The following is a 115,343-nucleotide window of genomic DNA, read 5'->3' on the forward strand; positions in this document are numbered from 1 at the left end:
CAAAATCGTTTATCATGAAATTTCATTTTGAAGAATTACTGGACAAAATCACTGACTTCATTAAAACTGAAGCTAAAACCGAAACCATTGTGGGCGAGCCTTTCATGCTCGGTGAATTTTCCTGCATCCCTGTGATCCATGTAGGTATGGGATTCGGCACGGGAGCTGCCGAAGGAGACGCCACCAAAGACACCCATGCTGAAGGCGGAGGCGCCGGAGCAGGAGTAACCATCGAACCCATCGGATTTCTCGTTTCAAAAGCAGACAAAGTAGAATTCGTTTCCACAAAATCCAACACTGGACTTACAGCAGCTTTTGAAAAAGTCCCTGACCTGATCACCAGGTACTTCGATTTACAGGAAAAGAATAAAAAAGAGCCTGCATTGAATTAACGACTGAACGGCAATCATTTGCCTTGATCCGGGCCTGAAAGGTTTCCGGAAAACATGACGGTATAACTAAAAAAACCAGTACCAACTCACTTATCCCGAGTTTAGGGTTCCTTACGGAACGCATAAATCCCTTTCCCCGAAACCAAAGCCCCCGGATGCCAGGTGTTTTTTTGTAATTCCCGACTTTTCAAAAATGGAAAGTCGGGATTTTTTTGGTGTCAATATTTTATTCCTAAGACCTCCCTGATCACCCAAACAACTCTGCAATATCCGCTTTGCCCAATTGTTTCATAAAGCTCTCATCCGTTGTAATGATGTCGGAGGCGATCTTGAGTTTTTTGGCCTGGTATTTCATAATCTTTTCCTCGACCGTATTTTTACAGATCATGCGGTATGCGATCACGTGTTTGTCCTGGCCAATACGGTGACAACGGTCGATGGCCTGGTTTTCTACGGCAGGGTTCCACCATGGATCGACGATATAAACGTAATCGGCAGCGGTGAGGTTGAGCCCGGTGCCCCCGGCTTTGAGACTGATGAGGAAGACCCTGCAATCCTCGTTCTCCTGGAAATTCTCCACGCTTGCCTGTCGCTGCTTTTTGGTACACTGACCGTCAAGGTATTCGTAATGTACCCCTTCTGCCTTCAATTCTTTTTCGATCACCCGCAGCATCTTAACAAACTGTGAAAAAATCAGGATCTTGTGATTGCCGGTTTTCTCGAGGATGTGCTGCATGAGCACTTGAATTTTGACCGATGATTTACCATAGTCTTCCATATCACTCAAAAGTTCCGGCGTATCGCAGATCTGACGCAATTTCATCAGGCCTTCCAACACATACATTTTACTTCTTTCCATGCCATCCTGCTCAATCCGATTAAGCAATAAATCACGGTATTTATTCCTATAGGCTTCGTACACCTTCCATTGGTCATCAGGCATTTCACAATAAATAATGTCTTCAATTTTAGGGGGCAATTCCTTGGCAACGATCTCCTTTGTCCTGCGTAATAAAAAAGGATTGATCAGGCGCTGCAACTCCCCTGCCCTTTCCTCATCCCCGTCCCTGTCGATCGGTATGGAATACTGTTCCTTAAAAAAAGGTTGGCTGCCCAGGAAACCGGGATTCAGAAAGTTGATCTGGGCATAAAGGTCAAAAGTATTATTTTCTACGGGGGTTCCCGTCATCGTAAGCCTGTTGCGGGCCCTCAACACACAGGCCGCCTTATACCGGAGCGACAACGGGTTTTTGATGGCCTGGGACTCATCCAGTACAATGTAATTGAACTCATAGGCACTGAGCATTTCGATATCCTTGACCATAATGCCATAGGAGGTGATGATGAGGTCAAAATCGCTGAAGTCATCTGCATCTTTCCTGCGGTCGGTGCCGTAATGGATCAAAAATTTCAGGGAAGGGGTGAATTTATTGATTTCATTTTCCCAGTTAAACAAAAGAGAAGTAGGGATAACGACAAGGTTGGGCTTACGGATCAGATTCACCTGTTTCATTAAAAAGCTAAGGATCTGAACCGTTTTTCCAAGTCCCATATCATCCGCGAGGATCCCCCCCCATTCAAATTCATCCAGGAAGTTCAGCCAGTTGAAACCTTCTTTCTGGTATCCTCTCAGTTCCGCGGTAACGCCTTCCGGCAATTCCACGGTTTTAATTTCTTTGAAAGCAAGCAGCCGGGCCTTCTTTTCAGCGATCTCCCTATATATCTGTTCATTATCGATGTCCCCAAACAATTCGTCGATCAGGCTGAATTTAAGTTTGGAAATTTTAACGCCTTCCCTGTCCGTCTCCCCTGCCCTGAAGTATTTAGACAATTTTTCTACCCATTCCTCCGGCAAAAGTCCGAGTTTACCATCCCCCAGTTTTACATATCTTTCCTTTTTGAGCACGGCTTTTCTCACCTCGCTGAGTTTGACTTCATAATCGCCAAAGGTTACGCTGATTTTCACATCAAACCAGTCCTGCCCTGATTTGAGGTGGGTATTGATATTGGCTTTATGCGGTGAAACTTTGAGTCCTTTAAGTTCGTTGACCCCAAATACCTCGATGCCCGCTTTTTTTAATTTTTCAAAAGCCTCGAAGATCCAGCCTCTTTTTATGAAATCATCGTAAGTCAGGAAGTGATAAGGGCTGTGGGTTTGCCTTTCAAATGCCTCGTGTAACTGATTCAAAAAAGTCTGGTACTCTTCCTCGTAATCGAGATCTCTCAGGTACTGTACTATTACTTTTCCTTCTCTTTTGAGAATGGCATTCGGTTCTTTGATATTCTGGCTCACCTGATGATCGTATTGAACCACTGGTTGTATCAAAACAAAATTAGCCAGTTCCGTCAGGTAAATTTCTCGTTTTTGTGGTTCCAGATGGATGGTTTTCTTTTCAAGATGGGCCATTTCTGTAATTTTTACCGGGAAATATTTAGAAAGCGGAAAGATTACTTTTTCGAAAAAAGCATCAAAATCCTTTTTTGCCGTTTTTAATACCGGGGTTTGAACCATCACCTGTTTGGCAATAAGGGCCTGTTCGAGGTTTTTATACAAATTAAGTGTCCCTGCATATTCTATTGCAAAATAAGGCAGTAATTTTACCCTGTCTGCATTTTGGGATAAATCCACTTTTTGAGTACCAATATTAAGCATGGTCACCAAAGTGTAGAAATAAGGCTCTTCCCTCAATTCCAAAAACACTTCAACTTCTTCCGAAGAAAAAGAAATTTCCTTTAAGTCATTCTTTGATATTTTGGCTCTCCCAGTAGATTTATGCTGGAGAAAGGTAAAAGATTCCTTTTCCAGGAGAATGAACAACTCTTTTATTTTATAAAAGATCATTTTACGTTGTTCCACCTCTTCAAAGCTGGCGTCCGTCAATTCTTCGAGTTCTTCAATTTTATGTAGAATTAATGCCTGTGCATCAGAAACTTCAACATTTTTGGCCGGATCGTATTCAGCGAAGTTTTTTAATGTGGTGATCTTACCCTTTCTGGCCATAAAGGGTTTAATATCAATGGTAGGCACCTTCGGGTCAAAATCGTAATCATAAAAAGCAATGGCAAAACCCAAAAAATATACTTCCTCCTCTTCCTGCGATAAATGAACAGGTAAGCTAATCTTCTGCCTTTCCCATTTACTGGCTCCCGTTTCTTTATCCAGGTCAAGGGTTTTCAGCCTTTGGCCTGGCATAAATCCCTGCCCCAGGTTTACTGATTCTGTCTTTACGCCTTTGCCTGTCACCACTATTTTAAAATAATCATCAAACACCTCAAGAGGAATACCACTTTGTTTGCTGGCTTCTTTTTTGAGTTTTTCCAGTGCCCCGGGATTCAACACCTTAAGAAAATCAGGTTCGCAGTATTCCTGAACGTATTGCAGTGCAGCATAACCGTGACCACACAGTTGCTCGACCTTCCGGTCACAGGTGCATTTAACGCTTAATGAATCCCCTTCCTCTTTCAGTAAAACCTCAAAATGTTGTTCTCTGTCATAAAAAGAAGCACTGTGGTTCCAGACTTCCACATGATACCTCAACGTATTATTAATAAAATCCTTAAACTCAACCGAACGAACATTCCTGACCACCTGCACTTCCATCGGAGCGATATGCAATCTCAGATTCAGCTGATCAAAAGGCAAATGATTCTCTATTAAAAAAGGAGTATTGGCATTTCGCTTTACGCCAAATTGTTGGATCGGCCGGTTCATTTCATCACCATTTTCTTCATCCCCTTTCAAATGCTGTGCGAGATATAAAAGGCTGGCCACCTCATGTTTGCAAAGACCTCCCCAATCGTAAGGGCAATTGCAGTTCGTCTGGACGCCCCCTGTAACAAACCGGTAAATATCAACATGATACAAACGTGTACCCTGAACGGCAAAACTGGCCGTTTCTCCCGCGATATTCAGGTAGATGAGTTCAAGTGCCCTCTTTTTGAACATAGCTTTTCCCTCTTCAAAATTCCTCGCGTTACTGAAATTCAGAGCATGGTTCAAAATTGAGGTAATATAATTGGCCATCAGAAAAATTTTTGCAAAGTAACTGATTTGAAAGTGATTAAAAAAAGGCTTTGGGTTTTTTTAAAAAAATCAGTGTCATTTTAATGACAATTGAGCATTTGGCAAAGTACGAAAAAATGAATTAACAAACTGAAAAACAGTATTTTATGTTTAAAAATCAATAACTTATACTAATTTTTATTTATTTGAGCATAGGGGGAGAGAATGTGGGGGGTGTCTGATTTATCAGGAGTTTGGACAAGGGTACCCAAAGCAACCATGCGTCAGTCAATCAAATCAGAAACCTGATTTTTAAAAAGGACAGGCTGGCACGAAAAACCATTTGACCTTAATTTTGAATAAAGAAGCTCAACAACAAGTCTTGCTTTTGGAAAAACTGTGAAAATATTGTTAAATAATTTAAAAATCCCAACGCCCGGTCGACAACTACCGTCCATATAAATAACCTCAAAAAACAAAATTAAAACGAGCATAAAGCGCTCAAAAAAAATCAAAGAAACCATGAAAACAATTTCTCTCTGATATTTAATCCTACGCTCTCCTGGCTATTTACCTTACCCAAGCATTTTCAATGCTGTGTTTAGAGTTGGTTTGCCTGGAAAGCAGGTAATTCTTAACCTTAAACCTTAAAACGATGAAAAATCAAACGCTGCTCTCTCTGGCTTTTTTATTAATTACTTTCCAAATAGCCGATGCACAGACGGAGAAATTCAAGCCTATGAATTATCCATATTTTGAAACCTCCGTCAGCATCGGACTACTTCCTACCTTTGTTAAAGATATTTCCAGATCCGAGGTGCCTCCTATTGGTCTGCGGGTGGAATACCGGATCAATGAAAGATTCAGTGCCGGTTTTTTTGGCGGCTTCACGCAGGCAATGTCCACCCCTGATTTATTGAGGGACGGAAAACCCATGACTTTTAACACCAAATTTTCGATGATCGGCGGACGTTTTGCGGTGCACTCCACAAAATTCGAACGATGGGATGTGTACGGGGGATTGGGAATGAATTACACCCATACCAATATTGAGGTAATGGATGGGGATATTGAAAAATTAAAAAAACACAAACGGTTTGATCCGTGCCGTGGCGGTATCATGATGTCTGCGTTCATTGGCACAAAATATGCCCTAAATCCTTCCTTCAGCATTTTGGGAGAAGTAGGATACGGCATTTCTTTACTCAACCTGGGCGTGAGCAAACGCTTCTAAGCTTTTTTAAGAAATTCCTGAAAGATAAGATGTGGTTGCCTGACAGCTGTTTGAAAGAGCTGCCGGGCAACCACCTTTTTTGTTACTGAACGCCAAATTGCGCCTTCGTAGGAATAGACAATAAATTGGTAATGATCAAACTGACCGGTTTGAATTCCGGGTAAGCTTCCGTTCCCACCCAGGCCATGGTATCTTCATCGCCATTGATGGCCTGGATCTCAAATTCAGCATCTTCCTTGTCGTTGGTAGAGTCGAGTAGGATGAATTGTTTATTTTCCCTGGTGTATAAACGCCAGCTTCCTGAAGCCGTTTGATCTTCCCACCGGCCGCTGACAAAAGAACCATCCTTTTCGAATTTAAACCATCGGCCTTTCCCAAGATCTTTTTTGGGTTTTTCAGGATGGTAATATTTTTCAAAAACCCAGTAATTCAAAACAAGCAATCGGGCATAGCGGGAATCTTCGACAGCCTTCGGTTTGTTGGCATATCCTTGTACTTTAGGTTGTTGGGAACCAGACTGCTGCTCGGCAGCACCAGCCTGAGCGGGGGTATTATTGCCCTGCTCACCATTACAACTCAAAAAAAGTGTGACACTGATCAGTGTTAATGCAATTAAAAACCTGTTCATGGATCTAATTTTTGATTTAATAATCGGATAATAAGCAGGCAAATTTACAGCTTTTTCAAAGTCATTTCCTAAATTCACTTATAAAATTAAACCTTTATCGCTTTGACAGGTCAAAAGGCGAAATCCTTCATTCCTTAAATCTTAAAACCTAATTTCATGGACAGAAGATCTACGCTTGCTGCCATTTTCAGCGGTAATAAACACCAAACCGACGACCGACTGGCCAAGGCTCCTGTTTTTACCGTCAATACCGGTCTCGAACCTTTTTCAGGCCAGTGGGATTTTGAAAAAGCAGCTCATTTATTGCGTCGTACCACTTTCGGTCCGACTTACCCCCAAATGAATCAGGCCGTGACGGCCGGACTGGAGGCTACGGTTGATCAATTATTTGAAAACACACCTTTACCGCCTCCCCCGGTCAACTATTATTTTGAAGAAGATCCTAACGTTCCCGTGGGGGCTACCTGGATCGATCAACCCTACTCACAGGACGTCAATCTTTTTTTCTACCGCTACCAAAGCCTTAATGGCTGGACCATGGGACTGATGCTCAACGAAGGGGTGTCTATCAGGGAAAAACTCACTTTGTTCTGGCACAACCACTTTTCCGTAGCCAATGTCAATGATCCGAAATTCACCTACCGGTACATCAATTTACTCCGTTCGTTTGCCTGGGGCAATTTCCGCAACCTGATCAAAGAAATCACCATTGACCCAGCCATGTTGAGGTTTCTCAACGGGAATCAAAACACCAAAAATGCACCCAATGAGAATTATGCACGGGAAGTGCTGGAGTTGTTTACTGTCGGCAAAGGGCCTCTGATCGGACCCGGAGATTATTCCAATTACACGGAAGAAGATGTTCAGGCCCTGGCAAAGGTCCTCACCGGCTGGAGAGACAGAGGATATCGCACCAATAATCCCGACGTCCCGATGAGTTCGGAATTTGTGCCCTCAAGACATGACACGACCACTAAAACTTTATCCGCTCATTTTAATAATGCTGAAATTCCCGACATGGGGCCCGATGAATATCGTTATCTTATCGACATCATATTCCAGCAGGATGAAGTAGCGCGGTTTATCTGTCGAAAATTATACCGCTGGTTCGTTTATTATGTCATCGACGACAATGCCGAGGTCAATGTCATCGAACCTATGGCTCTGTTGCTGATTGAGAATGATTATGAAATAGAACCGGTATTGAGAGCTTTGCTGGGGAGTGCTCATTTTTATGACATCCTCAGCATTGGCCCTGTGATCAAAAATCCTATTGATTTCATCCTTTCCACGTTAAAAACGCCTGAAACGGCGATTCCTCCTGTTAATTCTCTTTTCAACAATTACAATGTGTGGCGCAGACTGCTCCCGCTTTCCGAGGGGATGGAAATGGGCTATTACGACCCGCCAAGTGTGGCAGGATGGAAGGCCTATTACCAGGAGCCCGGGTATTTCAGGATTTGGATCAATGCCACCACCCTCCAGGCCCGGATGGCCTTTACCGATCAGATGACGAGCAACGGTTTTACCTATGGCGGGCAAAAAATCAAGATCGATTCCCTCCATCTGATGACCCTGCTCAATGACCCTTATAATCCGGACAGCGTGATTGATGAATTTGTGAAAATGTTTTTCCCACAGCCAATAACCCCGGGGCAACATGCCGTTCTTAAGGAAACGCTGCTGGCCGGGCAACCCGACTACGAATGGACCGTCGAATACAGCGACTATGAGGCCAATCCCGAGAATACAGCACTCGGAGCATCCATCGCTTCGCGCCTCGACAACCTGCTGAAAACCATGCTGGCCATGCCGGAATTTTATCTGAGTTAGGGAAAAGAAAGGAGTGGGCAGGACAACGGATCCAATGAACGGTCACTGCCATCGGAAAACGCATTTATCATTAATCAACACAGGGCTTCAAAAACAGAAGTAACACTGTTCAAAAATATAACTTATGAAAAGAAGAAAATTTCTTCAGACAGCCGGCGCAGCTATGACGGTTCCTGTTTTACTCAACGGAATGAAATTGTCGGCCATGCCTAAATCCACCCTGTTTAATTCCATGAATGAATCCGATCGGGTGTTGGTATTAATACGCCTCAATGGAGGAAATGACGGACTCAACATGGTCATCCCAAGAGATCAGTATGACGGGATTGCCGCAGTAAGAAGCAATATCATGATCCCGGAATCAAGTGTATTGGCCCTCACCGATGAGGTGGGTTTACACCCGATCATGACCGGCGTCCATAACCTTTACAACGACGGTCGCCTGGCGGTCATGCAGGCGGTCGGCTATCCAAACCAGAATCGTTCCCATTTCAGATCCACCGACATTTGGACCTCCGGATCGCCTGCCGAAGAAACCTGGACTACCGGATGGATGGGCCGCTATTTCCAGAGTTTGTACCCTGATTATCCGCAAGGATATCCAAACGACACCTATCCCGATCCCTTCGCCATTACCATGGGCAGAACGGTTTCCGAGACATGCCAGGGCACGGCTTCCAATTTCAGTCTAACCCTGAATGATCCTTTCAACCTCTCACCTTTAACGGAAGGAGAGCCCGGAACTTTACCGGATACTCCTTATGGGGAAGAACTGGCCTTCCTGAGAATTGCCATCACTCAATCCAATGCTTACGGAGAAACCATTACCGGTGCTGCCGGTCTGGGTTCCAACATGGTGGACTACCCGGAAGGCAATGACCTGGCGCAGCAGCTTAAAAATGTGGCTTTGCTGATCGGCGGAGGCCTCCAGACAAAAGTGTACATTGTAAGTCTTGGCGGCTTTGATACACATGCCAATCAGGTGGACGCGGGAGACACCGCTGTAGGGGATCACGCCCAGCTGCTCCAAACCTTATCAGATGCCATGGCCGCTTTCCAGGCAGACCTGCTGGCCCAGGGATTGGATGAACGGGTATTTTCGATGACTTTCTCAGAATTCGGAAGAAGGATAAGATCCAACGAAAGTTTAGGAACCGATCACGGCACCGCTGCCCCGATGCTGCTCTTCGGCTCCTGTGTCAATCCGCTGATCTTCGGAGATAATCCCGAAATCACTGCTGACATTGACAATACGGAAGGATTACCCATGCAGCATGACTTCCGTGATATTTACGGTTCCGTTTTAATGGATTGGTTTGGCGTTTCGGAAACGGAAGTGAGGGGATTGCTTTATGAAGATTTTACGTATTTGCCCGTCCTTACCGGATGTTCGGTAAATGCTACAGGCCCCGACCTGACCAAAACCATGGAGCTTCAACTCAACTGTTATCCGAATCCATGCCGGAATAACCTGAACGTTACATTTGAAGCATTAGATGAATGGGGACGCCTGAGTATCTTCGATGCCATCGGCAGCGAACGGATGACCGTATTCAGTAAAAAACTGACCACGGGGACACATACGGTAAATGTGGATATGCATAACCTTCCGTCCGGAGTTTATTTCTGCCGTTTGCAATTGGGATCCAGTCAAAAGATCAGGAGGGTCATAAAATCGTAAGGAGTAAAAATATAAGGTAGAATTTTACCTTACAAAATCACAAATCGTTGCCGGTAGTCCAATAGGCTATTCACCATAGAATGGAATATTCAACCCCGGCCAACGATTTGTAGATTTTCAGGTTTTCACGAGTAACCGTTAGAGGCTCATGTTATCAAAAACATCTTTTACCGAGCGAACCGCAGCAGCTGATTCCTCGAGCAGTTTCATTTCATCCCCATTCAGGTTCAGTTCGATGATCTCTTCGATACCGTTGATGCCCAGTTTTACGGGTACTCCAAGGTAAAGATCATCAATACCATACTGGCCGGTAAGTCTTACACAGCAAGGGAATATACGGTTTTCATTGCGCAGGATAGATTCCACCATTTGTGCGGCTGCCGCTCCCGGGGCATACCAGGCAGAAGTCCCCATCAATTTCACCAATTCTCCTCCTCCGGCTTTGGTTCTTTCCACAATAGCATCAAGACTTTCTGCATCGATCATATCCGTAACCGGCATACCAGCTACAGTGGTGTAACGAGGCAGGGGAACCATAGTATCTCCATGACCTCCCATTAAAACCGCCTGAATATCTTTTGGAGAAACGTTGAGTGCCTCAGCCAGGAAAGCACGGTAGCGGCCTGTATCAAGAATACCTGCCATACCAAAAACGCGTGAAGAATCAAGACCTGAAGCTTTATAAGCCGCATAAGTCATAACATCCAACGGGTTGGACACCACGATGATAATCGGGTTTTTGGAATGCGCCATGATGGAGTTGGTCACGGAGGTAACGATCTTGGCATTGGTAGAGATCAAATCGTCGCGACTCATTCCCGGTTTACGGGGGATTCCCGCCGTGATGACCACTACGTCAGAATTGGCCGTATCTTTATAATCATCCGTACCTTTAATACGGGTGCTGTAATAATCAATAGGTGCCTGCTGCCAGGTGTCCAAAGCCTTTCCACGGGCCAGGTCTCCCATAATATCCAACAACACCACTTCATTGACAAGGTCTTTGTGGGCAAGTACGTTGGCAACGGTGGCTCCAACATTACCGGCTCCTATTACGGTTACTTTACTCATAATAATGATTTATTTATTTGTATAATGAATTGTTAATGAACTTGCTTCTGAAAAACAAAAAATAAGGTTTGGTTGTTGCCACAAATGTAGTAAATTTAAGTACTTTGTTAAACTCATGACCAAAGATTTAAACATTTTACCCCAATCTTTTGACCTAATTAATTAATTTTGCGTCCGCGACAAAAATAATGTCATTTTAAAAGATAATAATTATGTTCAAAAAAGTATTCAACCTCCTGATCCTTGGATTGATTTCCGTTAGCTCCGGTTACGGACAAGCAGTTACAGAACCTTGCGGTACCACTTTCGATATGCAGATGCAAATTTTGGAAAGAACCCGGGCCAACAAGGAGACCCTACGCAACCATCCTATAGGATTGAGATCTACGCAATGGATTCCCATCCGTTTTCACCTGGTAGCCAAATCAGATGGTTTCGGTGCCGTTTCAGAACAAAAAGTATATGACCAGTTGTGCGAATTGAACGAGACTTACTCCGTTATGGATATTCAATTCTACCTGAAGCCGTTCAACTACATTAACAATACCACGATGTACAACGATCATGAAGGAACTTCCTTTCTGATGAGCAGCAACAAAGACAATGCCGCCATCAACGTTTTTGTGGTGAAGGACGCCGGGGGCATTCCAAATGTTTCCTCTACGCTTGGATACTATTCTCCAAATTCGGACTGGCTCGTTATGAGAATTGACGAACTCGGCCTTTTCAAAAAGACTTTATCCCACGAGTTGGGGCATTTTTTCAGTCTTGCCCACCCGTTTTTAGGCTGGGAAACGCCTGACCAATACGATCCTGAAGTGCATGGCAATCCGGTCGGCCAGTATTCTCCTGCGGGTACCCCTAATGAGCGCCAGGACGGCAGCAATTGCGAAACAGCAGCAGACCTGGTCTGTGATACGCCTCCTGATTACAACTTTGGTTTTGGCTGGAATAGCTGTAACTACACCGGCGGCACCATGGATCCGACAGGAACTGTAGTCGATCCAATGGAAGTTAACATTATGAGTTACTTCCTCGCCTGCGACCCCAATGATTATACCTTCACCCCTATGCAATCGGAATTAATCATTACCGACCTCAACACCCAGGCGCGTAATTATGTGCGCCCCAATTATATTCCAACCCATAATGATATTTCCGGGGTTCCTGATTTGATTTCCCCTATTAATGACGAATTGACGCCGGGTTATAATACCGTTCATTTGGAATGGACTCCGGTGGAAGGAGCCAATCAGTATTTTCTGGAGATTTCAAGATTAAGCTCTTTCTCCACGGATTTCTGGCGTTATAAAACAACTGTTTACGGTACTTCCAAAACCGTAAATGTGACCATGGAACCGAATAAATCTTACTATTGGAGAGTGCGCGCAGTGAACGAAACCAGATCCTGTGCCACCTACTCAATAAATGGTAAGTTCAAAACAGGAACGACCGTCGCCATCAATGAGTTGACGAAAGTTGACGAGTTTGTAGTTTTGCCCAACCCTGTTTCCAATAATGAAAATCTGAGGGTCCGGCTGAATGCAGAAAGTGCCTTTGAAGGACAGATGAGCCTGATCGACCTTACAGGAAGAGTGATCAGACAATTGCCGGCACAAATATTTGAAGCAGGGAATAACATTTACGAGTTTGCCCTGGACGGAGAAGCTCCCGGTATTTACTTTATCAATGTCAATTCCTCTGAAGGAAAGATCACCCGCAAGGTAGCGATTACCGAATAAAACAAATACACGGCCCGCGATGGCATCAAAATTTTGTAACATATTCAAAGCTAAATAAACAAACATGAGTCATCCCGAATTTTCAAAAACTGTCTGAAATAGAAATTTTTTGATTATTTGAAGTATTTTTTAAATGTAAAATGTAAAACAAGGAATTTAAAATGTAAAAGTGAGTGGGCAAAAGGTTTGGGTTTTGGAAAAAAGTCATTTTTTGTCGCAAAACACCTAACACACGACCCAAACACTTCTAAATTTTGCGGTTACTTGTTTTAAATTTTGCGGTTTATTTCTTTTGTAAAAGAAAAATCCCGAATTTAATCTGATTAGATGAAATTCGGGATGACTCATGTTTGTTAAATAAACCTAGTATGAAGGCATTTCTTTTCGTAAAGTATTCAACTTTTTTGTTTTTGCTGTTCCTCCTGTCGTCCTCGATGATGGCTCAAAATGTTGATCAATGGTGTGCCACCAAAGATGGAAAAGTGGAATGGCTTAAAAAATACCAGGCTAACCCCACAGCATACGAAAAAACAGGAGAGGTGCTTTTCGTACCTTTAACCATCCATGTGGTAGGAACAAACGACGGTACCGGTTTTTTTGGCCTGGAACGCATCCTGAAGGCTTTTTGTACGCTGAACCAGGATTTTGCCCCGTCAAACATTCGTTTTTTTATCGAAGGGGATATCCGGTACATTTACAATTCAGCCTACGCCACCCATAATTTTAACACAGGCTGGCAAATGATGCAGCAAAATAATGTTTCCAATACCATCAACTGTTATATCGTAGAAGATCCTGCCGGCGCTTGCGGTTATGCTTATTATGCTGCCGGAATCGCGTTAAAAAAGACTTGCATAGGGCCTGGAGATCACACCTGGGCACACGAAGTGGGGCATTACCTGTCCCTGCCGCATACCTTTTACGGATGGGAAGGAGAAGTACCTGAATCAGGAGTTCCTGCCCCTAACTTCATCGGTGGAGAACAGGTGGAAAAAGTCAATGGCAGCAATTGTACTAACGCAGCAGATGGTTTTTGTGACACTCCGCCTGATTATCTGAGCGATCGCTGGAACTGCAACGTCGATGGCCTAAGCGGCCTGCTTCAGACAGATCCCAACGGGCAAACCTTCCGCTCTGACGGCTCTTTATTCATGTCTTATGCGGATGATGCCTGCAGCAACCGTTTTTCCGACGAACAAATCCAGGCCATGCGAACCAACCTCGAGGACGACCGGCCTAATCTGCTTTACAACCAGAACGAGGTGCCGAATATGCCCGATGTGGCGGTGGAACTCACCAGCCCGGCCTTCGCGGAAGTTACCGGCAGCCCGGGAGCGGGCATAACACTGTCCTGGGAGCCCATCCCCAATGCTACCCACTACATCGTACAGGTCAACCCGTTCCCTGCATTTAGTTATGTGCTCTTTGAATTCAACACGGATCAGCCTACGGTAACGGTAGAAGGACTTGATGAAGATCAGAACTATTACTGGAGGGTTAAACCTTACAGCGCTTATTCTTCCTGTATTCCTTTTTCAGCAACAGGTAAGTTCAGAACCGGATTTATGACTACCGGGGCTAATGATCCATCGGAAGAAAACCTCAACTTTCATGTATATCCCAACCCCCTGACCCACGAAAGCCATTTGAACCTGGAATTCAACCTCGTAGAAAGCGAAGCCCTGACATTGGAAGTATTTAACGGTACAGGAATCAAAATTGCGGCGGAAATCATTGAGGGAACCCTTGGGGAAAATCAAATTGAATGGCCGACAGCAGGGTTGCCTGCCGGCATTTATTACATTTCCCTAACCGGCCAAAGCGGAAGGTTCATTGAAAAAGTGGTGGTTCAATAATCGGTCACCAGTGAAAGACATGAAACTTCACTTTTCCCAAACCATTGATTTCCAAAGTGGGAGAAGGAATTTTTATAAAATTGAAAGAATAGAATATCGTTCTTAAAAAGCGGCTGCGCGTTTTTATTTTCGTGAGGTCGACATCCAAAGATAAATAACCCTGCCTGTAGCGGGGAAACTGATCAGGGGGCAGCACAAAAGTTGCCCCTTCTTCATTGGTCCACCTATTTTCGTATCCCCCGTATAAATTTTCAGCGCTGTACCCGATGGAAAGATTCAGCCATTCCGGAAAAAAACGATGGTCTTGCCTTAAAAAGAGGTTTGGGCTGAAAGAAAGCCATAAAGTCAGAGAGTTATAATCTTTTAAAAACAATTCTCCGTAATTGGTTCCGAAAAGCTCCCTGGCCCGGATCGCAGGAGTGGTCACCGACTGGCCATCCAAAGAATAAACGGGAACATCGGGGTAATTCAGCGCCGGTGAAGATATTTTGAGCATAAAACGTTGCTCATTCCAAAAATACTGTTGGGTCGCAAAAAGGGTTGCCCCCAATGCATTAAACCCCATATCCGACCAGGAAAAGCCCCATTTAGCGGAATACCCGTCCATTATTTCGAGACTGGACTGTAACAACATACCTACACCTACGCCCGTCCAAATGGAAGCTTTTTGAGCCACACCGGTCCATCGTGCCCCGGCATAACAAAGTCTTGCTTCTGTATAGGTGGTGATCAAATGGCCGGTTTTATCCATATTTTTCCATTCCCGTGAATCGTCAAAGGTATGGAAACGGGACAGGTCGTACTTTTTGTACCAAACATTATACAGCGCAAAGGTCGTACCGGTATAAGCCGCGGAAGTACCGCCCAGGGTAAACCAGAATCGGTTTTTGTTTAAAGTATCAGAAGGTTGGAGAAAAGAGGTATGGTTTACTTGTGCTCCCGAGAGGCAAGGAGTCAACAGCAAGAATAGAAATAATAATTTTCGGGACATGGATGCTGGGTGCTGGGTGCTGGGTGCTGGGTGCTGGATGCTGGATGCTGGTTGCTGGTTGCTGGTTGCTGGTTGCTGGTTGCTGGTTGCTGGTTGCTGGTTGCTGGTTTGTAATTCCTACAACAAGTAACAAGTAACAAGTAACAAGTAACGAGAAACAAGCAACCAGCAACGAGCAACAAGTTTAATTTCCTCCGAGAATCAGCGGTAATCCGTCACCTTGCCCGCCGACTACAATCACTTTTGAATTGGGTGATTCAGAAAGCTTCAGGGTGGCTTCAATACCTTTGTCTCTCAGGATATTCTCCGTCAAACTCGCATTCAGGATTCGGTTGGCATCCGCTTTGGCCTGGGCCTCAATGGTTTTACGCTCGGCCTCCTGTCTTTCCTGCTGAAGGATGTATTTGTATTTGAGGGCTAATTGCTCCGCTTCAATTTTTTCTTCAATAGCGGTTTTTACCTTTTCGGGAAGTTCGATTTCACGGATCAGCGATGCCCGCAAATCAATGTAATTTTTACCCAGGGTTTTTTCAAGATCCTCCTGGATCATTCCCTGTACTTCATCTCTTCGGGTAGAGTATAATTCCTCAGGATTAAACTTTCCCAGAATCCTGCGCGCGGTAGAGCGCAATTCGGGAATGACCAGAGAAGTGAGATAATCCGTTCCAAATTTTTCATGAAGATCCCCAATTTTGTCATGTTGCGGGTTAACACGGATGGAAATATCCACTTTCAGATTCAGTCCGTTACTTGAAAGAACTTCCATAGGTTCGGAAAGCTGTTTTTCCCGAACATCATAAATATACATGTCATTCCACGGGGCAATCACATGAAAACCCGGGGTGTAAATGTGTTCTTTATCGAGTCCACCTCCAAAAGTGCGGAATAAAACTCCGCGAAATCCGGCATCAATGGTCAAAAAAGTAGCGCTCGAAAACATGATAATCAATAGAAGGACGATAAACCCAATAATTGCGGTAGATAAAAACTTCGGAGAGATTGGTTTGATATTTTTTTGTTGTTCCATTATTTAATTTGTTTTAATTAGCCAAAGATAATAATTTCCTTCATTACCGGCCATTTTTATGTTTTTGTCGTACATTAGTTAAAAATAAACAAATTGAACTTTGACAAGTTCAGATTAACGGCTACTTTAGAGCCTCTAAATTCTTAAAACTTTATCTGGCCTATTTCTTTTTATTAAAATTGTATATCTTTCGGGTTGAACTACAAAAATATGTTTATGAAGCTAATTAAACCTTTACTCTTTTTAACTTTTAGCCTGCTCGTGGGGTCTCTGACCGCTCAGGACATGCACTTTACCATGTACAATATGTCTCCGCTGACCATGAACCCTGCTTTGTCAGGTGCATTCTCCGGAACGCTAAGACTTGGAGGAATTTACAGGAACCAGGCTTTTTCCGTTTCCAATGCCCGTTCCTACAGTACCCCTTCTTTTTATGCCGATGCCCCAATCATCAAAGGGTTCAGAAAGCAGGACTGGGTAGGCGTTGGTATTTCTTTTTTGAGTGACAAGTCAGGTTTTCTGAAACTGGAAACCACCCGCGCGGCACTTTCTGCCAGTTACCACCTCGGGCTCGATAAAGCAGGACAATCAACCCTGACGCTGGGCATTCAGGCAGGAAGCACTTCCAGAAAGATAACTCTGCCTGATCCAAATGGCAATAACTACATCGCGATTGAGGCCAGTGAATTATTCCCTACCAGTGTAGGTGGAGGAGGTGCCGGAGGTATTGGTGACCCTGCGCTTAATGCGCCAAAGAAATCCTTGTCTGATTATGCAGCGGGGTTGTTATTCCGTACCGTAGTCAATAAAACAAGTAACCTGGAAATAGGATTTTCCACAAGCCATATTTCTTTTGCCAAAAATTCCGCAGGAGGTTATGCTTTTGTGAATACGGGTGATGGACTGAAGCGCCCCTTATTATTCGCTGCCCATACAAAATACGAAATGCCGATAACTGATAAATGGAGCATTGCCCCAACAGCTTTCTGGCAAATGGAAGGCAGTGCCATGGAAATTTTGTTCCAGGGATGGGCCGGCTACCAGCTCAATCCTGATTTCAAACTGAATTTCGGACTGGGATACCGTTTTGGTGACGCCGTCAATGTTCTTGTAGGAGCTGATTATAAAGATCTGAGAGTTGGCCTGGCTTATGACCTAACCCTTTCTTCCCTGCATAACGCCAACAATTACAGTGGCGGGGTGGAACTTGCCGCATACTATATTATTAAAAAATATAAAAAACCAGAGGTAAAACCTAAGGTACTCTGCCCAAGATTTTAACACATACGATGCAATAATTTTATTTAAAATCTAATTTGAATTAACAGGTATCGTTAAATAATAAAAATAAGGAGATGAAAAAACTATTATTTTCCACTATAGCCTTTTTGTTTGCCCTGGGGTGTATTGCCCAACCTCTGAATAAAGAATCTTATGAGGTGATGCTGGAGCTGGCAAAGGAATATTATGAAATAGGCGATTATTACAGCGCCCTTGAAAAATATGAGGAAGCTTACGATGAGCGTAAAGACAATAGCCTGAACATAACCATGGCAGAGCTTCAATATGAATTGCGCGATTACGTTAAAGCAGAAAGATTATTCCGCAGGCTTATTGATCGAAGCAAAGACAATGAGTATGCAGCGTATAAATTCCAATACGGCCGCGTTTTAAAAATGAACGAAAAGTATTCCCAGGCCATCACCATACTGAAAGAATTTGTAGAGGAGACCACGGATGAAACCCTCAAAGAACTGGCTCAAAATGAAATTGCAGGTGCCGAAATGGCGGAAATTCTGCCTGCCAACAATAAAGGGGTTTCCGTAAACAATCTCGGTCGCAGTATCAATATTCCCCTATCGGAATATTCTCCTGCTATGGGAAATGATGGAAAATTATACTTCGGAGGGCTGGATCGCGATCAAAAAGATGCCATTGAAATTGAGGAGTCTGATGCTCACTATTCAAAAATATTCACTTCGACCAAATCCGATCGTGGATGGGGAGAAGGGGTTGCACTCGATGAAAAAATTAACCGCCCGGGATATAACACCAACAATGTTTCTTTTTCTGAAGATGGCAATACCATGTACTTTACCCGGTCCCTGCTCAAAGGAAACAACCTGTCGGAGAGCAAAATATTTATGAGCCAGCGTGATGGAGCCTCCTGGACCGGAGCCAAGGAAGTGGCGGGCATCAATGGTGATTATATCGCTACACACCCTGCTGTTGGAGAATTATTCGGTAAGGAAGTGTTATTTTTCACCACCGATATGGAAGGCGGTGAAGGAGGATTGGATATTTTTTATGCTACGAACAAAGGTGGCGGTGTTTATGGCGACCCGGTAAGCCTGGGACCAAAAATCAACACACCCGGTGATGAAATGACGCCTTTTTATTATGATGGCACCCTATTCTTCAGTTCAACCGGACATCCTGGAATCGGAGGGGCTGACATATTCTATAGCACCTGGGATGGAAGCCGCTGGAGCGAACCTAAAAACATGGGAAAAGGGTACAACACCAGCGTGGATGACCTTTATTTCAGAATGTACAATGATGGATACAGCGGATTTTTGACTTCCAATCGTCCGGGCGGACGTTCTGCCAAAGGAAAAACCTGCTGTGATGATATCCTTGGTTTTGAAATTCCTAAAATGTACGCTGACCTTGTAGTGGGTGCATTTACTGAAAGTAAGCAACCTATTTTGGGGGCTACCGTCAGCCTAAAGGAAACGACGAGTGGAGCAGATGCCGTACCTGAAACTCAAACCAATACAAAAAGTAACCGATTTGATTTTGGACTTTCCCTGGAAAAACCATATATGATCGTGGTGAGCGCAGATGGATATTTCCCTGATTCCCTTACCTTCAATACAGTGGGATTAAAGGAAACCAAAACATTCCAGAACAATTTCTTCCTGAAGCCTAAACCTGTAGAGCCTGAATTCATCACGATAGTAGAAGAAACGCCTATCGTAATGGAGAACATCCTCTACCCTTTTGATAAAGACATTATTACAGAACAGGCAGAGATAGATCTACAGTTCATTTATGACCTCCTGATCAAATACCCGGAGATGAAGATCGAACTGCGTTCCCATACAGATGCCCGTGGTGAGGATGCCTACAATATGGATCTCTCCCAGCGCCGTACCGAATCTGCGAGAAGATGGCTCGTCCGCAAAGGAATTGACCGGTCAAGAATTGAAGCCAAAGGATACGGAGAAACTGTTCCTCAAACGGTTACGGCTAAAGTGGCCGCTACTTACGATTACCTCAAGGAAGGAGATGTTTTGACGGAAGCATACATCAATGCATTGCCCACTGAGGAAATGAAAGAAGTCGCCCACAGCCTCAACCGTCGTACTGAATTCCAGATCACTGCAGGACCTACCAGCATTATTATTGAAACCAAAAGCCTGAAGAAACAGGAATCAGATGCTGGAAAGGAGGAAAAAGCAATCTCTCCTGCCACAGGTACGGAAAAGAAAAAAACACAGAAGAAACCTTCCAAAAGCAGAAATACGCTGATCGGTGAACAAAATCATGATCCGATCATCAGTACCATGTCTTCTCTTTATGGTAAAAAGGTCACCAAGAATGTGCCGATAATGACTTTTGAAAACCGTGTCCTCGATCTGGGAAAAGTAAAAAGAGGTGAAAAACGTCATTTTTCCTATACTTTCGTCAATAAAGGAGATACGGCCTTAAAAATTTCACTCATTTCTGCCTGTGATTGTACGACAACTGATTATCCTGCCCGCACCATCAAACCAGGTGAATCAGGTGAAATCAAGGTTACTTTCGACAGCACCGAAAAAGAGGAAAGTGAAGTCATCGATGTGGACATCTACCTGGAAAATACCCTTCCCGGCACAGAAGAACCTATCGTGGAGATGTTGCAATACAAATATGAATTGATCAAATAATTTATTTGTAAAATATTTTTGAAGTAAAAAAAGGAGTTGATTTCAGTCAGCTCCTTTTTTTTGTTTCAGGCCGTTTTATAGATTCTTTTGTTAATTTTGTCTAAATTAGCTCAAGTATTTAGGACAAACGGAACAAAAAATTCGGAAAGGTGTTTATTTTGAAACACCAACTATTAAAAAGGTTGTGTTTGTTATTCATTTAATCAAATAACTGAAAACTTAAAATGAGTAGAAGAAGAGGATTATTTAGCGGGTCTTCAAACCCCATGATGAATGAAAAAATGTTTGAAAAATCAGCCCACCAAACGCTGGACGGACATTTTCTCCAGGTAGAGGAAAAAATGACCATGCAGGGGGCCATCAACAAGAGTTTCATTCTTGGGATTATTATGCTGGCTACTGCACTGCTCGGTTATACTATGCCGTCGAGCTTGTTTATGTGGGGAGGAGCGATAGCCGGATTTATCGTAGTGATCATTGCGGCCAGAAAACCTCACCTTTCGGGTACACTTGCTCCTATTTACGCTGCGTTGGAAGGACTATTCGTAGGTTCTATATCAGCCATTTACGCTTCATTTTACGACGGTATTATTTTCCAGGCCGTCAGCCTGACCATGGCTGTATTTTTCATGATGCTTTTTATTTATAAAACAGGGATCATTAAGGTAACCAACAAATTCCGTACAGGGATCGTTATGGCCACCGGAGCTGTGGTCCTGGTTTATTTGGTGAATATCGTCCTGTCGCTTTTCGGCGTGCATGTTCCTTTCCTTCATGATGGAGGAATGATCGGTATTGGCATCAGCCTGGTGATTATCGGGATTGCCTCCATGAATTTATTGCTCGATTTCGACAATTTTGAAAAAGGAGAAAAGTTCGGAGCACCGGCCTACATGGAGTGGTTTTCCGCTATGGGATTGCTCATCACCCTGGTATGGCTTTACATTGAGATCTTACGGCTCATCTCCATTTTATCGCGAGATTAGTATTTTTCAATAAAAGGTTAAACGCCTGAGCTAAGGATTTGTATTCCTTGCTCAGGCGTTTTGTTTTTTATCCCTATGAATTCCGGCCAATGCATCAGCATTGTGCTTATCAATTTTTCTTAGGACCACAGTGTATCAGGATCCAAGAAACGCCCCTTGATTAACCGTAAAAGAAAATATTTTTAACAATAGTGAAACAAATGCCTTATGACTCCGGAAGATAGAACCGAACTCAAAAAACGCATCGTTGAGACGATCGAAAAAACAAAAAAAGAACTGGCTTTACTGGAGGATGCAACCCAACCCATCACGCCTGAAAATTCCATCGGACGAGTCAGCCGCATGGATGCCATCAATAATAAAAGCGTTTCTAAAGTGGCACTCCGCTCTGTAAACCGCAAACTCGCCAACCTAAACACAGCCCTCCACAAGGCCGATGACCCTGATTTCGGTATTTGCTCTAATTGCAAAAGACCCATCGCCCCGGCACGCCTGATGTTTATGCCCCAAAGTACCCGTTGTGTGAGATGCGCAGACCGGGGATAAGGACGGAAAGGTCTAAGGAATCAATTACCTTTCATTTATTTCCTGCCTTTGTTAGTTATGGCTGGAGCCTTTTGCAGGCGGAGGTTCTGGATTTCAATACAATTTTGGATATCTCATTATACCAAAGAATCTGATTTTTTGATTATTTTGGTGACTGATAAACCGTATAAATCAAAATACCTTGGCAAAACTAAAGACCATCTACGTTTGCAATAGTTGTGGATCAACCTTCCCGGCCTGGTCGGGAAAATGCAGCGCCTGCAATGAGTGGAACACCATTACGGAAGAAGTAATAGAAAAAGAGACCAAACAGGAAGAGAAACACAGCAGCTGGAAAGAGGATGGCCCCGGTAAAATGGCCAAAAAAGCCATTCCACTGTCTGAAGTCCGTACCACAGAGATCGGAAGAATGCTCAGCCAGGACAATGAATTCAACCGGGTACTGGGCGGAGGTTTCGTTCCCGGTTCAGTTATTTTGATCGGAGGCTCCCCGGGAATCGGAAAATCGACCTTGTTGTTGCAACTGGCCCTCAATGTCAACCGAAAAACCCTTTACGTTTCCGGGGAAGAAAGTGAGGGGCAAATTAAACTGCGGGCCAGCAGGCTCGGCACCCAGCACGAGAATTGTTTCATTTACACTGAAACCAATACCAATAAACTTTTAAAACAGGCCAAAGCCATTGAACCCGATCTTTTGGTGATCGACTCGATTCAAACGATGTCCTCGCCGCACCTGGAATCTATGCCGGGCAGTGTTTCCCAAATAAGGGAATGTGCCGCAGAAATGCAGCGTTTTGCCAAGGAAACCAATATCCCTGTGGTCATCATTGGCCATATTACCAAAGAAGGTACCATTGCCGGGCCGAAATTACTGGAGCACATCGTTGATGTCGTGCTACAGTTTGAAGGCGACCGCAATTACAGCTACCGAATATTACGAACCATCAAAAACCGCTTTGGCTCGACAGACGAGCTGGGCATTTACGAAATGCAGGCCGATGGATTAAGGGAAGTAGCCAACCCTTCCGAATTGTTGCTTTCGCAGAAAGACGACGACCTGAGTGGGAGCGCAGTAGCCGCCACCATGGAAGGCATGCGCCCGATGTTGATCGAAACCCAGGCGCTGGTAAGCACAGCCGTTTATGGCACGCCACAGCGATCTGCTACCGGCTTTGACCTGAGAAGACTCAGCATGTTGCTCGCCGTTTTGGAAAAACGCGGCGGGCTGCCTTTCGGGCAAAATGATGTGTTTCTCAACCTGGCAGGAGGTATCCGCGTCGATGACCCTGCCATTGACCTGGCTATTGTGAGTGCCTTGATTTCTTCCCTGGAAGATGTTTCTGTGCCCTCCAATATATGTTTCGCTGGCGAGGTCGGTCTCTCAGGAGAGATCAGGGCCGTAAGCCGCGTCGATCAGAGAATCCAGGAAGCCGCTCGCCTGGGGTTCAAACAAATTTTCATCTCCAAGTTTAATACCAAAGGGCTAAACCCGGAACGGTATGATATTCAGATTTCTACCATCGGAAAGGTGGAGGAGTTGTACAAGGCTCTGTTTGAGTAGCCGTTCAAATTTATGGAACACGGATTGGACGGGTTGAATGGATAAAGACGGATTTTTTCGGCTGTTTTAACCCAGCTTAAAGAACATTGAACAACTTGAACCAACTCACCCAACCAAGGACAGCAACCACTCCTGCAATTCAAATTGTTTCCACAAAATCCTACCCCCTACCATAAAGATCAATAAAGCGGTCACCTGTTTCACTCTAGTCTGAGAAAACTGAACCGCACTCAGTCGGGAGCCAATTTGTCCGCCGATAAAAACGGAGATAACCAGTAAAAGGGTAAGTTCCCAAACCGCTTCAAATTTATCATTCAGTAATTGTCCGGCCAACCCGGAAATGGAATTGACGAGGATAAAAAAGCTGGAGGTGGCGGCGATGGTTTTTGCATTGTCCCAACGGGTGAGGTGTAAAATGGGGGAAAGAAAAATGCCCCCGCCAATACCCAACATTCCTGAAACAAAACCAACCACTCCTCCATAGGCCGCGTTGACAAAAGACGTTTTTACCTTGACCTCGCCCTCAGGCAACTCCCCTCTCCCCGGCCGGAACCACATTCCTGCTGCGGCAAAAATTAATCCAAATCCCAGCAAAATAAAAAACGCTGACTGCCTTAACGGAACCAAACCACCGACAAACGCCAAAGGCACGCTCGCAAAAACCAGGGGCAATACCTTTTTCCATTTATAATGACCATTTTTCAGAAAAATCATTACTCCTCCCGATACCACCACGATATTGCACAATAATGCCGCAGATCGAATTTGAGTAAAAGGCAGACTGTACAAAGCCAGCACAGCCAAATAACTCGATCCGCCACCAAAACCGGCAGAAGAATAAAATAAAGCGATAAGAAAAAAAAAGATCAGAAGATCCCAATATTCCAGAAAGGCCGTAGTCACCGTCATTATCAGGTAGTTCATTGTTTTTTATCTCCGGCAAAGGTAAATAAATTGATCCAATAATTACTGGTTAAGTCTGTTTCCCACCCTCTCATGTCCAGGCAAATTGAAATTAAATCATACAATGATTTGAAAAATTATTAACTTATATTTGATTTTAATTTAACTTAGGTTAAATTTGTATTTAAACAACCTTAACATGCTCACAATCTCTAAAGAAAATTATCTCAAAGCCATTTATAAACACCGCGAAGGGGAAGATTTCCCCGTGCCGGCTTCTTACATTGCTGACGAACTGCAGGTTTCCAATGCAGCCATCAGCAAAATGGCCAAAACCCTCTCCGAGCAAGGGCTTTTGGATTATCAAAAACACAAAGGAGTTCGCTTAACGGGAGAAGGAGAGAAATTTGCCCTCAAAGTCATCCGCAGACATCGTTTATGGGAATTATTCCTGATCAACGTGTTAGGACTAACCTGGGCAGAGGTCCATGATGAAGCGGAACGACTTGAACATTCCACCTCCGAGTTCCTGATTGATAAGATGGATGAATTTTTGGGCTTCCCAAAATTGGACCCGCATGGCTCTCCCATTCCGGATAAAAACGGGAAGTTACCAGAATTACCGGCTGTTTTAAAAATGGAATTATGCGAACCAGGCAAATCCTATAAAATTGCCAGGGTACAGGATGGTGATGCCCAGCTCATGCAATATCTGACACGCCTCGGCATCAAGCTGAATATTGAAATCAAAATTATCGAGAAATTTTCTTTTGATCAATCTATAAGCATAGAAATAAAGGGACAGAATTTCCTGTTGAGTGAAAAGGTGGTGGAACGGATTTGGGTGATCCATGAATAAGCCTAAGGAACACTTTGAAAAAAACTGCCTTACAATTTAAAATAAGATTACAAAAACATAAAAATATGATCACTCCGCTCATTGCATTATTATTTGGCCTACTGGTCACAATGCTCACCGGATGGTTCTTTTGGCCCAATTCGGGTTTAAATGCTAAATGGAAAAGAGCCTCCATCAACACAAAAAGGGTACTGCTGGAAGATGCCCTGAAACATATATACGACTGCGAATACAAAAGCACCTCCGCCAGCCTCAACAGTATTGCTGGCAACCTTAATATCTCCGGAGACCAGGCGGCAAGATTGATCGCACGCCTCGAATCCATGGGGCTCATCCAATCCACTACCAAACAATTGGAGTTGACGGATGTGGGCAGGTCCTACGCGCTACGGGTCATCAGGGTGCACCGGGTATGGGAACGATATCTTGCCGATGAGACCAGTTTAGGAGAGATGGAGTGGCACAATGATGCAGACTACAAGGAACACGTTATGACTATTGAAGAGGCCAACGAACTGGCTGCTTCCATAGGCAATCCTGTTTTTGACCCGCATGGCGATCCAATCCCCACCGCTTCAGGAGAATTGCCCGAACCCAGTGGTATATTGCTCAACGACCTGGAAGCAGGCCAGTTTGCGAGGATTATCCACCTGGAAGATGAACCTCAAACCATCTACGCTCAGCTAATTGCCCTCGGCATGTACCCGGGCATGCTGATCCGAATGAACAACAAATCAGCGGAGAAGGTAAGTTTCATTGCCAATGGGGAAGAAAGGGTGCTCGCGCCGATTTTCGCCAATAATGTGACGGTGGATATCATTCCGGAAAAAGAAGATTCCATCGAGGACAACCTAAGAAGGCTCACCGATCTAAAGATCGGCGAACAGGCTGAAGTGGTCAGGATTTCAGCGGCCTGCCGCGGTCAGCAACGGCGACGTTTAATGGACTTCGGCATTGTTCCCGGAACCATTATTATGCCGGAATTACGCAGCGCAGGTGGGGATCCTACTGCATATCGTATCCTAGGAACTACCATTGCCTTAAGGAAGGAACATGCCCGGTACATTTTTGTAAAACAAAATTCCGTGATCCTCCAATAAGTTTTTTTTAACCGAATAATTGAAATAAGTTATGTCAAATAATTGCGAAAATTGCCCCTCCCACAACGTGGCCAACCTGGTAAAACTGGGGGTAATCATGGATAGATTCGACTACCTGGTGGCTTTGGCCGGCAATCCCAATACAGGCAAAAGTACCGTATTTAACAACCTGACCGGTTTGCACCAGCACACCGGCAACTGGCCCGGAAAAACCGTCGCACGCGCAGAAGGAGGTTTCAATTACGGGGAAGATCGTTTTAAAATGGTGGATTTACCCGGTACTTACTCCCTCTTATCCACCAGTACCGATGAAGAAGTGGCGCGTGATTTTATCCTATTCGGACAACCAGACGTAACCGTAATTGTAGTCGATGCCACCAGGATCGAAAGAAACCTGAACCTGGTACTCCAAATCCTGGAAATCACCGACAGAGTGGTGGTATGTCTCAACCTGATGGATGAGGCTAAAAGACATCACATTGACATTGATGTGCGTTCCCTTTCAAGGGAATTGGGCGTACCTGTTATCCCGGCCACTGCCCGAAGCAACCAGGGTATGGATGATCTGTTGCAAAGCATTGCCGAAGTGGCAAAAGGAAAATTCAAACCAAACCCACGGAGGCTTAAGAATCATACCCCAAAATTAGATGCGGCCATTGAGCAATTGAGTGATATGCTCCTGCAACAGTTCCCAAACCTATCCAATGTCCGGTGGGTGGCTCTCAGGATACTGGAAGGAGACCAGTCAATAATCGAGGCGGTAAAATCCGGAGATCTGGGCACCGTAAAGGCTGATGCCGAACAGGCTTAGCAGAAATGGTTTTAAAATTGGCTAAAAAAAATAAAATGACAGCAAACAACAGAGATCATATAATATCAGCAGCCAATACGCTGCGCTGGGAGCTGGGTGAAAATTTTCATGACGAGATCATGGAATCGATCTATAAAGAAGCCGGAAAAATCTCCCGCAAAACCGTTGTCGTCACAGGAGAACAACAAGGGTTTAATCTTGACCGGAAAATTGACAAAATCGTCACGAGCCCTGTTTGGGGATTTCCGATCATGTTTTTATTGCTGGCGGTAGTTTTCTGGCTGACGATATCGGGGGCCAATGTGCCTTCCGCCTTGTTATCTTCTTTACTGGTGGATACGGTACATCCTCTGCTGAAAAACTTTGCCGCTACCATCGGTTTGCCTTGGTGGCTGGATGGATTACTCATCGACGGAGCCTATATGGCCATGGCCTGGGTCGTCAGTGTCATGTTGCCCCCTATGGCCATTTTCTTTCCGTTGTTTACCTTACTCGAAGACTTCGGGTACCTGCCGAGGGTGGCTTTCAATATGGATAAGCTATTCCATAAAGCCGGTGCTCATGGCAAGCAGGCGCTGAGTTTGTGTATGGGCTTTGGTTGCAATGCCGCAGGCGTCGTTTCTACCAGAGTTATCGACAGCCCCCGGGAAAGGCTGATAGCTATTATCACCAATAATTTCTCCCTGTGCAACGGCCGATGGCCGACTCAAATCCTGATCGCGACCATTTTTATCGGGGGAACTGTTCCAGCATATTGGGCGGGAATTGCAAGTGCCGGGGCAGTGATCGGAATAGCTGTTTTAGGAATCGTACTGACCCTGGTGGTTTCCTGGGGGCTTTCAAAGACAATGCTCAAAGGAGAAGCTTCCGCTTTCAGTCTTGAACTTCCTCCTTACCGCCCTCCCCATTTCTGGCAAACTATTTACACCTCTTTGATCGACCGTACTTTGATCGTTTTGTGGAGAGCTATTGTATTTGCAGCTCCTGCAGGGCTGGTTATCTGGCTGGTGGCCAATGTTAAGATCGGAGACTTAAGTCTGGCTGGACACTTCATCAATTCAACCGATTCCTTTGCCTGGTGGTTCGGACTCAATGGGGTGATTCTGCTCGCTTATATCATTGCCATCCCGGCCAATGAAATCGTCATTCCAACGGTATTGATGCTCACGGTTTTAAGTGTAAATATGACCGGTGTAGGAGGCGGAGCCGGGGTGATGTTTGAACTGGATTCCGTTAAGGATACGGCAACTATTCTCCATGCCGGCGGGTGGACACTGCTCACAGGAATCAACCTCATGCTTTTTAGCCTCTTGCACAACCCTTGTTCGACCACCATCTACACCATTTACAAAGAGACAAAAAGTGCCAAATGGACCATGGTCGCCACTTTTATTCCCTTAATAATGGGATTTGCAGTATGCTTTTTCGTCGCCCAGTTATGGAGGCTTTTTGTCGGATAAAAATATTTTGAGTAATATGTCAACGCTTCAGACCTTAGTTCATTATTCCCTCCATTTCCTGGTTCCCGGGCTGATCGCCTGGGTGTTTTTTCGCCAGGAGTGGAAAAAAGTGTGGTTGATTTTCACCCTTACGATGGTGGTAGATTTAGATCATCTACTGGCAGATCCAGTGTTTGACCCCAAAAGGTGCAGCATTAATTTCCATCCCTTACATACCTATTACGCGATGGCAGGGTATTTTTTGATGCTTTTTCATCCCAAAACCAGAATCATTGGCATTGCCCTCCTTTTTCATATGTTTACAGATTGGCAGGATTTTTTATGGACAAAAGGTTTCAAACTGTAATATAGGCAATATTTGAGGTTTCTTAAGTTGAAACTATTTCCAATTTATAATACCTTTGCGCCTTGCATTCAAAAAAATATTGACCATGAATGATAAAAATGGGCAACTGAACGACCTTTTCAACGAAAAGGGAGAAAAACTTAGCCCGATGTTACCCGATGAGGTAAAAAACTACCTGATTGACATTGACGGAACGATCTGTGATGATATACCCAATGAAGAACCGGAGCGTATGCTGACTGCTATGCCCTACCCTGATGCCCTAAAGATCATTAACAAATGGTACGAGGAAGGGCACATCATTACCTTTTTTACTTCCCGAACCGATGAACACAAAGAAGTAACTGAAAAGTGGCTTGAGAAAAATCACTTCAGATATCACCATCTGTTGTTGAACAAACCACGTGGCGGCAACTACCACTGGATTGACAATCATATTGTAAAGGCCACCCGATTCAAAGGAAAATTCACGGACCTGGTGGTAGAGACAAGGGATATCGAAGTTTTTAAATCGTAAACTCGTTGCTGGTTACTGGTTGCTGGTTGCTGGTTTAAACCGACGAGTACCGAATAACCAGCTACAAGCAACCATCATATGATTTGGTCAGAACTTGTACGGATGGCATTACTCGGGGGAGAGCGCAGTAACCTCCAGCCCGAGTTGAAGCAAAAATTCGAAGCCTACGGTATCCATACCGATGCGCCTTTCCCGGATATGATGCTCGAAAGTGCCGCTCTTTTCAACCAGATCAGAAAGGCGGCTTTCCCTTTGGAAACTTACCAGGGTATCCTCCCGCCGCCCATACCGGAAACAGAAGGAACTGCTTGTTCCTCCCTATCCACCGCCCATCTTCGGGCCATCCTCAATGGCCGTTATGGTCCAGCGTTGAGTGAATTTATTTTCCACCTTAGTCAAAATCAAAAAAAAATCCCGGCAGAAGCCCTGCCGGATCTTTTTAACGCTTCCCTTCAGGATCAAACCCTTTGGGAATTACTTCGACCTGTCATTGGCAAACGTGGAGAATGGCTATTGCAACAATGGCCGGATTGGAGAAGTCTGGCTGCCCCGGTAGATCATTCCAAATGGCCAATGGGATCGAAAGAAGAGAGGCTGACATTTTTGTCGAACCTCCGAAAAAGCGATCCGGCGCAAGCCCTGAACCTTCTTAAAAACGAATGGAATAACCTTCCGGCCGCGGATAAATTAAGCTTATTGAAAACGCTGGAAGAAAACATTTCGCAAAAAGAAGAAGCTTTCCTGGAAGAAAAACTCGATGAAGGATTGAAGAACGTTCGCCTGGAAGCGGCGAGATTATTGGCTTGTATCAGCACCAGTGCCCTTATCGACCGGCTCTTTGTCACGCTTCTGGACTTCATCGTGGTCACTGACCATAGTTTAACTTTTGAAATTCCGGAAAACTTGCCGGAATCCACCTTGAGAGATGGCATATTCCCCATCCCCATGAAAGGCATGAAAGGCGGATTGAAAGCAGCATGGCTCAGGCAAATCGTGGGAAGAATTCCGCCGGAAAGATGGTCTGACCTCCTCGACAAAGACGCCGAATCATGCCTGCCTTTCTTTGCGAATAGTTCCTGGAACGACCACCTCATTCCGGCTATTGCAGAAGCTATTCTTTTGCATAAAGATGAAAATTGGAGGCATGCATTGATGGCCTATTTCCTGGAGCATGGCAATAAATTTGAGGTTCCGGTCAACACCCTGAAAAAAATCATCCAGGACCTCCCTCCTGATGCAGCGGCGGCTCTGGCCGAAGATTTTTTGGAAAAACTCCCACGGATCGTAGAAAACAAAAGCCTCTTCTATTTATTGATTACGGAGCATCCTTATGCCTGGACAGATCAGGTAAGCATAACCCTTGTTCAAAATTTCAAAGACTGGATGCGCGGAGCCCGTGATAATTTTCATGTCGTGGACCATTACCGGGAAATCTTTGAAGCAGCGGCCTATGCAATTGCCCCCCAATTATCTGAAAAATTCAAAATAGGATGGCCCATGCAAGCGGGGGTTTGGTATTACTGGGAAGATGCCATAGACAAGTTTATTCGTATTCTTTCGTTTAGAAAAGAGATGATCCGTGCACTCAGAAACTGATCTTTGATCGGAGACCTGACTAATGAATACATTTGTCAGGCATCGTTTGCGTATTTTTTATTTAATTTCCTTTCGTTTGTTAACTTTGTTTTCCTAAAATGATAAAACAAAAATATGGCCGGGACCAGAAATAACAGAAAGACACAATCCCTGATACAAGTTGCCTTGATTATCGGGATTTTGATTTTCGTCAATATTATGGCCAATATCCGTATCGGGGGCAGATCCTTTTATTCCTACCTCGATCTGACGGAAGAAAAACGCTTTTCTTTAACAGATGGCACTGAAAAATTGCTGGCGGATCTTAACGATGAAATTTTCGTGGAGGTCTTACTTGACGGTGAATTTCCGGCAGGATTCAAAAGGCTTCAGACTGCCGTGAGGGATATGCTTGAGGATTTTCGTTCGGAATCCGGTTACATTGAATACTCCTTCATCGATCCCGGGCAAGGCAGCGTCAAACAGATCAATGAAAGAAGGGAATCCCTGGCCAAGGAAGGAATTATCCCCATCAGCCTCAGACTGAAAGATGCCAGCAGCACCTCAAATCAATTGGTTTACCCTTATGCCATTTTTCGCTACGGCAATAAATCCTGGACGGTCAACCTTTTGGAAAACGAGGTGCCCGGAATGTCCAATGAAATTATTCTGAACAATTCCATCGGGCTGTTGGAATACAAATTTGCCAGCGCCATTGAAAAGGTAAGGAATTCTGAGGTGCCAACCATCGTTTTCACCACCGGACATGGCGAACTCGAACCCATCGAAACGGCAGACCTTGAAAAAACGTTACGGGAATCCAACGAAACGGGCCGCATCAATCTGGATAGTGTGGTCACCATTGGCAAAGAAGCCGACCTCCTGATCGTGGCCAAACCACAAACGGCCTTCTCTGATAAGGACAAATTCAAGATCGACCAATTCGTCATGAATGGCGGAAAAGTTTTGTGGTTCCTGGACCAGATCGCCGTCACGCTCGACAGCCTGCAGAGGCGGGATAAGTTTTTCCCAAATCCTTATGACCTCAAACTGGATGACCTGCTGTTTAGGTATGGCATACGTATCCAATCCAACTTATTGCTGGATATCCAATGTACAAAAATCCCTCTTGCTACAGGTTATGTAGGGAATGCTCCGCAGTTGGATTATTTCAGGTATCCCTACCACCTTGTGGTCACCCCGAGAATTGACCATCCTATCGTAAAAAGCGTGGGGCCTGTCAATATGTTTTACACCAGCTCCCTGGACACCGATGTAGAAACAAAATACAATGTCAAAAAAACGGTTTTGCTGACCACCTCCGATAAATCCAGATACCAACGATTGCCCATTGCCATGGATTTTGATTTTCTACGGTATGATCTCGATCCTGCAAAATTTGACAAAGGCCCTCAACCTGTAGCCATGCTGGTGGAAGGAAAATTCAATTCACTCTATGAAAACAGGGTCAGCGAAGAGATGCTCAGTTCTTTATCCAGTTTGGGCATCCAGTTTAAACCCGAAATCGAAAACAACCAGATGATCGTCGTTTCCGACGGTGATGTGATCAAAAACCAGGTCAAACGTGACGGGCAGACTTACAGCCCCCTGGGGTGGAACGATTTTGAGAAATACCGCTTTGCCAATAAAGAACTCATTATTAACATGATTGAATATTTACTCGACGATAAAGGGCTGATCGCTGCCCGTGGCAAAGATGTCAAATTGCGATTAATGGATACGACCAGGGCCCAGGAAGAAAGTCAGCAATGGCAGTTGATCAATATTGTGGTTCCCCTCGTTTTCCTGAGTCTTTTTGGCCTGGGATACAACTGGTTTAGGCGAAGAAAATACGGGAGGTAAAAAAGGTTAAAGGTTAAAGATTAAAGGCTAAGGATTAAAGGCTAAAGGTTAAAGTAAAAGTAAAAGATTGATGAACAGAACATATTTATACCTCATTATTTTCCTGGTACTCGGCGGAGCTACTTACTGGATGGTGACAGAAAGCCAAAAGGATGAAAAGACGAGCCTTCTGGGAGCCGACCGCAAGTTTAAGGTAGAGGATCCTGAGCAAATTCAAAAAATTTTTATCGCCGACAGAAAGGAACACATTACCACTCTTGAACGTAGCGGTGATCACTGGATTTACAATAAAAAATACAAGGCCCGTCCTAATGCAATGGATAACCTGATCGATGCGATCACAAGGGTGGAAATCAAATACCAGCCTCCTGCACAAGCCGTTAAACATATGGTGACCAGTCTTGCCACGGAAGGACTGAAAGTTGAAATTTACGATAAAAAGGATCGGCTCATTAAGGCCTATTATGTAGGCGGTTCCACCAGTGACGAACGGGGCACCTTCATGATGATGGCGGATGCAAACCAGCCCTATGTTACAAATCTTCCGAACTGGTCCGGCAATATTCGGTTCCGTTATAATCTCCTTGGGGACGATTGGCGTGACGTGGTCATTTTTGGATCCAAAATGGAAGATATCACCGCCGTTGAGGTGGAATACCCAAAACAAAGGAACAAGTCTTTCAAAATTGAAAAGGAAGGAAATGACTTTTCCGTGAAACCGTATTATGAGATCACGCCAAAATCCAATAAACCAGCTGCTCCGGGCAAAATTGAACAATACCTTATAGGCTTTGAAAAAGTTTCCTGTGTCGGGTTTGATAACCTCAATGAGCAAAAAGACTCTATTTCCGGGAGCCTTCCGTTTTGCAGCATCAAACTGGAGAAAAAAGATGGCACTTTTACCCAACTTTCATTGTTTCCCGTTCAGCCGGAAGCGAGGTTTGATGCAAAAACAGGAGCCCCCCTACCGTTAGCCGAAGTTGAAAACTACTATGGGCTGTTGAATGGAGAAGATTTTATTGTGGTCAGTAATGCAGTGATCAAAAACCTGCTTTGGGCTTATGAGTTTTTCTATGAATAAACAAAAATACTTCCTGTTCTTTGCAGTTTCCGCAATCATTTCAACGGCTTTTGTCTCCTTTGGATCCGATTGGGGCTTTTTTGGTCATAGGCGTATCAACCGCCTGGCCGTCTTTACTCTCCCCCCGGAGATGACCGTTTTTTACCGGGCACATATAGAATACGTCACCGAGCATGCCGTCGATCCCGATAAGCGCCGATACGCAATAAAGGGGGAAGACATCAAACATTATATTGATATCGACCATTGGGGCACTTTGCCTTTTGACAATGTTCCCCGCGACTGGACTGGCGCCCTGATGTATTACACGGGCATCTATGCCGTCAACCGAATGGGCGACACCCTCCGTATGATACCCTACCACCCTTTAGACGCTGATGCCTCCATGGTCTTTCTTCGGGACACCCTTTCCGGAAAGTCATGGCAGATCAACAGCAGTCTGTATCGCAAATTTTTCAGGTACAATATTTTGCCGATATACGGCCAGGAGGAACGGTGGACCCTTTCCAGTGACAGCCTGAATACCATCCTGGAGCAAAAAGATGACTTTACGGATGCCTTTGCCGTGGACTATTTTTCGGAGTTTGGCATTCTTCCCTACAATTTATTGTGGATGAAAAACCGGTTGACCACCGCTTTCCGCGAAAAAGATGTCCGGAATATTTTAAGGCTTTCTTCAGATATCGGACACTATATCGGGGATGCCCACGTGCCCCTGCACACGACAGAAAATTATAATGGCCAAATGACCAATCAGGTGGGGATCCATGCCTTTTGGGAAAGTCGTTTGCCAGAATTGTTTGCCGATGAAAACTACGACTTCTTTGTAGGTAAAGCAGAATATATAAACGATCCGAAATCATACTTTTGGGATATCGTCCTGGAAAGCCATTCTTTATTGGACAAGGTGTTGGCCATTGAAAAATCATTGAGTCTCTCCTACCCTAGTGACCAGCAATTCTGCTTTGAGGAACGACTCGATGTGGTGGTCAGGACACAGTGCCGGAATTATGCCCGGGCCTATCACGAGCAGATGAGTGGCATGGTCGAAAAACGCATGAAAGACGCCATCCATGCCGTTGGCAACATTTGGTACACCTGTTGGGTAGATGCCGGGCAACCTGATCTCAGGAAACTGGTGGTCACCCCAATGACCAAAAAAGAACAGGAAGAGCAGGAGGAGCTTGAAGCAAAGTACAGGGAGGGAACCAACATAGGAAGAAAGCATGAATGACCTTAAAACGAGATCACGCAAAGATCAAAAATGAAAAACAAAAAACATGGAATACGACGAGATATCCTTTGAGTTTTTCTCTCAAAATTTTAAGGGCCTTCCCCATTTGGTTTTCTACTGTTTTTATGGAGATATCCATTTTTTCGGCAATTTCCTTATAGGTCATTTCCTCAAACCGGCTCAGCTGAAAAATGGCTTTGCACCTCGGCGGCAAAGTGTTAATGGCTATCGTGACCCTATCCTTTAATTCTCCGTGAAAAAATTGATCCTCGGTTCCGTTTTCCATGCCATCATGCAGGGCCGGATCCAATTCGTCGGTACGGGATCGTTTATTTTTCCTGATATGCCCCAGGGCTTCGTTAACGGCCATTCGCCTGAGATAGGCCACAAAAGAATGGGTAATATTCAATTCGTACCTTTTCTGCCAAAGCCGGATAAATACCTCCTGGGCCAGGTCTTCGGTGAGGGAATGATCACTGACGAAACGGTATATGGTTTTACAAACCATAAGGTAATGATCCTGAAAGAGGTCTTTCATAAAGGCAGCATCGTCGGATTGCAACCTTGATAGTATATCCTTCGTTTCGTCTGACATCAGGTTTTAGTATGATCCAAATAATTTTGATCCGAATACAAGGATAAAGGTAATTACAATAATCCAAACAACTCCTTCGACAAAGCCCTCATTTTGTTAGAAGAAAGTTAATGTCAAAGGACTTAACAGGCAGATAACGTTTTTCACGGCAAATGGACTGGAAATGAATCTGCATTGACTTATCCAGCAGGTTAATAAATTAAAGCCGGGTTATTTTTTAAGAACAATCATAAAATGACGTCCTTTGCATTTTATCAATAATCATCCACAGAAATGAAAAACGTTAGCGAATTATTGGATCTTTTGAACATGGAACAGCTGGAATACAACCTGTTCAGAGGGCAGAGCAGCAGCATTGGCAGTAAGAGAGTATTCGGGGGACAGGTTTTGGCACAATCGTTAAGTGCCGCCATGCAGACCGTTCCTTCAGACCGGTTTGTCCATTCTTTACATGCTTATTTCATTTTGCCGGGAGATATCACCATGCCCATTGTTTTTGATGTGGAAACCATCCGCGACGGGGGAAGTTTTACCACCAGGAGAGTGAAGGCCATCCAGAAAGGAAAAGTGATCCTCAATTTCGCAGCATCCTTTCAACTCCAACAGGAAGGATTTGACCATCAAATTGAAATGCCCGAGATCACTCCTCCCGAAGCATTGGCCAACTGGCAGGGGTTGGTAAAAGAATACGGAGATATTATGCCTGAAAGTTTCCGAAAGTTCCTCGACAGGGAACGTCCCATAGAATTTAAACCGGTCGAACGGTTCAACCCGTTCTCAAACGATAATTCCGGTCCTTTCCGCCATGTTTGGATCAAAGCCAAGGGTACAATCCCCGATGACCCAAGAATGCAAAACCTGGTCCTTGCCTACGCCTCGGATTATAATTTGCTGACCACGGCACTGATGCCCCACGGGCAACTAGCCAACTGGCAGGATCTTACCCTCGCCAGCCTCGATCACGCCATGTGGTTCCATCGGCCTTTTGACATGAATGAGTGGATGCTTTACCAGACAGACAGCCCAAGTGCTTCGGGAGCCCGCGGTTTCAGCAGGGGAAACATCTTCACCAGGGAGGGTAAACTGGTCGCGTCTGTTGTGCAGGAAGGGCTGATCAGGCCGAAAAGGAATTAAGAGAAGAAGGTTTTAAGTTTCACTATTGAATAACTATAATGAATATTTTGTTGCACGCTAATAAGGATGATCAAGGATTTTCTTTCTTCATCCTTTAGAGCTTGTCTAAAATTCCATCAATTGGCTGCAAGCGGCAAATTTCATCCTGCTCTGCGTTAAAAAGCCTCGCCTTACCTTCCAGGTATGCCTGCGTTTTTTGCCTTGATCAGAATAAAATTTGCTCACTTTCGCTCAATCATGGAAATTTAGACAAGCTCTTAGGATCGAAGTAATAAAGGGAGAAAATACTGTTTTCTTGCTATTTATTCCCCGGTTGAGTTGACTTTAACGAAAGAAACCCGCTCCAAATACTATTTTAGAACGGGTTTCTTTACCTACAAAAAACGAATCGCGCACAGAAAATAAGCGTTGAAATGATACCAGGACTTATCCTGTGTACGCTTATAATTTACCCGAGAATAATAATGATAAACTATTACTATTTGACGTTGGTAAATTTATTCTCCACCAAATTTTTTCTGTCTGTAAGAAGCTTTAAGCATTTCATTACGACGCTTAACAGATGGTTTTGTGAAATCTCTGCGATCACGCAACTCACGCATCAAACGGGTGCTTTGAAATTTACGCTTGTATCTTTTAAGCGCCTTGTCGATGTTTTCTGTGTCTTTTACTTCAATAATTAACATAAACGTATTAATTTAGGGCGCAAAGATAATAGTATTTTTTTATACTGAAAATTTTTTTTGAAAAAATATTCCTTCCAAATTAGCGTTATTTTTATTGCTCCAATTTGCATGTTCAATTGTAACAAGGTTCCTACTTTTTGATAAACTGGCCAAAAGCCTCCACGCCTTTGGCATTCAGGCAGGCTTCTGCAGTGAGGCCGCCCTTCCTGGCGGAAAGGATGCCGTAATGAATATCATGAATGCCTTCCTTACTGTGGGCATCGGGATTTACGGAGATCAGAATACCTTTTTCCAAAGCGTAGGGAATCCACTGCCAGTCGAGATCCAGCCGGTAGGGATTGGCATTGATCTCTATGGAAACGCCATTGGCCGCACAGGCATCGATCACCTTTTTGTGGTCGATGGGATAACCCTGCCGGGAAAGCAGCAGCCGTCCGGTGGGGTGACCGAGGATCGTGGTATAGGGATTTTCGACCGCAGCAATGAGCCGTTGCGTGGCCTTCTCTTCCTCCATTCTCAGGTTGGAATGGACGGAAGCAATGATAAAATCAAACTGTGCCAGCAGATCCTCTTCATAATCGAGTGATCCGTCATTCAATATATCGCTTTCTATTCCTTTAAAAATTCGGAAAGGAGCCAGCTCGGCATTGAGCGTTTCCACTTCCCCGAATTGTTGAATCACCCGCTCAGGTTGCAATCCATTGGCATAAAAAGCCGATTTGGAGTGATCGGTGAGGGCAAGGTATTCGAAGCCCTGCTGTTTTGAATATTCAGCCATTTCCCTCAGGGAATGCAATCCGTCACTGTAAGTAGTGTGCGCATGGACCACGCCTTTGATATCTTTCGCTTCGATCAGGTTGGGCAACTGCCCCTTTTCCGCCAGTTCAAGTGCCCAGGAGGATTCGCGCATTTCAGGGGCGATGAAAGCAAGGCCTGCCTTTTCAAAAATCCCTTGCTCGTCGGGTATATTTTTAAAATCCATTCCCGGGTGCCTCTCCACGAAAGCCTTCATGAAAACTTCTGAAGCCGTGTGCCTGAACTGTTTGGAGCCCAGTTCCTTTTTGGAGCAGGTATAAACCTTAACGGGAATGCCATCTGTGGTCTTGTAAGAATAACCATCGGAACCTTTTTCATTTGGTTCCAATAAGTCAAGCTGGAAAAAAGCATCAACCGGTTCGTCAGAGGCGATCAGCAATTCAATGCCGTTAACCACATTACATTTTCTTCGAATGGCTCCTGTCAAACGGATCGTAGCCCCGGGAAGGGCTTTTTCTGCCGCAGTCAGGAGGGCCTCCGCCGCCGCCTCCACGGCAGCAAAATGAAATTTATTTTTGGACCGCTGGAAATATTCCAGTTGTTCTTTCAGGGCATCCTGTGTCTTTTTCCCAAACCCCTTTAATTCTATCAAACGGTTTTCATTGACGGCGTAAAGCAATTCGCCTATACTTTCCACTCCGAGTTCTTCCCAGATGACTTTTATTTTTTTGGGGCCAAACCCTTTGATCTGCAGCATCTCCAAAATCCCTTCGGGCGTTTTCTCTTTGTACCGTTCCAGGGTGGCCATTTTTCCCGTGGAAAGCAGTTCTTCTATTTTGCCGGAGATGGCCTTTCCTATACCGGGCAAAGCATTCATTTCCTCCGAAGACATTTCAGCAAGAGGTTGCTCCAGTTTCCTCAAATTCATGTAAGCATTTTGATAAGATCGTATCTTAAATTTGTTCTCATCAAATAATTCCATAATTTTTCCTAAAAAGTCGAAAGATTTTGCAACATCTTTATTGGTCATCACGTACAATAGATTTATGAATAAGGTTGAAGGACCAAAAATACTAAATGTAACACAACAAATTATGTGAATTTATTTTTTGGGGCTAAAAAAAAAGCTCATAAAATTTGAATAACAAAAAAATAAATCTAAATTTGTTTTGCTACAGGGACAATACAATACATACCATTTACACATACGCTTTTCTTCCCGTTTTCGGGGGGAATTATAATCCAATCCACGAGAGGCAAAATAAACTTTGGACAAATGTGCTTTAAGGCAGGTTTGTGCCTTGCTTTTATTTGTCCCAAAGCGTACTGCCCAATCCGATTACACAGAAACGATTTAAAACGCGCCTCTGATAAAGAATAATTGCTGAAAAAAAGATAATACTGTCTTTTTTCATGGGATTTTTTATTAACACTTTTTTTAAAACAAATTCATTATGATTCTAAAAAATTACATTAACATGCGGTACACTTTTATCGCATTGTTCATTTTTGCACTATCGGCTTTGTCGACACAGCAGACTTTTGCTCAGTGTCCTGACGATAACACACAGTATTCAAGCAGTGCTGCACCTACTGTACCCGGGGTAACGCAGACATTGACAACTTGTCTCTACGGAGGTGAGTATCGACTGGTCACCAACATGATTGCCGGTCAGACTTACACTTTTTCTACTTGTGGAGATACGGACTTCGACACTCAGATCACAATTTACTCGAATTCCGGCGGAGCTGCTTTGGCTTTTAATGATGACTTTTGTGGCCTACAGTCTGAAGTAACTTTTACTCCAGCCTTAACCGGTGATTACCGGATTTTGATTGACAAGTATAATTGCGTAAGTGAGAGTACCTGCATGACCCTCAATGCCACCCTGCTTCCTTCCGTTACCAATGATGATGCATGTAATGCCGAGGCCCTTACGCTTGGAGTAACTGCTATCGTTAACAATAATGGCGCTACAGCTGAGGTCGGTGAAGTTAATCCTGGTCCTGGTACAGGCCCAAGTTCCTGTGATTCTCAGGACGGATGGTGCAGCTTTGAACTGGATGTTGACAATTCCGTATGGTACACTTTTGTAGGCCCTGCCGGCGGTTGTGTTAATATCGACTTCACGGGAACTACGGATTTGCAGGTGGCTGTTTATACTGTGGGAAGTTGTGGCAACTTCGCCTCATATACTGAAGTAGCAGGAAACGATGATGGCGGAAATGGATTAGCTCCAGCTTTGGCTTTCCTCACAGTAGTACCCGGCCAAACCTATTACGTACAGGTAGATGGTTACAATGGAGCCAGCACAACAAACGGTGGTATCACCGTTAGTTCAGCAAACTGTGGTCCTCCAGTCAATGACAATGCATGTGATGCTACCCCATTGACCATTGGCGTACCTGCCGGCATTGATAACGCACTTGCTACCACTCAGCAGTGGGAGCCAAATCCTGGTGCTGGTTCAGATGGTTGTTCATCCACTGATGGATGGTGTTCATTCGAGCTCACCGTTAACAATTCTGTATGGTACACTTTTGTAGGACCTGCCAGCGGATGTGTTAAGATTGACGTTCTCGGTACAAGCGACTTACAAATGGCTGTATGGACTACTCCTGCTTGCGGCGAGTTCTTCAAGTACCAGGAAGTAGCTGCCAATGATGATGGTGAATTTGGTTTTGCTCCATCCCTGGATTACTTCAGCGTTCAACCCGGTCAGACTTATTATGTTATGATTGACGGTTATAACGGAGCTGTGGCAAACGGTGACCAAATTTTAGTAACCGACGGAGCAGGCCCTGTTCCTGCACCATGGACTACTAGCCATGTTGGCGCTGCTGTAGGTAACTTCGGCTATGTTTCATGTGGTGAAGAATACACAGTAAGTTCTAACCAGTACTCTTCTCCATTCAAAGATCAGGGAGGTTATATCCTTCAGACTTTATGTGGCGACGGTTATATTCAGGCAAGAGTAAATGATATCGACGGTTTGGGATGGGCTGGCATCGTTATGCGTGAATCTACAGCACAAGGTTCAAAGAAAGTAGCGTTGAAAACACAATTAGGTAACCTGGTACGCAGAGACCTTCGTAAATCTACCAACGGTCTGGCTCAGAGCCAGCAGTACCCACGCCCTGGAGGATGGAACTGGCTGAGACTGGAAAGAGTAGGCAATCAGTTTGCCGGTTATATCTCAGAAGATGGAACCAACTGGCAGCAGTTGATGGCATTTTCTATGCCAATGAACAACTGCCTCCAGGTAGGAATGTTCGTTGAAAGTATCAACGTCAATGCAGTGACTACGGCTGTATTCGGTAATCCTTCAACAGGTCCTTGTCCTTGCCTCAGTAGCTTTGGCGCCGGCGGTGGCTCTTACGCAGGTCCTTATTGTGGTGCTTCTACAGGAACTCCGGGCTTCCCGGCTGATCCTACTTGTGAAGCGGCCGTTTGTGCTTATGACCCATTCTGTTGTAGTACGTCATGGGACGGCATCTGTGCTGGTGAAGCAGCTAATGACTTCCCAACAGAATGTGCTGCTTGTTTGAGTGTAGGTCCTCCTCCACCAAGCCCAATACTTGGTCAGGAAAGTGCCATTACTACGCCTCAAACCATCAGTGATGGAGTAGAAAGAATCGGAAGCCTTACTGTTTATCCAAACCCATCTGACGGATTGGTGAACATCCAGGTAGAAAACTTCATCGGTAAAGCTGCTACGGTAGTGATTTACAATAGCCTTGGCCAGGAAGTTTATACCAAGTCTTTTGATGCCATCGAAACTTCAACCATTACTGCTGATCTGACCAGTGCGAAAATCGCAAGTGGTCTGTACAATCTGAACTTTGTATCAGAAGGTCAAAGAATCACCAAACAAATTGTGATCAACAAGTAATTGGATTGATTAAATAATTAGCAGATAATTAATGAATTGATGCTATAAAAAGGGGCACTTCAGCAATTGAAGTGCCCCTTAATTAAAGAAGCCGGTAACGAAAATTTCGTTACCGGCTTCTTTAATTCTGCTACAATCAATTGGAAAAATGTGTTTTGTTTCATTCCAAAAAACGGGATTTCCATTCCGGCTGCGGTAGCATACAGGATTCCCGTTTTCCAAAGATGCGGTACCTGTTCCGGGCAATCAAGCTATACACGGCATCACGGATGAATGCAGGAATGATAATAAAGCCATAAAGGATCTTCCAGGCTCCTTCCAGATTACGGGCTACCCTGAGGGCGGCTGTCGATTGGGTATAAACGCGCTCCCCTTCGACCAGCACAAAGGAATTATAATCATCCGTCGGCAACCCGTATTTTTTCAACAACTCCTGCCCGCTTTCGGATTGAAGAGAGGCGTATTTAAAATAACCGGCCCGGTCCCTGTTCAATACAAACTGCACACTGCCATTGCATAAATTGCAGACACCGTCGAATAAAATGATGGGATGTGGACCACTCATAGAATTGTATTTTTTTTAGCATAAGACCTTACCAGCAGGACATTTAAATCCCTGCAAAAATCTGGAACTCCTGGAACAACTTGAAACATTGGAATCTTGTTGCTGGTTGCTCGTTGCTGGTTGCTGGTTTTTTCAAACCATTTTAAACCCCTGAAACCATTTAAACCCCTGAAACCTGGAACAACATGAAACCACTTGAAACTCCTGAAACCCTCCCGACCTACGGTACGATGTCGCTACGCTCCATTTGAACCCTCCCGACCTGACGGTACGATTTCGCTGCGCTCAACCTGAACAAAATACTGGTAAACATTACAATAAACACCTAAAGTATAGACTCCTGAATAAAATGCTGCTTCTCCGGATAATCCGTGGTATAATGCAGTCCCCGGCTTTCCTTTCTCATACTGGCGGCACGACTGACCAGGTAAGCGATGGTAATGAGGTTTCGCAATTCGCACAACTGGGGAGAAAGCACCGTGGTGAGGTACAATTCCTCGGTCTCTTTATATAACAATTGTAACCGATCCAGGGCTCTTTTCAAACGTACATTAGACCGCACGATGCCCACATAACTGCTCATCACTTCCTTCAGTTCCTTAATGCTTTGGGTGATGAGCACCATTTCATTGGGATCCGTAGTCCCACTGGCATTCCAATCGGGAATACCGACGGCATATTCTGTCTGGTCAATGGTATCCACCACATCCAGGTGTATCCTGTGAGCAAAGACCAAAGCCTCAAGCAATGAATTGGAAGCCAGGCGATTGGCTCCATGCAGTCCGGTACTGGTGCATTCTCCGCAAGCATAGAGATTTTTGATCGAGCTGCGGCCCATTTCATCGGTCCTGATCCCTCCACACATATAATGGCAGGCCGGCACAACAGGGATCATATCTTTTGCGGGATTGATCCCAATGCTGAGACACTTATCCAATATCGTCGGGAAATGAGCCTTGAATGCCTCCATATCCAGGTGGCGGCAATCGAGGAACATGCACTCTTCCCCTTGAATTTTCATCTCATTATCGATGGCTCGGGCGACAATATCTCGGGGTGCAAGCGACTCGCGGGGATCGTATTTCTCCATAAAAGTTTTGCCGTCGCGCTGTTTTAAAATGGCCCCAAATCCTCTGACGGCTTCAGAAACCAGAAAAGAAGGATTTTCTCCCGCCGGGTTGAACAAAGCAGTAGGATGAAACTGAACGAATTCCATATTCCCCAGGTGTCCCTTTGCACGATACATCATGGCAATACCATCTCCTGTTGCAATAACCGGGTTGGTGGTATTCCGGTAAACCTGGCCGGCGCCTCCCGTGGCTACAACGGTTTGACGGGCGAGGATGGTTTCCATTTCTTTGGTATCCTTGTTCAGCACATAGGCGCCATAACATTCGATATCTTCCGTCAACCGGGTAACCGTAAACCCAAGATGGTGCTGAGTAATAAAATCCACGGCAAAATAGTGCTCATGGATTTCCAGGTTTGGCATCGCGTCGGCTTTGGCCAGCAACGCCCGTTGGATTTCCCAGCCGGTAAGGTCTTTATAATGTAATATGCGATTCTCAGAATGCCCGCCTTCCCGGCCAAGGTCGTATTTATTGGCATCATTTTTATCAAAACGGGTACCCCACTCTATGATCTCGCGCACCCGTTGCGGCCCCTCCGAAGTAACAATTTCCACAGCCTTTAAATTGCATAGGCCATCCCCGGCATCCAGGGTGTCATTGACATGTTTCTGAAGGTTATCTTTATCATCGTTCCAAACTGCGGCTACTCCTCCCTGTGCATAACGGGTATTGCTTTCATTTTCCTCCGTTTTGGTGAGTACCATTATTTTAAGATCCTTACGCTTTTCAGCAATTTTGATGGCAGTAGTCAGTCCGCCTATACCAGCGCCAATGACAAGGATATCTGTTTTGATCATTTGTTCATTATTTTAGGCATGATAAAATGCCTTTAAAATTCGATGCAAGATAATTAAATTCGTTTAGCCAGACCCAAAAAGTCATACAACAATGAGCAAGGGAAACTTCCCCAATCAAACCCTATGGATTAGCATCATCCGGCCAGTAAATGTGATATTTATCACCATAAAAAATAAAGCTTTTCAATACCTTCGTGGCCAAATTGGGTCATTGGACCATAAAAAACAGAAAAACACAACAAAATATTGTGGTCTTAATTGCCCAATTACCTGAACTACATGAATAAACAACCCTGCTTTTGTAAGGTTTAATGCTATTTCAATGAAAATCAAAGAATTGCTGCCGATCACCGATTGGTTGCCCAAATACAACAAAGATCTTTTTAAAGGAGACCTTGCCGCCGGGTTGACGGTGGGCGTGATGCTGATCCCACAGGGAATGGCCTATGCCCTTATCGCCGGGTTGCCCCCCATTTACGGGTTATATGCCTCCACGATTCCGATCATTTTATATTCCATTTTTGGCACCTCGCGTCAGCTGGCTGTGGGACCTGTGGCCATGGTATCCCTATTGACAGCTGCAGGCATCGGGGCATTGGCACCGGAAGCCGGCAGTGCAATTTATATCGGCCTGGCCATCGCCCTGACCCTTTTTGTGGGAGTCATCCAGCTGCTTTTAGGGGTGTTTAAACTCGGTTTCCTCGTGAACTTCCTCTCCCACCCTGTCATCAGCGGATTTACTTCTGCTGCGGCCCTGATCATTGGGTTAAGTCAGTTGAAACATTTACTGGGAATCAATATCGGAGGAAGCCACCATATCCACGAAATCATCCTGGAAGCCATTGAAAAATTTGATATCGGCCAGTGGCCTACCATTTTGCTTTCTCTTGGGGGTATTGCTGTCATTATCGGCATCAAAAAAATAAACAAAGCTATTCCCGGCACGCTGGTGGCGGTAATCCTTGGAATTATTGCCGTATGGGCGTTGGGCCTAAACCAGATGGGGGTTAAAATCGTAGGCGAGGTGCCCTCCGGATTACCAAAATTTGCGATGCCCGCTATCGACATGCAATCCATGAGTGAATTACTGATCATAGCCCTGACCATTTCCCTGGTGAGTTTCATGGAAAGTATTGCCGTAGCCAAGGCCATTCAGGCCAGACACAAAAATTACCAGGTGGTCCCTAACCAGGAACTGATCGCTTTGGGAGTAGCCAACATAGGGGGGGCATTTTTCCAGTCCTACCCGGTTACTGGCGGGTTTTCCAGAACAGCAGTGAACGACCAGGCCGGAGCGAATACCGGTATGGCAGGCATCATCAGTGCCCTGCTCATCGTCATTACCCTCTTGTTTCTCACCCCGTTATTCTACTATTTACCTAAAGCCATTCTCGCTTCAGTCATCATGGTCGCCGTTTTCGGGTTGATCGATATCAAAGAAGCGATCCATTTATGGAAGAGCAACCGTACTGATTTCTGGATGCTGATCGTAACTTTCCTGGGCACCCTCTCTCTGGGTATCGAGCAGGGAATAGGGTTGGGAGTTGTACTGTCTTTGGTGATGGTCATTTTCCGGACCACCCGCCCCCATTTTGCTGAATTGGGTAAAGTCCCGGGAACCCACTTTTACAGGAATGTCGAGCGCTTCCAAAACCTCGAACAAAGGGATGAAATATTGATCATGCGTTTTGATGCCCAGTTATATTTTGCCAACATCAATTATTTTAAAGACAACCTCTATGCCCTAAGTAAGAAAAAATGCGATGCCTTAAAACTGATCATCGTCGATTGCGAGGCCATGAACAATATGGACAGCAGTGCTGTACATGCCGTCGATGACCTGATGGACGATTACAACTCCAGGGGAATTGATGTCGTTTTTTCCGGGGTAAAGGGGCCTATACGCGATGCCCTCGAAAAAGGGAACCTTACCGGAAAGATCGGGAAAGATCACTTTTTTATGAGTATCCAGGAGGCCGTGGACTACCATGATCAAAAATATTCGGATTCGTTAAACCGGGAACATAAATTTTCTGAATACACCTTACAATCCGATGTTTAAATTCAATTCAGACTGGACTTTATTCCTCGACAGGGACGGCGTGATCAACCGAAGATTGCCGGGCAAGTACGTTCGCAGTGTGGCTGAATTCGAATTCCTGCCCAATGTACCTGACGCAATAGCTGTTTTTACCCAAATATTCGGCCGGGTGATCGTGGTGACGAACCAGCAGGGCATCGGAAAAGGATTGATGACCGAGCAAGACCTTGAGATCATTCATCAGTATATGTTCAAAAAAATAGAAGCATTCGGGGGACAAATAGAAGCCGCTTATTTTTGCCCGGATTTACGCGATGCCCCCTTTTCCTGCAGGAAACCTGAACCGGTCATGGCCCTTTGGGCCCAGAGAGATTTTCCGGAAATCCGGTTTAAAAAATCCGCCATGGTGGGTGATTCACTGAGTGATATGTTTTTCGGACGAACCCTGGGCATGCAAACCATTTTTGTGGAAACCAACCCGGAGGAAGTCGTCAAGGTTTTGGAGCAGGAAAGAGCCGACAAGCGATTTAAGATAGATTTAAAGGTTTCCGGCCTTTCGGAACTGGCAGAAATGATCCGTTCCTGAATTTTAACAAAAGAAAAAATAATCGCGCCCGTTTTGTTTGCCCAATTGATTTAAATAAGCCCGGATCTCCTGCTGATCCTGTGGGTTCCCGACGGCAATAATGATCTGCGGAGAGGACATTTCTGCTATCCGCTCAACGGGTTCGAAAACGACACCATTCACTTTGTGCCCCCATTTTGAGGGGCTGTTGCACAACCACCGGAATTCTTTTTTACGCCCGGAAAGCATAGAGGCCAGTTGTTTTCCTTTATTGCCGGCTCCCCACAATACCAGGGGCATTTCTTCCATACGATCCAGCTCAAGAAACCGGGGAAGCTTCAAACTAAAATACTGCTGGTTGGCATAATGGGGGTCATTCCTCGAACTTCGCCCCGCGTGATCCCGCCAGTAATGAAGCACTTCGGGGCTCCCCACTGGGTTCAATCCTTTTTTATAAAAACGAAAACACAGGTCGTAATCTTCCGGATAAGTATCCGATGAAAAGGCCCCGCAACTTTCAAGATCCTGTTTCCACAACATCCAGCAAGGGGAAGGAATCACGCATTCCCGGTAAATTTCATTAAAATGATCGTTTTTATCCACCCGTTGGTTCAACCACTCTTCATACCTCAGGTAACCTCCTCCCAGCCGGGTTTCGGAGATATACTTCACTTTTCCCGTGGCCAGGGTTCCCAAACCGTTTTGAAGTAGAATTCTTTTGAGGGCTTCAAGTTTCCCCGGCATCATGATATCATCAGCATCCATGCGGGTGATGAGTTGTCCCGTACTTTGTGAAAAGGCCAGCCGCAGGGCGGGAATAATGCCTTTTTCGGTATTGTTCAGCACTTTGATCCGCGGATCCTTTGCGGTATAGGTTTCCAACAAAACACCGCTCTCATCTTCGGAAAAGTCGTTCACGGCAATGAGTTCCCAATGCTGTTCGGTTTGCTGCAAAACAGCCTCCAGGCAATCCCTTAAAAAGGGCAATGCATTATATACAGGCACTAAAATGCTTATTTTCGGATCCGACTGATTCATGTTGTAAAACGGTGTAAAGTTAATGGTCAAAATTCAGCTAAAGTAAAAGTTGCCCATCCTTATTGCTCCAAATCTGCCCAAACGATTTTTCCGATTTTATTTTGCCCGGCCACCCAGGCCGTTTTGTTGCTGTTGCCAAACCGAATGGTATAAAAACTTTTATCACTAAGGGGCGCCCAGCTGTTCCCACCATCCTGTGACCAGCAGATGCCCGGGATGCCTGCCGCCACCAGGATTTTGCCGTTGCCATCAGGAGCATACTGTACACAGGAACGATAGCCGGGAAAATAACCTTCAGCCACCAGATACCAGGAATGACCTCCATCATTGGTCAAGGCTTTATTTTGAGTGTTCTGGTCCTGTTTTTCCCAATTGCCTCCAAAGATGATCCCATGTTGGTCATCCCAAAAATCGCAGGAAAAAATACCGGTCATCTGCTCTCCTGCGATAATCGGGGTGTTAAAAACTTCCCAGGTGCGGCCTCTGTCCGGCGAATGAAAAACCCTTGCTTTTTTGCCTCCACTTACAATCCATGCGTGATCTCCATAAAGAGCAATATTGGAATTGCTGGCGGCGAAAGCCGCTTCCCCATCCGCTGTCGGAGGCAGATTCTTACCATCCACTTTTTCCCAGGTATTTCCGCCATCCCGTGTGATAATAACCGACAAAAACCCTTCTGTCGGATCTCCCATGGCGATGCCTTCTTTTGCGTCCCAGAAAGCCATCGCATCATAAAAAGCGGCCGGATGATCCTCCCGGTAAACGACCTCCCAGTTTTTTCCTTTATCCACAGATTTATACAATAAGGCCGGGGAACCTATGCACAAGAGAAAAACGGCCTCCTCCGTCACCGATATCGCCCGAAAATGGGGCACAATGGTATCCGTCCTGATGCTGTCAATGGTCCATGATTTCCCGTCGTCCTCTGTAAAACCAAACCGGCCCTCAGAACCGGCAAACCACACCGTTTGATCATTTACCACCTCCAGTGCCCGGATGCTGGAAGCCACGAAAAAGGTATCAATTTGTTGAATGGCCAGTGAATCCAAAATCTTTTCGCTGGCAATATCCACTGTAGCATTCTCTTTGCAACCCGGGCCCACCCCGATTGTCAGGGCCCAAAAAATAATAAAGGTGCCCCATTTGTTTTTTATCTTCATTTAACTTCTTTTTTTCATCCCGTTTAACCGGCCGTTACATTTTGTGCACACAAAATACTAATAATTTCATGACCATTTCTTTGATATTTTTAAATTTTAAACCTTCCATCCCGAGCAAAATATTGATAAAATGCTTATTATTGTTTCGGAATTACATAAAGCATAAATTAGGGATAAGGCTAATTTTTGCAGCTTGCCGGATATTCAACAATCTACCACTAGACTCCTTCAAATTTCTTTCCTAATACACTGGCAGGCAACTACTTATATACTTCCGCTTTTGACTCGGTACCAAAACTGATTAAAATAATGGCAACAAAATTACTCAAATCTGTTTTCCCATGGCAAACAATAATTGCGTTTGCGTTTTTTTCCCATTTTTCGGGCATCCCGGCTTACGGCCATTCAGCGACCTTTGCACCGGAGACTTTTACCCTTGATATTACCATTATTTCATTCACCAATGTAAGTTGTTTCCTCGGATCTGACGGAAGCGCTTCAGCGGGTGCTTCGGGAGGCAGCGGTAATTATGCCTATGTATGGACCAATGGACAGACGACGGCTACGGCTACCGGGTTATCAGCAGGAACGGCATCCGTTACGGTAACGGATCTCGCTGATGGAGCCACCGCTTCGACAAGTATTATTATCAATGCACCTCCTGAGCTCAATGCTACGGCCATAATAAATGCCCACGTGACTTGTTTCAGCCCTGTGGGTTCAGCTTCAGCCATCGTCACGGGAGGCACACCAAATTATCAATACCATTGGCAAAACGGAGAGACGACCCAAACGGCCGTTAACCTCAGCGCCGGAAATCAATCCCTGACGGTAACCGATGCCAATGGTTGTATCTTTATCGAGCAGTTTACCATCCTGGCCGACACCGCCGCCCCTATCGCCGATGCGGGCATTGATGTTTCCAAGGATTGCAATAACCCGGGGCCTCAATTTACCCTAAACGGTTCGGGATCCTCCCAGGGAGCTAATTATTCATTTTTGTGGTTCACCGCCAATGGAAATATCGTTTCAGGCATTACTTCCTTAAATCCGGTGGTGGATGAATTGGGTACCTACACCTTGCTGGTCACCAACAATGCTAATGGCTGCAGCGCTACCGATGCAGTAGTAGTCTATGAAAATTTCGAAGCTCCTGTAGCCGATGCCGGCAGTTCGGTGGCGATCTGCGAAGGAGAATGTTACCTTCTCACAGCCTCAGCTACCCAGGGTAGTTTGCCTTATACTTACGTTTGGGCAGACGGAGTCGGCACAGGTTCATCCATCGAGGTATGTCCAACCAATACAACTGCCTATACCGTGACCGTGACGGGATCCAACGGGTGCAGTTCGGCCGATCAAATGACGATAAGCGTTTTTTCCAACCCTTCCCTGGATGTCTTTTCTATTGATTGTAGTTCAGATGTACTCACTTATACGGTCCACATCACGACTAATGCCAACCAGGTAACCGCCACAGAAGGGGAGATTACCAACCTCGGCAATGGATTTTTCAGGATAAGCGAGATCCCCATAGATACTGCATCAGTTACCATCACGGCCACCAATACGGTAACTTCCTGTGCTTCGCAAATCTTTATTACGCCTCCCGGCTGTGGTTGCCCGGATATTGAAGCCCCGTCAAGCGGTGGAGATCGTCTTATTTGCGAAGGGGATATGATTCCTTTTTTAACCGTAACCCCTCCTACCGGAATGGTCATTGACTGGTATGATGCCCCTTCTGGGGGAAACCTGCTTTTGAGCGACTCCAGTCAATTCATGCCTGCCGAGGAGGGTTCTTATTATGCAGCATCCCGCAATCCGTCGTCCGGTTGCGTAAGTGATATGCGAACTCTTGTAGCATTAACGATCAGTGAAATTCCCGACGTTTCCATTTTGCTGGACGGCCAGTTTTGCGAAGGATCCTGTGGCATTTTAACTGCCGTTGGAGACGGTCTTACACAATATGCCTGGAGTTCAGGGCAAACTTCAGCGAGCATCTTCGTTTGTCAACCGGAAACCTATAGTGTAACGGTAGCGAATTTTAACGGTTGTACCAACCATGCCGAAATTACCATTACGCCATTCCCTGCTCCCATTGCGGATGCGGGACCGGAGGTAACCTTTAATTGTGTTTTTACTGAAACCACCATCGGAGGCACAGGTTCTTCCATTGGAACCGGGATTTCTTATTCATGGTCCAATGGAGCCACCACTCCCACCCAGGTGGTAAACGAGCCAGGAACCTATTTTCTCACTGTCACCAATACAGAAACCCATTGCTTCGCAACGGATGTGGTATTGGTAACCCAGGACACCCTGGCGCCGGTAGCACAAGGCGGAGAGGATATTTTTCTTCCCTGCACTACCGGACAAACCATATTGAACGGATCCGCGACGCCAGCCTTCAGTACCTTATCCTGGACTTTATCGGACACAACCTTTTTCACCGGCACCATCTTTGTACAAGATACCGGAACATATATTCTCATAGCTGAAAACCAGGAAAACGGATGCATCGGCACAGATACCGTTGTCGTTTTTCCGTCCTCCATACCGGACATTTCGATTTTATCCATTAGCGATGTGCTCTGCAATGGAGGAGCCGACGGAACGGTCACTTTTGAGATTGAGGGAGGAAACGATCCCTTTGAATATACAGGATTAAATCTTCAAAATACGGGACTACCCGCCGGATCCTACAGTTTTACCGTGTTGGATGCCGCAGGATGTGAGGCCAGTACCTCGGTTATCATTTCAGAACCGCCTCCAATGAGCATTGCCACCTCGTCAACTTCCGAAACGGGCAATGACTTCAATGACGGAACAGCTTCTGCTGCTGCATTTGGCGGAACCCCGGGTTATAGTTATTTATGGAGTACAGGAGGCACGACGCCCACAATCAACAACCTGGCGCCGGGCGATTATTCAGTAACCGCCTCCGATGCCAATGGATGCACCATTGTTTCCTCTGTTACAGTAAGCAGCTTTGATTGCGGAACACTGGAACCGGCGGTAAATGGCATCACGTCCATCTGTCCTGGAAGCTCAAGTGGAAGCCTGGAAATAACCACCATTGTCGGGGGGGCTGCCCCTTTTTCGTTTGATTGGTCGACCGGCAGCACCGATAATCATATTGAACAATTGTCAGGAGGAACTTATGGATGTACCCTCACCGATGCAGAGGGTTGCGAACAGATACTTTCATTTGACATCGTTGAAGAAGATACGGAAGCTCCGGTATTGGTGACCCAGAATATTACGATTTTCCTCGATGAATCCGGCACCGCTTCTTTTTTACCTTCCGACATCAACGGCGGGAGCACGGATAACTGTGGCATCGATTCGTTTTATGTAAATATCAACCATTTTGAATGTGAAGATATTGGAGACAATCTTATCCAGGCAGTTGTATTCGACACCGGTAATCTGAGCGACACCGCAACGGTCGTTGTTACCGTAGAGGATACGATACCTCCTGTATTTGTGCTGTGTCCGGGAGATATCGTTACCGAAAATTGCAGTGAAGTTGAATATGCGCTTCCTTCAGCAACGGACAATTGCAGTACCGTGGATGTTGAATTAATGGAAGGAGAGTTGTCCGGTAGCACTTTCCCGGTGGGGACCACCGAAGTCCTTTATATGGCCTCCGACGTTTCCGGAAACCTGGCTTCCTGCAGTTTTAATGTGACCGTTGCGCCAACCTTGAGTGCTTCAGTGGCGCTAAGCCCGGCGAGTTGCGAAGGATTACCGATTACAGCAACCCTAATCCCCGAAGGAGGCGCCCCACCCTATTCCTATTTTTGGAACACTGGAGCCACGATTGATCATCTAACCTTTTACGTTTCGGCCAGTGTTTCTTGGACCGTAACAGACAGCGTCGGTTGTTCTTATTCAGAAGATCTGTCGGTCGATTTTCCGGCAATGTTGGGGTTGGATATTGTTACTACCCCTGAAATTGACATGAACAATAACGGTTGGGCCGATGCCACAATCAGTGGAGGCACCCCGCCTTATGAGTATGTTTGGTCCATACAGGGCGGACCGATCATCAGCATTGCAGAGGATCTGGAAAACGTTGTGGCCAATACCTACTGTCTCCTGGTTACGGATGCCAATGGCTGTGAAATAACTGACTGTGCGGTAGTCGATCAGGTGACGGCGACAAATGATACGGAATTGAGAAACAGGATTACCATTTTACCCAATCCGGTGTCTGAATGGCTGTATATCAACTTTAATCTTGACGAAAACACACCCGGCCAGCTCATACTTTTTAGTATGAACGGACATAAAATACTCAGGCAAGAAAAAAGCATGGCAAATAACCAGGTCATGCTAAATATGAAAGGCTTTCCTGAAGGCATTTATTGGTTAAAAATAATAATTGATAAAAAGGTTTTCTGGAAAAAAATAATGGTGATCAAATGATCTTGAAACGAGACCATTTGTCATAAAAAAATAAATAAACAGTTTCCTTTCCATTTAGTGAAAAAAGTCAATCATTACTTGGGAGTTTAGCCTTTGCCATCATCAATCCCCCCCATGATGCCAAATCATTATTGTGACCTGATGGATTTCTTGAATCTTTTAAAGATAAAATCAGGAAAGTAGAATCTATCGGATACGATCATAAATCATTTTATTGGGTTGTGCCTGAAAAATATTTTTTTGAGAACAACCTTTTACCGCTTTTTTTAGGAACTATGAATAATATTACCTGCATTTTCTGTTCTATTTTGTTTTTATGTTTTGCCAGTGTTCCCATTTCGGCTCAGACAAATATTGATTACTACCTCGAACAGGCCATTACCCGCAATGCTTCCCTTCAGGAATATAATTATCAGCAAAAAATATCCGGATTGGAAATCCAAAAGATAAAAACCCAATTTCAAAAACCACAGTGGTCGGTCACCGGAGATTTGTTGCTGGCCCCGTATTTTTTTAATAACGGGCAGGTATTGGCGGTTACCGCCGCTCCTGAAGCAAAGGCTTTCGGTTATGATGCAGGGGTCACCAATGGAGGACTATATTCAGGAATGGTAAATGTCACCTACCCGTTGGCGACGAAAAAACTAAGCCGACCATTGGTATCCGAGCAAGAATTGATACAAAAAGGGGTGAAGCAACAGTATCAAATGCTGGAAATTGATCTTAAACGCAAAATCACAGAAGATTACCTCAATGCATACCTGCTTCAGCATCAAATGGATTATGTGCTGCAAGTCAAAGGGCTCCTCGACAACCAAAAAGAGTTCGTCCGAAAATTGACAGACAGGGGATTATTAAGGGTAACAGACCTGGAATTACTTACGCTTGAAATCAAAAACCAGGATTACCTGATGAATATGCTTAAAATTCAATACCGTCAGGCGATACAGCTACTCAATACGGACGCAGGTATTGTCGACACCAGTCTGGTGCGTTTGGATTCAGCAGCATTGACGATAACCGATAGTGACCAAAATTCTTTATTTCTGGGACAATACCACCTGGATTCCCTTGCCGCTGAGAATGACCAGGCTCTTTTTGAAAGTCGTTACCTTCCCCAGGTCAATATTTTTGCCAACGGGGGAATCAATGCCATCGACCTTAACCATGTCTACCGGAAAGTCGGAGTGAGTGCAGGAATTCATGCGTCCTGGTTATTCCGGGACGGCGGACAAAGGACAATTAACGCACAACAAAACGAGATCAGGCAATTCAATGCTAAAAACCAGGCACAATTCATCTATCAGCAAATCCAGAATAACCGTCAGAACTACGCCTTGCTTTTAGAAGAGACCCGAAAGAATATTAACCTGATCAACCAACAATTGGAGGTTTATCAAAAGTTATTCACCACTTACCGCCAGGAGATGGCCCTTGGTCAATTATCTGTAATGGATTATTTGAACATTTTGAGAACGTATAGTGACCTTCAGCAGCAAAAAGCTCAGGTGGACATACAATTATTATTGATCATCAACGAGATCAATTACTGGAATAACTAAGCTGCCAATTAAAAACAGATCAGATCGTTTTATCATTATGAAAAAGTCAATCATACAAATATTCCTTATTTCACTTCTTTGTTTAAGTTGCCATCATAACAAAAAAGGGGATGCCGCATCCGGAGAGGAGGAATTCTTTGCTTCCCGCGCCCAGGTGATTGCAGGAAACCCTGCCTTACACCTGATGAAAGAGGAACTCACCATGAATGCGGTTACCATTTATACCAGTCGGGAAAATATCCGGGCAACGACAACGGGGTTTGTCCAGGCGGCCAAAATACAACAGGGAAACCGGGTGAAAGCCGGTGAACATGTCTTTAGTATAAAAACCAAAGAAGCGGAAGCACTCGGGGATGAAATACTTAAAGATCCTGATATTAACATTACCGGGGTAATTCACATTAATGCAAAAAATACAGGGATCATAACCCAGGTATTTTTTCAGGAAGGAGACTATGTGGCAGAAGGAGATGTAATGGCGGAGGTCACCAAACCTAATTCATTGGCCGTAAAGCTTTATGTCCCTTATGAATACAATCAGGAAGTGACTTTGCAAAAGCGGGTTAGCGTGCGTTTACCCGACGGAGAATGGCTCAAGGGCGTCGTCAAACAGTTGCTTCCTTCTGAAGACGTCGTTTCTCAGACCATGCCATATTTAGTCACCCTGACGCCCTTTCGTTTTTTGCCGGAAAATCTGAACCTGACCGTTTCCGTGCCCCTCCATTTAAAAGATAATGCTTTGGCGGTCCCTCGCAAAGCGGTTCAAAGCAATGAAGAACAAACAGATTTCTGGGTCATGAAAATTTTGAATGACACCCTGGCCATACGCCAGACTGTATTCCTGGGATTACAAAGCGATTCTCTGATTGAATTGAAGAACAGCCCATTAACTCCTGAAGATCGAATTGTGATTGATGGTGCCTACGGGTTGCCTGATACGGCCTCTATTATGGTGGTCCCGCAACTATAAGAAAAAACGAACAGCATGATCAATTACGTCAAATTTAAGAATCCCATTGGAGTCCTGTTGGCCATTGTTTTTTTTGGAGGCGTATTTGCCTATAGCCGAATGAAGTCCGATTTATTCCCCAATGTCACTTTTCCGAAAGTGAAAATAATTGCGGAAAACGGACAACAGCCTGTGGATAAAATGATGCTGACCGTCACGCGCCCCCTGGAAGAAGCCATCCGGCAGGTACCGGGTTTGAATACCATCAGAAGTACCACGAGCAGGGGAAGTGCCGAAATTTCCGCTTTTTTCGACTGGAATGAAAATATTGACCTGGGGCAACAGCGCATCGAAAGCCGAATCAGCCAAAAACGGCTGGATTTCCCGCCAGATGCACAATTCACCATCGAAAAAATGAATCCTTCCATCCTGCCCATCGCCGGTTATTCCCTGGAAGGAGACCGTAGTCAGATCGAATTAAAAAATATTGCTCTTTATACGGTAAAACCTTTTTTATCCCAGGTGGCCGGGGTGTCTGACGTTTTCGTGATCGGTGGAAAAAACAAAGAATTTCATCTGGTACTGAATCCCATAAAAATGAGTGAACTGGGAATCACACCACAAATGGTTTTTGATGTATTGTCCCAGACTAATTTTGTCATTTCCAATGGGTATTTACAAGCTTTTGACCGGTTGTACCTCACCCTAACGGATGTTGTGATGGATAATCTGAATGATCTGGAACAAACGATAGTAGTCAGTTCGCCCATGCGCGTCGTTAAAGTAAAGGACATCGCTGAAGTGAAGGTGGAGGCCGAGAAAGAATATATTAAAATAAAAGCCAACGGAAAAGATATACCACTGATTGCGGTGGCCAAACAACCGGATGCCAATTTGATTGATGTGGCCGCAGGGCTGGATAAGAGGGTGACTGAATTAAACCAGGTGTTGCCCAAAGGAATAAGGCTGCGTCCTTATTATCAACAGGCTGATTTTGTTACGGATTCCGTAAGTAGCATTCAGGATGTGCTCTGGATCGGGCTAATTCTCGCCATGATCGTAGCGATCATATTTTTGAGATCCTTCAAAAGTAGTATAGTCCTGCTGTTTACCATTCCACTGACCCTGAGCCTGACCCTGATCGCATTGTTTTCGATGGGGTACGATTTTAATATCATGACCCTTGGTGCCATTGCCGCCGCGATAGGCCTGGTTATAGATGATGCCATTATTATTGTGGAACAACTTCACCGAAGTCATGAAGAATCGCCTGAGCAATCCCCCCGGGACCTGATAGGAAAGGCCATACATTACCTTTTTCCGGCCATGGTAGGTTCCTCCTTAAGCACGATTGTCATTTTTCTGCCTTTTGGTTTAATGACGGGTATTGCAGGAGCTTACTTCCGCATTTTGACGGAAACCATGATCGTCACCCTAATCTGCTCTTTCATTATTACGTGGATAGGATTGCCAGTCATTTATCTGCTATTCTCCCGCAACAGGCCAAAAAGTGAAACCCTGGAACATAAAACGGTTAAGCCCAGGAAGTGGGTTAAAATGGCCATCCGATTCCCGATCTTCTCCATTTTGTTTGTTGTGTTTTTAGGGTTCATCATTTGGAAAATTGCCCCCAAGCTTCCTTCCGGTTTTCTTCCTGAAATGGATGAAGGGTCCATCGTCCTGGATTACAACTCACCGCCGGGCACCTCTCTTGAAGCAACAGACCTTATGCTCAGGCAAGTGGACAAGGTACTGGACAGCACTCCTGAAGTGACTTCCTATTCTCGAAGAACAGGCACACAAATGGGATTTTTCATTACCGAACCCAACAGGGGCGATTATCTTATACAGTTAAGGAAAAAGCGAAACAGGACTACCGAGGAAGTTTCGGACGACATCAGGCAGCGGGTGGAAGCCATATTACCGGCATTGACCGTAGATTTCGGACAGGTAATCGGAGATATGCTGGGCGACCTGATGGCCAGCGTACAACCCATTGAAATCAAAATATACGGCACGGACCGTAAAGTATTGGAAAACCTGTCGCGCAAAGTTGCGGCAGAAGTAGAAAATACCAAAGGCACTGCAGATGTTTTTGACGGGATTGTGGTGGCCGGCCCTTCTGTGACCATCGAGCCAGAGGTGGCCCTTCTGAAACAATTCGGGCTGGAGCCTTCAGACTTTCAGTTTCAGCTACAAACTCAATTGGAGGGAACCCTCCTCGGGGCAGTAACCGAGACGGAACAAATGACTCCGATCAGGATGATCTATCCCGGAAGCGAAAAAACGACCGTTAATCATTTGGAGCAGGGTCAGATATTTCAACCCAACGGACAACTCATGCCCATTTCCAGGTTTGCCAAAGTATTGGTTGAACCGGGTACAGCAGAAATCAACCGGGAAAATGGCAAGAACATAGGCGTCATTACAGCCCGGCTCAACAACCGTGACTTGGGTACCACCCTCAGAGACATCCAGGCGGCCATCAGAGAAAATGTCCCGCTACCCGTAGGCTATAATATTGAATACGGCGGGGCCTATGCACAACAACAACAAGCCTTCCAGGAATTGATGACCATTTTATTGCTGGCGAGCCTGTTGGTTTTTACGGTTATCCTCTTTTTATTTAAAAAATTCATGATTGCTTTTGTGATCATCATCATTGCGGTGTTGGGTGTTTCGGGCAGCCTTGTTGCACTCTATCTTACAGGAACCCCTCTGAACGTGGGTAGTTACGTCGGCATCATTATGATCATCGGCATCACAGGTGAAAATGCCATTTTTACTTATTTTCAATATGCCGAACAAAGAAAGATTACAGGAAGAAACGAAGCCATTATTTATTCCATATCTACCCGGTTGCGGCCTAAGCTGATGACTGTCTTTGGAGCCATTGTGGCGCTTCTTCCATTGGCCATGGGAATTGGCACCGGCGCCCAAATGCATCAACCCCTGGCCATTGCCGTCATCGGCGGTTTGATCCTGGCTCTGCCATTATTATTAGTAGTCTTACCTGCTTTTTTAAGCATCGTGGAGAAAAAAAATTAATTTGAGCAACTGTAAAACTAAAATTAAACGAACATGAATAAAGAACAATCGACACCCTTTGAATTTGGCATGATAGGATTAGGGACGATGGGACGAAACCTCTTGCTAAATATGGCCGAACATGGTTTTGTGGTGGCCGGGTATGATAAAAATGCGGCACAGGTGGCCGTGCTTGAAAAAGAGGGAAACCAAAATAACGTAAAAGGTTTTACGGAAATAGGCGAATTCATCAGCCAGTTAAAAACGCCGCGAGCCATCATGATGCTGGTTCCGGCCGGGAAAATTGTGGACTATGTCATCGCTGATCTACTGCCCTTACTGGAAAAAGGAGACCTTATTATTGATGGCGGTAATTCACAATTTACTGATACGGAACGCCGGGCCTCTGAATTGGAGCAAAAGGGGCTTCATTTTTTTGGTATGGGCATTTCAGGAGGTGAGGAAGGCGCCAGAAAAGGGCCAAGCATGATGCCGGGAGGAGACAAAAAAGCCTATGAGCACGTGAAACCTGTCTTTGAAAAAATTGCGGCGCAAGTCAATGGGGAGCCTTGCGTTACCTACATCGGTCCCGGAGCATCGGGGCATTTTGTAAAAATGGTACACAACGGTATCGAATATGCCCTCATGCAACTCATTGCCGAAACGTATCACATTTTAAAAAACGGGCTGAATTTAAAAAACGAGGCCATTCACGCTATTTTTAAAGACTGGAACGAAGGCCATTTGCAATCTTTCCTCCTCGAAATTACCCGGGATATTTTTGCCTTTAAAAATCCGGAAACCGGGCATTTATTGCTGGATGATATAAAAGACGAAGCCAAATCCAAAGGAACCGGCAAATGGACTTCCCAATATGCCATGGACCTTCAACTGCCCATCCCGGCCATTGATGTGGCCGTATCCATGCGCGATTTATCCAAATATAAATCATTGAGAATGCAATTGGATAACAGCTTTCCCAATGAAAAAGAAGGGAATCTATTGAGCGGAGGCGATTTATCCGAATATTTGGTCAAACTGGAACAGGCATTTTATTTTAGCATGGTCACCCTATACGCCCAGGGCATGCATTTGCTCTACAAAGCCTCCCAGGAATACCATTACGACTTACCCCTTGACCAGATAGCTAAAATCTGGAGAGGCGGCTGCATCATACGTTCCGTTTTCCTGGAGGATATTTTTTCGGCTTTTCAGAAAGATCGAAATCTGGAACATTTGTTTTTGGATAAAAATATTCAATCCCTGATCAATGCCAATCTGGCAAGCGCCAGGTCTGTCGTCACCGGAGCGATGAACGGTGGTTTCTCTGTTCCTGTTTTTGCTGCTTCGCTTAATTATTTTGATGCCCTGCGTACCGGAAGGCTGACCACCAATCTCATCCAGGCACAACGGGATTATTTCGGGGCGCATACTTATGAATTGACTGGAAAAGAAGGGGTGTTTCATACCCAATGGTCTGTTTGAAAAAAATGATTAATTTAAAAAAACTATCCAATGCTTAAAATAAAATCCGACCCCGTAATTTTTGTCATCTTCGGCGCTACCGGGGATTTGAACTGGCGTAAAATCAACCCCGCACTTTACAACCTTTTTCTGGACCATTGGCTGCCGGAACAGTTTGCCATTATCGGCACCGGGCGTTCAAAATATTCAGATGATGATTTTAAAACTAAATTACTGGACGGAATAAACAAATTTTCCCGCAAAGGGGAAGCCGACCAGGTGAATTGGGCGAATTTTTCGAAAAACATTACCTACCAGGCAGGCGACATCAATGCAGATAGCGATTACCAGCAAATAGGCGTTAAAATAGACCAGTTAAAAAAAGAGTGGGCCAAAGAACCCATCATTATTTTTTACATGGCCGTCGCCTCCGATTTTTTTCCGATAATTGCCCAAAATATAAAAAAGAACAAGCTTTCCGGTCGACCCGACAAAACGCGGATCGTGATCGAAAAACCTTTTGGCAATGACCTGGAATCCGCTAAATCCCTGAACCGACTTTTATGTAATATTTTTGATGAAAACCAGATCTATCGTATCGACCATTACCTGGGAAAAGAAACGGTACAAAACATAATGGCCTTTCGTTTTGCCAACTCCATTTTGGAGCCTATCTGGAACCGAAATTATATCCAGCATGTACAAATATCGGTAAGTGAACAATTGGGCGTTGGCAGCCGGGGTCAATTTTATGAAGGAGCCGGCGTGCTGCGTGACATGATACAAAACCATGTTTTGCAATTGCTTTGCCTCATCGCTATGGAAAATCCTATCAATTTCCAGGCGGATGAAGTCCGCAATCGCAAGGTGGACGTACTGCGTTCCATGCGTCCCTTTGAATCCGAAGATATAAAAAGAAACGCGGTACGGGGTCAGTATGGAGAAGGCTGGATTGAAGGAGTCAAAGTACCCGGATACCGGGAAGAAGCCAATGTGGACCCTCAATCCAATACCGAAACTTTTGCCGCCTTGAAGTTTTTTATCGACAACTGGCGCTGGCACGGTGTCCCGTTTTATATGCGCTCGGGCAAGCGACTCCATCAGTCCGCCTCTATTATTTCTATCCAGTTCAGGGATGTGCCGCATATGGTTTTCCCTGAATCGGCCATTGACAATTGGCGGCAAAACCGGCTGGTCATCAGTATCCAGCCGGAAATGAGTATCCGCCTGCAAATGCAAGCCAAAAAGCCAGGATTGGAAATGATCCTGAATACCGTAGATATGGTTTTTGACTATGATAACAATTACGGAAAGGAAACGCCCGAAGCTTATGAAACCCTTTTGCTGGATACCATAGAAGGGGATCAAACCCTGTTTATGCGTGGCGACCAGGTCGAGGCGGCCTGGGAACTACTGATGCCCGTACTCCATTCCTGGCAAACCAAAACGAGCCTTGACTTTCCTAATTATTCCGCAGACTCCTGGGGGCCTGAATTGGCTGAAGCCTTGATCGCCCGCGACGGTTTCCATTGGTTTTCATTGCCCCCCAATAACAAAAAGACAAACTAATGAAACTCCACATTTTTGATTCAGAAAAGGAATTAATCACGGCTTTCGCTGAATATTTCACCGATCAGGCGCAAAAGTATATTAAAAGCCAGGGACTATTCAATGTAGTCCTCGCTGGGGGAAGTTCTCCAAAAAGGGTGTACCAATTATTGGCTTCCCCGGATTTCCGGGAAAAAATAGATTGGAAAAAAGTTTATTTTTTCTTTGGGGATGAACGATTCGTCCCTGCCGACGACCCTCAGAATAATGGGCTTATGGCCGAAAATGTATTGTTTCATCCCCTGCAAATTCCCCATAGCCAAATTTTTAAAATAGACACCTCTTTTTCCCCGATGGAATCGGCGGAAAAATATATGGAAACCATCACGTCCCATTTCAAAGGTAAACCCATTCACTTTGATCTGATCCTGCTGGGGCTGGGAGATAATGCACACACGGCTTCTTTGTTCCCTTTTACCGAGGTACTTAATGAGGAAAGCCCCTCAGTGGAAGCTGTTTTCTTAAAAAATGAAAATACCTTCCGAATCACTATGACTGCCGCATTGATCAACCAGGCCAAAAATACTGCCTTCCTCGTTTTTGGGTCAAACAAAGCCGAAGCAGTGCAACAGGTGATTCAAGGCATACATGACCCTGAAAATTTCCCGGCCCAGCTGATCACTGAGAATAACAGCAATTTGCATTGGTTTTTAGATGACAAAGCTGCGGGATTGTTGGAAAATTGAGGCCATTAGCGAAATGTTACCCTTTCAATTCTTCCTTTTTTAAATATTTATCCAGGAATATCAGGATCTTACCATAAGCTTCGATCCGGTTTTCCTTTTTGACGAATCCGTGTCCTTCATCCGGAAAAAGAAGGTATTCTACCGGAACATTATTTTTGCGGGCCGCTGCCACGATCTCGTCGGATTCGGCCTGCAAAACGCGAGGATCCTGGGCGCCTTGTAATACCATTAGAGGTTTGACGATTTTATTGGCATGGAACAACGGTGAGATATTGTACAATCGCACAGAATCCACGGCAGGATCCCCCATTTCCTGGTACAACGCAGTCTTGAAGGATTCCCACCATGGAGGAATACTCTTGAGGGTGCGCAGCCAATTGGTCACGCCATACATATTAACGCCAACTTCGAATTCCTCCGGCTGGCTGGTCAGCGCCGCCATGGTCATAAACCCACCATAAGAACCTCCCATGATCCCAATTTTTCCCCCGTCGATATAATCAAGGGCTGCAAGGTAATCTTTGGCTTTAACACAATCCATCAGATCCCCTTCCCCGTGATTCCGGTCATCCATTTTATAAAATGTCTTTCCATAACCGCTGCTTCCCCTGTTGTTTACGGCATAAACTGCATAACCATGGTTGACGAGGTATTGAGTTAATGCAGAATAATTCTGTCTTGACTGCCCGCCCGGACCACCATGGACCTGAACGATAGCAGGAACCACATTTTCAGCACTTGCCCCTTTAGGTTTATAAAAGATGCCTGGAATTTCAGTACCGTCAAATGAAGTAAACCTCACCACTTCCGCAGTGACCAGATCCTTCTCATCGATTTCAGGATTGAGGGTATTGGTTAGTTTCCTGAAGCTACCTTCGCCTATATCGAATATATAAAGATTGGCTGGAGAAGAAGAGCTTTCCACATAAAAGGACACCTTTTTTTCACTCTTCGAAATATTGACCGAATTAATATCTCCGTTTTTAAATTCAGGAAAATCAATTAGCTCTCCTGTTTGCATGTTCATCACTTTTACGACGGTTTTGCCATCCTCATTGATCCCGATGACCCGGTATTTTCCAGTATAGGAAAAATAAGCATACCAGATATCCCAGCTTTCTTCCAATACCTTGATTTTATCTCCTGATTCAAAGTCGTATTTCATCAAATAGGCAAACTCACTGCCTAAATCCGTGGTGTAGTATAAAGACTTATTGTCTTTCCCGAAATCAGCGGGGCGATTGGCGGCCGGTTCTTCTGATATTTTTATCAACTCCCCCTTTGATCTGTCGTATAAAAAGAGGTCATTATCGTTGGTCGTTATGGGTTTGGAAAAAGCCATATAATTTTTATCATCGGAAATGCCTCCAAACTCCAGTGCCAGGTCATTCTGATAAACCATCTCTGACTGAAAATTTTCGATCTGCATTTCGTACACATCCATTAACTGTGGATCTCTTTGATTGCTTCCATAAAGGAAGCTTTTTCCATCGTGGGCCCAGGCGTAAAAAATGGCACGGGTATGCTCCCCGGGAGTAAGCTCCTGGCTGGTGCCATCCTCATTTCTGACAAAAATGTGGAATATTTCATTGCCGTTATTATCACTCCTGTATAGAATCCGATTGTCTTCCGGAAAATAGGAAATGGCAAAAATGGATTCACTATTTGAATTCGTCAATGGTACCGGATCACTTTCGCCGTCTGCAGCTATAGTGTAGGCATTGAAAATACCTGTTTGATCACTGGAAACCAGTATTTTGCTTTCGTCAGGGGAAAAACTCCCTCCAAAAATGGAGAGGTTGTTCATGAATTGTTCAATGGTGTAATGTTGCTTCACTGCTTCGTTTTCTTCAGCAGACTGTTTACAGCCGGCCAATAAGGTTAATGTCAATAAAATAAAAGGAATTTTTTTCATATGAAATGAATTTAAACTGATGGTTGGAGGAATGTGAATATAGGAAACCCTTGTTAAATAATTCAATAAATTAATGATAATCAACTTACTACCGAGCAATAAAAATAATCGCTTTAAATAAAATTTTGATTGCCCAGTGCTTATTAAAATTAAATAATGAACCGCCGAATTAAAATTAGGTGCAGCGCACCTTAATCTGTGTTGGCCAACACAGATTAAGGAGATTCAAGGTGCAGCGCACCGCAACCTAAACCTTCGAACATCGAAAGAATGTTGCGGTGCGCTGCACCTTAGATAGATTTTTTAATCTTTTTACAACAAATTTTTCGGCGCGCTGCACCTATTATAATTTTCTGCGGTTATTAAATCAAATTCAATAAGCAAAGGGTGATCGAGGGCTTTTTTAAAATTTAATTTCCAGGAAAAATTTGTAAAATTTCTCTATTCAAAACTATAATGAATCTTTTGTTACACAATATTTCCTATATAGAAAAATGAAAAAACAACATCCTTCCATCCCAAAGTGTAATTGTTCCTACTCAACACCGGTTATTCAGATCGATCGCCGTATTTCAGCCGCAGCAACTTCGCCTTTCCTTTTTCAAAGGCCGTTACCATCAAAATATTATCGTAAATACTTTCATCAAAATCGGAAAGTGCTATAGATCCTATAAGGATATTGGCCAGGGCAGGCGTGGTATTGGAATGACCTACCACCAGGATGGTTTTCCCTTTGTACGACGAAAATAGTTCATCCGCAAGGGCTTCGGGATCACCGGGATCATATAGTTGTATTTCCAGTCCTTTGGCCGTAGCGGTGGGTTGAGCGGTTTGCATGGTTCGGGCAAACTGGGTAGAGTAAATCGCATCAACCGGTACATTTTTAAGCCAATAAGCCAACTCCTCCGCTCGGCGAATCCCTTCCCCGGTAAGGCCGGGATCCTTGATCTCTAAAATTTTCTCCGCATGCCGAACCAAAATGATGGTGGTAAGGGAGTCCTGTGGCCGGGCTAAAATTCCGGAAGCCGTATTTTGTGTTTCACAATGGTAAAAAGTCAACAGAAGCAATGACAGGAAAAGGAAGGATATTTTTTTCATAACATAATTTTAAATAAAGAAGTTGTTGAATTCCTTTCCAAATATTCATTCCCCGAATCTGGAAACAAAAGAAACTCCAAACGAATAAACCGTCATCAAAGCAGCAATAATAATCGCCGGCAAATAAAGGAAATCCGGTAATAAAAAAGGACCCAAAAGCGTCGCCATCATCACCACGGCAATGGTTTTTGCAAAACGGGTGCTCTTTTCTTTTTTTCCTTCCAGTCGGAAAATCTTTAAGGCGATTACATAAAGATATCGTAAAAATCCGACAAACAATAACCACGCTCCTACCCTGCCCTCCAACACCCAGAAGGTGGAAAGAAAAGCCACGTAAAAAGCATCGGTTTCCATATCAAAATAAGCTCCGAAATCACTGGCTTGATCGTATTTCCTGGCCAGGTACCCATCTAATCCGTCCAGGAAAAGTGCTATTAAAAAAAAAGGAAAACTGTAAACGACCTTCCATTGAGTGAGCATCCCCCCTCCCAGTAAAATCAATAACCAACGAAAAAGGCTCACCCGGTTGGCATAACCACCATAAGGAGAAAACGTGGAGAGCAGGGTTTTATGAAGGTAGATGTAAAGACAAAATGAAATAAAAACGGCGACCGACAAAATGTTGACTTCACCAAAAAACAATGAGGCCGCCCCTGCTGAAAGCATCCATAAGGTATGAGCAAAGTTCCATTTTTTTATATCCTCCATCCCTTTTGTTTTAAAGGTTTAACCAATCCAATCCCTGCTCTTTATATTCAGGGAGTTTATGGTCTTTTTCCCCATAATGGCGTACCAGTTCTCTTACCAGTAAGGAATAAATGCCTTCGTGCCGCATCCCATTTCCCTGGTCTTTTTTTATCAATCCCTTTTGAAACCCATATGATGAAAAGCTGTTTACAAAGTCGGCATTTTTACTGATAATATGAACGGGCGTTTCCAGACTGTCGCCCTCCTGCGGAAAAGAAGGTGGCTGGTGATCCCCAATGAGCACAAAAATATCATTGTCGGCCCCTTCCTTCATAATGAAATCCGTTAAAAAAGTCATCTGGTATCGGATGGCCCTGGCATAGTCCTCCAGTTTAGGTTGTATGAAAATAGAGGAAGAGCCTTGTTCCACCTGGCTGCCATCCGACCATTCCGCCCAATGATCCGCAATTTTTTCCGGAGCCACAAAGGGACTGTGAGAATTCTGGGTGATAAAAAACAAACAATTAGGTTCCGTCTGCTTTGAGTCCATAAAGGCTTTGGCAAAACCGAGGGAAAACTGGTCAGGCGGGCAAGGCCCGAAACCGAGGAGCGGACCGGTATAATTCATGTCTTCATATTTGATCCACTCATCGATGGCATAAAAACTGCTGTAGGTTTCCCAGGGAATTTTCATCCCCTGGAATCCTGCAATGGGGGCCAGCCGGTAATTGGCATATCCCATATTTTTGAGCCATCTCATAAAATGCTGGTAGTCGTGCATTTCCGGTTTATTCAGCAAAGTAAGGTAAACGCCCTGATCGCGAATATCAAAACCTGAAAGGGCGGATGAATAGCTCACCCAGGAAGCTCCGCCTGTTATGGGGGCAAGGCTGAGGTTTGTTGTGGCCTGCCATGAGTTTTCCCTGAGCAGATCATCCAAGGCCGACATATAAAGACGATAAGATTCCTTTAATTCAACATGATCGTATAAAATTCGGCCGTAAGACTCAACGGGAATAAAATAAATGTTTGGACGATTTCTCAATTTTAAATGTTCATAAGGACGATGGTTTTTAAGCTTTTCAAAATCCACATTATCCAGCTGGACTTTTGTTTGATAAGAAAAGAGGATATTCCTGATAAGCGATTGTATTGTTGAAGGAAATACAATCTTACCAAAAGCCTTATAGTTGTAATTGAACAGGCTGTAAAGGCTCATAAACCCCAGCACCCCTGCTATTCCCCATATCCATGCCGTAGGGCGAAAATCAACAGCCGCCCTGAGAAAAATTTCTGTCAAAAAAAACAACCCCACGAATCCCCCCAAAACCATGAGGGTAATGGCTGCATTGATCTTTGTAAATTCCCTGAAAAAAATCTGGGCGCCTGTTTTGAGCAAAAGAAAATCCCGGTAAAACAGGGGTTCCACTTTGTAGATGTTCTCAAAAACGTGGTAATAGATCTGGTAAGTCAGCGTAAGCGCATAAATCACGAAAAAAAGCCAGTGCCAGGCATTAAAGGAGAGTCGATTTTGAAACACGGAAAAAAGAAGGGTAAGCAAAAAGAAATCAATGCTCAATCGGAAGATATCGTAATTAAACCGGTTGATCAAAAACTGGATTCGTTCTTTTACCGGACCGTAAAAAAGCCCTTTATAAGGAAAAAAGGTACTGGTCTTCCTTTCCAGGACATACCTGGGAAAGAAGAAAAAACTGTTGAGCACCAGGAATAGTAACAAAAACTTCATGCTACAAATAAATGCTATTTCTGACAGAGTTTTAAGCATAAATACTATTTCCTGGAGAAAATGTATTTATGCTTAAATCATCCCAGGAGCAAACAGATCAAAATGAAGCACCTCAATCTCCATGCTGTCTTTTTCCATTAAGGCTCTTTTTTCTTGCAACCAATCGTTAAAACGCCTGATTTCACTGGCAGAAGAAAGCATTTCAGGCACAGCGCCTTCAATGTATTCCATCAGAAAATGGTGCATTGCCCCATCCCCGGGACCAACATGCCAATTACTGGAACCCGACATGGCTTTAATATTATTTTTAGCAAAAAAAGCCATCATCTCTTTACTGCAATCGGGTCCCAATGAACTGCCAAACGGCTGAGCTCTTTGCATGTGTTTGCCGTAAAGGTCCGCATAATAAATATCTTCCGGGGATCCGGGTGCCAGCCTCATCCCTGCATAATTTATGGTCGACAACAATGACACCTCTTGTTGTACCAACAAATGTAAAAGACCATGTAGCATTTCAAGGGATAATAGGTCAAATACTGCCGCTGCCGTGGCCAGATCGATTGTGGATAAATCAACCCAATCCTCTAACTCCAAAAAAGATCCATTGATGACCTTTATGGTTACTTTGCTGTGGGGCAATTGCAGATTCAATAACGATTCCTTTCTTTCTAACGGCCATTCTTTTTGATGGGCCACCGCGACAATACGATCAAGAGAAGCCTTCGCCAGGTGCGGGTTGAGTTCCACAAAGGTCCAGTGCTGGTCCTGGGAGAATTTTTCAACCAGATAAAGAAAAGAAGCCCCGGAACCTGATCCCAGGTCAATTATGTTCAATACTTTTTTATGCTTAAAAAAGGAAAGACAGGCATTTTCCACCTCAACGTTCCGGGCCCTGTTATCAAAAACAAACCGCTCCTGAAGCCAATCCGTATTGAAGCCGGTTTCTGTTGACATACTTTAAGGAGTGAGATTAGGTGAATAATTGGCTCATTGTCCGTGGCTTTCCGAATGGATTTTTGGCATCGCATCCAGGGCCAGCAAGGTGAGGTTACAGGCGATGATGGGTTCTATTCCGGCCTCGTTCAAAATTTTTACAAATTCAGCGTTTTCTGCTCCCGGGTTAAAAATGACATACTTTGGCGATAAGCCAAGGATATAGTCGTAATACGCCGGTTGATGCCGGGCATTGAGGTATAAAGTAACCCCGGTAATATCCTTTAACTCGGGGGTTCCTTTCAAAATTTCAACCCCTGCAATTTCGCCATCCCGCACCCCCAAAGGAACCGGAATATAGTTCGCGGTTTTAAGGTTATGCACCGTTCGGTTAGAATGTCTTACCGGGTTGGGAGAAGCTCCTAAAACAAGTATTTTTTCCATGGGCCAAAGATGAGGTTTAATCATGGATAATAAAACCTCCGGGGCTTTATTTTTTGGTAATTCTGTTGAGTTTTAACAAAATTTCAGGCCTGAAGGAAACTGTAATTCAAACATGGTTTTAAGCCGTTACCGAAATCGAGACTTTATCCCGTTTTCCGGCTTTCCTTTTTACTAAAAAAAATATTAAAACCATGAACAAAAAACCTCCACCAGCCCAATAGTACCTTACCATGTGATTGGTTCTGATGGCCTGCATCTGGCCATAAGGAATATAGGCTGCCCAAAATAGGGGATGCGCACTATGGGAATCGAGATGGGTTTGGTTAATTTTAGCTTGTCGTAATGCTTCGCTTTTATTCATTCCCTTTTGAAGATTGGCGTAAAAATCGAGCATTACCCTCCTGTTTGTTCCGTCAAAAACATTCCACATGGTGGTGATCACACTCCTTGACCCTGTCTGTAAAAAGGCCCTGGCCAGGCTTATGACTCCTTCCCCGTCACTGAGGGTTCCGGTAGCGGTTTCACAAGCTCCCAGGACGACCATTTCCGACAACAATTCCAACTGGTAAATATCCTTGACAAATAAGGAATCGTATCCTCCATGACCATCCGAAAAGACGATAAAGGAAAAATCGCCATTATCCATATTCGCCTCGGCATGAGTGGAAAAATGAATAATTTCAAAGGATCTGTTTGCCAATGATTCCTGCAAACGAAGGATAGTCGCCGAATCATTAAGCGCATAGAGTCCTTTCCAGTCTTTTTCAAGGGCTTTGAGGAGATTCACATTAGTCTTCAAGGCGCCCCACCCTTTATTTCCGTTAAATTGAGGGGCAAACCCCATGAAATCTCCATGAGCATGGGACGGTAGTTCTACCAACCTGTAATGCAAGGTGGCGGAATAACCGTAATGGAAAGTATGTCCGTAAAGGGCATAGGGATATTCGTTGAACAGACAGGATTCCTCCGGAGTTCCGGTCAAAAGTGCCTCAAATTGAATATAAGACAAAATCCCGCTGGGGATAATCAGGATATTTTGCCTGAGCAACCCTCTTTCTTCAGGCAATCTGATCAACAGATCGTAGAAGTGTTGTGCCAACCTGGTATAAGTTTTACAAAATTCATCCTGATTTTCTGCCTGGGCATATCGCCGGATGCTCTCCTGTAAGGCGAGCACATCCGATTCGAGACCCTCCGTTTTTTTGATCTCGAATACTTCAAATTCCTTTTGGGTAATAACAAAGAGATAGATCATGGACTTGCCCGTAAAATATTCGAGCAGGGTCTCGTTGGAATTCAGGACTTTTTCCTGGACTTCACCTACCGTTATCGCCGTATCGTTATATCGGTTATCATAATATTGGCTGAACCTTTTTTGAACCCCGGCCTTCCAGTCTGCATATTGCTTTTTGAGGTCATAAAGATCCTCTCTTTCCTGCTGGATTTTGAGTGAATCCTGCCTATGCTCCTTCTCCATGCGATAAAGGTCTTTTTCATGATTCGCAATTTCATTCAACAACCTTTTTTCTTCCTGCAAAAGTTGGGGCGGCAATCCACTTTTTTCCAGGGGACTGTTTTTCAAAAAAGCCTCCAGTAGCAGGATGCTTTTACTCCTTTCTGCAAATTCAAAAGCGATGCCCTGGTATTTTTTCCGATCCTTTACCTTTGACAATTTCATACACACGGAAATCGCATGGCCGCATCGCTCCCTGCTTTCTTCTACATTAAATAATTTTGAATCCTCATAGTAATAGGATTGCCTCAATCGTTTTTCCACCTCAAAAATCAGCTCGTGGCAATCGAGAGCAGCCTCCAGGTGGCGAGGATTCGCGTCCTCGTCAAATAATTTATCAAAAGCCAGTGCTTTCCCCAAAAGGGCATCCATCAGTGTATTTTCGGCATAAAGTTCGTTGATATCGGGATTTTGAGTCGGGTTTTCGGCTTTAAAAAGCGGGAGCATGCTTCGGAGGGAACGCTGAAATAAAACAAGGGCTCCTGCAGGGTCTCCGGCCGCTAATTCAGCCCTGCCCCATGCCTGATACAGTTTACCAAAATCACGATCAAATTTATTGTCATGGATATTATCAAATAACAATTCGGCTTCGCTGAAATACCGAAAGGCCATTACAAATTCCCCAAGAGCGGTATATATTTCCCCCATCAGGCTTTTATTGATCCCCATCCAGCCTGTCGCACTTTCCCCCCACCCGTCATCTATCAAAATACGAAAATAATCGTTAGCCGCTGAAGCGAAAGGAAGACTCTCCTCAAGCTGGCCTTTAAAATACAATGATTTGGCCAGGTTCGAGTTCAATAATCCCAACGCTACCTCATCAGTAATATCCATGGAAAGGCCTTTTTTACAGGTAGCGAGCGCCTTATCATAAGCTCCAAGATCAATGTACACAATACTTAAGTCGCTGAGCACACTGGCGGCATAGTCGTATTCCTTTGCCTCCATGCAAATCTGATAACATTTTTTTAATAAGGTCTCTGCCGCAGAATAATCCCCTTTGATGGTATAGATATTGGAGAGGGGCAAGATCAGATACCGGGCAACATAATAATCATTGATATGCAGCTTGTCAATCAAAATTTCCTTGGCGCTCCCATAAGCCTCCAGCGCCAGATCAAATTGTTCAAATTCATTGTAACGGATATATCCTGTGAAAATATAGAGGTACCCAAGTTCTTCCCATTCCTTTTCTGAAACGGGCCTACGAAACAAATTTGCCTCAAAAGATCTTTCCAGGTAGCCCATGGCCTTTTCGGGTTGCTCCCTATCCAACAGGAATTTTTTCGCCAGGGCCTTATGTTTTGATATCCATCCGACCAGGTCATCCTGCTTTTTTAAGGCCTTTGCGACTTTTGAATAATAGTACTCAAAACTATCCAACCGATTGTTGTCAAAATGAGACAAGGCCTGTTCGTACCATTTTTCCATACGGAGGGAATCCGTCTGCTGTGCCGTACCAATAAAAGAGGTGAATAAGAATAAAAAAATGATGATTCGCATAGGGATTGATGAAATGAATAATGTAAAATGCAAAACTGTTCCTGTTATGAGATCATAAAAAGAATAATAAAAACATCGGAAATCGAGGCAACTATTTATGCATTGTCGAATGCAATCCAAAGGGCAAAACCAATGACCAAAATGATCAAAAAGATCAACCAAAGTGGAAACTGGCACCCGGGGAAGACACATTCCTGGCACTGCAATTCATCCTGGGCACCGATGGATTTGCTTTGATCCTGGGAAAGCAAGTAAGCTTTTACGGAACGGGTACACACCTTACTGGTCAGCCCCACATGATCGACAAACTGAATGCAGGCATTCATGGGCGCCATTTTGTCCAGGTCGGTTCCTGGTTTGGTGAGGGCCGTAAACACGATCTGCCCATGGGTCAGCGGACTGCCTGATCCCACTTCTTTGGTAGAAAATACATTCATCCCTTTCAGGGTCCAAACAATAGAATCTTTGTTTTCAGACAAGGAAAAGCTGATCTCATCCGCTTCCAGCCCGGGGCCGAAGAAGGCCAAAGGCCCTTCGTCGATACTCGTGGCATCAATCAAGGAATCCAAAGCAATGGCAATCCTTGCTCCCAAAGCGTGGGCATCGCCGTCATTTTCAAATTCAACGGTAAAAATAAGTTTCTGAGCTCCGTCGGATTGCGGCGGGCAGGAACAAGCCTGGACGGTCAACTGGTTGGGATCATGAGCCCGCTTGGCCAGCGGTTGTACTTTAAAAAGGTCTATGATCCGGCTGCTGACGCTGAAATCGCTATTCAGGATATCAGGGATGATGCCATCACTGTCGTTCGATCCGGCTACTCCGCTGATAAAATCAGCCAATTGTAAGTTTTCAATAATTTTGAGATCATCCTGGTCGAGAGAATCGGCCACTATTTCTGCAGAGGCATCGGTGGTGATGACTGCAAGAAAATCGACCACTCTGGTGACAGAATCCGCCCCGGAATCAAAAATATTTTCTGCATCTTTGAACTCCAGGAACAGGTGCCTTTCTTCCTGGCCCTGCAATCCCTCAAAATGCCACAACAATCCGTTTTTATAGGCATTGCGCAACGGATCAAAGCTATTGATCCTTCCTTCAATATCGTATTGCTGTTGCCAGAAATTGGCGTTGAAAATAAAAGCCGTATCAAAAACGAAGTCTGAAAAACGGGGCGTATCACGATCTGGTTCGATAAGCTGTTCGACTACTTTCCGGGTCACGACCCTACCCGGCTGTACATTATCGGGATTATCGGTGGTTGAAGAAACAACGTCTACGGGACTCTTGTGAATTTTCACCGGACTGTTAAAAAACAGGTAAACTTCTCCCCGGAAAGCGTTTTGTTCATTGAATTTTAATGGGTTCTTGATGGATAATACCCAAAGTGTTGTATCTCCAGGAACGATCTCATTGTGGTTAAACTGGAGGTGTAAATAACCGGATTTTACCGCCTTAGTCCTTGAAATCTCATCCGGCACATTGTTCGGGTCTGAAAATACCGGGCCTTCCATTTTGGTGGGCACATCTCCCCTGGAACGGTAAACGGAAGTAGAATAGACTTTCGCATTGTAGGACGGATTGGAAGTGCCCTGGTTTAAATATTTCGCCAGGATAAAACTATCACGGGTATTGGCCGTGAAATTGCCATTTCCGTGGATCCAGAAAAATTCAAACCATGATTCAGGTAATCCATCCGATAAGTTCCCGCCGACGCCTGTGATTCTGAGTTCAATACTATCTTCCTTGGCTCCTTTTTCATGCAAATAACCAATGGATTGTGCCGCAAGAGGAGCAGCATGTTGCATCAAAAATAATAGAATAAAGATGGAGGTAAAAAGGAAGAAATGATTCTTTTGATGAGCTTTGTTTGGTGTTGTAGATTTAAGTGTTGCCATGTTGCTTCGGTTTAAGGTGAAAAATTAAAACAGTGGGGGGATAGACGGCAGTGTTTCAAAATGTTGAAAAAAGCCACCTAACTGTATTAATCTTACCTAAAGATAGAAAAAAACAATTCAAATGGCAAGCGCATGATTTTGACCCCATTCGACCTAAAAACGGGAGCATTATCATTGCGCTTTAATTTGGGGCTACCTAATCACTAATAACAAATTGTATGCGCGGGTGTAAAAAAAAGAACCGGGCCTCAGATAAAACTGTGACCCGGCCCGGAATAATAGCAACTATCTACTTATCTCCAATTGCCTTCTGAAAATAAAACACCCTTTATCTTTACACGAAATGTGCGTATTTCTGATTTAAAGGTTCCAGGAATTTCCTGCGTCCTTTCAAGGAACTTTTTTTTGTGGCATAACGGCCGGAGCAAAATGGCTCCGGCCTGAATATGCCCTCGCTAAATTCGACATAGTATGATTGTCGTAATCTCAAAGTATGTAGTGCCTCCCTGTCAAACAAAATCCGCAAAGCGGAACGTTGGGGATTAACGAAAAAAATTTGATCTTTTGAGGTTCCCTTCAATATTCAATTTTATCAAACACTTTTTTAAAAAGCCGGACAGCAGAAATTGTTTTCTACTGCCCGCGACTTAAGTGAGTCTCTGTTAAGGACAGATAGATATTGAATGAAATGAAAACATACTTTCTATCCGTTCATTCAAAATCCGCCACTTTTTATTTATGGCAACTCTTCTTTTGTCGATTTGATCATTACCTTTTTTCAAATTGTTTGTAATCCCTTTTGATTACGAATACAAATTTAAGGGCCAGTACAGGGCAAACAAAGCAACATTTTTCAAAAAGTTTGAGTTTCTGATCTTAATAATTTTAAAAGAATATAAAAATTATTTTTCTGAATAAATAATTACAAATAATTGACAATCAATTATTTATATAAATTAAATTAAAAATTAAATTCCTGGGTTTCAACAAGCAAAAAGATAAAAAAGTTTGTATTCCTACAATTCGAAAAAAAAAATTAATTTTAGGAATTATTAACAAATAAGGCCTTGAATTAACATATTTTTAGGTTTTGACACCCGTCCATTCATCAAAAGGGGGCATAAAATTTCAGCCATGAAACGCAAATCGGACCTATATCATCTCATCAATGCCATGTCGAAAAGCGAAAAACGCTATTTCACCGTCGATGTTCAAAAGAGCAACAAGAAAGGCAGTCGTTATCTTGAGCTCTTTCACCTCATCACCGGAATGGAGGATTATGATGAAAAAGAACTCAAGGAAAAGTTTGGAAGTAATTTACCCCACGACAAAAGGTACCTCTACGATGCCATACTAAGATCCATGCGTGATTACAGGAGTAGCAATTCCTTCTCCGCTCAAATAAGAGAAATGATCCTCGATGCGAGGTATCTCTTCGAACGAGAGCTCTACGACCAATGCGCTACCCGACTCGAAAATGCCAAAGAACTGGCCATTGAACTGGACGAACAGCCGGCTATACTTGAAATTATCAAAGAAGAAAGACGATTGGTCCTGGATGTGAGAAAACCGGATTTTGACAAAAAACTAAAATTGCGCGCCAGGGAATCTGAGCAGGTCATTGAAAAAATAAAAGAAGAACTCTTTTATCAAAACCTGTACGAGACCCTCCTCACGGAGGTTGTCAGACACCTGGAGTTAAAAACCGAAAAGGATAAAGTGAACCTGAAGAAGAAATTTGAACCCGTTTTACTGGCGGAACCGCCCCAGTCAAACAGGGCGCTGCGAAGATATTACCAGTGCATTGCATTATTCAATCAACTTTTGGGTGAGCAGGAAGAGGTGTTCAAAAATTATTCGGAGGTGGTCGATTGGTGGGAAAGGAATCCAAAATATAAAGAGGAGGAATTTTACCGGTATATTGTGGACACTTCCAATCTGTTGCATGCCTATACTTCAAACGGAAAATTCAATCTTCTGCCAGGGGTATTGGAAAAAATGGAAAACTATTCCCCCCGAAAACTGCATGACAAAGGAGTCGTTTTCCAGAAAATGGCCATTTATAAATTGATGTACCATTTGAATACGGGGGATATTTCGGGAGTATCTTCCTTAATCCAGCAGATCGATAAAGGGTTTTCACAATTCACTTTAAAGACAGAGAGCCGACTGGTCATCATGTTCAATATTTCCGCCCTGCTGTTCATTATGGAGGACATGGAAAAATGTAATTACTGGTGCGTAAGAATTGTGAAAAAAGAAACGACAAAAGCAAGGCTCGACATCCAGCGGGCCGCCAGTATTTTGTACCTGTTTACGGAAATCGATACGGATGATCCTGAAGTGACGGAAAAAAGTATCCGCGCAGTGAGAAGAACCTTAAAAACGCTGGGCATCAACGATAGAAATGTTTTTGAAAGTGAGGTACTCTCTCACGTAAATGCCCTCAACAATGCTCCCCTGAGTGAGTGGAAGGACACTTTGAAAAAATTTAAATCCTATTTGTTGGAATTGAAAACATCAGGGCGCAAGATTCCACTTGGCACCAATGAATTATTGTTGTATTGGGTCAATGCCAAATTGGAAAGGAAATCGATCAAACAACTGCTGGGATGGGAATAAGGAAGAAATAAAAATCCCATTACTTTGTTTACAGTATCCTTTCCCGCTCCAGACAACAAAGCAACTACCTGTCAAAAACGGTCAGTATAATTTCTTCTCCTTTACGTTTGATTTTAACGACGCTGTCATGGAGGTTAACGCGGTGTTCCTCACAATTAGGTTCACTACGCAGGCTCGAATCAATTTCGGTGGCCCCGATAATTGACATGACCCCTGATCGTTTATTGAAGGTAAGGGTCCATTGTTTGGTTGCGATGCCGACCGTTATGATGACCTGTTTCCCCGGCATCCTTCCTTCCGGCTCGGGAGGGGTGGCTGCGCCTTCATCTTCCTCCTCCTGGGTCAAAGCGGTAGCTACAGCGATTTGTCCCTTGAATGATCCGATCAGCACTCCGTTTTCAGTATCGATTGGAAAAGATATCGCCCTGCCATTGTCAATAAGGAAGAGCGTTTTCATATCAGAGGAGAGGGTAAGGGTATTGATCATAGTAGTAGTATATTTAACTGAAAATTTAATCCTGGAAATCAGTGGCCCGATAAAAATTTCCGGTTCACCTTCAACAGAAGGTTCAACTTTTTTATCGGAAACGGTTTCAAAAGTGTTGGAGCTGGTGGGCTTAAACAACCTTATGATTTTATCCAATAATGACATTTTGTTAGGTTTGTATTTTTGACAAATGTAGGAAAAAAAAATCACATACGTTCCAGCCTTTCCAGCATTGTTTTGATCATATATTCTGTAATACCTTTCGGATCGTTGCTAAAGGTCTTATCTGCCCGGTTTGCCAGGATAACATTACAGGATAATGCGCGATGCCCCAGCAGTTTCGACAAGCCGTAAATGGCAGACGATTCCATTTCGAAGTTCATGATGGGCCACTGCTCAAATCGAAAATCCATAAGACTTTCGAGTTTTCCCTGGAGTCTGCTTTCCAGGCGCACGGATCTTCCCTGTGGAGCATAAAACCCGGGGGCAGTCATGGTTATCCCCTGTCGAAGTCCCTCCCCCAGGGCATTTAAAAGTGCTTCGCTTCCCTGAACAGCATAGGGGCGGGTTGGAAAAGGGAAATGGCTATCGAGCAATTTCTTGTATAGTGCCGATTCTATCTTATCAGGGAAAAAATGATAAAAATGCATGAGGTTATCCAAACCGACCGCGAAGACACTCAGGACAAGACTTCCGACTTCCACGCCGGGCTGCAGACACCCGGAGGTTCCCATCCGGATGATATCCAGGCTGGTTTGGGTAGATTTGGGCTGACGGGTATCAAGATCAATATTGACCAGGGCGTCCAGTTCGTTCATCACAATATCAATATTATCCGGACCGATTCCGGTGGAAATAACGGTTAAACGTTTATTGCCCAGCTGTCCGGTATGGGTTACGAATTCCCGCTTTTGTCCCTTAAATTCAATTTTGTCAAAATATTTGGAAACCATGGCGACCCTGCCCGGATCCCCAACCGTGATAATGGTTTCTGCAATATGTTCAGGTTTTAAATTGAGATGGTAAATGCTCCCGTCACCATTGACGACGAGTTCAGACTCTGGTATTTTTTTCATAGGAAACTGGAATGTCGGAGATCAGTTTTGTAATTATTTTTCAATGAATAGAAAGCGCCAGCTTTCATTTTTGCGCTAAAGGGTCAATCACAAAGGATAAAGATTTGATCCGTTTCAACGATGTTGCTGTAATGATTGGCCCGATCGCGGATCTGAATGGAGAAATTAAAAGTGTCTACCTGTCCGGGATGAGGAGAACATGGATCATCGCCATTGGAGTACAGGCAACAAATATTGCCAAAGGCGTTGGTGAGGGTGATCCTGACCTCTCCGGCAATGCCATTGGCTGTCCCTTCTTCTGCAATCAGGGGGTATTTAAACTCGGTAACAGCCCCCTGGCGGCTGTCCGTTAAAAATATATCGAGCAAACTATCCTGGTTGCTCAAATCTCCATCCCCGTCCGTAAATCCGAAATTTATGATCAACGTATCCACCACCCCACCAAGGCTGCCCTGGTGAATGGTAGTTTTATTGAGGCCTAAAAAGGAAATTTCCGGTTCCACAGGATAGGAAGGGGGTTGAATGCAGGAGGCTGCAAATATTGCTACCATGAAAAAGGAAAGCACATAATGAATTCTTTGCATAACTTTATATTTTTTCAGAAGCTTGTTTCAAATATAATTAAAACAGGATACTTTTGCCTTTTATTCTCCAAAATTCGGCTCCGGTAAATATTTTTGATGAACACAAACGCCATTCGAAACGAACTCGCTAAAAAGATAACAAACATAAACGCCGGTAGTTTTGAAAAAATCGCTATTCAGGTATTTCAATACCAGGCCACTTACAATCCGCTTTATGCGGAATACCTCCAACTGATCCAAAAACCTATAACTTCCGTAAAAACCCTGGAAGATATCCCGTTTTTACCTATTGCCTTTTTTAAGTCGCACGAGGTCAAATCAGGAAAATGGGAAAGCCTCCAAATTTTCACCAGCAGCGGTACCACCGGCAGTGCCACCAGTCGTCATCATGTCCGGAACCTGGATTGGTACCAACAAGTCTCTATGCAGTGTTTTAAGCCCTTTTACGGAGATGTTTCGGAATATTGCACCCTTGCGCTGCTTCCCTCTTATCTGGAAAGGAGCGGCTCTTCTCTAGTATTCATGGCTGATTATTTCATCCGTCAGTCTAAATATAAATCAAGCGGTTTTTTCCTACATGACCTGGAGTCCCTTTCAAATACTTTACAAGAATGCCGGCAACAAAAAATCCCTGTCATTTTGTTAGGCGTTAGTTTTGCTTTATTGGATTTCGCGGAACTGTTTCCCACAGATCTTAAAGATTCGATCATTATGGAAACAGGGGGCATGAAAGGAAGGAGAGCGGAGATCACCAGGCCGGAGCTCCATGAAATACTGAATACAGCCTTTAATACCTCATTGATTCATTCGGAATACGGCATGACAGAGTTATTGTCTCAGGCATACTCCCGGGGAAACGGCCTTTTTTATCCGGGCCCAACCATGAAAATCCTGACCAGGGAGATCACTGATCCATTGCACGTCCAGAAACCTGGCAAAAATGGCGCCATTAATATAATTGACCTGGGCAACCTCGATACCATTAGTTTCATTGCCTCCGAAGATCTGGGCAAAGTTTATGAAGATGGCAGTTTTGAAATCCTGGGACGACTGGATGCCAGTGACGTACGCGGGTGCAATCTTATGGTGGTGTAAAGCCGCCTGATGAATCATCATTCCAAAAGGCAACCGGATCTTTTGAATATTTAGCTATTGCAGCCGCCCTGTTTTACACCTCATTTATTTGATCTGATCCTGCCAGGCGATCATTCCTCCTACAAGATTGTAGAGGTTATCAAAAGCGTGCTGCTGCTGAAGAAAGCTGACAACGTTGGCACTTCTCGCACCACTCCGGCAATATATGATCACTTTCCCTTCGTCAGGTATTTGATTGGCATTGGAAGGGATTTCTCCCATTGGAATGTGAAGCCCCCCAATATTAAAGACTTCTCTTTCGAACCCTTCACGTACATCAACCAGGGTAATATTTTCGCCTGCATCGATGAGTTCTTTGAGGGTATTAACGGTCATGGTCTTTACGGTATTCATATTGTCATTTTTAGATGTTCCGGAACAAAATGCTTCGTAATCTATTAATGTTTCGATTACGGTGTCTTTGCGTTTAAAGTATTTCAATGTACGGACACTGAAATCCGCTGTGTCAAATAAACACAATCTACCGGATAATGGTTTTCCAATCCCTGTAATGATTTTGATGACCTCGTTGGCCTGCATACTTCCAAGTATTCCCGGCAACACTCCCAAAACGCCTCCCTCGGCACAGTTTGGTACCATATCCGGAGGCGGTGGCAAAGGATACAGATCCCGGTAATTAGGACTTCGGGTACCGTCTTCAAGCAGCAAATTGAATACGGAGACCTGCCCTTCATACCTGAAAACAGAGGCATAAACATTGGGTTTGCCAGCCAGTACACAAGCATCATTTACCAGGTAGCGGGTCGGAAAATTATCTGTTCCGTCAGCCACAATATCATATTGTCCAATAAGATCAAGGGCATTATCGCGGGTGATGGGCATTTCAAAGACTTTGATGCTGATCAAAGGATTGAGTGCTTCAAGTCTGGTTTTAGCAGCAATGGCCTTGGATTTTCCAATATCCGTTGTGGTATAAAGGATTTGCCGCTGAAGATTACTCTCATCCACCACATCAAATTCCACGATACCAATGTGACCGACACCGGCAGCAGCCAGGTATTGAAGCATCGGGCTGCCGAGTCCTCCGGCACCAATAACCAGCACACGTGAATTTTTTAGCTTTTCCTGGGCCTCTATTCCGAAGCCAGGTAAATTAAGATGTCGGGCATATCGTCGCAACTCCTCTTTGGTAAGCATTCCGAAAGGTATTCAAGATGAAAAAGTAATATTTAATTCAATACGGAAGGCAGGCTCCTGTGCTCAATTGAACTTTTTCTTCCGGCTTCCCTGATACAATTCATATTTCTGAAACCTGCATTCCAGGGAACCGTTAAACAAAGGGATCTTTCGCGAAGTTCTCAGCCCGATGTTTTTAAAAGCCTGGTAATTGGAAGAAATGATCCAGGCATCAAACCCCGAAAAGGCCTGTTTGAGCCGATCCCCTATCATGCTATACAATTCGTTGATATTCTCCTCTTCCAATCGTTCTCCATAAGGAGGATTGATGACCAGCACCCCGCCGTTTTTCTCTTCCAGTTCCAGCTCCGCAAAATCTCTTTGTGAAACGGTCACCCTCGTGTCGAGATGAACTTCTTTTAAGTTGATCCTGGTTACTTTAATGGCTTCGGGATCAAGGTCAAATCCCAATATTTTATGTTTAAAAGCCCGCTGTCTTTTTCGGGCGTCCTGTTTGACCTGGCGCCACAACCTGGCATCAAAATCCGGCCAGTTCATAAACCCAAAGTCTTTTCGGACCAACTGGGGAGGAATATTATAAGCCATCATGGCCGCTTCGATGAGAATGGTTCCCGAACCGCACATTGGATCGACAAAGTCACTATCCGCATTCCAGCCTGTAAGTTTGATCATCCCGGCAGCCAATACCTCGCTGAGGGGAGCGGTGGTTTGTTCTAGGCGATATTTTCTTTTATGCAATGAATCTCCGGAGCTATCCAGGGAAACGGTACATTCGTCCTCCCAAATATGCACATTGATCCTCAGGTGAGGATTGGTGATATCCACATCAGGCCGTCTACCTATTTTTGACCGAAACTGATCGACAATGGCATCCTTTGTTTTTTGGGCGATGTATTTGGAATGGTTGAAGTACGGAGAGGAGACAGCCCCGTCAATAGCCAGGGTATCCCTTACAGTCATATAATCCTCCCAGTTGATGGTTTGAATACTGTCGTAAAGTTCCTGCTCGTTTTTGATGGTAAACTTTGCGATAGGGCGCAATATTCTGACGGCAGTGCGCAATTCATAATTGGCCCGGTACAATAATTCCAGGTCACCCTCAAATTGAACGGCCCGCTTAAGTGGCGTAATATTTTGACCGCCCAGGTCAATTATTTCTTTTTCCAGCACTTCCTCGAGTCCTGCCAATGTTTTTGCTACGAATTGCACGTTGAATATTTTTTTGCGAAGATAAGCTTATTTTTAATCAGAGTTCTCAACAGCAGGGATAAGAGCTTGGAGCGTATTTAAATTTTAACCCAAAACTAAAATACAAACGGCCCTGCACAAAAATTGTACAAGGCCGTTTGTATATTTTTACAATCAGGAATAGAAGAAAAATAAATATTAGTATGACCAAAGGTCATGTTCGAAGTTGAAAATTTCAGCTTCAATATTTTTTCCTTCCAACAGAAGATCAACTCCGGAAAGGTAATCCTGCAAACGCTGATCAAATACGTTAGATTCTTTGTAGACGAAACTTGCAAAGAAGCGCATTTCGAGTAAATCTTCCCAAGACATTGGCGAAGCGTCGTTACCGTAATTGAATACTCTTTCTCTTGCCAGCAACTCTCTTGCTGTTGGGTAATATACCCAGAACATTGGCTTCTCATACTTGAAATTGCCGTTTTCATCCTTTACATCAAGTAATGGAGCAATTCCAAGGATACGAACCTGTAAGGTGGAAGATTCTTCATCAAAAAACCAAACTTCTTTAACACGGAAACGTTTTACGTCTTCCGGATTAATTTCGTTGGTTACGATCTGAATTTTCTCTTCATAGGTGACAGGATCGAAGGTGGTTACCGTATCGATGCTTGCTCCCATTGAAGCTACTTCATTAGGATCAAGAGAGGATGAAAATTTATCATCTTCTGCATCATAAACGGTGATTTCACCTGATTCAGCTGCATCCATCAGAATAGTAAAAAACGGGCGTTCAGGATAAGCGAAAGGCAGGTTCATTTTCTCACGTACGTCAATTACCCTCCAAATGCGTTTTTCCCAAAAAAGATCGGCTTCACGAATATTGTCATAAGGAAGTACTCGTTTTTCCAATATTGTAGTTCTCTCTACAACATCGTCGAGTGGTCCTTCTTCATCCTCGTTTTCAGCCTCCGTAAGGATGATATTGTCCGGCACCTGAGCATTAGCCGGGGCTGCGAAGAATAAAATTAAAAAACTTAAACTAAGCAGTTTTAAAGTGATCTTCATGATTGTGCATGTTTTTATAAAATGTAAAAGTGCACTCCTTAAACGGATTAACCAAGTGCACTATTACACTTTAACAGAAAATTTTTACTTAATCTTAAATACCATGGAGTTAATAGGTCTTCCATTAGCATCTCCAGGACATTTTGCTTTCACATTATCAAAATAATAGATATCTCCTGGTTTGGCACTCTGAACCAGTCTGCTTGACTTTTCGCTATAACGTGGTCCAGGGTTCACTGATTCAACCGGATCCGAACGTTTTGCCACGTAAACCAGGTTAAATCCCTGAATCTGACAAGTGGCGTCAAAGTCAAAGTTGTCCAAAAAGGCACCAACACCTTGCTGTGCTTTAAAAGTACCGTTCCCCATTTCTCCACCGCTGCTCGTACTCAAACGGGCAACAGGGTCAGGGATACGCTTTACGCGGAACATTTTACTGGCTCTAAGCCCTCCTCCTGAAACATTAACCTGGCATTCGCCTGGTGCAGAAACAGATACGTCAAAAGAGCTTTTCCCTGTTTTAGAAAGGCTTGCCCCTCCTCCGCTCACACTAACATTCAGGTCATTACTGGAAATCCCCGCAGCTGATACAGCGATCGGGTTTTTCACACCGATATAAAATACATTCATTTTCTCGGCAGAAACGGTTACTGAACGCTCTCCTACCTCATATTTGAATGTTTTTTCATACTCATCAACCTTTCCTGTAAAAGGGTTTTCAACACTGATAACCACTTTGTATTCTTTTTCACCGATAGAAGAGGTTTTGACAGCATACTGCCCTTTGCCTTCTTCGATTTTTAATGGCGAACCATTTACACTCATCGTAATTCCTTCAGCAGCCTGGGAAGAGAACGCACTCAGAAATACTTCTGCTTTATATTCTTCTCCATTGATCACATAACCTTTCTCAGCAGATGCCACAGGTTCGAATTTATCGAACTCGATGGTAGTAGCACCGATCTGACTGGAAAGGAAGTTGATGATAGTCGCCTCGGAATTAGTCGCATCATTCTGGAATTTACGCAAAACAGGATAACAGGCGGCAACAGGCATGTGCCCGAATACGAAATCCTCCCAGCTTGCTTTTTTGTAATCTTTCCAGGTCTGATCGTCCAGTTTCAGAGCCAGTTTATCCAACAGGCCATCTACATCTTCCTGCTTGATCTGAGTTCCCTCAATCTTCAGTTTCTGTACATTTTTCACGATGTCCACGAGGGAAGCACGGGTACTTTCAATTTTCGCTCTGAGGATGGGGCCAACAGGTTCTGATTTCATTTTCCCTCCGGTTCCTTTTACTCCATCGACGAAAAATGCAGTTGGCACTTCCTTGTCTTTGAATTTTTTAGGTTTACCGGCTCTTTTCGGGTCTTTGAAATCTTCAGGCATCAATCCACCTGCTTCCTCAACCATTTGATCTCTTAATTGATCTACATAGTCATTGAAATCCTTCACCACCACCTGTGCCTGTTTTGCTGCATCGAGCAATGGCTGGTAATTGGTTTTTTCCGATACAGTTTCCTGCATGGAAGCAATGACTTTTGTATTGGTAGATTTTACGATACCACTTGAGGTATCTATACTTTTATCTAATGTGAAAAAAGCATTCATAACTTCCGCGGAAACATTCAACGCCAACAACGCCGTCAGTACCAGGTACATCAGGTTAATCATCAACTGCCGCGGTTCCTTAGGTATTGACATAATTCTTCTTTTTTAATTTAAAAAATAAATTTTTTCAGTTACCTAAGCTGAATTAGCTCTTTACATTTGACATTGCGGAAATAACGTTACCGTAAACATCATTCAATGCGCTATAGGTATTGTTCAATGAACCGATATTTTGATTCAAAGCCGTGATTTGTTCTTTGTACTGCTTGGTATCTTCCAAAGAATCACTCAGGTTAGCCATAGCTTCATTGAGTTTTGAATAGAAATTGTTCATTGATTTGATCTGATCACTTGTTCCGGAAAAATCAACTTCCTGTAAAGCTTTCAAAGAAGACATGCTTCTGGACATCGTTTGTAACTCTGTCAACATACCTCCGAGCTGCTGCTCCACTACTTCTCCGTTCAATCCTGGAGTAGAAGCTCCTACTGGTCCATCCGTTAAAGGAGCAATGGAAGAATCGTGATCTGCCAATCCCGGATATAATTTGTCCCAGTAATAATCAGGCTCAGGCCCCACGAGCCCAAGGAATAGGAAGATAAATGCTTCCGTGAAAAGTCCGATGGTCAACATTGTACTTGCTCCATCCCAACTTTCCAGTTTGAAGAGTGCACCAGTAAGTACAACAGATGCACCAACACCAATAATCAGGTTTTTAATGTACTTGAATCCTTTTGAATGCAAAAAACTCATTTGCTAATAATTTTAAAAAGGTTAGCTAATCATATTTAATATAGATTCCCTGTTTACAGGAAACTCCGAATTCATAATGCCCCGGTCAAAAAAAGTAACAACCTATTTGGAAAAAAAAATTGGGAGAACAACAAAAGAATCAAAATGAAAGTGAGGATATCGCTTTTTAACAATATCCTCACTCATTTTTCCTAGAAATCGTTGATTGAGCGGCCCAGGAAGGTAAGGGCACAACGGAATCCGATGTAAGATTTTGTAGTATCCTGATATTCCCAGTGACGGGTACCAGTCTGGATATAATAGGCAATATCTTTCCATGAACCTCCTCTGATCACTTTACGCTTGAATGCTTCAGGATCGTCGTCCTGTGCATCATAACGAACATCAGGGTTCAGGTCATGAATGAAAGAATAAGCATTGGCTTCATAAGCTGAGCTGGTCCACTCTGCTACGTTTCCGGCCATATTAAACAAACCGTAACCGTTAGGATCGTAGGCATCCGCTCTTACTGTATATTGTCCGCCATCTTCAGGGTAATTACCCCTACCAGGCTTGAAGTTTGCAAGCAAACAACCTTTGGCATTACGTGTATAATATCCACCCCATGGGTAAGGAGCTAAATCGTGCCCGCCCCTTGCAGCATATTCCCATTCGTGCTCGGTAGGAAGTCTGAAGTCTTCAGAATTGATTCCTTCACCTCTGTCATTTTGGTAAGCATTCCACAGTTTGGTTCTCCAGTAAGCAAAACCGGTTGCCATTTTCCAATCTACGCCCACTACAGGGTAATCATCGAAAGCCGGATGCCAGAAATAGTTACGGGACATTGGCTCATTGTATGAATAAGAGAAGTCACGAACCCATACCAATGTATCCGGGTAAACATTTACTTTCTTTCTGTTTATAAAAGAATTTCTTGGAGATTTGCCTTTATCATTAGCAGCAGCTTTCCAGTCAAACCATTCGTATTCGTAAACGAGTTTGCTGACATCAAGTTCTCTTTTTCCTGCAAAACGGTCATCTCCCTGGTAGTAAAGATCCTCAAGGGTTTCATCTTGCCAGTCGATTTCGTATTCCCAGTCAATGAACTGATCACCCTGATCATTTTCATAGTAGTGGTCGAGGTAAGAGTGTGCGATGGAATCTTTGACCCAATAAACAAATTGTCTGTATTCGTTATTGGTAATTTCAGTTTCATCCATGTAAAAACCCTGAATAGAGATGGATTTCTGTCTTTGAACGTAAGTGTTACTGATATCCTGGTCACTGGCTCCAATATGGAGTGTTCCGGATGGAATGTAAACCATGCCATAGGGATTGATTCCTTTCCAGGATGGACGATCCATGACGCCGACCAATTCTCCGGTCTCACGTCTTCCACAGGATACAGCCACCAAAATAACGAGTAGCAAAAGAGATGCTTTTAATAATTTTTTCATGTTTACACCCGAGTTTTCCTTCAGAAAATTAATGAATAAAAAGTATAGCAATTTTTAAAATGCCCGTAAATATAGATTCTTTGATTATTTTATCAAAAATAACTTTTCCATTTTGTTAAAGAAATGTCAAAGTTTAACATAACTGTTTAGAAGAACGCAAAATTAGCATATTGTATTATACAATCTAATTTTTTTAAAATCTTAACATTTAAAGGGAGCTGTTTTCGCCGTTTCAAAAAATAAACCAACTTAAAAAAAGATATTTTTATCCCCTCTTTGCGCTAATTCAGCAATGAAAATCTGCTATGACGCCACAAAATTAGTTTTTTCTGTCGATGTTCAAAGAAACTGCCAACAAAAAAAAATGTACACTGAAATGCAAAACAAGACTTTTAACACAAATCATGCCCCTGCTGTACTCACAAATGCCGGGGATTGTAAATGATCTTTGGAAGTCTTCCTTTACCAATACTTTGGTCAAGATTATACGTAATTTGTATCTCATGAGAGCCGCTGCTGGCATTCCTGAGTTTTGACAAACTCAGATCGTACGCATAGGCCACCCGGAGTTTCTCATTTAAGGTAAACCCGCCCATGAGCGCTAAAGCATCAATTGTTTGAACACTGTATCCTCTAAACGATGCCCCTCCAAAAATATTGCCGTTATAATTAACCAGGCAGGAAAGGTAGGTCTGTATCTCCCTGGCATCTGTCCTGATTGAAATAGATGGGTGAACGCTCAACGTACTGTTCATCTCAAAATGCGCCCCAGCACTCATATAATAATGCCTGACGAGCTTTAGGCTGACCCCATCCTGTGCACTACTGCCTTCGTTTATATTCTGGATAGCAATCCCGCCTTCCAGTTTTTCAGTTTGGTAATAAAAGCCCAGGTTGACGGTGGGTATGGTAAGACTTATGTTAGTGGTGGGAAGAATGTCATCATTGTGGGTAAAATTGCCGGGTTCATTATAAGTACCTTCCGGGGTCAGCAGTTTGCTGCCATCCAGCGAGCGGGAAACGACGCCGGCAGAAAGGCCTCCCGACAAAATTCCATCCCCCAGGAATAATTGATAATCGTAGGCCAGCATTCCCTTGATCCCCTGCTCTGCTCCGAGGGTCTCATTTTCCAGCTTAATGCCTATCCCGCTACTGAAAATATACAAAGGCATATGGGCATTAACCTGTTGGGTACGGGGCTGTCCGGGCAAACCTACCCATTGACTCCTTATGGTCGCGGTCATGATGAGCGAGGGTTGCAATCCGGCATAGGCAGGGTTTGAGCTAAAGGGATCCAGCATTTCCAGGCTGTACTGAGGCAATTGTTGTGCGAGCAAAAACTGGCAAAAAAAAGTGCCGGCGATTATCAGAAAGGTGCGCTTCATCGGGATAATTTTTCTATAATTGTGCTGTAATTTAGTGAATTCCGGAGAAAAAGGAAAGCTGGACAGGTTTTTTGTCCGGAAATTACCATAAGAATTAAACTCCAATGCAGCAATTTAGTTCAATGCAGTGTCTTCAGGCAAGGGGATCCATAATCTTCTGCTTCAGCCCCGGTCCTTGCAAAAAAATGATCTGACAGATTCGTTTAATGACCTAAACCAATGATTAAGTCGTTTTTTTAGTTAACATATTAGGAACGATAAAAAAACAAATTGACATCTTTAATCTTGTAAATCACTGAAAATCAGTGCTTTTAAATTTTAAATTTATCATTTTACATTTTCCTTATGGGTACACTCAATTTTTATCCTTTTAAATTTAAAAAATTAAGCAAAATGAAAAGAGCAGGTATTTTATTTTTATTTCTGGCCATAACGGTGGGCGCTAATGCTCAAATGTGGATGGAGATCGGAGCTAAAGGTATGTACGGATTCAAGGGCTTTTATAATGATAATATCATCAATGACCGGGATCACGAATACAAAATAAGCCCGGGTTATGCTTACGGCGGTCTTATTAATATCAATTTCGCAGATCGTCATGGCTTCATCATTGAGGGACTCCTGGCCGAAAATACCCAGAAATTCAACTACGATCTCGGAGGTTCTCTCCAAACCGCCAGTGAAGTAAAATGGTCAACAGTAGACGGGTACCTGATGTATCGTGCTTACAACAACACTTCATTCCTTGAGATTGGTCCGAAAATCTCCATTGTAAAATCGATTGACCAAACGCCGAATCCGCTGAACATTTGGGACATCCCAAAGCAATATAATGAGCAATACTGGTCCGCTGCTATTGGTTTTGGAGGGATGATCTTGGGGTCTGAATTCTTTACCCTTAAAATGGGACTTCGTTTCGAATATGCCCTTGGAGATCTCGTGGGCAGTGAAGGAGAAAAAAATAATTTCCCTGCTTATTATGTTGCCTATGATAGCTACAAAGCATCACATCCGTTCAGCGCCATGCTAAACATGGAACTCAACTTTGCCATTGGAGCCGTAGCTCGTGCCCAGTGCGGAAGAAGGAGATTTATCTTCGGATCAGGTTACTAGGAAATATAAACCCTGCCTGCAGACGTTGGAGGCAGGTGTAAAATGTAAAATGTAAAATGTAAAATGCAGAATGTAAAACCGACCAAAGGGAAATCCCGGCACTTTGTGCCTAGGACAGGTTCCCGCCGGAAGCCTGCAACGCACACAAAGTGTTGGTGGGAAACACGTAGTGTCGGGATGTAAAAGCAGCAGGTTTGAGCTGGCAGGGATTTCTTATAAAAAGCAAAAACCGTTTATATCCGTCAAATTCGTTCCATCTGTGTTCTATCGGTTCAGAATAGAACACGGATGGAACGGATAAAACGAATTAAAACCTGACGGCTATGACATGCATGTGTCGGGATTCAGCTACTATACCAAAGTTCTCTTTTACATTTTACTTTTTCCTTTCTTTAGGTATTCCGCTCTTAACTGCTCACTGGTCTTTCTCGATCCGTCAGGGCTCCATCCCGGAGGGCCAAAAACATAGCCTATGGCATTACGAAAGGATCCGGACTTAATTGCATCTGTAATCAGACTCCCCCACTCCATAAAGGCGATCTTCACCGGATTGAAGGTATTTATGTTTTTTACCAATCCGTAATTCGGGTGTTCTTCTTCTACCTGAAAGGTACCAAACAACCGATCCCATATTATAAAAATCCCCGCATGATTGCGGTCAAGGTATTTAGGATCCGAAGCATGATGCACTCGGTGATGGGAAGGTGTATTAAAAAGAAATTCTATGGGGCGGGGTAGTTTGTCAATCGCCTCCGTATGGATCCAAAACTGGTACAACAGGCTGATGGATTGCTGCAACATCACCCATACCGGATGAAATCCGATCAAGGGAAGCCACAACCAGAAAATAAATCCGCCCGTAAGGTCGCCCGTCCAGGTTTGCCGGAGTGCCGTGCCCAGGTTATAATGTCTTGAGGAATGGTGGACCACATGCGAGGCCCAGAAATAACGGCTTTGGTGGGATATCCTGTGAAACCAGTAATAAGAAAGATCTTCCCCAAAAACAAGCAGTAACCATGCCCACCAGGTGGATTCGATCTCAAAAATATGATAATGATACACCAGGGAATAAGCTCCAAAAACGATGGCTTTTCCCACCAGCCCGACGATGACGCTTCCGATACCCATGGCCAGGCTGCTCGAGGTGTCTTTTGCCTCAAACCATTGTTTTTGATAACGTGCGGAAAACCAGACTTCCAGCAATAATAAAAGGATAAATCCCGGTATGGCGTATATGACAATATCGTTCATGATTTTTATTTTCAATCGTTTGCTATTATTATAATTTCATTTTTTTAATTTATTAATGCTTAAATGAAGTTCTATAAAGTGGAGTTCCTCACATCTCCTCATCAACATTGGAGCTTTCCACAATATACATGGGGCGATTGATGATATTTTTGTTCATGCGGCTGATGTATTCGCCTATGATGCCGATGGAAATGAGCTGGACTCCGCCGATGAACATAGAACTGATGATGAGGGAAGTCCATCCGGTAATGGTTCTGTTTAATACAAAATGGGCATAAGTGGCGTAAAGGATGATGAGAAAAGAGATCAGCGATATGGAAAACCCCAGTTTGGTGACCAGGGAAAGGGGTTTGTCTGAAAAACTGGTGATGCCGTCGAGGGCGAAGCGGAGCATTTTGCCGAAAGAATAGCCCGTTTTTCCGTGTTTCCTTTTCTCTCTTGAAAACAATACTTCTGTTTGGTTAAAACCCAGCCAGGCGATCTGCCCCCGGAGGAATTTGTTCTGTTCCGGCATTTGTTTGAGGTAATCCACGATCTTGCGGTCGATCAGGCGAAAATCTCCTGTGTCTACCGGGATATCAATTGAAGTGAGCCTTTTCATGATCCGGTAGAAGATTTTAGCGGTGGCCTTTTTGAACAGGCTTTCGCCTTCCCGTTCCACTCTTTTGGCATACACGACTTCAAAACCTTCCTTGTATTTGGCATAAAGTTCGGGAATCACCTCCGGCGGATCCTGGAGGTCGCCGTCGATGATGACTACGGCCTTGCCCCGACAGGAATCCAGTCCGGCCGTGACAGCGATCTGGTGGCCGAAATTGCGGCTGAAATTGATGTAAAACACGCTTGGGTCCGATCTGGACAGTTTCAGTAACTCCAGGAAAGAATGGTCTTTGCTGCCGTCATTGATGAAGATCAGTTCATGGTTGGCCGTAATGGAAACGGCGGCCTGCTTCAACCTTTGGTAGAGTTCCCCAATGGTTTGCTCTTCATTGTAGATGGGGATGATGACGGAGAGGTCAGGGCTGTATTTCTTGTTTTCTTTCATAAGACACTTCTATATTCATATCTTCAGCTTTCGGACAATCAGGTTATTGGAATTCTTTTACAAAATAGCTAACTCGAAGGGTGAAATTAACATCTTTTACAAAATTTGAGTTGATTTATACCTCAGCTTTTAAGAACTATAATTAATATTACATTTTTGATCTATTATTCACTCTAATCAAACAAAATGGTAAACAATCTCGATTTTTCAATTTCTGAAAAACCCATAAAGTTTTTAGTTTGGATTACTTTCATTGTCCTTTTTTTGCTGGCTTCCATTTTTTATATGGAAAGAACCTTAATAATGGACGCTTCCTTTCAGGGTTTTTCTCTAATAATCCGAGGTGATTTTGCCATTCAGGAGAATAGATTTGGGGCTGTTCTGGTTCAAATTTTTCCTTTGATCGCTTCAAAAATTAAACTGCCTTTACAAACAGTCTTATTAACTTACTCATTATCATATGTTATTGAGGCATTTGTATGCTTTCTAATCCTCTGGGCGGGGGGGGGGCAAAAAATCAAAAGATGGGTTTGGCCATTGTCTTGTTCCTGACTTTGCTGGTTAGCCATACCTTTTACTGGGCACAATCCGAATTATTACAGGCCATCGTTTTAGTATTGTTTTTCTACGGAGTTGTTATGAAATTGATGCCGCTTAAAGGATGGCATTTAATCATTCTAACCCCGCTTACTCCAGTAATAATATTTTTGCACCCATTAATTTTCATTCCTTTTTTATTTTTATGGCTCTTTATTTTACTTTCAAATAAATTCCCTAAAAACATTTGGTATTATGCCATATTTGTAATTTTTGTAATTACATTATTTGTAAAACATTTTTGGATACCAACTGGTGCATATGATAACAAAAGTTATGGGAATGCAGATGGGATTTTTTCGCGGTTATTTGACGTTTTTGGCAAAAAAAGTTCTCGGGATTTTTTACATTATTGCCTGACAGATTATTTCTTCATTTTACCCCTTTTTGTATTTATAAACTATTATTATATCAAATATAAAAACTGGCTAAAATTAGTTTTATTTCTGTCTTTCTTCTTGGGGTATTTTGAACTGATCAACCTATCCTATCATTGGGGTATTTCACAATTTCATGTTGAGAGTTTTTACAGAGTATTTGTTGTGTTTTTAGTGATTCCCTTAATTTTTGATATTTGGGATGATTTAAAATATAGAAAAGTCCTGCTCTATTTAATACCTTTCATGGTCTTCGTAAGGCTAATTAATATTACTGCCAGACACGATATTTATACAGCCAGGGTTGAATGGAATAAAGAATTACTTCAAAAAGTCAGTTCTTTTGAGGAGCGAAAATTTGTTCTACTAGAAAAAGATGCGCCGGAAAACAGACCATTGATCAGTTGGGCTACGCCCTATGTAACTTCCTTTCTATCAACATTGGAAAACCCGGACTCAACCGTAACTGTTTTATTGGTAAGCGAAAATAACAAGAACTATCAAGAGCATTTATCTGAACAAAAATTGTTTTTAGGCCCTTGGGGTCCTTTATTGATACCTCGGTTTAAACAAAACTACTTTCATTTTGATACGACGGGGATTTACCGGGTACTGAAAAAAGAAGATTTGAAATATGATACGATGATGAAATGATGAATGATAAGTAATGAACCAAGAGAATTCATTCTACACTGGGAGGGAAACCACCAAGTGAAATGCTCAATTTTTTGAGAGCTTAAAAATGTAGTATTTTAATATCTCGGTGTCTAATATCGTGAGGAAGTCCATCACTCCTCAATCAACCTGTCAATCACCTCATCATCCGCAATATTCGGAATAGTAATTTTCAACTCAGGCGTTGTTTCCATGGCCCGTTTAGCCGAGAAAATCGCTCCTTCGTTCCTGGCCCAGCTGCGTCGGGCGATGCCGTTGTTCACATCCCAGAACAGCATGGACTGCAATCTCCTTTCCGCATCTTCGCTGCCGTCCAGCAACATGCCGAACCCGCCATTGATGACTTCTCCCCAACCTACGCCACCGCCATTATGGATAGAAACCCAGGTCGCCCCGCGGAAGGAATCACCGATGACGTTGTGGATGGCCATATCTGCCGTGAACATAGAACCGTCATAAATATTGGCCGTTTCCCGGAAAGGGGAATCCGTTCCTGAAACATCGTGGTGGTCGCGGCCGAGGACTACGCCTCCCTTGAGTTCCCCCCGCGAAATGGCATCGTTGAAGGCTTTGGCAATTTTGATGCGGCCTTCGGCATCGGCATAAAGGATCCTGGATTTGGAGCCCACGATAGGAAGGTTTTCCATAGCGGCATTGATCCAGTTGAGGTTGTCGTGCAGCTGGCTTTGAATTTCTTCCGGGGCTTCGGTGATCATCTCCTCGATGACTTTTCCGGCGATTTTATCCGTCAGTTCCAGGTCTTCTTTCAGTCCTGACATACACACCCAACGGAATGGCCCGAAGCCAAAGTCAAAACACATGGGCCCCATGATGTCTTCCACGTAGGAAGGGTATTTGTATTTGCCCTCGGCTTCATTTTTCCAGATATCAGCCCCCGCATCCCCGGCTTGCTTGAGAAAAGCATTGCCGTAATCCCAGAAGTACATCCCTTTTTCGGTCAGTTTATTGATGGCGTTGACGTGGCGGTGCAGGGTTTCTTTCACCGCTTTCATAAAGGCGGGTTTGTCGGTTGACAACAATTCTTCCGCTTCTGCAAAAGAATAGCCTACGGGGCAGTAGCCCAGGTCGTCAATGTTGTGGAGGGAAGTCTGGTCGGAACCCAGTTCCACAAAAATATTCTCTTCCACACATTTTTCCCAGAGGGCAACAATATTGCCTTCGTAAACCAGGGCCACCGCTTCCTTATTGTTCCGGCATTCCTCGATTCTGGCCAGCAGGGCATCCAGGTCAGTAAAAACATCTTCTGCCCGAATATACCCGTCGGTTACCCGCTGTTGCACTGCATCGGGATCCACTTCTGCAATGACGCCCACGGCGCCGGCAATGATGGCCGCCTTGGATTGGGCGCCCGACATGCCACCGAGGCCGGAGGTGATGAAAAGTTTGCCGCGCAACCCGTCGGCACCCATTTTTTTGAGTCGCCCTGCGTTGAGCAGGGTAATGGTCGTTCCGTGCACGATGCCCTGTGGGCCGATATACATGAAAGAACCGGCGGTCATTTGTCCATAGGAGGTGACGCCCAGCGCATTGTATTTATTCCAGTCTTCTTTTTTGGAATAATTGGGGATCATCATGCCATTGGTGACGACCACGCGGGGCGCATCTTTATGAGAAGGGAACAATCCCATCGGGTGGCCGGAATACAACACCAGGGTTTGTGTCTCCGTCATTTCCGAAAGGTATTTCATGGTGAGCAGATACTGTGCCCAGTTTTGGAAAACGGCTCCGTTCCCGCCGTAAGTGATGAGTTCGTGTGGGTGTTTGGCCACTTTATGATCGAGGTTGTTTTGGATCATGAGCATGATGGCGGCGGCCTGTTGACAGCGAGCCGGGTAATCGCCAATCGGACGGGCATACATTTCGTAGTCGGGGAGGAAACGGTACATGTAAATGCGGCCATAAGTATTGAGTTCCTCCGCAAACTCTTTGGCCAGCACCTCATGGTGTTTCGGATCGAAATAGCGCAGGGCATTTTTGATGGCCAGTTTTTTTTCTTTGGTGGTTAAGACTCCTTCAATCACCCTTCTTGGGGCATGGCTGACATGGTGGTCATAAGGTTTTGCTTCTGGTAATTCGGAGGGAATGCCTTGTTTTATTTGTTGCTGGAAAGATGTCATTGTGCATTTGTTTAATTCTACTGCAAAGGTAGTAGCTGAAATATAAAATGCAGAAGGAAAAATATAAAAAGGTTAAATAAAAAAAGCCCGCCACGGGAAGCGGCAGGCTTTTTATTTATGATCTTAGGACACTATTAGCGGGTTACCCTGAAATAGCGACCGTATTTTCTTCGGTAAACTTTATAAATCCTTTTCAACTTGGTGTAGCTGTAAGGAGATTCTTCTTCTTCTGTAGCGGGCATAAACCCTTGTTGTTTCATCCATTCATCGTTATAGATTTTTCCGAGATAACGGCTACCGTGATCCGGGAACAAAGCGACGACGACATCAGTAGGTTTGAGCTGGTCTTTTATTTTAAAAACAGCTTCGAGGGCTGCCCCGCTTGAATATCCGAGCAGGAGGCCTTCCTTTCTGGCCATGGAGCGCGCGCGCTGGGCACTTTTTCGGTCTGTAACTTTGATGAAATCATCGAGAAGGTCGAAATTGACGTTATCGGGGATGATGGTTTTGCCCAATCCTTCCACTTTCCATGGGTAGATCTCTCCTTCGTCGAATTCTCCTGTTTCCCAAAAATGTTTCAGTACGGAACCATAAGCATCTACACCAATAATCTTGATGTCAGGGTTTTTCTCTTTGAGATATTGAGCTGTACCTGAAAGGGTACCGCCGGTTCCTGCGCAACAAACATAGTGCGTTATGCGGCCTTCCGTTTGTTTCCAGATTTCAGGCCCTGTAGAATAGTAATGAGCCTTTGAATTATCCAGGTTAAAATTTTGTCTCAGGTAATAAGCACCCGGGATTTCTTCCGCCAGTTGCTCCGCACGGGAATAGTAGGATTGAGGATCCTCAGGTTCCGCATCCGCAGGACAAATAACGACTTCGGCACCTAAAGCACGAAGCAGGGAGAGTTTTTCCTGTGAGGCTTTGCTGGTGACCGTGAGCACACATTTGTAGCCTTTCAGCGCGGCCACCATGGCCAGACTGTACCCGGTGTTTCCGGAAGTAGCTTCAACAATAGTGGTTCCGGGCTTGAGCTTGCCTTGTTTTTCCGCCTGTTCAACCATATAAAGCGCAATGCGATCCTTGGCTGACTGACCGGGATTGAAGGCCTCCACTTTGCCCAATACTTTGGCGGGAATGCTTTCACATACTCTCCTAAGTTCAATCAAAGGAGTGTTGCCGATAGTTGCTAAAACGTTTTTCGAATACATAAGCTGATATTTTCATTAAAACTTGTTCACCCTAAATATAGAATAGAACTGAGGTAAATTTAAAATGTGAACAGTTATCCCGGTTACAAATAGTTATACAAATTTGCATAAATTTCTATTTGAGTAGCTGGTATTAATGCAATATTAAGCATGAAGAAGCGAAAATAAAAGTAATTTGGCTTTTTCAAAAATAGCAATTTTTTTAAACGATTGATTATCAATGCTTTTTGTTAATTTAAAGAAATTCTAAATAATGCCCGATTTTAAAATATCGTTAAAAGCACGATTAATCCTGTATCATAAAGGAAAAATTCTTTTGTTAAAACAAACCAAGCCCAATGGAGGCAATTATACGCTGGTAGGAGGGAATGTTGAAAGCCGCGAATATGCATTGGAAGCCCTGATACGGGAGAGTTACGAAGAAGCAGGGATTATCATCCGGGAAAAGGATTTGTCTCTGGTTCACGTAATGCAAAAAAATAAAGGAAAAGAGCAGCGAGTTGTTTTGTATTTTAAGGCAAAGAAATGGGAAGGGGAGATTGAGTCCAGGGAGCCTCATAAATTTGCTGATGTAAAATGGTTTCCGCTCGATGAACTTCCCAGGAACATTACGGGCACCGTTAAACAGGCGCTCAAAGCTTACCGGAATGGAATCATGTATTCTCAAATGGATAAATAGTATTTTTGAAATCACAGGTTATCCATACGTACATAAAAAAATCCCGAATCCTGCCACTTGACAAAATCCGGGATTTTTTTATTTTTTACGGTTCTATTTTGTCTTCACTTTTCCTTTGCCTGAGCAGGAGCTTTTATCTCCACCAGCGCAACATCCTGATTTAGCGCCTTCTGCTTTTGATCCACAGCTTGCTTTGGCGGCATCAGAACAACCTGCACCGTGAGCGGGCATGGTGCCAAAAGAACCTGTGGCTGCATTAAAAGTCACTTTGGTCAAAGTCACTTTACCCGTTTCTTCGGCAGTAGTTTTTTTGTAGTAAGTTTTTGTACCTGAGTGTTCGCAGGTTTTAACAACAATTGATGCATCAGCGGCGGCGGCTTTGTCTGCAGCTGCCATTACAGTGGCTTCATTAGAAGTTGAAGCAGTCTGAGCGTTAGAATAATTAAGAGCGAAGGCACCGAAAAATGCGAGGAGTAAAATGAACTTCTTCATCGGATTTTAATTTTATGAATTTAAAAAATGATTACCATCAGCAAAAATAAGCTTTTTTCTCAAATGATGTGTTACCGAAACCTTAAGATCTTGTTAATTACCGGACAATGGGTTAAATTCCATTTTCTTCAATCTCGAGAATAGCCGCCACATGAGCGTCTGCAATTTTCTGGCGCACTTCATCTGTTATCAGTTTAGCGGCTTCTTTTTTATTGTTGTAGAAGCCGTTCTCCGTCAGCACAGAGACCATTTTGGTTTTTCGCAACACGTAAAACTGTTTGTCTGGCTTGGATTTTATATGCCTGTTTTGAAATCCCGTTTTTTCAAGGAGGTGCTTTTGAAAAATACTCGCGATTTTTTGTCCTTTTTTACTATTGTGGAAAAACCAGGTTTCAATACCGCTGATGTTGTCTGCCGCCCATGAAGTGCTGCTGGCTGCAGGGGCCGCATTGGAATGCACAGACAGGAAAATTTTTGGAAGGTCTGATTTTTTATTATTGGCGCGGTTGACACGTCCCTCAAGAAAGTTATCCGTATCCACTTCGGGCACCACGTTGAAATATTTTACTCCGATCACTTCCAGTTGTTTAATGATACGGGCAACGATATTCCGATTGAATTCGTATTCAAAAAACTGGGTCTCCCCGTCATCAAAAACAGGAGATCGTTTCCCCGGGGTTTTACTTCCATGGCCATTGTCGAGACACCAAAGGTACCTGGGAGTATGGGTAGTAGCCGGTGTAGGTTCCGAATCTGTAACAGGTACCGGATCTGGTTCTGGTTCTGGTTCCGGGTCAGGCACTGCAGGTACCGGTTCCGGAACAATTTCTACAATGGGGTCGGTAACCTCTTCAAAAAGATCTGCATCGAATTCAGGTCCTTTATCATCCGGAGGAATGATGACTGATTCCATTTCATTGGAGACCATGACAATCGTATCCGGTTTGATTTCTGCGGCATCCTGAGGTGCATTGGTGAGTGCTTCCGTTTCAATTTTGGTGGGCGTTTTTTTCCCTCCACCGAAAATGGAACTGAAAAGCAGCTTTATGGCGTCAATAATTTTTTTAAACATGATTGGGTTTTTGATTGTGGTTCAAAATTGTTCTTCAAAGATATAATTTTAAGCTGAATTGTGTGGCACTCTTTTTAGGAAACAATGGAAAAAAGGCAAAAGGATAAAGGGGCGTAAGGACGTAGAGGCAAAAGGTAAAAGGACAGAATGATGAAAGGATTAAGGTTTTTTTGCGGAATAGCAGGTCATGCCCGGGCATTTGTCCAATTAAGTAATCCGATTAGAATGATAGGCCCTGCAGGAACAGTACGCTCCTGAACAGGGCATTTGTCAGATAAAGCCAGGGGATCAAAAAATAAGCAAAACTTTATGTCCGGAGACCCCGCGTCAGGTGAGGAGTTCAACGATACCCCATACCAGTAGTCCAACCCCGGCGAGAGCCAGTAATGTTGCTGTAAGCGGGATGATGCCTGCCAGGGAAATGATCAATGCTACCACCCCCAGGGCAATGGCGAGGGCCAGCAATATTAGTCCGACAATTACCAGTCCGGCTCCGCTGGTACTGGATTTTTTAGCAAGCCGCTTTTCCAACTTCTGGGCACGTTTTTCCATCCGTGCTTGCTTTTGCAATGCTTTTTTGTGGGGTTGAGTAACGGAAGTAGGCGTTGTATTCCTGTTGACAGGATGGACGGCCATTGCCGTTGTTGCAGCGGCCATAAATACCAGGGAGAAAATAAAAAGTACAATAGTTTTTTTCATCTGTTTAATTTTTATGATTTGGTATAAAGATGCAAAAAAAGTATGGGTAACCCCTATCCGGGATTTTAAAAAATACGGATTAAATATCAGAGTTAGTTTAATAAAATCTTAAGTTTACGGAAAGAAACAAATGACTCCGTTACATTTACGCGGATACAAATTTTCTGTTTTTTGACTATGGCGATGACTATATTTTTCGGACTGGCTTTTGATGATCGTGTATATCCGACAGGAGAGGTGACTACCGGGGGGATTCTGTTTGCCGGATCCGAAAAATTGTTGCGTTTCCTGGAGCGGCATCTTGGGTTGGCGCATCCCCAGAGAGACACGGAACACCTTCGCATTGAACAATACCGGCAGGCACTGCTGACTTACCTGGAAGATCATCCTGATGTTTTTTACAAGGCTTCTTTTGAGGCCAGCCAATTTGCTACCAGCCAGGAATTACTGGCAAGAAGGGATGAACTTTTGCTCGCCGGATGGGATTTTGAGGTTGAGCATGACCCACCCATCCGACTTAAAGTACTTGCGGAAATCGAGCAGTCTTTTGCCGGCCTGCCCAGGCAACTGACAGCAGATTATGCCGATCGTTTTGTAAAAGTGATGGAAAAATTCGGTGCGGGTAAGTTACCGGTTTCGACTATTTTTCATCTAGAACCCATGGAGTTGTTGCCCGTTCATTTGCAACGATTATTCGCAGGAATGACTGAACAGGGAATTAAGATCAGTCACATTCCTTGGCCGGAAATCAGCGGTGACAGCGACCTGGCCATTTTTCGAAAAAGCCTGGTCGATCCTTCTTTTGGAAAAGCCTCCCTCAAGGGGGACAACAGCCTCCTTTTGATTAAAGGGAAAACGGAAAGCAGTATGGCTACCTGGCTGGCGCATTTCCTGAGGGCCAATGAAAATTACAGGCCTTTGTGTCTCGTGCCCGGAAAAAGTGGCACCCTGGACAATGCTTTTATCCAGGAAGGGCTTCCGGGCATGGGCATTCAATCAGCCTCTCTCGCCCGTCCTTCACTACAAATACTGAAACTAATTCCTGCGTTTTTGTGGAACCCTGCTGACCCTTTTAAAATACTCGAATTCGCTTCTTTGGCCGTCAAACCACTGGAAGACGAATTGTCCCGCAGAATTGCCGAGCAGGTGGCCGAAAAACCCGGTTTACACGGCGACAGCTGGAGAATAATGATCCATCAGTATTTTGCGGAACTGGAAGAAAAAGGACACAAAGGCATCAATGATATCCGGCATCAATACAGGTTTTGGTTTGACCGTCAGCGGTACCACATTACGGAAACCGTTCCCAAAATGGAGGTTATAGAATTGTATAGTTATCTGAAGGATTGGGCACTCACCATTTTTGAAGAACTCGGCGGAAACAATCCAACACTGATCGTATTGAGTGAACAGGCGCGGCGCATTTGTGAATTGCTACAAGCCCTTCCCGAAGAAGAATTGTCAAGCCTGCAACTTGAATATATCGTTCGTACCATTTATCAACCTGCCCCGGTACAGATTCAAAAAGAGCAGGTGGGCCGGCTCGATTATGTTCGGTTCCCCGGAGCAATAGCCGGCGACACCTCGAATTTGCTGTGGTGGAACTTTACCCAGACCGAGCAGGAACATTTTTTCTCACCCTGGTACAAACAGGAGAACCACTGGTTGGAAAAACAGGGCGTTTTTTTACAAAGCGCCTCGGATAAAAATGCCCTTTTACTGTGGCAACGAAAACAGCCGGTGCTTCGAACGCGTGATCAACTTATCCTGGTTTTGCCGGCCACCAATGAAGGCAGTGAGGTGCATCCTCATCCCCTTTTGGGAAATCTTGAAGCGCTTTTCGGCGACCTTGGTCCGATTACTTTGGATATCGATAAAGCATCCTTGCCCGACAAAATTGGACAAACTTTCAAATTACCTGAAAAAATTAAACTGGAACGCAGATGGGTAGGGGAGAAAAAAGCCTTTATTCAATTGAACGGAGACATCCTGGCCCAACAACGGGAAAAAGAAACGATCACCGGGCTCGATGCGCTTTTTTATTATCCTTACAAATGGGCCTTTCAACATAAAGCCAAATTGAGGAAGTCGCCTATCCTTAGCGTAGTTTCCGATAACAGGTTGCTCGGTAATCTCTCTCATCGTTTTTTTGAATTATTATTCGAGGATCCTGAAAAAATCAGGGAACTCGACAAAGCCGGGATTGAAAAAATGGTGGAAATGGAGATGCAGGCTTTACTGGTCAAAGAAGGCGCTGTACTGCTCATGTACGGCAGGGAACCCGAACGACTGGCGTTTATCAATAAACTCAAATACGCAGCCTGGAGCCTCGTGACGATGATCCGATCCAACGGCTGGAAAGTGGTGGGAACTGAAAAACCACTGGAAGGCAGTTTTGCGGAAATGGAAGTGAAGGGCAGGGCAGACCTGGTTTTGGAAAAAGAGAATACCTTCGCCATTGTCGATCTGAAATGGAGAGGCAGCAGCAGACGGGAGCGCGAATTAAAAAACGAAGAGGACCTTCAACTCGTGCTTTATGCCAGGTTATTGCCCTCGAAAGAGAAATGGACGCAAACCGCCTATTTTATCATAGAAAACGGGAAGATGATTGCCAGGAACCCGGAGGCTTTTAAAGAGGCTATCGCGGTGGCGCCCGATGCGAATCAGGAGGAAGTCAACAGGCGCATTATGGATCGTATGGAGGCTACCCTGCTGTGGCGAATGGGGCAGCTAAAACAAGGACTGCTCGAGATCCGTTGCAGGCATACTATTGCCGAGTTGGAAGCCACCTACGGGACTGAGCAAATGGAAATACTGGAAATGAAAGACGGGGATGCTCCGTTTGACGATTATAAAGTGCTAATCGGTTTGGTAGATTAAACAATCATGGAAAAATACATACAAATAGGATTTGCCTTAAAGACCCACGGCGTGGGCGGAGAGATAAAATTCAACATCGAGGATGAGTACTGGGATGATTTTGAGGAAGCGGATGTTTTGTTCCTTGAGGTGTCAGGAAGGAAAACTCCTTATTTTGTGGAAGAGATCAAATCCGGGGGCAGTATGCTGCTGGTTAAGTTTGAAGACATCAATTCCCGGGAAGAGGCCAGCGCTTTGACCAGCCGACCTGTGTTTATGCGGGAGAAAGATATGTCAGAGAAAGAAGAAGAAGATCTTCGTGTAGAAGATATGTTCGACCTGCTGCCCGGTTATATGATAGTGGATATGTCAGGCAAGGAAGTGGGTGAAATCAAAGAAGTACTGGAGTTTCCCCAGCAAATAATGGCCGTTGTGGACTATAATGAGCGGGAAATTTTAATTCCCTTAAATGATGTTTTTATTAAAGGTATTGATCAGCGTAAGAAGGCTATTTTAATGGAACTGCCGGAGGGGATGTTGGAGCTTTAGATGGTTCCAATGGTTCAAGTTGAGCGCAGCGAAATCCTACCGGCAGGTCGGGATGGTTCAAATGGTTCCACTTCAGTCTTTTACATTTTACTTTTTAATGCAAACCAGGAAAATTCAATAGAAAAATATCCATAGAATTATCGAAAAATTCTCTGCGTTCTTGCGCTTTCTCTGCTCCCTTTACGGTTAAAAAATCAAAGTGGTTCAAAGAGTTCCAAAGAACTACTTTAATCTTTAGCCTTTAGTCTTTAACCTTTTATTCAAGCCGGTTCATTTCTGCTGTTTGTACAGGTAATTTTTCAAATACCCGGCCAATACCTCCAGGCCCATCTCAAAATTTTCATTATTATTGATCACTATATCCGCTTCCTGGGTATAGGGTTCGATGTATTTTTCATAGGCAGGCAAAACATGGTGCTGGTAGCGGTAAAGCACGTCATCCAGGGGGTAATTTCTTTCAATTTGATCCCGCTTGATACGACGGATGACTTTCAGGTTTTCCTTGGCATGGAGGAAGATTTTCAGGTCGAGGATATTCCTGATCTTTTTGAAGTGGAAGACGAATAAACCTTCTACCAACAGGATGGGGGCGGGTTTAAAGGTCAGCATTTGAGGGATGATCTTTTCGTTGTTAAAAGTATATTCCGGCCTTTGAACTACATTGCCTTTCATGAGATCCCTGATATCGTCGTAAAAGGCATCCTTATCAATAGACCGGGGGCGGTCAAAATTGATGATTCCTTTGTCGTCCGTTTCCTGTTCTTCTTTGGGACAATAATAATCATCCTGGGAGATCAGGCAAATTTCCTCTTCCCCAAACCGTTTTCTCAATTTCGTGATAAAAAGGGTTTTTCCGCTTCCGCTTCCTCCTGTAATGCCAATTACCAGTGGTTTCATGATTATTTTTGTGGTTGGAAAGATGAGTTTGAATTACCGGCTTACCCATTCAAATGTTACCGGGTATTCAAAATGATGGCTCAAATATACCTTATTTATCAAAAGTTTAAAATGTGACGGCATGTCTTTTATGTAAAATGATCCTGGTTTTATCCATGACGCCTTCACTCTCAATGGCCCAAAATGACACAACTGTTGTTTTTGCTTTTTATACGTTATTTTGTTTTGTATTTTTTTACATATTTCATACCTTCAACCGAATTTAAAAAGAGGGTCCAGCCTGAAGCAAAAATCCTTTTCGGGTTATTCGCAGCTGCCTTCCCTCCCTCTGTCAAAAGAGACAGTCATTGGATCAAGCCGAGAACTGTTCTTATCTGTTGCGAACCTTTCCCGGTCCACAAAATGAAAATTATTTTAACCAACATAAAAATTCAAACGATATGGGCTTCGACACCAAGGACATTCGGAATGTAGTTTTGCTCGGGCATCCGGGAAGTGGAAAAACGACTTTTGCAGAAACAATGCTATTTGAGGCAGGTGAGATTACTCGTCGTGGGACTGTAGAGGAAGGCAATACTGTTTCCGATTATTCCAATATAGAGAAAGAGAGAGGAAATTCAATATTTGGCAGTTTAATCCATGCCAACTGGAAGGATTCTAAAATTAATATTCTCGATACTCCGGGATTTGATGACTTCGTAGGGGAAGTGGTATCTGCCATGAAAGTGGCCGACACTGCGGTGATGATTCTCAATGCAAAGAATGGTGTGGAAGTGGGTACCGAGCTGGTTTGGGAATACGTGGAAAAATTTTCAACACCTTCCATGTTTGTTATCAACCAGATAGATCACGATAAATCTGATTTTGAAACGACTCTTGAACAGGCTCAGGCCCGTTTCGGAAATAAGGTAATTCCTTTTCAATACCCTTTAAATCAGGGAACCGGTTTTAATACCATCGTAGATGCCTTACGTATGACGATGTACGTATTTTCAGAAGACGGAGGAAAACCGGAAAAACAGCCCATCCCCGATTCCGAAATGGCTCGGGCCCAGGAAATGCATAATGCACTTGTGGAAGCTGCCGCGGAAAATGACGAAGAACTGATGAATAAATTCTTCGAAGCAGGAACCCTGACCGAAGAAGAACTTGCAGCAGGCCTACGTATCGCCATCGCCCACCAGGAATTATACCCTGTTTTTATCGCCTCTTCCACCAAAAATATGGGAAGTGGCCGGATCATGGGATTCATCAACGATATATGTCCTTCTCCTGCTGACAGACCTGCCGCAAGACTTGAGGGCGGAGGCACGCTGGAATGCAATTCAGGGGACGATACGACCATTTTTATCTATAAAACCGTCTCTGAACCAAGAGTGGGTAATGTCTCTTTCTTTAAAGTTTATTCCGGCGTACTCAAAGCAGGGGATGAATTAGTGAATATGTCAAACAGGGGAGCTGAACGTTTTGGCCAACTTTTCCTGTCCAATGGTAAAGATCGAAGCAATGTGGAAGAATTCAGGGCAGGAGATATCGGGGTAACGGTTAAATTGAAAAATTCTCATACCAATAATACTTTAAACACTAAAGGGGTCGATCGGGAAATCGAGAAAATTCATTTCCCTGAACCACGTGTCCGGGAAGCGGTTGTGCCTCCGGGCAAGGCCGAAATGGAAAAATTGATCAAAGCCCTCCACGTTTTGGTAGAAGAAGATCCAACTTTGGTGTTGGAACAATCCAAAGCTTTAAAGCAGGTATTGCTGCACGGACAGGGACAATTGCACCTTGATCTGGTCAAATACCGCGTAGAAAAACTCAATGGTGTGGTCATGGATTTCACTAAACCGCGTATCTCCTACCGGGAAACCATCACCAAAGCCGCCAATGCGGAATATCGCCATAAAAAACAATCCGGGGGGGCAGGGCAATTCGCCGAAGTGCATATGCGTGTTGAGCCTTATTACGAAGGTATGCCTGATCCTGCGGACCTTTCTGTTCGGAAAATCGAGATGGAAGAACTTCCATGGGGCGGTAAACTTGCCTACTACTGGTGTATTGTCGGGGGCTCCATTGATGCCAACTTCTCCAACGCCATTAAGAAGGGAATCATGCAGAAAATGGAAGAAGGACCTTTGACCGGGTCTTATTGCCAGAACATCAGGGTGTGTATCTATGACGGTAAAATGCACCCGGTTGATTCCAAGGATATTGCCTTTCTCATCGCTTCAGGGTATGCCTTTAAAAATGCTTTCGTGAATGCAGGCCCGCAATTGCTGGAGCCTATTTACGACCTGGAAGTTTTGTGTGGGGATGACACCATGGGGGATGTGATGGGAGACCTTCAGACTCGTCGTGCCATCATACAAGGGATGGATGCAGACGGCCACTATCAGAAAATTCTGGCCAAAGTGCCCCTGGCTGAACTCTACCAATATTCGGCCATGTTGCGTTCCCTGACTCAGGGACGTGCAAAGTTTCATATGTCTTTTGGCGAATTCGCCGCAGTGCCTCATGAAATTATGCAAAAACTGATCACGGAATACAAAGATTCTCTTGAAGAAGAAGAGCAATAAAAATTTTACTTTATTGAGTTAAATAATAAAAACGGCGACCGGTTTTCGGTCGCCGTTTTTGATTTACACCTAATTTATGAAATCACCACTACAAAAAGCACTGGATCCTTCTCTTTTCAGAGAACAGGCCCATCAATTGGTCGATATGCTGGCCGATTATTTTGAACAGGTACGAAAAGAAGGAAATATGCCTGTATTGGACTGGCAATCACCGGAAGCAGCTTTGGCAAAATGGCAACAAAAAATAGGGGAACAGGAAGAAAACCCAACTGCCTTATTTGAGGAGATTCTCAAAGATTCCATTCATATTCATTCTCCTCAATTTATGGGGCACCAGCTGTCTCCTGTGGCCCCCCTTGCCGTGACCGCCAATTTACTGACAGACTTTTTGAATAACGGTACAGGTATTTACGAAATGGGATCACCCGGCAGCATGATAGAATTTGCGGTGATCCGAAAAGTGGCCCAGGCCATGGGATTGCCGGAGGAGTCGGAAGGGTTTATCACCTCAGGAGGCACCCTGGCCAACCTGACCGCCCTGCTTGCCGCCCGCAGTTTTATGGCAAAAAATAATGTGTGGCAGGAAGGAAGCACCCAGGGCCTCGCCATCATGGTCACAGAACAAGCACACTATTCTGTAGACAGGGCCGTCAGGATCATGGGATGGGGAGAAGCAGGTATCATAAAAATCCCGGCAGATGATCAGTTTCGCATGCGTACCGATTTGTTGGAAGATTATTTTAAGCAGGCAACGGATGAAGGAAAACAAGTTATTGCTGTGGTCGGTTCCGCCTGTACTACGGCTACCGGTTCTTTTGATGACCTTTCTGCCATTGCCGGTTTTTGCGAAAAACACCATCTTTGGTTTCATGTAGACGGTGCCCACGGAGGAGCTTTATGTTTTTCTGAAAAATACAAGCATAAACTAAAGGGGGTGGAAAAGGCCCATTCCGTTATCATGGATTTCCACAAAATGCTGCTCACTCCGGTAGTGACCACTGCCGTAGTGTTCAGGGACAAAAAGCTGTCTTACCAGACTTTTTCTCAAAAAGCTTCTTACCTGTTCAATAAGACCGCCGAAGAAGAGTGGTTCAACCTTGGCCTGCGCACTTTTGAATGTACCAAACCTTCCTTTGCGATACAGGTGTACAGCCTCTTTCACACTTACGGGCAGGAGCTTTTTAATGAATTTGTCACCCAGGTGTGCGATGCAGGGGCCTTTTTTGGACAATTGATCGCGAAACGGGAATTTTTTGAACTGGCCGTTCAGCCGGAATGCAATATTGTTTGTTTTAGATTGGTAAAAAAAGGATGGTCTGCAGAAGCCCTGGATGAGTTGAACAGAAGCATCAGGAAAAGGCTCGTCGAAAGCGGGAAATTCTACATTGTACAAACACAGCTGAACGGAAGACAATGGTTACGCTCCACCTTGGGATCCCCCTTTACAGATGCCAGGCACCTGGAAGCGTTGTTGGATGAAATAGAAAGGCTTGGAGCGGAAAACTAGGGGTAAAAATGGATAAATTTAGGTGGTTCAAGTTGAGCGCAGTTGAACGGGGCGAAATCCCGTGCATGTAATGCCGGGGCGAAATCCCGACCGGCAGGTCGGGGTGGTTTAGATGGTTTAGAATCCAGTGAAAGCCAAATTGAAACCATTTTGGAACAACAAATATCCAACCTATTCAAAACACAGTACACCCGTCACTAATGGTTGAGGACTGGTAGAATAAGGCGATTAATTTTTATCAAATCACAATGACAAGCTGGTGGCTTCTTTCTATGGGCTATTTTTTGGGCTTAGTTTATTGAAATCCCCGTAATGATGTTTTGAGGTACGTAGGTGCCGTCTTTTTGATTAAAAATGGGCAATTCCTCAAACCAGACCGTGACATTCGTTCCTATCATTTTACTTTTTAGCGCGATAAGGGCTTCGTCTCCCTCAAAAGACCCTAACCAGACAAAGGATACCATCACTCCGTAATCCGTTTGTATGGTCAAAGTGGTCAAATCCGTGCCGGTAATGGAAGTTATTTTTCCGCTTACGGTGTTGGTTTCATCCACTGTTTCCTCAAAGTCTTCAGACAAACCGGCAATAGCCATTATGATATTGGGGCAAATGGTTGCCATTTTGGATCCAATCTTTTCTCCTACCGCTTGCATCGCCTCCTGGTCTGTTATTTCAATGTTCAGTTCTTCCTCGAACGCGGTTATATTTTTGATCAGGTGTTGGGTAAGGCAATCCGTCATGATATTCGTTATTTCATCAGAGGATTTATTTTTCAAATCTTTGGCCTCCATGCACTCACAGGTCAGTTGAGCCATTTCATCAATGATCCCCTGTGAAAGAAGGGGTAGTGTGAAAATAAAGGAAAGCAGGATAATGAAGATTCTCATAATTGTTGTTGTTTTGGATGATGTATTTGCTTAATGTACGAAGATAAAAAAGGTTTGGAAACTCCTGGATTTTAAGCCGATATTATTGGACGGAAGATTTAAGGATAAATGGTTTGTCTGCAACTAAAGCTTTCCTGGGTAATTGATCTTAAAAAAAGGTGGACCAGTTCGAACAACTGATCCACCCCTCATATAAAATCAAAACCAATTTACTTACTAAAAACGATCTGCTGGCTGATCTGCTCACCGTTGGAAGCCAATCGGAGCAAATAAACGCCTTGTGCCAGATTTGTCATGTCGGTTGTGATCATAGGAGTTTCGAGCAAGGCGATCTTTTGGCTCCATACGATCTCGCCCAGGGTATTGTATAGTTCCAGCTCTATGGGCTGATCCATATAGTTGGTCAGATCAATATTCAAAATACCTGATGTCGGGTTCGGATATACATTCAATCCTTCTTTAGTGGTGACGGAAGTTTCCATGACATCCTGATCCGGCGATGCCGCAAAAGGAATATTTCCTCCTCCGGTCGTTGGGAGGTAACTGCAATTCAGGTTCCAGTTCCAGATCACATGATGATCCGATGCCACCTCGTCTTTGCTGATGAATATTCCCGTCATGTAAGTCGTCAGGGAGGCGCCGGAATCACTTACGTTAAGTCCCTCAGGTGCATAGATGCTCAAGGTGACCACCGAGCCCTGACCTATACTGACCACATCTGATGCATAAATCACACTGGTATAACCGTCCGGATTCACCGTATTGCTCTGCCCGATGCTCATCTTGCGACGGATTCTCATTTCTGTCGGCTGATTGAAAATGATGGTGGCATCTTTTTGTGTGACCAGGTTCTTTATGAAGATCTGGGCATTGGCTATGATCAGCGTCGCCCCTGCTCCTACCGTTACATACCCGTAATTGCTTCCGGAAAGTGTCACTGTAGCATTCGCCGGTACATTGATATTGTTGAAAGCATTGTACGGATTGCTCAGGAAAGCAGGTAATGTCACGTTGAAGTTCGCATTGATAAAATTGTTCACAAAACTGCTGCCATCTACCGTCACACCGGCGGCATTCGCCCGCATGAAAGTCAGGATGGAGGAATTTTGAGAAATGACACACTCATTGGCATTTTTGACGCCCACGCCACCACCGAGCACATCGGATTCATACATCTCTAATCCCTTTCCGGAAATGATGGTATAAGCAGAAAGCAGGGTGGAAATATCCACATTCACGGTCGTCGAAACTTCAGTGGAACATCCCAGTGCATCCGTTACCACCACACTGTAGGTGCCGTTGGCCGGAGCAATAACCGTCGGGCTGTCGCCCAAACCGTCAGACCATGCAAAGGTCAGCGGATAGGTCAGCGCCTGTGGATTCAGCACATTGGCCGTCAGCACCTTGATGCCCTGGCACCAGGTCGGCAGGTTTGTCTGACTGATCGTCACTTGAGGGACCGGATTGATGGTGATGGTAAAACTACAAGATACCGATAAGCCGGCGGCATCGTAGAAAGTATAAGTGGCCGTATAAGTACCCACTGCGAAGAAGTCTCCCGGGTTGTAGTTGTTGACCGTTGAAACCACACCGCAGTTGTCATCCGCTGCAGGAGGTGTCCAGGAAACATTCTGGGCTCCGCAAAGGGTAATGTTGCCAGGACAAGGCGTGGTCAGCCATGGAGCCTGGGTATCATTAACAATAATATCAAAGGTACAAACATCCGTCAGGCCGGCTGCATCTGTGGCCGTACAGGTCACGGTAGTCGTTCCGACCGGGAAGAAATCCCCTGAAGATACCTCGGTAAGCGGGCCGCCACCTGGTGCTGGTGTTTCCACACAGAAAGGCGTCTTTTCAAAAGAAGAAAACGAACCTCCCTGGGCGAAGGTCTGTCCATTGCTGGACAGGGCGTAAGAACCACTGCCGTAGGTACAGCACATGCCGTCTCCTGCAGAGTCCTTGATCAAAAACAGATATTCCCCATCCGGAAGATTGATCGGAATGTTCAGCGTGGAACCATCCGGTTCAGATCCATAGGTGCCTCCTGAAGCGACCATAATTTCTTGCGGCAATTGCAGGATCATCCAGGACGTTTCCTGAGGATAATTATCAAAAGTCAGACTGAGATTGAGGTTGTTGGTAGCGCAGTTGCCTGAGCCGCCGCCATTGTCGCCACCGATGGTGCAGACCACGGTTACATCGCCACAATTATCCGTAGCACTGACATTGAAGGGTACATTCGCACCACAGACACCCGGATCGGTGCCTGATGATATAGGACTAATTGGGCAGGAAATGGCAGGGTCTTCATTATCATTCACAGTAATGATCAAATCACAGTAATCGAATAAACCTGACTGGTCCTGTGTCCTCCATTCTATCTTCCACGTTCCGACACCAAGGGTGATTTGCGGATCATAAGGAATGTATGGAATGTTGAACCAATCTGAAAAACTACCGATCTCCGCATTTCCGTTATCCGGATCGACTTGTATGCTTCTGAAGCCGAGGGCGACAATGGAACAATTATCATTATAGGCTGGCCAGGGAAGATCCACTAAGGCACCACATTGCCCCGGATCATTATTAACACTAAAACCAGCAGGACACTCGATACTCGGTGGAATATTATCAATCACCATGACGGTAGTTGTACATTCATCAACGGCCCCATTGATGTCAGTAACGGTAAGTGTTACAGGAATATACTGGGCCATGTCACTACAAGTATAAATGTACTCACTGAGGGTCATAGGGTATTGAAATCCACAATCAGCTGTACTGTTATCATTAATTTGATCCACCGAAAGGGAAGCGAGTCCGTCTTCATTCAGGTAAATGGTTGCTGGTTTACAAATAGCATCGGGTGGAGCACAGCAGAAAGCATTTGGGTCTGCTATAGTTACCGTTGTCATACAGGTGGTTGGGGGTGAATAAACATCATAAAAATTATCTGCTGCAGTCAAGGTAACTGATACCGTACTGCCAACGTCATCACAGTTGAAGACATTTGGAAGGACGCTTAAAGTGAAACCTCCGCATGAATAGGAACCCCCGTCAATCGCGGCAGGATTCAATATAGTGTTTCCGTCACTGGTTAGATCCACGGTTACCGGGCCTGTTTTACATACGGCCACTGCCGGTTTGTCCTCAATCACTTCTATCCGAAATCTACAATAAGTGTTATTACCCGCCAGGTCAAAGGCCCTAACGAAAACCGTAAAAGTATCTATAGGAAAAAAGCTTCCTGGATCGACTGTGTTGCCGAGGTTGTTAGTGTATGTGACATTGACTACGCCACAATTATCGGAAGAGGGAGTGGTATAATTCACCACTGTTCCACATTCTCCTTGAGTATTGCCTACCGTAATATTTTGGGGACAAGTGATTGCCGGGGCTTGAGTATCATTTACGGTAACGGTGAAAGTACAGGAGGCTGTACGATTAGTGGCATCAGTTGCCGTAGCCGTTACGGTAGTAGGAGAACCTGCCGGGAAGAAACTTCCCGAAGGTATTGAATAGTCAATGGTTACCGCTGTACAATTATCGGTCGCCGTGGCAGCAAAAGACACATCCGCTCCACATTGTCCAGTGTCATTACCAACGGTAATATTTGCAGGGCAATTTATATCGGGATCTTCATTATCATTCACCGTAACCTTAAAAGAACAGGTTGCCTGATTACCTGCGGCATCCGTGGCAGTTGCTGTTACATTAGTCATTCCTCCGGAGAAAATGGTTCCCGGATTTTGAGAAAAGGTGACAATAGCTGTGCCACAATTATCCGTCGCCGGTACACTAAAAGATACGTTAGCTCCGCAAATTCCTGAATCGTTATTTACCGTTATGTCAGCAGGACAGACAGGAACGGGTAATGTATTGTCGATCACCGTAATGGTTTGGGTGACAGGGGTTACATTGCCTGCAGGGTCCTGAGCATGATAAGTTCTGGTAATGACCAGAGGGTCGCCCGCAGATCCTGCGCCGCCATTGTTTACGTCTCCAAAAAAGGTGACGGTGACCACGTTACCGCAGGGAACGGGGGTCATGGTCTGTAATGGATTCAGATCTCCCGGCGATTGGGGCCCGTCGGCAAAGGTGAAGTCTATGCCTTTTCCTCCGGTACCATTTCTGGAGAGGCTTTCGCCAATAGCCTGGGTGTTCGGTTCTGTCACTCCGATATCTGTTGAGGTCATACCAGCTGCGGGCCCGTTATTGGCCGTAAAAACACCCCCGTAACTGAGGAATTCTATTACATTTGTTCCGTTCTTGACCAGGGCAAGCCCGTCGGGATTTCCATTTTGTATGCCTGTTTTCGCAAAGGAAAGCGCACCAAAACCGGTACTTTCGTTGTCAATAATGCCGCTCAATACCTGAGGAGAGTCGTAAGTATTACTATTTGCGCCATTATAGTAGACAATGGAATAACTGCTTAGATCAGTTCCCGCAGGCCCCGCTACTTCAATAAATTCTCCAACGTCAGTCCCTGTATTATCATAATGCAATTCATTGATCCAGACTTCGCAGGTGGCCGTACAATTGTCGGTAAAGCCTGTCACAAGAGAAATGTCCGGAGCGGGTATTTCACTGGGACAGGAAAAATTTAAGGGAGGGAGGGTTACATTTCCATTCGGCCCCATCGTATCGTCAATGATGAACGTCTGCTCACAAGTCGTTGTGGAAGGGCATTCATCCGTTACGGTAAAAGTTCTTGTTACGGTAAACGGGAAAGTGCCGGATACGGCATCCATATAAGTTATATTGGTAATGGTTCCTCCTGAATTGATGGTTCCTCCATCCGCCAGAAAATCAGCTTCACTGATCGTCTGTGCCGTTTCCGAATAGGGGAGGCTGGAGGCCAGGATGACGTAATAGGGACTACATCCTTCGAGAGAAAGCTGATCGGCAGGACAGGAAATGGATAGTAAAATTTCGATATTTGCAAAAGCAGTCGTTGACAGATCAGCATTGCCCTGGGCGTGAAGCCAGTTCGTAGTATTTTGGAAATCTGCCTGGACAACGGAGACATTTCTTCCCGCAGGGTTATATTCCGTTCTGTTGGGTTGTGAAGCCGAAAAGCCGTCTACCAGGATGGAACTTGGGTAAATCGTGGAAGGATCTTCGGAGGCAGGAATATTCCCCCCAGGAGCACCGGATGCACCAGTGTATAGGGC

82 protein-coding genes (1 of these 82 cut by a window edge) are annotated in these 115,343 nt (G+C 44.3%); 41 read left to right on the forward strand and 41 right to left on the reverse strand.

The genetic code is table 11. The annotated features are described in order from the left end of the window. Window positions 1-14 precede the first annotated feature (14 nt). Complete coding sequence (locus H6571_07685; protein ID MCB9323609.1) at window positions 15-392, forward strand: sporulation protein; 378 nt, start codon at window positions 15-17, stop codon at window positions 390-392. Between the two features lie 247 nt (window positions 393-639). Here H6571_07685 and H6571_07690 read toward each other — a convergent pair whose 3' ends face one another. Then, window positions 640-4,416 (reverse strand): helicase SNF2, encoded by a 3,777-nt coding sequence (locus H6571_07690; GenBank protein ID MCB9323610.1) that lies wholly within the window; start codon window positions 4,414-4,416, stop codon window positions 640-642. 634 nt (window positions 4,417-5,050) lie between these two features. Here H6571_07690 and H6571_07695 point away from each other — a divergent pair. Further along, window positions 5,051-5,629 (forward strand): outer membrane beta-barrel protein, encoded by a 579-nt coding sequence (locus H6571_07695; GenBank protein MCB9323611.1) that lies wholly within the window; start codon window positions 5,051-5,053, stop codon window positions 5,627-5,629. Window positions 5,630-5,711: 82 nt separating this feature from the next. On the opposite strand, the gene H6571_07700 is transcribed toward H6571_07695, so the two are convergent. Next, the gene (locus H6571_07700; GenBank protein MCB9323612.1) at window positions 5,712-6,257 is read right to left on the reverse strand and encodes a hypothetical protein; all 546 of its coding nucleotides are present in this window, start codon (window positions 6,255-6,257) and stop codon (window positions 5,712-5,714) included. Window positions 6,258-6,413: 156 nt separating this feature from the next. On the opposite strand from H6571_07700, the gene H6571_07705 reads away from it, so the two are divergent. Next, window positions 6,414-8,090, forward strand: a complete 1,677-nt coding sequence (locus H6571_07705) for a DUF1800 domain-containing protein (protein ID MCB9323613.1) — start codon at window positions 6,414-6,416, stop codon at window positions 8,088-8,090. A 124-nt stretch (window positions 8,091-8,214) separates the two neighbouring features. Further along, window positions 8,215-9,771 carry a DUF1501 domain-containing protein gene (locus H6571_07710; GenBank protein ID MCB9323614.1) on the forward strand — a complete coding sequence of 519 codons (1,557 nt, stop codon included), beginning with the start codon at window positions 8,215-8,217 and terminating at the stop codon, window positions 9,769-9,771. Window positions 9,772-9,909: 138 nt separating this feature from the next. Here the strand turns inward: H6571_07710 and mdh are convergent, their stop codons facing one another. Beyond that, window positions 9,910-10,842, reverse strand: a complete 933-nt coding sequence (gene mdh / locus H6571_07715) for a malate dehydrogenase (GenBank protein ID MCB9323615.1) — start codon at window positions 10,840-10,842, stop codon at window positions 9,910-9,912. 212 nt (window positions 10,843-11,054) lie between these two features. Between mdh and H6571_07720 the strand changes: the two genes are divergently transcribed. Both H6571_07720 and H6571_07725 read left to right on the forward strand, forming a co-directional pair. Next, window positions 11,055-12,584 (forward strand): T9SS type A sorting domain-containing protein, encoded by a 1,530-nt coding sequence (locus H6571_07720; GenBank protein ID MCB9323616.1) that lies wholly within the window; start codon window positions 11,055-11,057, stop codon window positions 12,582-12,584. Window positions 12,585-12,952: 368 nt separating this feature from the next. Next, window positions 12,953-14,440 carry a T9SS type A sorting domain-containing protein gene (locus H6571_07725; protein MCB9323617.1) on the forward strand — a complete coding sequence of 496 codons (1,488 nt, stop codon included), beginning with the start codon at window positions 12,953-12,955 and terminating at the stop codon, window positions 14,438-14,440. Between the two features lie 4 nt (window positions 14,441-14,444). Here H6571_07725 and H6571_07730 read toward each other — a convergent pair whose 3' ends face one another. Both H6571_07730 and H6571_07735 read right to left on the reverse strand, forming a co-directional pair. Next, a complete protein-coding gene (locus H6571_07730) occupies window positions 14,445-15,431 on the reverse strand; it encodes a DUF2279 domain-containing protein (protein ID MCB9323618.1) in 987 nt (328 codons plus the stop codon). A gap of 184 nt (window positions 15,432-15,615) precedes the next feature. Further along, window positions 15,616-16,458, reverse strand: coding sequence for a prohibitin family protein (locus tag H6571_07735; GenBank protein MCB9323619.1), 843 nt, complete (start codon window positions 16,456-16,458; stop codon window positions 15,616-15,618). A 216-nt stretch (window positions 16,459-16,674) separates the two neighbouring features. Between H6571_07735 and H6571_07740 the strand changes: the two genes are divergently transcribed. The 5 genes from H6571_07740 to radA all read left to right on the forward strand — a co-directional run bounded on the left by H6571_07740 (window position 16,675) and on the right by radA (window position 23,483). Next, entirely contained in the window at window positions 16,675-17,739 is a 1,065-nt protein-coding gene (locus H6571_07740; GenBank protein ID MCB9323620.1) for a PorP/SprF family type IX secretion system membrane protein, read from the forward strand. Between the two features lie 74 nt (window positions 17,740-17,813). Continuing rightward, window positions 17,814-20,390: a DUF1573 domain-containing protein gene (locus H6571_07745; GenBank protein MCB9323621.1), complete on the forward strand. Its 2,577-nt coding sequence runs from the start codon at window positions 17,814-17,816 to the stop codon at window positions 20,388-20,390. 224 nt (window positions 20,391-20,614) lie between these two features. Next, window positions 20,615-21,376, forward strand: a complete 762-nt coding sequence (locus H6571_07750; protein MCB9323622.1) for a Bax inhibitor-1/YccA family protein — start codon at window positions 20,615-20,617, stop codon at window positions 21,374-21,376. A 207-nt stretch (window positions 21,377-21,583) separates the two neighbouring features. Beyond that, on the forward strand, window positions 21,584-21,922 hold the full coding sequence (locus tag H6571_07755; protein ID MCB9323623.1) for a TraR/DksA C4-type zinc finger protein: 339 nt from the start codon (window positions 21,584-21,586) through the stop codon (window positions 21,920-21,922). A 181-nt stretch (window positions 21,923-22,103) separates the two neighbouring features. After that, entirely contained in the window at window positions 22,104-23,483 is a 1,380-nt protein-coding gene (gene radA, locus H6571_07760; protein ID MCB9323624.1) for a DNA repair protein RadA, read from the forward strand. A gap of 105 nt (window positions 23,484-23,588) precedes the next feature. Here radA and H6571_07765 read toward each other — a convergent pair whose 3' ends face one another. After that, window positions 23,589-24,407 carry a sulfite exporter TauE/SafE family protein gene (locus H6571_07765; GenBank protein MCB9323625.1) on the reverse strand — a complete coding sequence of 273 codons (819 nt, stop codon included), beginning with the start codon at window positions 24,405-24,407 and terminating at the stop codon, window positions 23,589-23,591. Between the two features lie 178 nt (window positions 24,408-24,585). Between H6571_07765 and H6571_07770 the strand changes: the two genes are divergently transcribed. From H6571_07770 to H6571_07815, 10 genes are all read left to right on the forward strand, one after another. Next, window positions 24,586-25,245: a metal-dependent transcriptional regulator gene (locus tag H6571_07770; GenBank protein ID MCB9323626.1), complete on the forward strand. Its 660-nt coding sequence runs from the start codon at window positions 24,586-24,588 to the stop codon at window positions 25,243-25,245. Between the two features lie 65 nt (window positions 25,246-25,310). Then, the gene (locus H6571_07775; GenBank protein ID MCB9323627.1) at window positions 25,311-26,345 is read left to right on the forward strand and encodes a FeoA domain-containing protein; all 1,035 of its coding nucleotides are present in this window, start codon (window positions 25,311-25,313) and stop codon (window positions 26,343-26,345) included. Between the two features lie 31 nt (window positions 26,346-26,376). Then, window positions 26,377-27,156: a 50S ribosome-binding GTPase gene (locus H6571_07780; GenBank protein MCB9323628.1), complete on the forward strand. Its 780-nt coding sequence runs from the start codon at window positions 26,377-26,379 to the stop codon at window positions 27,154-27,156. A 35-nt stretch (window positions 27,157-27,191) separates the two neighbouring features. Continuing rightward, entirely contained in the window at window positions 27,192-28,616 is a 1,425-nt protein-coding gene (locus tag H6571_07785; GenBank protein ID MCB9323629.1) for a ferrous iron transporter B, read from the forward strand. Between the two features lie 16 nt (window positions 28,617-28,632). Beyond that, the gene (locus tag H6571_07790) at window positions 28,633-28,962 is read left to right on the forward strand and encodes a hypothetical protein (protein MCB9323630.1); all 330 of its coding nucleotides are present in this window, start codon (window positions 28,633-28,635) and stop codon (window positions 28,960-28,962) included. An 85-nt stretch (window positions 28,963-29,047) separates the two neighbouring features. Beyond that, window positions 29,048-29,479: a phosphoheptose isomerase gene (locus H6571_07795; protein MCB9323631.1), complete on the forward strand. Its 432-nt coding sequence runs from the start codon at window positions 29,048-29,050 to the stop codon at window positions 29,477-29,479. Between the two features lie 102 nt (window positions 29,480-29,581). Further along, window positions 29,582-31,075 carry a hypothetical protein gene (locus tag H6571_07800; protein ID MCB9323632.1) on the forward strand — a complete coding sequence of 498 codons (1,494 nt, stop codon included), beginning with the start codon at window positions 29,582-29,584 and terminating at the stop codon, window positions 31,073-31,075. A gap of 114 nt (window positions 31,076-31,189) precedes the next feature. Continuing rightward, the gene (gldG, locus tag H6571_07805; GenBank protein ID MCB9323633.1) at window positions 31,190-32,917 is read left to right on the forward strand and encodes a gliding motility-associated ABC transporter substrate-binding protein GldG; all 1,728 of its coding nucleotides are present in this window, start codon (window positions 31,190-31,192) and stop codon (window positions 32,915-32,917) included. A 70-nt stretch (window positions 32,918-32,987) separates the two neighbouring features. Further along, window positions 32,988-33,998: a DUF4340 domain-containing protein gene (locus H6571_07810; GenBank protein ID MCB9323634.1), complete on the forward strand. Its 1,011-nt coding sequence runs from the start codon at window positions 32,988-32,990 to the stop codon at window positions 33,996-33,998. 37 nt (window positions 33,999-34,035) lie between these two features. Further along, a complete protein-coding gene (locus tag H6571_07815) occupies window positions 34,036-35,232 on the forward strand; it encodes a hypothetical protein (protein MCB9323635.1) in 1,197 nt (398 codons plus the stop codon). A gap of 13 nt (window positions 35,233-35,245) precedes the next feature. On the opposite strand, the gene H6571_07820 is transcribed toward H6571_07815, so the two are convergent. Next, window positions 35,246-35,827 carry an RNA polymerase sigma-70 factor gene (locus H6571_07820; GenBank protein ID MCB9323636.1) on the reverse strand — a complete coding sequence of 194 codons (582 nt, stop codon included), beginning with the start codon at window positions 35,825-35,827 and terminating at the stop codon, window positions 35,246-35,248. A gap of 273 nt (window positions 35,828-36,100) precedes the next feature. Between H6571_07820 and tesB the strand changes: the two genes are divergently transcribed. Beyond that, a complete protein-coding gene (gene tesB, locus H6571_07825; protein ID MCB9323637.1) occupies window positions 36,101-36,961 on the forward strand; it encodes an acyl-CoA thioesterase II in 861 nt (286 codons plus the stop codon). A gap of 497 nt (window positions 36,962-37,458) precedes the next feature. On the opposite strand, the gene H6571_07830 is transcribed toward tesB, so the two are convergent. Both H6571_07830 and H6571_07835 read right to left on the reverse strand, forming a co-directional pair. Next, window positions 37,459-37,647: a 30S ribosomal protein S21 gene (locus H6571_07830; protein MCB9323638.1), complete on the reverse strand. Its 189-nt coding sequence runs from the start codon at window positions 37,645-37,647 to the stop codon at window positions 37,459-37,461. Between the two features lie 130 nt (window positions 37,648-37,777). Further along, window positions 37,778-39,433 (reverse strand): DNA polymerase/3'-5' exonuclease PolX, encoded by a 1,656-nt coding sequence (locus H6571_07835; protein ID MCB9323639.1) that lies wholly within the window; start codon window positions 39,431-39,433, stop codon window positions 37,778-37,780. A 448-nt stretch (window positions 39,434-39,881) separates the two neighbouring features. On the opposite strand from H6571_07835, the gene H6571_07840 reads away from it, so the two are divergent. Then, the gene (locus tag H6571_07840; GenBank protein ID MCB9323640.1) at window positions 39,882-42,296 is read left to right on the forward strand and encodes a T9SS type A sorting domain-containing protein; all 2,415 of its coding nucleotides are present in this window, start codon (window positions 39,882-39,884) and stop codon (window positions 42,294-42,296) included. A gap of 160 nt (window positions 42,297-42,456) precedes the next feature. On the opposite strand, the gene H6571_07845 is transcribed toward H6571_07840, so the two are convergent. Then, window positions 42,457-42,861, reverse strand: a complete 405-nt coding sequence (locus H6571_07845) for a thiol-disulfide oxidoreductase DCC family protein (protein ID MCB9323641.1) — start codon at window positions 42,859-42,861, stop codon at window positions 42,457-42,459. Between the two features lie 325 nt (window positions 42,862-43,186). Continuing rightward, window positions 43,187-44,788: an L-aspartate oxidase gene (nadB, locus tag H6571_07850; GenBank protein MCB9323642.1), complete on the reverse strand. Its 1,602-nt coding sequence runs from the start codon at window positions 44,786-44,788 to the stop codon at window positions 43,187-43,189. Window positions 44,789-45,110: 322 nt separating this feature from the next. Between nadB and H6571_07855 the strand changes: the two genes are divergently transcribed. Beyond that, window positions 45,111-46,850 carry a solute carrier family 26 protein gene (locus H6571_07855; GenBank protein ID MCB9323643.1) on the forward strand — a complete coding sequence of 580 codons (1,740 nt, stop codon included), beginning with the start codon at window positions 45,111-45,113 and terminating at the stop codon, window positions 46,848-46,850. Next, on the forward strand, window positions 46,843-47,415 hold the full coding sequence (locus H6571_07860; protein MCB9323644.1) for an HAD-IIIA family hydrolase: 573 nt from the start codon (window positions 46,843-46,845) through the stop codon (window positions 47,413-47,415). Before H6571_07855 ends, H6571_07860 begins: the two co-directional genes overlap by 8 nt. Before the next feature lie 3 nt (window positions 47,416-47,418). On the opposite strand, the gene H6571_07865 is transcribed toward H6571_07860, so the two are convergent. Together H6571_07865 and H6571_07870 are read right to left on the reverse strand one after the other, a co-directional pair. Next, on the reverse strand, window positions 47,419-48,432 hold the full coding sequence (locus H6571_07865) for a glycosyltransferase family 2 protein (protein MCB9323645.1): 1,014 nt from the start codon (window positions 48,430-48,432) through the stop codon (window positions 47,419-47,421). A gap of 59 nt (window positions 48,433-48,491) precedes the next feature. Continuing rightward, window positions 48,492-49,592, reverse strand: a complete 1,101-nt coding sequence (locus H6571_07870) for an oxidoreductase (protein MCB9323646.1) — start codon at window positions 49,590-49,592, stop codon at window positions 48,492-48,494. Between the two features lie 309 nt (window positions 49,593-49,901). On the opposite strand from H6571_07870, the gene H6571_07875 reads away from it, so the two are divergent. The 7 genes from H6571_07875 to pgl all read left to right on the forward strand — a co-directional run bounded on the left by H6571_07875 (window position 49,902) and on the right by pgl (window position 63,316). Continuing rightward, window positions 49,902-54,020, forward strand: coding sequence for an HYR domain-containing protein (locus tag H6571_07875; protein ID MCB9323647.1), 4,119 nt, complete (start codon window positions 49,902-49,904; stop codon window positions 54,018-54,020). A 275-nt stretch (window positions 54,021-54,295) separates the two neighbouring features. Beyond that, window positions 54,296-55,582, forward strand: coding sequence for a TolC family protein (locus H6571_07880; protein MCB9323648.1), 1,287 nt, complete (start codon window positions 54,296-54,298; stop codon window positions 55,580-55,582). Between the two features lie 37 nt (window positions 55,583-55,619). Then, window positions 55,620-56,552 carry an HlyD family efflux transporter periplasmic adaptor subunit gene (locus H6571_07885; GenBank protein ID MCB9323649.1) on the forward strand — a complete coding sequence of 311 codons (933 nt, stop codon included), beginning with the start codon at window positions 55,620-55,622 and terminating at the stop codon, window positions 56,550-56,552. Window positions 56,553-56,567: 15 nt separating this feature from the next. Then, entirely contained in the window at window positions 56,568-59,579 is a 3,012-nt protein-coding gene (locus H6571_07890) for an efflux RND transporter permease subunit (GenBank protein MCB9323650.1), read from the forward strand. Between the two features lie 33 nt (window positions 59,580-59,612). Beyond that, window positions 59,613-61,043 (forward strand): NADP-dependent phosphogluconate dehydrogenase, encoded by a 1,431-nt coding sequence (gndA, locus tag H6571_07895; protein ID MCB9323651.1) that lies wholly within the window; start codon window positions 59,613-59,615, stop codon window positions 61,041-61,043. A 30-nt stretch (window positions 61,044-61,073) separates the two neighbouring features. Continuing rightward, window positions 61,074-62,591 (forward strand): glucose-6-phosphate dehydrogenase, encoded by a 1,518-nt coding sequence (gene zwf, locus H6571_07900; protein MCB9323652.1) that lies wholly within the window; start codon window positions 61,074-61,076, stop codon window positions 62,589-62,591. After that, the gene (gene pgl / locus H6571_07905) at window positions 62,591-63,316 is read left to right on the forward strand and encodes a 6-phosphogluconolactonase (GenBank protein ID MCB9323653.1); all 726 of its coding nucleotides are present in this window, start codon (window positions 62,591-62,593) and stop codon (window positions 63,314-63,316) included. The genes zwf and pgl overlap by 1 nt, the downstream gene beginning before the upstream one ends. Window positions 63,317-63,332: 16 nt before the next feature. Here the strand turns inward: pgl and H6571_07910 are convergent, their stop codons facing one another. The 8 genes from H6571_07910 to H6571_07945 all read right to left on the reverse strand — a co-directional run bounded on the left by H6571_07910 (window position 63,333) and on the right by H6571_07945 (window position 75,051). After that, the gene (locus tag H6571_07910) at window positions 63,333-65,231 is read right to left on the reverse strand and encodes a S9 family peptidase (GenBank protein MCB9323654.1); all 1,899 of its coding nucleotides are present in this window, start codon (window positions 65,229-65,231) and stop codon (window positions 63,333-63,335) included. A 549-nt stretch (window positions 65,232-65,780) separates the two neighbouring features. After that, window positions 65,781-66,329: a histidine phosphatase family protein gene (locus tag H6571_07915; protein MCB9323655.1), complete on the reverse strand. Its 549-nt coding sequence runs from the start codon at window positions 66,327-66,329 to the stop codon at window positions 65,781-65,783. A gap of 45 nt (window positions 66,330-66,374) precedes the next feature. Then, window positions 66,375-67,037 (reverse strand): CDP-alcohol phosphatidyltransferase family protein, encoded by a 663-nt coding sequence (locus tag H6571_07920; protein MCB9323656.1) that lies wholly within the window; start codon window positions 67,035-67,037, stop codon window positions 66,375-66,377. 10 nt (window positions 67,038-67,047) lie between these two features. Beyond that, entirely contained in the window at window positions 67,048-68,763 is a 1,716-nt protein-coding gene (locus tag H6571_07925) for a sulfatase-like hydrolase/transferase (GenBank protein MCB9323657.1), read from the reverse strand. A 72-nt stretch (window positions 68,764-68,835) separates the two neighbouring features. Then, window positions 68,836-69,717 (reverse strand): hypothetical protein, encoded by an 882-nt coding sequence (locus tag H6571_07930; protein ID MCB9323658.1) that lies wholly within the window; start codon window positions 69,715-69,717, stop codon window positions 68,836-68,838. Between the two features lie 33 nt (window positions 69,718-69,750). Then, window positions 69,751-70,140 (reverse strand): CoA-binding protein, encoded by a 390-nt coding sequence (locus H6571_07935; GenBank protein MCB9323659.1) that lies wholly within the window; start codon window positions 70,138-70,140, stop codon window positions 69,751-69,753. Window positions 70,141-70,258: 118 nt separating this feature from the next. Then, window positions 70,259-73,156, reverse strand: coding sequence for a CHAT domain-containing protein (locus tag H6571_07940; protein ID MCB9323660.1), 2,898 nt, complete (start codon window positions 73,154-73,156; stop codon window positions 70,259-70,261). 95 nt (window positions 73,157-73,251) lie between these two features. Beyond that, window positions 73,252-75,051: a hypothetical protein gene (locus tag H6571_07945; GenBank protein ID MCB9323661.1), complete on the reverse strand. Its 1,800-nt coding sequence runs from the start codon at window positions 75,049-75,051 to the stop codon at window positions 73,252-73,254. Window positions 75,052-76,185: 1,134 nt separating this feature from the next. On the opposite strand from H6571_07945, the gene H6571_07950 reads away from it, so the two are divergent. After that, complete coding sequence (locus H6571_07950; protein MCB9323662.1) at window positions 76,186-77,673, forward strand: hypothetical protein; 1,488 nt, start codon at window positions 76,186-76,188, stop codon at window positions 77,671-77,673. 64 nt (window positions 77,674-77,737) lie between these two features. Here the strand turns inward: H6571_07950 and H6571_07955 are convergent, their stop codons facing one another. The 3 genes from H6571_07955 to H6571_07965 form a co-directional block, all read right to left on the reverse strand. Then, window positions 77,738-78,316 carry a hypothetical protein gene (locus H6571_07955; GenBank protein ID MCB9323663.1) on the reverse strand — a complete coding sequence of 193 codons (579 nt, stop codon included), beginning with the start codon at window positions 78,314-78,316 and terminating at the stop codon, window positions 77,738-77,740. A gap of 50 nt (window positions 78,317-78,366) precedes the next feature. After that, window positions 78,367-79,236, reverse strand: coding sequence for a nucleoside phosphorylase (locus H6571_07960; protein MCB9323664.1), 870 nt, complete (start codon window positions 79,234-79,236; stop codon window positions 78,367-78,369). An 83-nt stretch (window positions 79,237-79,319) separates the two neighbouring features. Beyond that, complete coding sequence (locus H6571_07965; GenBank protein ID MCB9323665.1) at window positions 79,320-79,787, reverse strand: hypothetical protein; 468 nt, start codon at window positions 79,785-79,787, stop codon at window positions 79,320-79,322. 129 nt (window positions 79,788-79,916) lie between these two features. Here H6571_07965 and H6571_07970 point away from each other — a divergent pair, with 129 nt between their 5' ends. After that, the gene (locus tag H6571_07970) at window positions 79,917-80,915 is read left to right on the forward strand and encodes an acyl transferase (GenBank protein MCB9323666.1); all 999 of its coding nucleotides are present in this window, start codon (window positions 79,917-79,919) and stop codon (window positions 80,913-80,915) included. 84 nt (window positions 80,916-80,999) lie between these two features. Here the strand turns inward: H6571_07970 and moeB are convergent, their stop codons facing one another. From moeB to H6571_08005, 7 genes are all read right to left on the reverse strand, one after another. After that, window positions 81,000-82,112: a molybdopterin-synthase adenylyltransferase MoeB gene (gene moeB / locus H6571_07975; protein MCB9323667.1), complete on the reverse strand. Its 1,113-nt coding sequence runs from the start codon at window positions 82,110-82,112 to the stop codon at window positions 81,000-81,002. A 63-nt stretch (window positions 82,113-82,175) separates the two neighbouring features. Next, window positions 82,176-83,330 carry a class I SAM-dependent RNA methyltransferase gene (locus H6571_07980; protein ID MCB9323668.1) on the reverse strand — a complete coding sequence of 385 codons (1,155 nt, stop codon included), beginning with the start codon at window positions 83,328-83,330 and terminating at the stop codon, window positions 82,176-82,178. A gap of 168 nt (window positions 83,331-83,498) precedes the next feature. Further along, window positions 83,499-84,365 (reverse strand): gliding motility protein GldN, encoded by an 867-nt coding sequence (gldN, locus tag H6571_07985; protein MCB9323669.1) that lies wholly within the window; start codon window positions 84,363-84,365, stop codon window positions 83,499-83,501. A gap of 84 nt (window positions 84,366-84,449) precedes the next feature. Next, a complete protein-coding gene (gene gldM / locus H6571_07990; GenBank protein ID MCB9323670.1) occupies window positions 84,450-86,069 on the reverse strand; it encodes a gliding motility protein GldM in 1,620 nt (539 codons plus the stop codon). A 52-nt stretch (window positions 86,070-86,121) separates the two neighbouring features. Further along, window positions 86,122-86,727, reverse strand: coding sequence for a gliding motility protein GldL (locus H6571_07995; protein ID MCB9323671.1), 606 nt, complete (start codon window positions 86,725-86,727; stop codon window positions 86,122-86,124). A gap of 191 nt (window positions 86,728-86,918) precedes the next feature. Next, the gene (locus tag H6571_08000; protein MCB9323672.1) at window positions 86,919-88,163 is read right to left on the reverse strand and encodes an SUMF1/EgtB/PvdO family nonheme iron enzyme; all 1,245 of its coding nucleotides are present in this window, start codon (window positions 88,161-88,163) and stop codon (window positions 86,919-86,921) included. 419 nt (window positions 88,164-88,582) lie between these two features. Further along, complete coding sequence (locus tag H6571_08005; GenBank protein MCB9323673.1) at window positions 88,583-89,548, reverse strand: PorP/SprF family type IX secretion system membrane protein; 966 nt, start codon at window positions 89,546-89,548, stop codon at window positions 88,583-88,585. Window positions 89,549-89,941: 393 nt separating this feature from the next. Between H6571_08005 and H6571_08010 the strand changes: the two genes are divergently transcribed. Beyond that, complete coding sequence (locus H6571_08010) at window positions 89,942-90,661, forward strand: hypothetical protein (protein MCB9323674.1); 720 nt, start codon at window positions 89,942-89,944, stop codon at window positions 90,659-90,661. A 369-nt stretch (window positions 90,662-91,030) separates the two neighbouring features. Here the strand turns inward: H6571_08010 and H6571_08015 are convergent, their stop codons facing one another. Together H6571_08015 and H6571_08020 are read right to left on the reverse strand one after the other, a co-directional pair. Beyond that, window positions 91,031-91,912, reverse strand: coding sequence for a sterol desaturase family protein (locus tag H6571_08015; protein MCB9323675.1), 882 nt, complete (start codon window positions 91,910-91,912; stop codon window positions 91,031-91,033). Window positions 91,913-92,000: 88 nt separating this feature from the next. Beyond that, the gene (locus H6571_08020) at window positions 92,001-92,957 is read right to left on the reverse strand and encodes a glycosyltransferase family 2 protein (GenBank protein MCB9323676.1); all 957 of its coding nucleotides are present in this window, start codon (window positions 92,955-92,957) and stop codon (window positions 92,001-92,003) included. A gap of 524 nt (window positions 92,958-93,481) precedes the next feature. Between H6571_08020 and H6571_08025 the strand changes: the two genes are divergently transcribed. Beyond that, complete coding sequence (locus H6571_08025; protein MCB9323677.1) at window positions 93,482-94,585, forward strand: hypothetical protein; 1,104 nt, start codon at window positions 93,482-93,484, stop codon at window positions 94,583-94,585. Window positions 94,586-94,719: 134 nt separating this feature from the next. Here H6571_08025 and H6571_08030 read toward each other — a convergent pair whose 3' ends face one another. Further along, complete coding sequence (locus H6571_08030) at window positions 94,720-96,744, reverse strand: urocanate hydratase (GenBank protein MCB9323678.1); 2,025 nt, start codon at window positions 96,742-96,744, stop codon at window positions 94,720-94,722. Window positions 96,745-96,878: 134 nt separating this feature from the next. After that, entirely contained in the window at window positions 96,879-97,955 is a 1,077-nt protein-coding gene (locus H6571_08035; GenBank protein ID MCB9323679.1) for a cysteine synthase family protein, read from the reverse strand. Window positions 97,956-98,208: 253 nt separating this feature from the next. On the opposite strand from H6571_08035, the gene H6571_08040 reads away from it, so the two are divergent. Next, the gene (locus tag H6571_08040) at window positions 98,209-98,634 is read left to right on the forward strand and encodes an NUDIX domain-containing protein (protein MCB9323680.1); all 426 of its coding nucleotides are present in this window, start codon (window positions 98,209-98,211) and stop codon (window positions 98,632-98,634) included. A gap of 93 nt (window positions 98,635-98,727) precedes the next feature. On the opposite strand, the gene H6571_08045 is transcribed toward H6571_08040, so the two are convergent. From H6571_08045 to H6571_08055, 3 genes are all read right to left on the reverse strand, one after another. Continuing rightward, window positions 98,728-99,126 (reverse strand): hypothetical protein, encoded by a 399-nt coding sequence (locus H6571_08045; GenBank protein MCB9323681.1) that lies wholly within the window; start codon window positions 99,124-99,126, stop codon window positions 98,728-98,730. 112 nt (window positions 99,127-99,238) lie between these two features. Continuing rightward, window positions 99,239-100,198: an N-acetylmuramoyl-L-alanine amidase gene (locus tag H6571_08050; protein MCB9323682.1), complete on the reverse strand. Its 960-nt coding sequence runs from the start codon at window positions 100,196-100,198 to the stop codon at window positions 99,239-99,241. Window positions 100,199-100,525: 327 nt separating this feature from the next. Continuing rightward, window positions 100,526-100,897 carry a hypothetical protein gene (locus H6571_08055; protein MCB9323683.1) on the reverse strand — a complete coding sequence of 124 codons (372 nt, stop codon included), beginning with the start codon at window positions 100,895-100,897 and terminating at the stop codon, window positions 100,526-100,528. A 177-nt stretch (window positions 100,898-101,074) separates the two neighbouring features. Between H6571_08055 and H6571_08060 the strand changes: the two genes are divergently transcribed. After that, on the forward strand, window positions 101,075-103,777 hold the full coding sequence (locus H6571_08060; GenBank protein ID MCB9323684.1) for a PD-(D/E)XK nuclease family protein: 2,703 nt from the start codon (window positions 101,075-101,077) through the stop codon (window positions 103,775-103,777). Window positions 103,778-103,783: 6 nt separating this feature from the next. Further along, window positions 103,784-104,305 carry a 16S rRNA processing protein RimM gene (gene rimM / locus H6571_08065; protein MCB9323685.1) on the forward strand — a complete coding sequence of 174 codons (522 nt, stop codon included), beginning with the start codon at window positions 103,784-103,786 and terminating at the stop codon, window positions 104,303-104,305. Window positions 104,306-104,575: 270 nt separating this feature from the next. On the opposite strand, the gene udk is transcribed toward rimM, so the two are convergent. After that, window positions 104,576-105,205 carry a uridine kinase gene (gene udk, locus H6571_08070; GenBank protein MCB9323686.1) on the reverse strand — a complete coding sequence of 210 codons (630 nt, stop codon included), beginning with the start codon at window positions 105,203-105,205 and terminating at the stop codon, window positions 104,576-104,578. Between the two features lie 437 nt (window positions 105,206-105,642). Here udk and H6571_08075 point away from each other — a divergent pair, with 437 nt between their 5' ends. Both H6571_08075 and H6571_08080 read left to right on the forward strand, forming a co-directional pair. Next, a complete protein-coding gene (locus tag H6571_08075) occupies window positions 105,643-107,775 on the forward strand; it encodes an elongation factor G (protein ID MCB9323687.1) in 2,133 nt (710 codons plus the stop codon). Window positions 107,776-107,851: 76 nt separating this feature from the next. Further along, entirely contained in the window at window positions 107,852-109,282 is a 1,431-nt protein-coding gene (locus tag H6571_08080) for a pyridoxal-dependent decarboxylase (protein MCB9323688.1), read from the forward strand. A gap of 290 nt (window positions 109,283-109,572) precedes the next feature. Here H6571_08080 and H6571_08085 read toward each other — a convergent pair whose 3' ends face one another. Continuing rightward, entirely contained in the window at window positions 109,573-110,169 is a 597-nt protein-coding gene (locus H6571_08085) for a hypothetical protein (GenBank protein MCB9323689.1), read from the reverse strand. Between the two features lie 209 nt (window positions 110,170-110,378). After that, window positions 110,379-115,343: the 3' portion of an HYR domain-containing protein gene (locus tag H6571_08090; protein ID MCB9323690.1), read on the reverse strand. It continues 2,469 nt past the right edge of the window; only the last 4,965 of its 7,434 coding nucleotides appear in the window; the start codon falls outside the window, past its right edge; the stop codon is at window positions 110,379-110,381.

Source organism: Lewinellaceae bacterium (assembly GCA_020636105.1).
Lineage (GTDB): Bacteria > Bacteroidota > Bacteroidia > Chitinophagales > Saprospiraceae > BCD1.

Coding starts and splice junctions, on each gene's coding strand:
- H6571_07755 (MCB9323623.1), top strand. CDS start 21,584: ATGACTCCGGAAGATAGAACCGAACTCAAAAAACGCATCGTTGAGACG.
- H6571_08085 (MCB9323689.1), bottom strand. CDS start 110,169: ATGAGAATCTTCATTATCCTGCTTTCCTTTATTTTCACACTACCCCTT.
- zwf (MCB9323652.1), top strand. CDS start 61,074: ATGCTTAAAATAAAATCCGACCCCGTAATTTTTGTCATCTTCGGCGCT.
- H6571_07735 (MCB9323619.1), bottom strand. CDS start 16,458: ATGGAACAACAAAAAAATATCAAACCAATCTCTCCGAAGTTTTTATCT.
- H6571_07795 (MCB9323631.1), top strand. CDS start 29,048: ATGAATGATAAAAATGGGCAACTGAACGACCTTTTCAACGAAAAGGGA.
- pgl (MCB9323653.1), top strand. CDS start 62,591: ATGAAACTCCACATTTTTGATTCAGAAAAGGAATTAATCACGGCTTTC.
- H6571_07915 (MCB9323655.1), bottom strand. CDS start 66,329: ATGAAAAAAATATCCTTCCTTTTCCTGTCATTGCTTCTGTTGACTTTT.
- gldG (MCB9323633.1), top strand. CDS start 31,190: ATGGCCGGGACCAGAAATAACAGAAAGACACAATCCCTGATACAAGTT.
- H6571_07780 (MCB9323628.1), top strand. CDS start 26,377: ATGTCAAATAATTGCGAAAATTGCCCCTCCCACAACGTGGCCAACCTG.
- H6571_07695 (MCB9323611.1), top strand. CDS start 5,051: ATGAAAAATCAAACGCTGCTCTCTCTGGCTTTTTTATTAATTACTTTC.
- H6571_07810 (MCB9323634.1), top strand. CDS start 32,988: ATGAACAGAACATATTTATACCTCATTATTTTCCTGGTACTCGGCGGA.
- H6571_08000 (MCB9323672.1), bottom strand. CDS start 88,163: ATGAAAAAATTATTAAAAGCATCTCTTTTGCTACTCGTTATTTTGGTG.
- H6571_08040 (MCB9323680.1), top strand. CDS start 98,209: ATGCCCGATTTTAAAATATCGTTAAAAGCACGATTAATCCTGTATCAT.
- tesB (MCB9323637.1), top strand. CDS start 36,101: ATGAAAAACGTTAGCGAATTATTGGATCTTTTGAACATGGAACAGCTG.
- H6571_07970 (MCB9323666.1), top strand. CDS start 79,917: ATGAACACAAACGCCATTCGAAACGAACTCGCTAAAAAGATAACAAAC.
- nadB (MCB9323642.1), bottom strand. CDS start 44,788: ATGATCAAAACAGATATCCTTGTCATTGGCGCTGGTATAGGCGGACTG.
- H6571_07720 (MCB9323616.1), top strand. CDS start 11,055: ATGTTCAAAAAAGTATTCAACCTCCTGATCCTTGGATTGATTTCCGTT.
- H6571_07770 (MCB9323626.1), top strand. CDS start 24,586: ATGCTCACAATCTCTAAAGAAAATTATCTCAAAGCCATTTATAAACAC.
- H6571_08035 (MCB9323679.1), bottom strand. CDS start 97,955: ATGTATTCGAAAAACGTTTTAGCAACTATCGGCAACACTCCTTTGATT.
- mdh (MCB9323615.1), bottom strand. CDS start 10,842: ATGAGTAAAGTAACCGTAATAGGAGCCGGTAATGTTGGAGCCACCGTT.
- H6571_07800 (MCB9323632.1), top strand. CDS start 29,582: ATGGCATTACTCGGGGGAGAGCGCAGTAACCTCCAGCCCGAGTTGAAG.
- H6571_07740 (MCB9323620.1), top strand. CDS start 16,675: ATGAAGCTAATTAAACCTTTACTCTTTTTAACTTTTAGCCTGCTCGTG.
- H6571_08010 (MCB9323674.1), top strand. CDS start 89,942: ATGAAAAGAGCAGGTATTTTATTTTTATTTCTGGCCATAACGGTGGGC.
- H6571_07750 (MCB9323622.1), top strand. CDS start 20,615: ATGAGTAGAAGAAGAGGATTATTTAGCGGGTCTTCAAACCCCATGATG.
- H6571_08030 (MCB9323678.1), bottom strand. CDS start 96,744: ATGACATCTTTCCAGCAACAAATAAAACAAGGCATTCCCTCCGAATTA.
- H6571_07920 (MCB9323656.1), bottom strand. CDS start 67,037: ATGGAGGATATAAAAAAATGGAACTTTGCTCATACCTTATGGATGCTT.
- H6571_07775 (MCB9323627.1), top strand. CDS start 25,311: ATGATCACTCCGCTCATTGCATTATTATTTGGCCTACTGGTCACAATG.
- H6571_08050 (MCB9323682.1), bottom strand. CDS start 100,198: ATGTTTAAAAAAATTATTGACGCCATAAAGCTGCTTTTCAGTTCCATT.
- H6571_08055 (MCB9323683.1), bottom strand. CDS start 100,897: ATGAAAAAAACTATTGTACTTTTTATTTTCTCCCTGGTATTTATGGCC.
- H6571_08075 (MCB9323687.1), top strand. CDS start 105,643: ATGGGCTTCGACACCAAGGACATTCGGAATGTAGTTTTGCTCGGGCAT.
- H6571_07765 (MCB9323625.1), bottom strand. CDS start 24,407: ATGAACTACCTGATAATGACGGTGACTACGGCCTTTCTGGAATATTGG.
- H6571_07960 (MCB9323664.1), bottom strand. CDS start 79,236: ATGAAAAAAATACCAGAGTCTGAACTCGTCGTCAATGGTGACGGGAGC.
- H6571_07930 (MCB9323658.1), bottom strand. CDS start 69,717: ATGTCAACAGAAACCGGCTTCAATACGGATTGGCTTCAGGAGCGGTTT.
- H6571_07885 (MCB9323649.1), top strand. CDS start 55,620: ATGAAAAAGTCAATCATACAAATATTCCTTATTTCACTTCTTTGTTTA.
- H6571_07820 (MCB9323636.1), bottom strand. CDS start 35,827: ATGTCAGACGAAACGAAGGATATACTATCAAGGTTGCAATCCGACGAT.
- H6571_07925 (MCB9323657.1), bottom strand. CDS start 68,763: ATGAAGTTTTTGTTACTATTCCTGGTGCTCAACAGTTTTTTCTTCTTT.
- H6571_07700 (MCB9323612.1), bottom strand. CDS start 6,257: ATGAACAGGTTTTTAATTGCATTAACACTGATCAGTGTCACACTTTTT.
- H6571_07875 (MCB9323647.1), top strand. CDS start 49,902: ATGGCAACAAAATTACTCAAATCTGTTTTCCCATGGCAAACAATAATT.
- H6571_08020 (MCB9323676.1), bottom strand. CDS start 92,957: ATGAAAGAAAACAAGAAATACAGCCCTGACCTCTCCGTCATCATCCCC.
- H6571_07910 (MCB9323654.1), bottom strand. CDS start 65,231: ATGAAAAAAATTCCTTTTATTTTATTGACATTAACCTTATTGGCCGGC.
- H6571_07940 (MCB9323660.1), bottom strand. CDS start 73,156: ATGCGAATCATCATTTTTTTATTCTTATTCACCTCTTTTATTGGTACG.
- H6571_07890 (MCB9323650.1), top strand. CDS start 56,568: ATGATCAATTACGTCAAATTTAAGAATCCCATTGGAGTCCTGTTGGCC.
- H6571_07710 (MCB9323614.1), top strand. CDS start 8,215: ATGAAAAGAAGAAAATTTCTTCAGACAGCCGGCGCAGCTATGACGGTT.
- H6571_07685 (MCB9323609.1), top strand. CDS start 15: ATGAAATTTCATTTTGAAGAATTACTGGACAAAATCACTGACTTCATT.
- gldN (MCB9323669.1), bottom strand. CDS start 84,365: ATGAAGATCACTTTAAAACTGCTTAGTTTAAGTTTTTTAATTTTATTC.
- H6571_07840 (MCB9323640.1), top strand. CDS start 39,882: ATGCGGTACACTTTTATCGCATTGTTCATTTTTGCACTATCGGCTTTG.
- H6571_07845 (MCB9323641.1), bottom strand. CDS start 42,861: ATGAGTGGTCCACATCCCATCATTTTATTCGACGGTGTCTGCAATTTA.
- H6571_07830 (MCB9323638.1), bottom strand. CDS start 37,647: ATGTTAATTATTGAAGTAAAAGACACAGAAAACATCGACAAGGCGCTT.
- H6571_07945 (MCB9323661.1), bottom strand. CDS start 75,051: ATGGCAACACTTAAATCTACAACACCAAACAAAGCTCATCAAAAGAAT.
- rimM (MCB9323685.1), top strand. CDS start 103,784: ATGGAAAAATACATACAAATAGGATTTGCCTTAAAGACCCACGGCGTG.
- H6571_07835 (MCB9323639.1), bottom strand. CDS start 39,433: ATGACCAATAAAGATGTTGCAAAATCTTTCGACTTTTTAGGAAAAATT.
- H6571_07860 (MCB9323644.1), top strand. CDS start 46,843: ATGTTTAAATTCAATTCAGACTGGACTTTATTCCTCGACAGGGACGGC.
- H6571_07725 (MCB9323617.1), top strand. CDS start 12,953: ATGAAGGCATTTCTTTTCGTAAAGTATTCAACTTTTTTGTTTTTGCTG.
- moeB (MCB9323667.1), bottom strand. CDS start 82,112: ATGCTTACCAAAGAGGAGTTGCGACGATATGCCCGACATCTTAATTTA.
- H6571_08015 (MCB9323675.1), bottom strand. CDS start 91,912: ATGAACGATATTGTCATATACGCCATACCGGGATTTATCCTTTTATTA.
- H6571_07790 (MCB9323630.1), top strand. CDS start 28,633: ATGTCAACGCTTCAGACCTTAGTTCATTATTCCCTCCATTTCCTGGTT.
- H6571_08005 (MCB9323673.1), bottom strand. CDS start 89,548: ATGAAGCGCACCTTTCTGATAATCGCCGGCACTTTTTTTTGCCAGTTT.
- H6571_07995 (MCB9323671.1), bottom strand. CDS start 86,727: ATGAGTTTTTTGCATTCAAAAGGATTCAAGTACATTAAAAACCTGATT.
- H6571_08060 (MCB9323684.1), top strand. CDS start 101,075: ATGGCGATGACTATATTTTTCGGACTGGCTTTTGATGATCGTGTATAT.
- H6571_07865 (MCB9323645.1), bottom strand. CDS start 48,432: ATGAATCAGTCGGATCCGAAAATAAGCATTTTAGTGCCTGTATATAAT.
- H6571_07855 (MCB9323643.1), top strand. CDS start 45,111: ATGAAAATCAAAGAATTGCTGCCGATCACCGATTGGTTGCCCAAATAC.
- H6571_08080 (MCB9323688.1), top strand. CDS start 107,852: ATGAAATCACCACTACAAAAAGCACTGGATCCTTCTCTTTTCAGAGAA.
- H6571_07745 (MCB9323621.1), top strand. CDS start 17,814: ATGAAAAAACTATTATTTTCCACTATAGCCTTTTTGTTTGCCCTGGGG.
- H6571_07870 (MCB9323646.1), bottom strand. CDS start 49,592: ATGAAGATAAAAAACAAATGGGGCACCTTTATTATTTTTTGGGCCCTG.
- H6571_08045 (MCB9323681.1), bottom strand. CDS start 99,126: ATGAAGAAGTTCATTTTACTCCTCGCATTTTTCGGTGCCTTCGCTCTT.
- H6571_07705 (MCB9323613.1), top strand. CDS start 6,414: ATGGACAGAAGATCTACGCTTGCTGCCATTTTCAGCGGTAATAAACAC.
- H6571_07690 (MCB9323610.1), bottom strand. CDS start 4,416: ATGGCCAATTATATTACCTCAATTTTGAACCATGCTCTGAATTTCAGT.
- H6571_07880 (MCB9323648.1), top strand. CDS start 54,296: ATGAATAATATTACCTGCATTTTCTGTTCTATTTTGTTTTTATGTTTT.
- H6571_07730 (MCB9323618.1), bottom strand. CDS start 15,431: ATGTCCCGAAAATTATTATTTCTATTCTTGCTGTTGACTCCTTGCCTC.
- H6571_07785 (MCB9323629.1), top strand. CDS start 27,192: ATGACAGCAAACAACAGAGATCATATAATATCAGCAGCCAATACGCTG.
- gndA (MCB9323651.1), top strand. CDS start 59,613: ATGAATAAAGAACAATCGACACCCTTTGAATTTGGCATGATAGGATTA.
- H6571_08025 (MCB9323677.1), top strand. CDS start 93,482: ATGGGTTTGGCCATTGTCTTGTTCCTGACTTTGCTGGTTAGCCATACC.
- H6571_07950 (MCB9323662.1), top strand. CDS start 76,186: ATGAAACGCAAATCGGACCTATATCATCTCATCAATGCCATGTCGAAA.
- H6571_07965 (MCB9323665.1), bottom strand. CDS start 79,787: ATGGTAGCAATATTTGCAGCCTCCTGCATTCAACCCCCTTCCTATCCT.
- gldM (MCB9323670.1), bottom strand. CDS start 86,069: ATGTCAATACCTAAGGAACCGCGGCAGTTGATGATTAACCTGATGTAC.
- H6571_07935 (MCB9323659.1), bottom strand. CDS start 70,140: ATGGAAAAAATACTTGTTTTAGGAGCTTCTCCCAACCCGGTAAGACAT.